The sequence below is a fragment of the Streptomyces sp. NPDC107765 genome (assembly GCF_055657085.1).
Window position 1 is genome coordinate 348,403 of sequence record NZ_JBVKBL010000004.1, and the last position, 113,230, is coordinate 461,632.

Annotated in this window: 97 protein-coding genes, 1 tRNA gene and 1 riboswitch (2 of these 99 running past the window's edge); of the genes, 51 read left to right on the top strand and 47 right to left on the bottom strand. The window is 72.9% G+C overall.

What is annotated here, in order from left to right:
• Positions 1–155, bottom strand: the beginning of a protein-coding gene (locus ACZ7MX_RS13145) for a polysaccharide deacetylase family protein (RefSeq protein WP_472131624.1). The gene continues 658 nt to the left of window position 1, outside the view; the window shows 155 of its 813 coding nt (coding positions 1–155); its start codon is at positions 153–155; its stop codon lies off the left edge, out of view.
• A 205-nt stretch (positions 156–360) separates the two neighbouring features.
• Between ACZ7MX_RS13145 and ACZ7MX_RS13150 the strand changes: the two genes are divergently transcribed.
• The 3 genes from ACZ7MX_RS13150 to ACZ7MX_RS13160 are packed head-to-tail and all read left to right on the top strand — an operon-like array spanning position 361 to position 2,758.
• Positions 361–1,128 (top strand): ABC transporter permease, encoded by a 768-nt coding sequence (locus ACZ7MX_RS13150; RefSeq protein ID WP_472131625.1) that lies wholly within the window; start codon positions 361–363, stop codon positions 1,126–1,128.
• Positions 1,125–1,802 carry an ABC transporter permease gene (locus tag ACZ7MX_RS13155; protein ID WP_472131626.1) on the top strand — a complete coding sequence of 226 codons (678 nt, stop codon included), beginning with the start codon at positions 1,125–1,127 and terminating at the stop codon, positions 1,800–1,802. Before ACZ7MX_RS13150 ends, ACZ7MX_RS13155 begins: the two co-directional genes overlap by 4 nt.
• The gene (locus tag ACZ7MX_RS13160; RefSeq protein WP_472131627.1) at positions 1,799–2,758 is read left to right on the top strand and encodes an ABC transporter substrate-binding protein; all 960 of its coding nucleotides are present in this window, start codon (positions 1,799–1,801) and stop codon (positions 2,756–2,758) included. The genes ACZ7MX_RS13155 and ACZ7MX_RS13160 overlap by 4 nt, the downstream gene beginning before the upstream one ends.
• Before the next feature lie 122 nt (positions 2,759–2,880).
• Here ACZ7MX_RS13160 and ACZ7MX_RS13165 read toward each other — a convergent pair whose 3' ends face one another.
• Together ACZ7MX_RS13165 and ACZ7MX_RS13170 are read right to left on the bottom strand one after the other, a co-directional pair.
• Positions 2,881–4,038 carry a betaine/proline/choline family ABC transporter ATP-binding protein gene (locus ACZ7MX_RS13165; RefSeq protein ID WP_472131628.1) on the bottom strand — a complete coding sequence of 386 codons (1,158 nt, stop codon included), beginning with the start codon at positions 4,036–4,038 and terminating at the stop codon, positions 2,881–2,883.
• Positions 4,039–4,141: 103 nt separating this feature from the next.
• Positions 4,142–4,897, bottom strand: a complete 756-nt coding sequence (locus ACZ7MX_RS13170; RefSeq protein WP_472131629.1) for a response regulator transcription factor — start codon at positions 4,895–4,897, stop codon at positions 4,142–4,144.
• 320 nt (positions 4,898–5,217) lie between these two features.
• Between ACZ7MX_RS13170 and ACZ7MX_RS13175 the strand changes: the two genes are divergently transcribed.
• Positions 5,218–6,159, top strand: a complete 942-nt coding sequence (locus ACZ7MX_RS13175) for an NADP-dependent oxidoreductase (RefSeq protein WP_472131630.1) — start codon at positions 5,218–5,220, stop codon at positions 6,157–6,159.
• Positions 6,160–6,175: 16 nt separating this feature from the next.
• On the opposite strand, the gene ACZ7MX_RS13180 is transcribed toward ACZ7MX_RS13175, so the two are convergent.
• The 5 genes from ACZ7MX_RS13180 to ACZ7MX_RS13200 form a co-directional block, all read right to left on the bottom strand.
• Positions 6,176–7,153: a hypothetical protein gene (locus ACZ7MX_RS13180; protein WP_472131631.1), complete on the bottom strand. Its 978-nt coding sequence runs from the start codon at positions 7,151–7,153 to the stop codon at positions 6,176–6,178.
• Between the two features lie 137 nt (positions 7,154–7,290).
• Positions 7,291–7,950, bottom strand: a complete 660-nt coding sequence (locus ACZ7MX_RS13185) for a hypothetical protein (protein ID WP_472131632.1) — start codon at positions 7,948–7,950, stop codon at positions 7,291–7,293.
• Between the two features lie 116 nt (positions 7,951–8,066).
• A complete protein-coding gene (locus ACZ7MX_RS13190) occupies positions 8,067–9,122 on the bottom strand; it encodes a cation diffusion facilitator family transporter (RefSeq protein ID WP_472131633.1) in 1,056 nt (351 codons plus the stop codon).
• Between the two features lie 214 nt (positions 9,123–9,336).
• Entirely contained in the window at positions 9,337–9,483 is a 147-nt protein-coding gene (locus tag ACZ7MX_RS13195) for a hypothetical protein (RefSeq protein WP_472131634.1), read from the bottom strand.
• 179 nt (positions 9,484–9,662) lie between these two features.
• On the bottom strand, positions 9,663–12,884 hold the full coding sequence (locus tag ACZ7MX_RS13200; RefSeq protein ID WP_472131635.1) for an AfsR/SARP family transcriptional regulator: 3,222 nt from the start codon (positions 12,882–12,884) through the stop codon (positions 9,663–9,665).
• A gap of 181 nt (positions 12,885–13,065) precedes the next feature.
• Between ACZ7MX_RS13200 and ACZ7MX_RS13205 the strand changes: the two genes are divergently transcribed.
• Complete coding sequence (locus ACZ7MX_RS13205) at positions 13,066–15,213, top strand: regulator (protein ID WP_472131636.1); 2,148 nt, start codon at positions 13,066–13,068, stop codon at positions 15,211–15,213.
• 31 nt (positions 15,214–15,244) lie between these two features.
• On the opposite strand, the gene ACZ7MX_RS13210 is transcribed toward ACZ7MX_RS13205, so the two are convergent.
• Positions 15,245–15,841 (bottom strand): hypothetical protein, encoded by a 597-nt coding sequence (locus ACZ7MX_RS13210; protein ID WP_472131637.1) that lies wholly within the window; start codon positions 15,839–15,841, stop codon positions 15,245–15,247.
• Positions 15,838–17,097 carry a hypothetical protein gene (locus ACZ7MX_RS13215; protein WP_472131638.1) on the bottom strand — a complete coding sequence of 420 codons (1,260 nt, stop codon included), beginning with the start codon at positions 17,095–17,097 and terminating at the stop codon, positions 15,838–15,840. Before ACZ7MX_RS13215 ends, ACZ7MX_RS13210 begins: the two co-directional genes overlap by 4 nt.
• A 239-nt stretch (positions 17,098–17,336) precedes the next feature.
• Between ACZ7MX_RS13215 and cbiE the strand changes: the two genes are divergently transcribed.
• The 3 genes from cbiE (at position 17,337) to ACZ7MX_RS13230 (ending at position 20,057) form a co-directional block, all read left to right on the top strand.
• On the top strand, positions 17,337–18,605 hold the full coding sequence (gene cbiE, locus ACZ7MX_RS13220; RefSeq protein WP_472131639.1) for a precorrin-6y C5,15-methyltransferase (decarboxylating) subunit CbiE: 1,269 nt from the start codon (positions 17,337–17,339) through the stop codon (positions 18,603–18,605).
• A gap of 95 nt (positions 18,606–18,700) precedes the next feature.
• Positions 18,701–19,480: a precorrin-4 C(11)-methyltransferase gene (cobM, locus tag ACZ7MX_RS13225; RefSeq protein ID WP_472131640.1), complete on the top strand. Its 780-nt coding sequence runs from the start codon at positions 18,701–18,703 to the stop codon at positions 19,478–19,480.
• Between the two features lie 169 nt (positions 19,481–19,649).
• Positions 19,650–20,057, top strand: a complete 408-nt coding sequence (locus ACZ7MX_RS13230) for a hypothetical protein (RefSeq protein WP_472131641.1) — start codon at positions 19,650–19,652, stop codon at positions 20,055–20,057.
• A 35-nt stretch (positions 20,058–20,092) separates the two neighbouring features.
• On the opposite strand, the gene ACZ7MX_RS13235 is transcribed toward ACZ7MX_RS13230, so the two are convergent.
• The gene (locus tag ACZ7MX_RS13235) at positions 20,093–21,295 is read right to left on the bottom strand and encodes a cobalt-precorrin-5B (C(1))-methyltransferase (RefSeq protein WP_472131642.1); all 1,203 of its coding nucleotides are present in this window, start codon (positions 21,293–21,295) and stop codon (positions 20,093–20,095) included.
• Positions 21,296–21,312: 17 nt separating this feature from the next.
• Between ACZ7MX_RS13235 and ACZ7MX_RS13240 the strand changes: the two genes are divergently transcribed.
• On the top strand, positions 21,313–22,092 hold the full coding sequence (locus ACZ7MX_RS13240; RefSeq protein WP_472131643.1) for a cobalt-precorrin-6A reductase: 780 nt from the start codon (positions 21,313–21,315) through the stop codon (positions 22,090–22,092).
• Positions 22,093–22,221: 129 nt separating this feature from the next.
• On the opposite strand, the gene ACZ7MX_RS13245 is transcribed toward ACZ7MX_RS13240, so the two are convergent.
• Entirely contained in the window at positions 22,222–22,443 is a 222-nt protein-coding gene (locus ACZ7MX_RS13245; RefSeq protein ID WP_472131644.1) for a hypothetical protein, read from the bottom strand.
• Positions 22,444–22,581: 138 nt separating this feature from the next.
• Between ACZ7MX_RS13245 and ACZ7MX_RS13250 the strand changes: the two genes are divergently transcribed.
• From ACZ7MX_RS13250 to ACZ7MX_RS13265, 4 genes are read left to right on the top strand one after another with little or no spacing between them, the layout of a single operon-like run.
• Complete coding sequence (locus ACZ7MX_RS13250) at positions 22,582–23,403, top strand: helix-turn-helix domain-containing protein (protein ID WP_472131645.1); 822 nt, start codon at positions 22,582–22,584, stop codon at positions 23,401–23,403.
• Complete coding sequence (locus tag ACZ7MX_RS13255; RefSeq protein WP_472131646.1) at positions 23,400–23,606, top strand: DUF397 domain-containing protein; 207 nt, start codon at positions 23,400–23,402, stop codon at positions 23,604–23,606. The genes ACZ7MX_RS13250 and ACZ7MX_RS13255 overlap by 4 nt, the downstream gene beginning before the upstream one ends.
• On the top strand, positions 23,603–23,833 hold the full coding sequence (locus ACZ7MX_RS13260) for a DUF397 domain-containing protein (RefSeq protein ID WP_472131647.1): 231 nt from the start codon (positions 23,603–23,605) through the stop codon (positions 23,831–23,833). Before ACZ7MX_RS13255 ends, ACZ7MX_RS13260 begins: the two co-directional genes overlap by 4 nt.
• A complete protein-coding gene (locus ACZ7MX_RS13265; RefSeq protein ID WP_472131648.1) occupies positions 23,803–24,339 on the top strand; it encodes a CchlQ in 537 nt (178 codons plus the stop codon). The genes ACZ7MX_RS13260 and ACZ7MX_RS13265 overlap by 31 nt, the downstream gene beginning before the upstream one ends.
• A 49-nt stretch (positions 24,340–24,388) precedes the next feature.
• Here ACZ7MX_RS13265 and ACZ7MX_RS13270 read toward each other — a convergent pair whose 3' ends face one another.
• Genes ACZ7MX_RS13270 through cobG form a run of 3 tightly spaced genes read right to left on the bottom strand, consistent with a single transcriptional unit; the run spans position 24,389 to position 27,992 of the window.
• Positions 24,389–25,984, bottom strand: a complete 1,596-nt coding sequence (locus ACZ7MX_RS13270; protein WP_472131649.1) for a precorrin-2 C(20)-methyltransferase — start codon at positions 25,982–25,984, stop codon at positions 24,389–24,391.
• On the bottom strand, positions 25,981–26,613 hold the full coding sequence (locus ACZ7MX_RS13275; RefSeq protein ID WP_472131650.1) for a precorrin-8X methylmutase: 633 nt from the start codon (positions 26,611–26,613) through the stop codon (positions 25,981–25,983). The genes ACZ7MX_RS13270 and ACZ7MX_RS13275 overlap by 4 nt, the downstream gene beginning before the upstream one ends.
• Entirely contained in the window at positions 26,610–27,992 is a 1,383-nt protein-coding gene (gene cobG / locus ACZ7MX_RS13280; RefSeq protein WP_472131651.1) for a precorrin-3B synthase, read from the bottom strand. Before cobG ends, ACZ7MX_RS13275 begins: the two co-directional genes overlap by 4 nt.
• A gap of 215 nt (positions 27,993–28,207) precedes the next feature.
• A riboswitch (cobalamin riboswitch) is annotated at positions 28,208–28,335 on the top strand.
• Positions 28,336–28,372: 37 nt separating this feature from the next.
• Here cobG and cobN point away from each other — a divergent pair.
• Positions 28,373–32,023 carry a cobaltochelatase subunit CobN gene (gene cobN, locus ACZ7MX_RS13285; protein WP_472131652.1) on the top strand — a complete coding sequence of 1,217 codons (3,651 nt, stop codon included), beginning with the start codon at positions 28,373–28,375 and terminating at the stop codon, positions 32,021–32,023.
• 47 nt (positions 32,024–32,070) lie between these two features.
• Here the strand turns inward: cobN and ACZ7MX_RS13290 are convergent, their stop codons facing one another.
• Positions 32,071–32,937, bottom strand: coding sequence for a DUF4097 family beta strand repeat-containing protein (locus tag ACZ7MX_RS13290; protein ID WP_472131653.1), 867 nt, complete (start codon positions 32,935–32,937; stop codon positions 32,071–32,073).
• A gap of 117 nt (positions 32,938–33,054) precedes the next feature.
• Between ACZ7MX_RS13290 and ACZ7MX_RS13295 the strand changes: the two genes are divergently transcribed.
• Positions 33,055–33,327 (top strand): DUF1876 domain-containing protein, encoded by a 273-nt coding sequence (locus ACZ7MX_RS13295; RefSeq protein WP_472131654.1) that lies wholly within the window; start codon positions 33,055–33,057, stop codon positions 33,325–33,327.
• Between the two features lie 123 nt (positions 33,328–33,450).
• Here ACZ7MX_RS13295 and ACZ7MX_RS13300 read toward each other — a convergent pair whose 3' ends face one another.
• Complete coding sequence (locus ACZ7MX_RS13300) at positions 33,451–34,782, bottom strand: LCP family protein (protein ID WP_472131655.1); 1,332 nt, start codon at positions 34,780–34,782, stop codon at positions 33,451–33,453.
• Between the two features lie 587 nt (positions 34,783–35,369).
• Positions 35,370–35,744 carry a BlaI/MecI/CopY family transcriptional regulator gene (locus ACZ7MX_RS13305; RefSeq protein WP_472131808.1) on the bottom strand — a complete coding sequence of 125 codons (375 nt, stop codon included), beginning with the start codon at positions 35,742–35,744 and terminating at the stop codon, positions 35,370–35,372.
• Between the two features lie 675 nt (positions 35,745–36,419).
• Here ACZ7MX_RS13305 and ACZ7MX_RS13310 point away from each other — a divergent pair.
• The 3 genes from ACZ7MX_RS13310 (at position 36,420) to ACZ7MX_RS13320 (ending at position 38,010) form a co-directional block, all read left to right on the top strand.
• On the top strand, positions 36,420–36,659 hold the full coding sequence (locus ACZ7MX_RS13310; RefSeq protein ID WP_472131656.1) for a hypothetical protein: 240 nt from the start codon (positions 36,420–36,422) through the stop codon (positions 36,657–36,659).
• Positions 36,656–37,072: a DUF5994 family protein gene (locus tag ACZ7MX_RS13315; protein WP_472131657.1), complete on the top strand. Its 417-nt coding sequence runs from the start codon at positions 36,656–36,658 to the stop codon at positions 37,070–37,072. The genes ACZ7MX_RS13310 and ACZ7MX_RS13315 overlap by 4 nt, the downstream gene beginning before the upstream one ends.
• A gap of 377 nt (positions 37,073–37,449) precedes the next feature.
• A complete protein-coding gene (locus ACZ7MX_RS13320; RefSeq protein WP_472131658.1) occupies positions 37,450–38,010 on the top strand; it encodes a DUF6344 domain-containing protein in 561 nt (186 codons plus the stop codon).
• A 317-nt stretch (positions 38,011–38,327) separates the two neighbouring features.
• On the opposite strand, the gene ACZ7MX_RS13325 is transcribed toward ACZ7MX_RS13320, so the two are convergent.
• From ACZ7MX_RS13325 to fabI, 3 genes are read right to left on the bottom strand one after another with little or no spacing between them, the layout of a single operon-like run.
• The gene (locus ACZ7MX_RS13325; protein WP_472131659.1) at positions 38,328–39,866 is read right to left on the bottom strand and encodes a class I adenylate-forming enzyme family protein; all 1,539 of its coding nucleotides are present in this window, start codon (positions 39,864–39,866) and stop codon (positions 38,328–38,330) included.
• Entirely contained in the window at positions 39,863–40,408 is a 546-nt protein-coding gene (locus ACZ7MX_RS13330; RefSeq protein ID WP_472131660.1) for a MaoC family dehydratase, read from the bottom strand. The genes ACZ7MX_RS13325 and ACZ7MX_RS13330 overlap by 4 nt, the downstream gene beginning before the upstream one ends.
• 6 nt (positions 40,409–40,414) lie before the next feature.
• Entirely contained in the window at positions 40,415–41,185 is a 771-nt protein-coding gene (gene fabI / locus ACZ7MX_RS13335; protein ID WP_472131661.1) for an enoyl-ACP reductase FabI, read from the bottom strand.
• A 372-nt stretch (positions 41,186–41,557) separates the two neighbouring features.
• Here fabI and ACZ7MX_RS13340 point away from each other — a divergent pair, with 372 nt between their 5' ends.
• Both ACZ7MX_RS13340 and ACZ7MX_RS13345 read left to right on the top strand, forming a co-directional pair.
• Complete coding sequence (locus tag ACZ7MX_RS13340; RefSeq protein WP_385856365.1) at positions 41,558–41,812, top strand: acyl carrier protein; 255 nt, start codon at positions 41,558–41,560, stop codon at positions 41,810–41,812.
• A 678-nt stretch (positions 41,813–42,490) separates the two neighbouring features.
• Positions 42,491–42,988 (top strand): 4'-phosphopantetheinyl transferase family protein, encoded by a 498-nt coding sequence (locus ACZ7MX_RS13345; RefSeq protein WP_472131662.1) that lies wholly within the window; start codon positions 42,491–42,493, stop codon positions 42,986–42,988.
• A gap of 949 nt (positions 42,989–43,937) precedes the next feature.
• Here the strand turns inward: ACZ7MX_RS13345 and ACZ7MX_RS13350 are convergent.
• Positions 43,938–45,212: a helix-turn-helix domain-containing protein gene (locus ACZ7MX_RS13350; RefSeq protein WP_472131663.1), complete on the bottom strand. Its 1,275-nt coding sequence runs from the start codon at positions 45,210–45,212 to the stop codon at positions 43,938–43,940.
• Between the two features lie 385 nt (positions 45,213–45,597).
• Here ACZ7MX_RS13350 and ACZ7MX_RS13355 point away from each other — a divergent pair, with 385 nt between their 5' ends.
• Positions 45,598–46,839, top strand: a complete 1,242-nt coding sequence (locus tag ACZ7MX_RS13355) for an aldehyde dehydrogenase family protein (protein ID WP_472131664.1) — start codon at positions 45,598–45,600, stop codon at positions 46,837–46,839.
• A complete protein-coding gene (locus tag ACZ7MX_RS13360; protein WP_472131665.1) occupies positions 46,836–48,563 on the top strand; it encodes a thiamine pyrophosphate-binding protein in 1,728 nt (575 codons plus the stop codon). Before ACZ7MX_RS13355 ends, ACZ7MX_RS13360 begins: the two co-directional genes overlap by 4 nt.
• A gap of 289 nt (positions 48,564–48,852) precedes the next feature.
• Here the strand turns inward: ACZ7MX_RS13360 and ACZ7MX_RS13365 are convergent, their stop codons facing one another.
• Both ACZ7MX_RS13365 and ACZ7MX_RS13370 read right to left on the bottom strand, forming a co-directional pair.
• Positions 48,853–49,695 carry an ABC transporter permease gene (locus ACZ7MX_RS13365; protein WP_472131666.1) on the bottom strand — a complete coding sequence of 281 codons (843 nt, stop codon included), beginning with the start codon at positions 49,693–49,695 and terminating at the stop codon, positions 48,853–48,855.
• A 14-nt stretch (positions 49,696–49,709) separates the two neighbouring features.
• Entirely contained in the window at positions 49,710–50,378 is a 669-nt protein-coding gene (locus ACZ7MX_RS13370) for a DUF1707 SHOCT-like domain-containing protein (protein ID WP_472131667.1), read from the bottom strand.
• Between the two features lie 380 nt (positions 50,379–50,758).
• Between ACZ7MX_RS13370 and ACZ7MX_RS13375 the strand changes: the two genes are divergently transcribed.
• Entirely contained in the window at positions 50,759–52,063 is a 1,305-nt protein-coding gene (locus tag ACZ7MX_RS13375) for a helix-turn-helix domain-containing protein (protein ID WP_472131668.1), read from the top strand.
• A 509-nt stretch (positions 52,064–52,572) separates the two neighbouring features.
• Here ACZ7MX_RS13375 and ACZ7MX_RS13380 read toward each other — a convergent pair.
• Positions 52,573–52,752 carry a DUF5708 family protein gene (locus ACZ7MX_RS13380; RefSeq protein ID WP_030411458.1) on the bottom strand — a complete coding sequence of 60 codons (180 nt, stop codon included), beginning with the start codon at positions 52,750–52,752 and terminating at the stop codon, positions 52,573–52,575.
• 450 nt (positions 52,753–53,202) lie between these two features.
• Between ACZ7MX_RS13380 and ACZ7MX_RS13385 the strand changes: the two genes are divergently transcribed.
• From ACZ7MX_RS13385 to ACZ7MX_RS13415, 7 genes are all read left to right on the top strand, one after another.
• A complete protein-coding gene (locus ACZ7MX_RS13385) occupies positions 53,203–54,468 on the top strand; it encodes a beta-ketoacyl-[acyl-carrier-protein] synthase family protein (protein WP_472131669.1) in 1,266 nt (421 codons plus the stop codon).
• An 80-nt stretch (positions 54,469–54,548) separates the two neighbouring features.
• Complete coding sequence (locus ACZ7MX_RS13390) at positions 54,549–55,250, top strand: GNAT family N-acetyltransferase (RefSeq protein WP_472131670.1); 702 nt, start codon at positions 54,549–54,551, stop codon at positions 55,248–55,250.
• Complete coding sequence (gene lanKC / locus ACZ7MX_RS13395) at positions 55,247–57,928, top strand: class III lanthionine synthetase LanKC (protein WP_472131671.1); 2,682 nt, start codon at positions 55,247–55,249, stop codon at positions 57,926–57,928. Before ACZ7MX_RS13390 ends, lanKC begins: the two co-directional genes overlap by 4 nt.
• Positions 57,929–57,937: 9 nt before the next feature.
• Positions 57,938–58,015, top strand: coding sequence for a hypothetical protein (locus ACZ7MX_RS13400; protein WP_358463345.1), 78 nt, complete (start codon positions 57,938–57,940; stop codon positions 58,013–58,015).
• A gap of 132 nt (positions 58,016–58,147) precedes the next feature.
• Entirely contained in the window at positions 58,148–58,225 is a 78-nt protein-coding gene (locus ACZ7MX_RS13405) for a hypothetical protein (protein WP_236680023.1), read from the top strand.
• A gap of 77 nt (positions 58,226–58,302) precedes the next feature.
• Positions 58,303–58,380 carry a hypothetical protein gene (locus tag ACZ7MX_RS13410; RefSeq protein WP_358463345.1) on the top strand — a complete coding sequence of 26 codons (78 nt, stop codon included), beginning with the start codon at positions 58,303–58,305 and terminating at the stop codon, positions 58,378–58,380.
• 89 nt (positions 58,381–58,469) lie between these two features.
• Entirely contained in the window at positions 58,470–60,284 is a 1,815-nt protein-coding gene (locus ACZ7MX_RS13415) for an FAD/NAD(P)-binding protein (RefSeq protein ID WP_472131672.1), read from the top strand.
• A gap of 166 nt (positions 60,285–60,450) precedes the next feature.
• Here ACZ7MX_RS13415 and ACZ7MX_RS13420 read toward each other — a convergent pair whose 3' ends face one another.
• Positions 60,451–61,617: an FAD-dependent oxidoreductase gene (locus tag ACZ7MX_RS13420; protein WP_472131673.1), complete on the bottom strand. Its 1,167-nt coding sequence runs from the start codon at positions 61,615–61,617 to the stop codon at positions 60,451–60,453.
• Positions 61,618–61,785: 168 nt separating this feature from the next.
• On the opposite strand from ACZ7MX_RS13420, the gene ACZ7MX_RS13425 reads away from it, so the two are divergent.
• Positions 61,786–62,394 carry a TetR/AcrR family transcriptional regulator gene (locus ACZ7MX_RS13425; RefSeq protein WP_472131674.1) on the top strand — a complete coding sequence of 203 codons (609 nt, stop codon included), beginning with the start codon at positions 61,786–61,788 and terminating at the stop codon, positions 62,392–62,394.
• Positions 62,395–62,433: 39 nt separating this feature from the next.
• Here ACZ7MX_RS13425 and ACZ7MX_RS13430 read toward each other — a convergent pair whose 3' ends face one another.
• A complete protein-coding gene (locus ACZ7MX_RS13430; RefSeq protein WP_472131675.1) occupies positions 62,434–62,976 on the bottom strand; it encodes a flavoprotein in 543 nt (180 codons plus the stop codon).
• A 159-nt stretch (positions 62,977–63,135) separates the two neighbouring features.
• Here ACZ7MX_RS13430 and ACZ7MX_RS13435 point away from each other — a divergent pair, with 159 nt between their 5' ends.
• The 3 genes from ACZ7MX_RS13435 to ACZ7MX_RS13445 all read left to right on the top strand — a co-directional run bounded on the left by ACZ7MX_RS13435 (position 63,136) and on the right by ACZ7MX_RS13445 (position 65,402).
• A complete protein-coding gene (locus tag ACZ7MX_RS13435) occupies positions 63,136–64,365 on the top strand; it encodes a helix-turn-helix domain-containing protein (protein WP_472131676.1) in 1,230 nt (409 codons plus the stop codon).
• A 104-nt stretch (positions 64,366–64,469) separates the two neighbouring features.
• Positions 64,470–64,721 carry a hypothetical protein gene (locus ACZ7MX_RS13440; protein ID WP_472131677.1) on the top strand — a complete coding sequence of 84 codons (252 nt, stop codon included), beginning with the start codon at positions 64,470–64,472 and terminating at the stop codon, positions 64,719–64,721.
• Between the two features lie 327 nt (positions 64,722–65,048).
• Positions 65,049–65,402, top strand: a complete 354-nt coding sequence (locus ACZ7MX_RS13445) for a hypothetical protein (RefSeq protein ID WP_472131678.1) — start codon at positions 65,049–65,051, stop codon at positions 65,400–65,402.
• A 112-nt stretch (positions 65,403–65,514) separates the two neighbouring features.
• Here the strand turns inward: ACZ7MX_RS13445 and ACZ7MX_RS13450 are convergent, their stop codons facing one another.
• A complete protein-coding gene (locus ACZ7MX_RS13450) occupies positions 65,515–66,222 on the bottom strand; it encodes a response regulator (RefSeq protein ID WP_472131679.1) in 708 nt (235 codons plus the stop codon).
• A gap of 66 nt (positions 66,223–66,288) precedes the next feature.
• Positions 66,289–67,587 (bottom strand): sensor histidine kinase, encoded by a 1,299-nt coding sequence (locus ACZ7MX_RS13455; RefSeq protein ID WP_472131680.1) that lies wholly within the window; start codon positions 67,585–67,587, stop codon positions 66,289–66,291.
• Positions 67,588–67,913: 326 nt separating this feature from the next.
• Here ACZ7MX_RS13455 and ACZ7MX_RS13460 point away from each other — a divergent pair, with 326 nt between their 5' ends.
• The 3 genes from ACZ7MX_RS13460 (at position 67,914) to ACZ7MX_RS13470 (ending at position 70,286) form a co-directional block, all read left to right on the top strand.
• A complete protein-coding gene (locus ACZ7MX_RS13460; protein ID WP_472131681.1) occupies positions 67,914–68,720 on the top strand; it encodes a 4'-phosphopantetheinyl transferase family protein in 807 nt (268 codons plus the stop codon).
• A gap of 278 nt (positions 68,721–68,998) precedes the next feature.
• The gene (locus tag ACZ7MX_RS13465) at positions 68,999–69,736 is read left to right on the top strand and encodes a transglycosylase family protein (protein WP_472131682.1); all 738 of its coding nucleotides are present in this window, start codon (positions 68,999–69,001) and stop codon (positions 69,734–69,736) included.
• A gap of 163 nt (positions 69,737–69,899) precedes the next feature.
• On the top strand, positions 69,900–70,286 hold the full coding sequence (locus ACZ7MX_RS13470; protein WP_472131683.1) for a hypothetical protein: 387 nt from the start codon (positions 69,900–69,902) through the stop codon (positions 70,284–70,286).
• Positions 70,287–70,357: 71 nt separating this feature from the next.
• Here the strand turns inward: ACZ7MX_RS13470 and ACZ7MX_RS13475 are convergent, their stop codons facing one another.
• Positions 70,358–70,771, bottom strand: a complete 414-nt coding sequence (locus tag ACZ7MX_RS13475) for a hypothetical protein (RefSeq protein ID WP_472131684.1) — start codon at positions 70,769–70,771, stop codon at positions 70,358–70,360.
• A 251-nt stretch (positions 70,772–71,022) separates the two neighbouring features.
• Positions 71,023–71,310: a hypothetical protein gene (locus ACZ7MX_RS13480; RefSeq protein WP_030411441.1), complete on the bottom strand. Its 288-nt coding sequence runs from the start codon at positions 71,308–71,310 to the stop codon at positions 71,023–71,025.
• Positions 71,311–71,447: 137 nt separating this feature from the next.
• On the opposite strand from ACZ7MX_RS13480, the gene ACZ7MX_RS13485 reads away from it, so the two are divergent.
• The 4 genes from ACZ7MX_RS13485 to ACZ7MX_RS13500 all read left to right on the top strand — a co-directional run bounded on the left by ACZ7MX_RS13485 (position 71,448) and on the right by ACZ7MX_RS13500 (position 76,895).
• Complete coding sequence (locus tag ACZ7MX_RS13485; RefSeq protein WP_472131685.1) at positions 71,448–72,584, top strand: site-2 protease family protein; 1,137 nt, start codon at positions 71,448–71,450, stop codon at positions 72,582–72,584.
• 42 nt (positions 72,585–72,626) lie between these two features.
• Entirely contained in the window at positions 72,627–73,367 is a 741-nt protein-coding gene (locus ACZ7MX_RS13490; RefSeq protein ID WP_472131686.1) for a PP2C family protein-serine/threonine phosphatase, read from the top strand.
• Positions 73,368–73,550: 183 nt separating this feature from the next.
• Complete coding sequence (locus tag ACZ7MX_RS13495; protein ID WP_472131687.1) at positions 73,551–75,083, top strand: protein kinase domain-containing protein; 1,533 nt, start codon at positions 73,551–73,553, stop codon at positions 75,081–75,083.
• Between the two features lie 288 nt (positions 75,084–75,371).
• Entirely contained in the window at positions 75,372–76,895 is a 1,524-nt protein-coding gene (locus tag ACZ7MX_RS13500; protein WP_472131688.1) for a chitinase, read from the top strand.
• Positions 76,896–76,911: 16 nt separating this feature from the next.
• Here the strand turns inward: ACZ7MX_RS13500 and ACZ7MX_RS13505 are convergent, their stop codons facing one another.
• Positions 76,912–77,826, bottom strand: coding sequence for an SCO2400 family protein (locus ACZ7MX_RS13505; protein ID WP_472131689.1), 915 nt, complete (start codon positions 77,824–77,826; stop codon positions 76,912–76,914).
• A 289-nt stretch (positions 77,827–78,115) separates the two neighbouring features.
• Here ACZ7MX_RS13505 and ACZ7MX_RS13510 point away from each other — a divergent pair, with 289 nt between their 5' ends.
• Together ACZ7MX_RS13510 and ACZ7MX_RS13515 are read left to right on the top strand one after the other, a co-directional pair.
• Complete coding sequence (locus ACZ7MX_RS13510) at positions 78,116–78,604, top strand: DUF6153 family protein (protein WP_472131690.1); 489 nt, start codon at positions 78,116–78,118, stop codon at positions 78,602–78,604.
• A gap of 96 nt (positions 78,605–78,700) precedes the next feature.
• Positions 78,701–79,390, top strand: coding sequence for a DUF305 domain-containing protein (locus ACZ7MX_RS13515; protein WP_472131691.1), 690 nt, complete (start codon positions 78,701–78,703; stop codon positions 79,388–79,390).
• Between the two features lie 88 nt (positions 79,391–79,478).
• Here the strand turns inward: ACZ7MX_RS13515 and ACZ7MX_RS13520 are convergent, their stop codons facing one another.
• A complete protein-coding gene (locus ACZ7MX_RS13520; protein ID WP_472131692.1) occupies positions 79,479–80,510 on the bottom strand; it encodes a TerD family protein in 1,032 nt (343 codons plus the stop codon).
• Between the two features lie 259 nt (positions 80,511–80,769).
• Between ACZ7MX_RS13520 and ACZ7MX_RS13525 the strand changes: the two genes are divergently transcribed.
• Positions 80,770–81,003, top strand: coding sequence for a chaplin (locus ACZ7MX_RS13525; RefSeq protein ID WP_472131693.1), 234 nt, complete (start codon positions 80,770–80,772; stop codon positions 81,001–81,003).
• Positions 81,004–81,060: 57 nt separating this feature from the next.
• On the opposite strand, the gene ACZ7MX_RS13530 is transcribed toward ACZ7MX_RS13525, so the two are convergent.
• From ACZ7MX_RS13530 to ACZ7MX_RS13585, 12 genes are all read right to left on the bottom strand, one after another.
• Complete coding sequence (locus ACZ7MX_RS13530; protein ID WP_472131694.1) at positions 81,061–83,382, bottom strand: hypothetical protein; 2,322 nt, start codon at positions 83,380–83,382, stop codon at positions 81,061–81,063.
• Positions 83,379–85,487, bottom strand: a complete 2,109-nt coding sequence (locus ACZ7MX_RS13535) for a serine/threonine-protein kinase (RefSeq protein ID WP_472131695.1) — start codon at positions 85,485–85,487, stop codon at positions 83,379–83,381. Before ACZ7MX_RS13535 ends, ACZ7MX_RS13530 begins: the two co-directional genes overlap by 4 nt.
• Complete coding sequence (locus ACZ7MX_RS13540) at positions 85,484–88,111, bottom strand: hypothetical protein (protein WP_472131696.1); 2,628 nt, start codon at positions 88,109–88,111, stop codon at positions 85,484–85,486. The genes ACZ7MX_RS13535 and ACZ7MX_RS13540 overlap by 4 nt, the downstream gene beginning before the upstream one ends.
• Positions 88,108–91,713: a tubulin-like doman-containing protein gene (locus ACZ7MX_RS13545; RefSeq protein WP_472131697.1), complete on the bottom strand. Its 3,606-nt coding sequence runs from the start codon at positions 91,711–91,713 to the stop codon at positions 88,108–88,110. Before ACZ7MX_RS13545 ends, ACZ7MX_RS13540 begins: the two co-directional genes overlap by 4 nt.
• A gap of 121 nt (positions 91,714–91,834) precedes the next feature.
• A complete protein-coding gene (locus tag ACZ7MX_RS13550) occupies positions 91,835–94,165 on the bottom strand; it encodes a VWA domain-containing protein (protein WP_472131698.1) in 2,331 nt (776 codons plus the stop codon).
• 69 nt (positions 94,166–94,234) lie between these two features.
• Positions 94,235–94,801 (bottom strand): Pycsar system effector family protein, encoded by a 567-nt coding sequence (locus ACZ7MX_RS13555; protein WP_472131699.1) that lies wholly within the window; start codon positions 94,799–94,801, stop codon positions 94,235–94,237.
• On the bottom strand, positions 94,801–95,880 hold the full coding sequence (locus ACZ7MX_RS13560; RefSeq protein WP_472131700.1) for a hypothetical protein: 1,080 nt from the start codon (positions 95,878–95,880) through the stop codon (positions 94,801–94,803). Before ACZ7MX_RS13560 ends, ACZ7MX_RS13555 begins: the two co-directional genes overlap by 1 nt.
• Positions 95,873–98,383: a hypothetical protein gene (locus ACZ7MX_RS13565; RefSeq protein WP_472131701.1), complete on the bottom strand. Its 2,511-nt coding sequence runs from the start codon at positions 98,381–98,383 to the stop codon at positions 95,873–95,875. The genes ACZ7MX_RS13560 and ACZ7MX_RS13565 overlap by 8 nt, the downstream gene beginning before the upstream one ends.
• A 5-nt stretch (positions 98,384–98,388) precedes the next feature.
• The gene (locus tag ACZ7MX_RS13570) at positions 98,389–99,294 is read right to left on the bottom strand and encodes a nucleotidyl cyclase domain-containing protein (protein WP_472131702.1); all 906 of its coding nucleotides are present in this window, start codon (positions 99,292–99,294) and stop codon (positions 98,389–98,391) included.
• Between the two features lie 164 nt (positions 99,295–99,458).
• Positions 99,459–100,169, bottom strand: a complete 711-nt coding sequence (locus ACZ7MX_RS13575; protein ID WP_472131703.1) for a Crp/Fnr family transcriptional regulator — start codon at positions 100,167–100,169, stop codon at positions 99,459–99,461.
• 645 nt (positions 100,170–100,814) lie between these two features.
• On the bottom strand, positions 100,815–101,180 hold the full coding sequence (locus ACZ7MX_RS13580; protein WP_472131704.1) for a hypothetical protein: 366 nt from the start codon (positions 101,178–101,180) through the stop codon (positions 100,815–100,817).
• A gap of 315 nt (positions 101,181–101,495) precedes the next feature.
• Positions 101,496–102,653 (bottom strand): erythromycin esterase family protein, encoded by a 1,158-nt coding sequence (locus tag ACZ7MX_RS13585; RefSeq protein WP_472131705.1) that lies wholly within the window; start codon positions 102,651–102,653, stop codon positions 101,496–101,498.
• A 125-nt stretch (positions 102,654–102,778) separates the two neighbouring features.
• Between ACZ7MX_RS13585 and ACZ7MX_RS13590 the strand changes: the two genes are divergently transcribed.
• Positions 102,779–103,585: a TioE family transcriptional regulator gene (locus tag ACZ7MX_RS13590; protein WP_472131706.1), complete on the top strand. Its 807-nt coding sequence runs from the start codon at positions 102,779–102,781 to the stop codon at positions 103,583–103,585.
• Here ACZ7MX_RS13590 and ACZ7MX_RS13595 read toward each other — a convergent pair.
• Positions 103,569–104,774 (bottom strand): polysaccharide deacetylase family protein, encoded by a 1,206-nt coding sequence (locus ACZ7MX_RS13595; protein WP_472131707.1) that lies wholly within the window; start codon positions 104,772–104,774, stop codon positions 103,569–103,571. The two genes, ACZ7MX_RS13590 and ACZ7MX_RS13595, sit on opposite strands and share 17 nt — an antisense overlap.
• A gap of 424 nt (positions 104,775–105,198) precedes the next feature.
• Between ACZ7MX_RS13595 and ACZ7MX_RS13600 the strand changes: the two genes are divergently transcribed.
• From ACZ7MX_RS13600 to ACZ7MX_RS13615, 4 genes are all read left to right on the top strand, one after another.
• Complete coding sequence (locus ACZ7MX_RS13600; protein WP_472131708.1) at positions 105,199–106,887, top strand: sigma-70 family RNA polymerase sigma factor; 1,689 nt, start codon at positions 105,199–105,201, stop codon at positions 106,885–106,887.
• Between the two features lie 211 nt (positions 106,888–107,098).
• Positions 107,099–108,103 (top strand): C1 family peptidase, encoded by a 1,005-nt coding sequence (locus tag ACZ7MX_RS13605; RefSeq protein WP_472131709.1) that lies wholly within the window; start codon positions 107,099–107,101, stop codon positions 108,101–108,103.
• Positions 108,104–108,355: 252 nt separating this feature from the next.
• On the top strand, positions 108,356–109,111 hold the full coding sequence (locus ACZ7MX_RS13610; protein WP_472131710.1) for a DUF4232 domain-containing protein: 756 nt from the start codon (positions 108,356–108,358) through the stop codon (positions 109,109–109,111).
• 567 nt (positions 109,112–109,678) lie between these two features.
• Positions 109,679–111,244, top strand: coding sequence for an IPT/TIG domain-containing protein (locus ACZ7MX_RS13615; protein WP_472131711.1), 1,566 nt, complete (start codon positions 109,679–109,681; stop codon positions 111,242–111,244).
• A gap of 253 nt (positions 111,245–111,497) precedes the next feature.
• On the opposite strand, the gene ACZ7MX_RS13620 is transcribed toward ACZ7MX_RS13615, so the two are convergent.
• Positions 111,498–111,571: transfer RNA gene (locus ACZ7MX_RS13620), tRNA-Gly, on the bottom strand.
• Positions 111,572–112,131: 560 nt separating this feature from the next.
• On the opposite strand from ACZ7MX_RS13620, the gene dcd reads away from it, so the two are divergent.
• The gene (dcd, locus tag ACZ7MX_RS13625) at positions 112,132–112,707 is read left to right on the top strand and encodes a dCTP deaminase (RefSeq protein ID WP_030809865.1); all 576 of its coding nucleotides are present in this window, start codon (positions 112,132–112,134) and stop codon (positions 112,705–112,707) included.
• 94 nt (positions 112,708–112,801) lie between these two features.
• A protein-coding gene (locus tag ACZ7MX_RS13630) for a phosphoribosyltransferase (protein ID WP_472131712.1) crosses the window boundary here: on the top strand, positions 112,802–113,230 show its 5' portion. Its footprint extends 69 nt past the window's final position; 429 of the gene's 498 nt are visible here — the first part of the coding sequence; the start codon lies at positions 112,802–112,804; the stop codon falls past the right edge of the window.

Below are 113,230 nucleotides of genomic sequence, written 5' to 3' on the forward strand. Positions count from 1 at the left end.
GTCGCGCTGCCCGTCGCGTCGGCGCGGGCGTCGGCCGGTGCGGTCACGTCGTACGAGGCGCAGCCGCTGACGGCGAGGGCCAGGGAGACCGCCGTCAGCAGCCCGGCTATGGAGCTGCGGCGCCTGCGGCCGGTGGTGCGGAAGTGCTTCGGCATACGGGGCTCTCTCGGGTGCTCGTGCTGCGGACGGTGGGGTACGGGACGGCCCGATTGCGGGGGGGCTGCCGCACCTCCCGGACTATACACACGCAGTACACACTCGATGTATACATGGGGTGGAGAGAGCTATGGGCGCGACCCCCGGGGCACGATCGGACGCGTCCGCCGCGACACCCCGACCCCGCCGGGGTGGACTTCTACCGTGACCGCACCGCCGCCGGACGACTGTCTGGCCCGCAACGAGTGGATCTGCGGCGACTACCTGTCCACCCGCCGGCAGATCCTGCTCGACGCGGTCCTCCAGCACGTCCAGTTGACGGTCGTCTCGGTGGCACTCGGGCTGCTGCTCGCGGTGCCCCTGGCGCTGCTGGCCCGACGCCGGCGGTGGACGGTCGGGCCGGTCCTCGGGGTGACCACCGTCCTCTACACGATCCCGTCGCTGGCGATGTTCTCGCTGCTCCTGCCGGTCTACGGGCTGTCCGCTACGCTCGTCGTGGTCGGGCTGGCCCTGTACTCGCTCACCCTGCTCGTACGGAACCTCCTGGCCGGGCTGAACGGCGTACCGGCCGAGGCCACGGACGCCGCCCGCGGCATGGGCTACGGCCCGCTGCGCCAACTGCTCACCGTCGAACTGCCGCTGGCCGTACCCGCCGCGATGGCCGGACTGCGGATCGCGACGGTCTCGGCGGTGGCGCTCACCACCGTCGGCGCGATCGTCGGCTACGGCGGGCTGGGCAACCTCATCTACGCCGGGATGAACTCGTTCTTCAAGGCCCAGGTGCTCACCGCGTCCGTGCTGTGCGTCCTGATCGCGATCGTCTTCGACCTGCTGCTGCTCGGCGCGGAACGGCTGCTCACACCCTGGCGGCGGGCGAGCCGTACGGCGCGGGGACGCCGGGCACGGTGGCGGGGCCGCACCGCCGCCGGGCGCGGACAGCCGGTCACGGCGGCATCGGGGAGGCGGGCGTGAACACCCTCTCGGCGGTCTGGGACTGGCTGAGCACCGGCGCCAACTGGGCGGGGGAGAACGGCGTGTGGCACCGTCTCGTCCAGCATCTCGTCCTCACCGTCTCCTGCCTGGTCATCAGCGCGCTGATCGCGCTGCCGGTCGCGCTGACCCTCGGTCATCTCGGGCGCGGCGGGGCGCTGGCCGTCAATCTCGCCAACGTCGGCCGCGCCGTCCCGACCTTCGCCGTGCTGGTCCTGCTGCTGCTCACCCCCGTCGGCCGGCACGGGCAGTGGCCGACGATCATCGCGCTGGTGCTGTTCGCCGTTCCGCCGCTGCTGACCAATGCGTACGTCGGGATGCGCGACGTGGACCGGGACGTGGTGCGGGCCGCGCGGGGCATGGGGATGACCGGGGCGCAGCTGGTGTGGCGGGTCGAGGTGCCGCTCGCCTTCCCGCTCGTCCTGACCGGCGTGCGGATCGCCGCGGTCCAGCTCGTCGCGACCGCCACGCTCGCCGCGCTGGTCGGCGGCGGCGGGCTCGGCCGGATCATCACCGCGGGGTTCAGCCTCGCCAGCACCCCGCAGGTGGTCGCCGGTGCGGTGTTGGTCGCGGTGTTCGCCCTGCTGATGGAGGCCGGGTTCGAGCTGGTCGAACGGTATGCGCCGGGCGGCTGGGCGCGGGGGCGGGGCCGGTGAGGGCCGGGGCCGCCGCCGTCGCCGCGCTGGGCCTGCTCGCGCTGCCGGTGCTCGCCGGCTGCGCCACCGGCCCCTCCCTGGAGACCCGTTCCCGGATCACCGCCCCGCCGGGGGACAGCCGCGACCTGGCGATCGGCTCGGCCGGCTTCACCGAGAGCGAGCTGCTCGCCCAGATGTACGCGGCCCTGCTCGACCACGCCGGATACCGCACCCACGTCCTCACCGTCGGCAACCGGGAACTGTACGAACCGGCGCTGGAGGCCGGGCAGGTCGACGTCGTGCCGGAGTACGCGGCCACCTTCGCGGACTGGCTCAACGCCAAGGAGCACGGCTCCACGGCGCCCCCCGTCGCCTCTCCCGACCTCGCTGTGACGCTGCGCGCACTGCGCCGGCTGGCCGGGCCCCGCGGGCTGACCGTGCTCCCGCCCGGCCGGGCCGTGGACCAGAACGCGTTCGCGGTGAGCGCCGCGTACGCCCGCACGCACCACCTCAAGACCCTCAGCGACCTGGGCCGCGCCAAACTGCCGGTGCGCCTCGCGGCGGGCGAGGAATGCGTACAACGGCCTTTCTGCGCCCCGGGTTTGCGGAAGACGTACGGGATCCACCTCACCGCCATCGACCCCAAGGGCGTCGGCACCACCCCCGCCAAGCAGGCCGTGCAGAACGGGCAGGACCAGATGGTGCTGACCACCAGCACCGATGCGACCCTGGACCAGTTCGGGCTGGTGCTGCTCGCCGACGACAAGAAGCTGCAGAACGCCGATGACGTGCTGCCCGTCGTCAACCGGGCCCGCGCGGGCAGCGCCCGGCCGGCCGCCGCGCTCAACCGCCTCAACACGGTCCTGACCACGGCTGACCTGGCACATCTCAACGAGCAGGTGGACAGCTGGCGACGGTTGCCGGCGGATGTGGCGCGTCACTACCTGCGGGAGAAGGGGCTGTTGCCGAAGGGCTGAGGCGGGGGCGGGCGGCAGGCGGCGGACTGCGACGGCCGCAGGTTTCACGTGAAACCGGCCCCCTGTTCCTCACCACGGCGTTTCACGTGAAACAGCCGGCCGTGAACGCGCGGGAGAGCGCCTCACTGCGTCGGTACCGAGTCCACCCGCGCCCGGTCCCGCGGCACCCCTCGCTCGTCCGAGTCGATGGTGCGGCGCAGCGCTTCGTGCAGCTTGGTCGGGGTGAGGACGCCGAGGAAGCGGTGGCCGTCCAGGACCGCGATCCAGCCGGCGTCGTGCTTGAGCATCTCGCTGAACGCGGCCTTCAACGTGCCGGTGACCGGCACCCACGCCTCCATCCGGCGGGCGTGCCCGGCGACCGTGCCCCCGGCGCCGGCCAGTTCGTCGGCGCCCACCCAGCCGTGCAGTGCGCCGTCCTCGTCCAGCACCACCGCCCACCGGGCGCCCTCGGCCCGTAGCCGTCGCGCCGCCTCGGACGCCGGTTCACCGAGGCGGGCGAACGGCGGGCGTTCGAGGTCGCCGCGGTCGATCCCGGTGACCGACAGCTGCTTCAACGCCCGGTCAGTGCCGACGAATTCGGCGACGTAGGGGGTGGCGGGGGCGCCCAGGACGCTGGCGGGGGTGTCGTACTGCTCGATCCGGCCGGACCCGTAGACCGCGATCCGGTCGCCGAGCCGGATGGCCTCCTCGATGTCGTGGGTGACCAGCAGCACCGTCTTGTGCATGGTGGCCTGCAGCCGCAGGAACTCCTTCTGGAGGCGTTCGCGGACGACCGGATCGACCGCCCCGAACGGCTCGTCCATCAGCAGGACGGGCGGATCGGCGGCGAGGGCCCGGGCAACCCCGACGCGCTGGCGCTGGCCGCCGGAGAGCTGGTCGGGGTAGCGCGGGCCGTAGACGTCCGGGTCGAGCCCCACCAGGTCCAGGAGTTCGGCGGCCCGGGCCCGTGCCGTGGTCTTCTTCCAGCCGGTCAGGAAGGGCACGGTGGCGGTGTTGTCGAGGACGGTCCGGTGCGGGAAGAGCCCGGTCTGCTGGATGACATAGCCGATCCGGCGGCGCAATCGGACGGGGTCGACGCCGGCGATGTCCGCACCGTCGACGAAGATCCGTCCGCGGGTGGGATCGATGAGCCGGTTGACCATCATCATGGTCGTGGTCTTGCCGCAGCCGGACGGTCCCACGAGGGTCACCAGCTCGCCCTCCTCGACCTCGAAGGACAGGTCGTCCACGGCGGTGGTGCCGTCCGGGTACTGCTTGGTGACGGACTCAAACCGGATCATTGCCTCATTGAATCCCGCTGCTCACGTCCCTTCGCGTCATGCGGGCAATCGGGTCATGCCCCGGACTCTCCGGGCAGCCGGGCAGCCGGGCAGCCGGGCAGTCTCACCGGCCGCCGCCCGGCCGGTGGTCCGGCCCCGGCGTGGGAGCCGGCGCGGCGCCCGGTGCGGGCCCCGGCCGGTCGCACAGTCGGTAGCCGGCGCCCGGCACGGTTTCGATCACCGGGGGGTCGCCGAGCTTGGCGCGCAGCGTGCTGAGCGTGACCTGGACGGCGTTGGTGCGGTAGCAGGTGTGCTCCTCCCACACCTCCTCGATCAGCTCGTCCCCGCTGACCACCGCGCCCTGGGCGCGCAGCAGCACCTCCAGCACCCCGAACTCCTGGCGGGACAGCGGCAGCGGCCGTCCGTCGCGCAGCGCGAGCCGGCGGGCGGTGTCGACGGTGACGCCGGCCCGCCCGATGACCAGCGGCAGCGCGGGCCGGGTCCGCCGGCCCAGCGCCAGCACCCGGGCGAGCAACTCCTCGTACGCGAAGGGTTTGCTGAGGTAGTCGTCGGCGCCCAGGCCCGGGCCCCTGCCCAGACCCGCCACCCGACCCTCCACCCGGTCGGGGACCGTGCCGGACGCGGTGAGCATCAGCATCCGGGTCAGCAGGCCCCGTTCCACGACGTGCCGGCAGATCTCGTCGTCGTACAGGCCGGGCAGATCGCGGTCCAGGACGAGTACGTCGTACGCGTCGAGCCGCATCTTGGCCAGCGCCTCCCGGCCGTCGTGGGCGATGTCCACGGCGATCGCGTCGCGGCGCAGTCCGGCCGCGATCATCTCCGCGAGGAATTCCTCGTCCGCCACCACCAGAACGCGCATGGCGTCATGTGTACCCGAGGGGCACCTTCCTCCGGGGCGAACGTCGTGCGCCGCGACGCCGCGGACCAGGGAATTCACCGCGCTGGAGGGCGGGCCCCCACCGCGGGACCGCCACCGGGCCGCCCCGGCCGGGCGTCCTGCGGGTAGGGCGGCGCGGCGGTCCCCGGCTGGCGGCATGCCCCGGCCCGGCTGGGCGCATGGCCCGGGGGCCGTACGAGTTGCTTCCGCCGCACCGCCTCTCCTCCTGCCGCGTCCGGCCGCACCGGCGTGCTTACGATCCACTCCGGCCACCGGTCGACAGGGTGGAAGGGAACGCCACGATGAGAGCCGTAGCAGTCAGCGCATTCGGTGAACAGCCGCAGCTCATGGATCTGCCGCAGCCCGAACCAGGGCCGGGCGAGGTCCTGGTGAGGCTGTCCGCCGCCGGACTCAACCCCGTCGACTGGAAGATCGCCGACGGCATGTTCGGCGACGCCGTTCCGGTGGCCTTTCCCCTGGTGCTGGGCACGGACGGCGCCGGCGAGGTGCTCGCGATCGGCACCGGGGTCCGGCGGTTCACCGTCGGCGACGCGGTGTTCGGCCAGTTCCAGCGGCCGGAGCGGGGCGGCGGCTCGTACTGCGAACTGGCCCTCGCCGACGAGAACCGCATCGCGCACGCCGCCCGCACCGTCACCTACGCGACCTCCGCGGCGCTGCCGACGGCCGGCATGACCGCGTACAACCTCGTCGAGGAGACCCGGATCGGTGAGGGCAAGCGGGTCCTGATCGTCGGTGCGACCGGTGGCGTCGGCACCTTCGCCACCCAGCTGGCGGCCGGCCGCGGCGCGGAGGTGATCGCCACCGCACGCCCGGCCAAGGCGGAGCTGATGCGCACGCTGGGTGCCGCGGAGACCGTCGACCACACCGCGGGCCCGGTCGCCGACCAGGTCCTCGCGGCCCACCCGGACGGTGTCGACGTGCTGATCGACATGACCGGCGGCCCCGCCGAGTTCGCCGAGCTGACCCGGACCGTACGCGACGGGGGCACCGCCGTCTCGCTGATCGGCTCGGCGGACGCGGACGAGCTGACCGAACAGAACCTGCGCGGTTTCAACTTCGTCAACCGCCCCTCGCCGCAGCTCCTGGAGATCCTGGCCGGGCACGTGGACGCGGGCCGGCTGACGGTCCTCGTCGGCCGCGAGGTCCCCCTCGAAGAGGCCCCCGAAGCCCTGCAGGCCAGCCGCACCGGCCGCGCCCAGGGCAAGACCGTCCTGACGGTCTGAGCGACCCGACCCGGCGTCAGCTCCGGTTCCGCCAGGCCCGGACCGCCGGCGGCCCCGCCGCGGCCAGCACCGCGGTGAGCGCCCCCGCGCCGACCAGCAGCCAGACCCCGGTACGCAGCGGTCCGGTGAGCGCATCGGCGTACGCCCCGGCGGCGGGCCGGGAAACCATCGTGGGCAGTGCCGCCAGCGTGCGGCCGCGCACCAGCGCCAGCGCCACGGCCAGCAGGGCGGCGGCCGCCGCGCAGCCCGTACCGGCACAGACCAGCGCCCGCCGCCGGCGCCGCACCAGCAGCAGCCCGCCGCCCAGACACAGCGCGGCGGCCGGCGGCAGCAGCAGCGCCCCCCTGCGGACGACCTCGTAACCGGCCCGGATCCGCGGGACCTCGCGGGCCCTGAGCAGCACGATCTCCACCCCGGACCGCGGCACCCGGCGGAGCAGGTCCAGCCCCATGCCGTGGTGCGCCACCTCGCGGCGGACCCGTTCGACGACGGGGGTCAGATCGAGCGTGACCGGGGCACGGGGGTCGCCGGACGCGGCGAGGCTGCCGTCCAGCGTCCGGTGCGCGGACCGGTGCACGCCCTTCCACATCGCCGGGAAGCCGCGCCCGGTGACCACCTGCCGCACCTGTTTGGCCACGAACTCCCGGATGCCGCGGGTGAAATGGCGGCGCACCGCGGGCCGACGGGCGGGGCTGACGGCCTTCAGCAGCCCGTCGATCCGGACGTGCGCCATCACCGAGTCCGTCACGTCGTCGACCACGGCCTGCTGCACGGCGGCATTCCCGGCCAGCGGCGCCACCGCCGCCACATAGCCGTCCGTCTCGGTCAGTCGGTACCGCGCCCAGGTGGCGGCCAGGCTCAGCGGCAGCAGCAGCGCCCCCACGACCAGCAGCACCCCGCCGGCCAGCGCGCGCCCCGGCCACCGCGGTCCGGCCGGCGGCCTGTCCCCCTCCGTCACCCGCCCGCCCAGGCGTACGGGTGCGCTCGCTGGCATTGCGTCCTGTCCTTTCCTGCACGGCGATCACGGCGACCACCTTCCAGGCAAGTGCGAACGCCCGGCGCCCGCGACCGGGACCGGTGCCAATGGGTGAGCTCAGCTCTTCACGGTGCGCACGGCCGTCGGCGGGGGGCTCAGCCGGTGGCGCCCGGGCCGGCCGCCCGCCGGCGGCGCACCGCCCGGACCGCCCCCGGCCCGAGCAGCGCCGCGGCCGCGGCGGCCATCGCCCACCACGCCCAGCCACCGCCGTCCGCGTCCTCGGCCCGGGATGCCGGCAGGTCGTCCACATCGCCCGAGCAGGCCAACGGCGCGTAGGAACCGCCCAGGTACACACAGGCGGTGGCGGCGGCCCGCAGGGTCCCGGGCGCGGCGGTGGCGGCGCCGGCGGGACGGTCACCGAGCACGGCCTCGGCGGTGAACACCCGGATGTCGTGCGCCGGCAGATCGGCCCGCCAGGTGACCTTCCGCTCCTCCGTCCCGCGGCCCTCGACGACGCCGTCGGGAGCGGTCACGGAGGTCGTGGTCGCGGGCATCCGCTGCTCGACCCGGACCCCGTGCACGTCGGCGGCGCCCAGGTTGTGCACGGTCACGCGGTAGTCGAGCCGCCGCCCCGCCTCGGCGTCGTCGGTCCCGTCCGTCACCGCGACCGTCACGGAGACGGCCGGCGGCGCCTGCGGCGCCTGCGCGACCTGCGGGACCTGCGGGACCTGTGGTGCCTGCGGGGCGTACGCGAGGGCGGACGGGCCGGGGAGCGGGGCGGCGCACAGCAGCGCGCCGACGACGGCGGTCCTCATGCCGGTTCTCATCCCGCCATCGCAGCATCGCGCCGTCCGCGACCGGTGTCATGCGGCCCGCCACCGCTCCGGGTTCACCCGAGTGAGGGCGCAGCGGTGACCGCGGGGCCCGGACCCTAGTGCCGGTGCGGCCCGGGCCGGTGCACCGGCCCGTGTGCGTCCTCGCAGTGGTCGGGGGCGGCGGGCGGCTCGGCCCGTGCCCCGGTGCCGGGCCGCGGGCCGAGCGTCAGCACCTCGCCGGCCTCGGCCTGCTCCCCGACGTGATCGACCTGGAGCGTGGCGTGCGTGATGCGGTACTCGCCGCTCAGCAGCTCCTGCAGGCCGCGGCGCACCTTGTGGCAGTCTCCGCCGGGGGCCACCAGGATGTGCGCGGAGAGCGCCGGCTGCCCGGAGGTGATCTGCCAGATGTGCAGGTCGTGCACCTCGACGACCTCGTCCTGGGCGACCAGCCGGTCGCCCAGCGCGTCCGGGTCCAGCCCGGCCGGCGCGGCCTCCATGAAGATCCGCCCGGACTCGCGCACCAGCCCCGTACCGGCCCGCAGCATCAGCGCGACGACGACGAGCGTGGCGATCGCGTCGGCCCGCTCGAAGCCCGTGGTCATGACGACGAGACCGGAGAGCGCGGTGGCCACGAAGCCGAACAGGTCGGTGAGGATGTGCTGGTAGGCGCCCTCGACGTTCAGGCTGGAGCGGTTGGCCCTGGACAGCAGCCAGGTGCAGATCAGGTTCACCACGATCCCGGACAGCGCGGTCCACAGGACCATCGCCCCGCCCACCGCGGGCGGTGAGATCAGCCGCTGCACCGCCTCGTACGCCAGCCAGACCGACAGCAGGAGCAGGGTGATGCCGTTGGCCTGCGCGGACAGGATCTCGGCGCGCTTGAGGCCGTACGTGTACCCGCCGCGCGCCGGCCGCGCCGCCAGCCGCATCGCGATCAGCGCCAGCAGGATCGAGACCGCGTCGGTGAGCATGTGGGCGGCGTCCGAGATCAGCGCGAGCGACCCGGCCAGCACACCGATGACGACCTCGACCGCCATGTACGCGGTGAGCAGCCCGAGCGCGGCCCGCAACCACCGCCGGTCGGCGTCCGGCGCCACCCCGTGCGCATGGCTGTGACCGTGCGCATGGCTGTGCCCGTGGCCCTGCCCGTGGCTGTGCGCGTCGCCGCTCATGGCGCTCCTTCCTCCGGTCCCCTCCTTGCGAAGCAAACAGCACTTCGGCAAAAGATCCAAAGGCTGCACCGGTGACCGTTGTCATTACCGTCGAACGGCGTGTCGTGCCTGGTCAGGGGGTGAGGCGGCGGTCGTGACCGGCGCGCCGGGGTGAGCCCGCGCGGCGGGTGACGGGCGGTCGTGGTGCGGGGTGGCCGCCCGTCGGCTGCGGGTGTCAGCCGCCGCGGTGGAACGTCGGGATGCAGATCGTGTCCGAGGCGCTGCTCGTGGCAGCGGCGGCTATCGGTCGTTCGGCGGGGGCGGGCTGGGCCGCCGCGGCGGGCTGGGCGCCGAGGGCCTGGAGGCCCAGCGTTGCCGCCATCGTGCCGGCGGTGATTACTGCGGCACTCGTCCCGGCACGCTTCAGATAATTTCTCAACTTCGTCCCTGGATAACTCTGTTCAAAGCGATGGGCGAGAGGAGTTGACCATGAAGGAAGCGCACAGCGCAAACGAGATCAGGCAGTAAGTTTCGCAAAGTGCAGATACGTAGCAATCCACCTCAGGGGCTGAGGTGACGGCGCTTGGGGTGCGGTTCCGTTTCGGTGAGCGAGGCCAGCTTGCGGCCGATCCGGGCGGCTTCCGAGGCATCGAGTGTTTGGAATATGCCAAAGGCATTTTGCCACAACTCTTGGGCCGTTTCGCGGCGCCCTTCCTGCAGTCGTACGTCGGCGAGCGCGTCCAATGAACGGGCCTGCTGCTCCGGTTCCTGGATGCGGTCCGCGAGCGCGAGGGACATTTCGAGGTGGCCGGCGGCTTCGCCCAGGTTCCCCAGGGCCGCCTCCGCGGTGCCGAGTCGGTGCAGGGCATGGGCCTCTTCGTGGGCCGCGCCGATGTCGCGGGCCAGCTCCAGCGCTCGGGTGTGGTGTCCGGCAGCGTCCGTGTACCGGCCGAGTCGGTGGTGGCCGATGCCGATCCCGATCAGTGCATTGGCCTCGTTCCGGCGGTCGCCGAGCCGGCGGAAGGTGAAGAGGCATTCCTGGTACATATCCAGACCTGAGGTGAGGTCATGGGTATCTTCCGACATCAGGAGAAGCCCGGCGAGATTTGCCTGGGTGGTGACCTGGTCGGCGAGACTGCCGTAGGTGAGGGCAAGGGTGAGGGATTCCTCATAACAATGCCTTGCGCTCTCCAGATTTCCCATACGCATATGCAAATCACCGAGATTGTTGATGCACTTTCCGGCGTTCCTTTCGTCTCCGGCGAGCCGGAAGTTGCGGATGGCGTGGGTGAAATGCTGCAGGGCATCTTGATGCTCGCCGAGATAGAGCAGCGCAATAGCGATGTTGTTCTCGCAGCGGGCCCGGGCCCAGGTGTCGCCCGACCGCAGGTGGATCCCGAGCGTCTCCTGGTGCAGGCTCAGCGCCTCGTGGTTCCGCCCGAGGTGCCACTGCAGGATCCCCAGCCCGCGCAGCGCCTCCGCCTCCGCGTCCGGCGCCCCCACCGCGCGGGCGAGGTCGAGCGCCCTCCGGGCGGCCGCCTCGGCCTGGGGGTAGCGCGAGGTGTTGGCGTGGGTGCCGCTGAGGTCCAGCAGCGCCAGGCACAGCGCATGGCGATCGCCCGTACGTTCCCAGTGCTCGACGGCACGGCGTTGCATCCGGTCGGTGTCGGTCCAATGGCATTCGGCGTCCAGGAAGCCCGCGAGCACGTGGCTCAGGGTCGCGGCCCGGTCGGACGGGCCGTGGGTGCGGGCGTGGCGCTCGGTGGCCAGGAGGTTCGCTCGTTCCGTCGTCAGCCAGTCCTTGGCGGCTTCCGCGTGCCTCAAGGAGGGCAGGGGTGGCAGGGCACTGTGGGCCTCGGGCCGGGGGAGACGCAAGCGCCGTGGGTAGAGCAGCCGGTCGGCGGCGTCCGCCGCCCGGAGGTAGAAGTCCACCAGCCGCCGCAGCGAGGCGCCGCGCTGCTCCTCGGTGTCCTCGGAGAAGGCCAGCATGCGGGCGTACTCCGCGAGGAGATCGTGAAAGCGATAGCGGTGCGGCGTGGGCTCCTGGAGCAAGTGGCAGTGCAGCAGGGTTTCCAGCAGCCGCTCCGTTTCGGCCAACGGAAGATCCACCAGAGCCGCTGCGGCGTGCGGTCCGAACTCGGAGCCCAGGTGCAGTGCCAGCCGCCGGAAGATGATCTGCTGGGGCGCGGTCAGGGTCTGGTACGACATCTCGAATGCGCGGGCAATCTCCGAATAGCCGTCGCGTAATTCGCTGATCCTCCCCGGGCCCCGGGAGAGCAGTTCCCGCAGGGTGCTCAAGGTCCATGACGGCCGGGCGTTGAACCGGTTCGCCGCGATTTCGATCGCCAGCGGCAAATAGCCGCACAGCCGCACGATGTGGTGGACCGCCGCGTCGTCGTGGGTGCGTTCCTCCCCGGCGAACTTCCGGAACAGTGCCGTCGCGTCGTCCGGGGGGAGCACGTCGAGAGCCAGCCAGTGGGCTCCGGGCAGACCGGCCAGATGGCGGCGGCTGGTGATGATGACCAGCGACGACGAGCCGTGGTCGGGGAGCAGCGGCCGTACCTGGTCGGTGTCGCCGGCGTCGTCGAGGATGACCACCGCCCGTTTCTGCGCCATCAAGGTGCGCCACAACGCGCTGCGTTCCTCGATCTCCCCGGGTACCGCATCCGGCGCGGTACCCAGCAGGCGCAGCAGCTGGGCCAGCGCGGCCCCGGGGTTCAGCGGCTCATGGACCTGGGCATGAGTGCGCAGGTCCAGGTAGAGCTGGGCATCGGGGAAGCGTTCACCGAGGCGTTCGGCGGCGGCCACCGCCACGGCGGTCTTGCCCACCCCGGCCATGCCGGAAATCGCCTCCAGCGCGATGACCGCGCCGGGGGCGGGGCCAGGGGCGCCGGCCGCATCGTCGAGGGCCGCACAGAGCCGCCGCAACTCCGTACGCCGCCCCACGAGCGTGGTGTGGCGGGGCAGGTTCCGGGGGCCGGCGGGGGCGGGCTTCGCCTTGGGGCGAGGAACGGTCGGCGGGCCGAGCAGTTCACCCAGCGGTGCGCGGCGCAGGATGTGCTGGTGGACGCGGGTCAGTTCGGTGCTGGGGTCGGCGCCGAGGTCCTCGCGCAGCCGACGGCGGGCCCTCTGGTAGACGCGCAGCGCATCGGCGTGCCGTCCACAGCCGTAATAGGCCAACATCAGGTATTCCAGCAGCATCTCGTCGTGCGGGTACTGGCCGACGAGCGAGGACAGCGGGCCGAGCACCCCGTGGAACCGCCGTAACCGCAGCTCGGCGGCGATTCGGGAGGTCGCGGCGCCGAGGCGTTCCTCGGCCATCCGGGCCCGCATCCGCTCCGGCCACAGCCCCGGCAGCCCCGCCAGGGCTTCCTCGTCCCAGAGGCCCTCGGCCTCGTGGAGCAGGGCTGCCGCGGAGCTGTCGTCCCCCTTCGCGGACTGTGCCCGGGCCCGGGCCGTCAGCCGCTGGAAGCGGTGCCAGTCGACGCGGTCCGGTGGGATGGCCAGGGTGTAGGTGTGGGCGTGCTGGGTGATCCGCGGCGCGGTGTCCGGTCCGGCCGTACGGATCGCCCTGCGGACCCGCGAGACGTAAGTGTGCACGGACTGGCGGGACTTGGCCGGTGGGGTGTCGTCCCACAGCCGGTCGACGAGGGTTTCCAGGGCCACCGGCCGACCGGCCGACAAGGCGAGCGAGGCCAGCACGCAGCGTTCCTTGTCGGAGCCGAGGCCGATTCTGCGCTGTTCCTTACCGAGACAAATGGGGCCGAGTACGTAGATGTCCATCAGCGCCTCCCCCTGATCGGCGCACCATCTGTTGTAGCGAGCATGGCACTCGCCAGAGGCAGAGGCCAGAGAGCCTCGGGGCTGGCCGGGATGGAGTGGCCGGATCCGTGCGGGGGACTCCCGTCCCTCTCCTTGGGGAAGAGCTGAAGCGATCCGTGACCGATCGGAACGGGGGCGGCAGATGCATCGGGACGGCAACGCCATAGGGGGCTCGGCAAGGATCGAGGGATCCAGCGTCCAGGCCGGCGAGGTCCACGGCGGCATCCACATCCACGCGCGCGATCCGGCGGCCCGGCCGGCCCGGCTGCCGGTGCCGCGGCAACTCCTCCCGGTGTCCCCGCACTTCACCGATCGCGAAGGGGACCTCGCCGCGCTGAACGGGCTCCGCACCCGCCACCCGGACGGGTCGACGCCGCTGATCGTCGTCTCCGGGCCGGCCGGCATAGGGAAGACCGCGCTGGTCTCACGGTGGCTGCGGGGCCTCGCCGAGCAGTTCCCCGACGGCCAGCTGTACGCGGACCTACGCGGGCACTCCGCCGACGGCCCCGCCGCACCGTCCGAAGTGCTCGGCCAGTTCCTGCGGGCGCTGGGCATCGGCCCGGTACCGGCGGGGCTGGGCGAGCAGACCGCGCTCTGGCGCTCGGTCACCGCAGGCTCACGGGTCTCGGTGATGCTGGACAACGCGTTCTCGGCGGCACAGGTCCGCCCGCTGCTGACGGACGGCCGCACCGGCCTGATAGTGGCGACGAGCAGACATCGCCTCACCGGCTTGCGCGCGGACGGCGCGCTCCACCACCAGCTCGGCCTGCTCGACCCGGCCGCTGCGGAAGAAATGCTCTCCCGGGGGGTCGGGGCCGACCGGGTGCGGAGCGAAGCCCGGGACGCACACCGGCTGATCGACCTCTGCGGCGGGCTCCCCCTGGCCCTGTGCCTGGCGTCCGCCCGGCTGGCGTCCCGCCCCCGGCAGCCGATGCGTTCCCTGGTGGAGTCGCTCACCGAAGGCCGGCGCCGGCTGGCCGCACTGACGATCGAGGGGGAATCCTCCGTGCACCACGCGCTGGACGCGTCCTACGCGGTGCTGGCGGACGACGCCGCGCGGCTGTACCGCCGCCTGGCGCTGCTGCCGGCCCGCACCGTGGAGGCCCGCCTCGCCGCATCGGCCTGCGCGGTCCCGCTGGAGGAGGCCGAACAGCTCCTCGACGCCCTGGTCGAGGCCAACCTCGTGGAGGACATCGGCCCGGACAGCTACCGCTTTCATGACCTCGTGCGCCTGCACGCCGCGGAGCGGGGACGGGCGGAGGAGCCTCCCGAAGCCCGGAGCGAGGCGTTACGGCGGGTCTGCGACTGGTACCTGGCGACCGCTACCGAGGCCCAGCGCCACCTGTCCCCGATCCAGCTGACGCTGCGCCGCACGTACGTCCACCCGCCCGAGCTGCCCTGCCCCTTCACGGACTCGTCGGGTGCGCTCGGCTGGCTCGACGGGCACCGTCTGGACCTCCTCGCGGCCGTGCGTGCCGCGTACGAGGAAGGCTGGGACGACCTGGCCTGGCAACTCGTCGACGCGCTCTGGCCGCTCTTCCACCGTCTGCGCCACCACGAGCTGTGGCTGGAGGCTCACGCGGTGGGCCTGCAGGCCGCCCGACGCAGCCAGGACCGGGTCGCGGAACGCCAGATGCTGAACTCCGGCGCCATCGGCTTCAGCGTCGCCGGGCGCGTCGACGACGCCGTCCGATGGTTCTCCTGGTCACTGGACGCCGCCCGCGAGGCCGGTGATGCCCGGGACGAAGGCCAGGCCCTGCACGGGATCGGCTCGGCGCACCGGCAGGCCGGCCGGTTCCCCGAGGCGAGCACCTTCCTGCACCAGGCCATCGAGACCTGGGAGGCCGTCGGATACCCGCGCGGCGCGGCCCTGTCGCGCATCGTCCTGGGCGAGATGGCGCTGGAGTCACCGGGCGCGACCTGGAACGGGCGGCCCGCGGCGGAGTACTTCGACCGGGCCCGGACGACGCTCCTCGCCGTGGACGATCCCTACGACGCCGCCCGTGCCCTCGCCTTCCACGGGCGGGCCCGGGCCGTTGCCGGTGCGTACGACGACGGTGTCTCCGAACTGGCGGCGGCACTGCTGGTCTTCGAGGAGGCCGGGGCCACGCCGTGGCAGGCGCGCGTGCTGGAGATGCTGGGACAAAGCGCCGCGGAGCACATGGACGCCCGGACGGCGCGCGACTGCTTCGTACGGGCCAGGGACCTGTACGCCCTGCAGAGCCCGTCCGATGCGCAACGGATGACGGATCTGCTGGCCACCGCTCCGGTGGAGCCAGCAGATCCGTGAGGGGTCGGCGCCCGGCTGAGCGCCCGCGCACCTATGCCTGACGGGCCGGCGGTGCGCCGTGCCGGGCGAGCGACAGCACGGTGAGGGGCAGCAGCTCGTCCAGCGAGTGCCCGGTCAGGACCAGGCCGTGCAGGCACGAGGCCATCAGGGAGTACTCCCACGCCGCCCGCCCTCGCTGCGGGTACGCCAGGGACGACCGGCGGAACACCGTCGGGAGCAGCCGGCAGCCGCCGAAGCGTTCCGCGACGACCCAGCCGCCCCCGATGAGCGGCACCCCGGCGAGCCGGCATCCCGGGTAGCGCAGAAGGAGCTCCCGCGCCCAGGCCACCGCGCTATCGGCCGGCCAGGGCCGTCCGCCGTGCAGCACGTCGGCACAGGCCAGCAACCGCTCGTCGGTGCAGGCTTCGGCGTCCACCGCGAAGTGCTCGTCGATCTCGGCGGCCTCCCTGGTGGTCGGCCCGACTCCGCTGCTGCTGAAGCGCGCATCGGCCGAGGCGCCCGCGGGCTCCCCGACAAAGACCGTGACGGCGACCGAGGCGCCGTTCCCCGCCGCCCGGCACCGTGCGACCCGCACCCGGCGGCGTCCGCGGACGGCCCAGGCGGCACCCGTCGTGGCCGCGGCCGTCATGCCGACACCCCCGTCCCGGTGTCCGGGCCGTACCTGTCGCTCGGCGCGGCAGACCAGGCCGCCAGCGGCGGTGGCAGCGGCAGCGGCAGGGTGGGCACGGGATGGGCGGGCTGGCCGAGGCCGAGCAGTCCGTAGAGCAGCCGGCGCATGTTCCGGCTGAACCGGCCGGGCTCGGAGGTGATGCGGGCGGCGATGGGCGCGTACTCCTTCCGGTGCTGACGGTGGTACTCGGACGCCGCGTACGCCAGCTGGCTCTTCAGGGAGTGGGCCGCCGACAGCGCGGGCGCCGTACGGGCGAGCGCGGCGGCCGGGGACGCGGGGTTGATCTCCTGCTCCGGAGAGGCGGCCAGCAGGATCGGCACCCCGGTCAGCGTCCCGTAGAGCGTCACCGACCCGTGGTCCCCGATGATCGCGTCCGCCGCGATCAGTACGGAACGCCAGTCCGCCTCCGGTGGCACCACCGCGACGCCCCGCCGGACACACTGTGCCAACCACGCCCGGACCTGCCAGGCGCCGTGCCCGGACCAGACGTTGGGGTGCATCAGGACCGCCACCTTGCGGTGGTGGCCCACCAGCTCCAGCAGCCGGGGCAGCAGCACCTCGATCAGTCCGAAGGACGAAGACGCCCCCCATGTGGAGACGACCGCGATCAGCTTCTGCCCCTTGCCGAGCCCCAGCGCGCGGCGGTAGGCACCGCGCCGGGGCAGACTGGCCACCATCCGGTCGTGGACGGGGTCCCCGACCACCGTCGCCACCGGCAGCGCTTCGGGGCAGGAGTGCGCCAGGCCCACCAGGTCGTCCCGGTGCGGCAGCACCACCGCGGCCGGCAGTGCCCTGCCACGCGGTATGAGGTCCTGGCGGCCGAGTCCCGCCACGCGGGTGTCCGCCCCCTCCGTGACGCGCTTCAGGAAGTTGGCGCCGTGCGGAAGCATGATCAGCGGCGCCCGGACCTGTTCCACACCGCGGGGCCCGGCCGCCAGCGCGAGATCGAACTCCATCCGGACGGCTTCCTCCCACGGCAGTACGGCTCCGCCCAGCCGCTCGAAGAGCCGTGCCACCCCGTCGCTGAACGGGTGTGGCGGAGCGGTGAAGACCACCTGGACCCGGAGGTCCGACTCCAGGAGGCAGCAGACCTCCTGCAGCCGCTTCCCGTAGGTCACGGTGTGCACGACGACCAGGACGCGTTTGCGTCCCGGGAGCGTCAGCCACTCCCGTAACTGGTGCTGCCTGCCTTCGAACACCCGCAATGCCGTCATGGCATCCCCCAGTCTGTGCGATGTCGACGCTGCTCGAACCGTCATGGACGGTCCGTTGTGGGGGGAATGCCCGGAGGGCCGGACGAAAGCCTTGCCGCACCCTTGCGGAAACCTTGCGGGCCGTACGAGGCGCGGTGGGGCCGTCCCGGTCGCGGCCGCGCCCACCCCGGTCAGTAGAGTTTCCGCTCCCGTACGACACGCGCTTGAGGTCCCGAGGCGAGAGGCAAGAGGTAACGGCAGTGAGCCCCGCACCATCCGCACCGGGCGGTTCCGAGCACCTCAGCGTCGTCGGCATCGGAGCCGACGGCTGGGCGGGTCTGTCCGGGGCCGCGCAGCAGGTGCTGCGGGCGGCCGAGGTCCTCATCGGGGGCGCCCGTCAGCTCGCGCTGCTGCCCGACGGGGAGTGCCCCGGTGAGCGCGTGACCTGGCCCTCGCCGCTGCGCCCCGCCGTCCCCGGGCTGCTCGCGGCGCACGCCGGACGCCGGGTGTGCGTCCTGGCCAGCGGTGACCCGATGTTCTACGGGATCGGGCGGACGCTGACCGAGGTCCTGGCAAAGAGCGGTGCCGGGCACCGGCTCCGGGTGCTGCCCCACCCCTCCTCCGTCTCCCACGCGTGCGCCCGCCTCGGCTGGCCGGTCGAGGACACCGAGGTCGTCACGCTCGTCGGGCGGCCCGTCGAGAACCTGGCCCGCGCGCTGTACGACGGCCACCGGCTGCTCGTCCTCTCCGCCGGCGCCGGCACCCCCGCCGAGGTCGCCGCCCTCCTGCGCGCGCACGGTTTCGGGCCGACCCGGATGCACGTACTGGAGCAACTCGGCGGCGACCGGGAGCAGTTGACCGAGGGCCATGCCGCCGACTGGGGCCGGGCGCCCGGCGACCCGCTCAACGTCATCGCCCTCGACTGCGCCCGGGAGCCCGGCACCGTGCCGCTCTCCACCGTCCCCGGCCTCCCCGACACCGCCTACGAGCACGACGGCCAGCTCACCAAGCGCCACGTCCGCGCCGCCACCCTCGCCGCGCTGGCCCCCGCCCCCGGCGAACTCCTCTGGGACATCGGCGGCGGCTCCGGTTCCATCGCCATCGAGTGGCTGCGCGCGCACCGTAGTTGCCGCGCCGTCAGCGTCGAACGCGACCCCGTACGGGCCGAGCGGATCGGCCGGAACGCGCACGCCCTCGGCGTCCCGGCACTGCGCGTCGTCCAGGGCCCCGCGCCCGCCGCGCTGGCCGGCCTGCCCACCCCGGACGCGGTGTTCATCGGCGGCGGGCTGACCGCCCCCGGCCTGTTGGACGCCTGCTGGGAAGCGCTGCCCCCGGGCGGCCGGATCGTCGCCAACACCGTGACGCTGGAGTCCGAGGCGCTGCTCGCCGACCGGTACCGGCGGCACGGCGGCGAACTGGTCCGGCTGGCGGTCGCGCACGCCGCTCCGGTCGGCGGCTTCACGGGCTGGCGGCAGGCGATGCCGGTGACCCAGTGGGCGGCGGTCAAACGGCCGGAAGGCCGGCCGTAACCCGCGGCCTCCGCCCCCCTACCGCACCCCTCCCCGTATCGCCCTCCCGCAGCGTCCGCCTCCCGTATCGCCGCCTCCCAGGAGACCGAACGACCATGACCGTCCACTTCATCGGCGCCGGCCCCGGCGCCGCCGACCTGATCACCGTCCGCGGCGCCCGCACGCTCGCCTCCTGCGGGGTCTGTCTCTACGCCGGCAGCCTGGTGCCGCGCGAACTGCTCGCCGAGTGCCCGCCCGGCGCCCGGCTCATCGACACCGCGCAGCTGGACCTCGACACCATCACCGCCGAGATGGTCCGCGCCCACGAGGAGGGCCACGACGTCGCCCGGCTGCACTCCGGCGACCCGTCCGTCTTCAGCGCCGTCGCCGAGCAGATGCGCCGCCTGGACGCGGCCGGTGTGCCGTACGAGGTGGTGCCGGGCGTCCCCGCGTTCGCCGCCGCGGCCGCCGCGCTCAAGCGCGAACTGACCGTCCCCACCGTCGGCCAGACCGTCATCCTCACCCGCGTCGCCCAGCGCGCCACCCCGATGCCCGAGGGCGAGGACCTCGCCACCCTCGGGCGCAGCGGAGCCCTGCTGGTGCTCCACCTCGCGGCGATGTACGTCGACCGGGTCGTCGCCGAACTCCTGCCGCACTACGGTGCCGACTGCCCGGCCGCCGTCGTCGCCATGGCCTCCCGGCCCGACGAACTCGTCCTGCGCGGCACCCTGGCCGACATCGCGGACCAGGTGAAGGCCGCGGGCGTGGTCCGTACGGCGGTCATCATGGTCGGCCGCACGCTGGGCGCCGAGCAGTTCCGCGACAGCCACCTGTACTCGCCGGACCGCGAACGCCCGCACGGTCCGTGCGACGGCGCGCCGCAGAGCTCTTCCTGACGCGCGTTCGGAAAACGACGGATCAGGGCTCGGCCCGATCAGGCGTCCGACTGATCATATGACCGCATCGGGGTGAATGTCCGTTACCGGCCGCTCGGGGACCGGTAAGGAACGTGGACACGCGCGGACCAAGGGAAGCCCGCGGCACCCGAGCAAAGGAGCACCCACGATGCGCACCCGCACCCGCACGAGACTGGCCGCCGGATCCGTCGCCGCCGCAGCCCTGCTCACCCTCGCCGGCGGCACCGTCGCCGTCGCCGACACCCCGGCCCACCAGGCAGCCGCCCGGCCGAAGACCGACCCCGCACCGGTGGGCGGCAGCACCGACACGGCGGCCCGGACGCACGACAGCACGGGCCTGCGCGACTACAGCCGGGCCAACGAGCACCGGACCAGTGAGCGCCGGTACCGCACGGACTGGATGCGCGACAACCCGCTACGCCTCGCCACCTGCGCCCTCGGCACGGCCCTGGGCAGCCTGACCAACGGCCCCGACTGCGTGGCGGACCGCATGGGCTACCGCTTCCGCGACGCCGCCCAGGGGGGTCGCAAGGACGTCCTCCGCGCCAGGCACTGACGGTCAAGGGCGCGTGCCGGGGGCCCCGGCCGGCGTCAGCGGCGCCTGCCGCCGGCCCCGGGCCCCCGCGGCTCCGCCCGGCCCACCACCATCCCGGCCCGGTCGATGCAGATCACGTCGACGGCCACCGGCGCCCCGCGCAGCACGGCCAGCGACTCGTCCCGCGCCCTCGCCGCCACCAGGTCGCCCAGCGGCACGCCGGCCGCCGCACACAACTGCAGCGCGCCCAGCCCGGTGTTGGCCCCGGCGACCGCCTCCGCCAGCGCCTCGTCGGCCCCGCCTTCCCGGGCCAGCTCCGCGAGGAACCCCTTGTCCACCTGGGACCGTGCCGAGTGCAGGTCCAGGTGCCCGGCCGCCAGTTTGGACAGCTTGGCGAACCCGCCGCAGATCGTGAGCCGCTCCACCGGGTGCCGCCGCACGTACTTGAGCACCGCCCCCGCGAAGTCCCCCATGTCCAGCAGGGCGTCCTCGGGCAGGTGGTGCAGCGCGACCGCGACCTTCTCCGACGTCGATCCCGTACACCCGGCCACATGCGTACGTCCCGCCGCACGGGCCACATCCACCCCACGCCGGATGGAATCGATCCACGCCGAGCAGGAATACGGGACCACGATCCCGGTGGTCCCCAGGATCGACAGCCCACCAAGGATGCCGAGCCGCGGATTCCACGTACTACGGGCGATCTCCTCCCCGTGATCGACGGAGATCTCGACTTCGATGTCCGGCTCCGCACCGGGTTCCGCGGCGCCGCCGTACCGACGGGCCACCCCGGTCAGGTGCTCCCGCATCATCTGCCGCGGTACGGGGTTGATCGCCGGCTCGCCGACGTCCAGCGGGAGTCCCGGCCGGGTCACCGTCCCGACCCCCTGCCCGGCCTTGAACACCACACCGGACCCGGGCGGCAGCACCCGTACCCGTGCCCGGATCAACGCCCCGTGCGTCACGTCCGGATCGTCCCCCGCGTCCTTGACCACCCCGGCCATGGCGCTGCCGGACCCGGCGTCCAGTTCCTCCACCGCCAGCGCGAAGGACGGTGTCTGGCCCTTCGGCAGGGTGATCGTCACCGGGTCCGGGAACTCGCCGGTCAGCAGCGCGGTGTACGCGGCCGTGCTCGCCGCCGTCGCACACGCACCGGTCGTCCACCCGGGCCGCAGCCCGGTATGCGCAAGCTGCGCACTCCGTCCTCCCGCGGCCTGTCCGGTGCCCGGCCCCGTACCCTGCCGTTGCGCTTCACCCACGGAGGAACCCACATCCCATGCCCGACGCAGCCCGCCCGCCACGCCACGTACTCATCCTCGGCGGTACTACGGAGGCCCGCCGCCTGGCCGCCGACCTGGCCGCCGATCCGGCCCTGCGGGTGACGACCTCGCTGGCCGGACGGGTGGCGGCGCCGCGCCTGCCCGACGGGGAGGTCCGCATCGGCGGGTTCGGCGGCCCGGAGGGCCTCGCCCGCTGGCTGCGCGAGCACGCGGTGGACGCGCTCATCGACGCCACCCATCCTTTCGCCGGCACGATCAGTTTCAGTGCGGCCGAGGCGGCCGCCACCGCCCATGTTCCCCTGCTGGCGCTCCGCCGTCCCGGCTGGGTACCGGGCCCCGGCGACACCTGGCACCAGGTCGCCTCCCTGGAGGAGGCCGCTACGACCCTCCCCACCCTCGGCACCCGCATCTTCCTCACCACCGGCCGCATGGGATTGGCCCACTTCGCCCACCTCACCGACCTCTGGTTCCTCGTCCGCTCGGTGGACGCCCCCGAGGCTCCGCACCCGCCCCGGATGGAGGTGCTCCTCGACCGCGGCCCCTTCGCCCTGGATGGCGAGCGCGCACTCCTCCGCACCCACCGCATCGACGTCCTCGTCACCAAGGACAGCGGCGCGGCGGCCACCGCCCCCAAATTGGCCGCGGCCCGCGAGGCGGGAATTCCGGTCGTGGTCGTGCGCCGGCCCCCGACGCCGACCGGAATTCCGGAGGCGGCCACTCCGGCAGATGCGGCGGAATGGCTTCGGCGCGTCCTCACCGAGGCCAACGAACGCTGAATCGATTCGCTGTCCGCACTCGTTCCACCAATTCCGCTATCCGTCGCCGCGCGACTTCCGCATTCCGCTCCTCGCGGCCCACCTCACGGGCAGGTTCGGGCTCTTTCTCTTCGTCACTCACCGAACCATTCACCCCACCTCGCCTCGCAACGCCTCGGCCAGCCGGCGCGCGGTCTGCGGCGTACAACGCCCCAGGTCGAGGAGGGGTCGCGGGAAATCCCCCGCCAACGAAACCCCATCCAGCGTCAACGAGGGCAAGGTCACGCCCGCCCCCTTCAATGCCCCACGCAACTCGTCCCGTGCATCCTCTGCATCCTTGATCGTCGCGGCCGCCCGACTGCGCTCCACCATCTCTTTCTTCCCATCCTTAAGTTCGGATCCTGGCGGGTGATGCCAACGCCCTTGCTGATCCCTAGAGTTGTGGATGCGGCGCTGCTTGCGAAAGCAGGCAGGCGTTGCCGTGGGAAAGGGCAACAAAGGGAGAGTGGGATGGTCGAAAAGAATTCCGAGAACGAGGACTCCGCCCGCTGGGTTCTGGCCTGCGAACTCCGCCGGTTACGCGATGCGTCCGGAAAATCGCTGGCCCAGCTGGCCGAGGAAACCAACTACGACCGCACGTACCTGCACCGCCTGGAAACCGGCGAACGCCTCTCGAAGCTACCGGTCATGGAGGCCCTCGACCGGGTCCATGGGACGGGGGAACTGCTTGTCCGGCTGTGGCGGTTGGCGCGGCTGGAGTCGTTCAAGGACAGGTACCGCGAGTTCATGCGGTATGAGGCCAAGGCCACGATCATCCACAAGTACTCGCTGATCGTCCCTGGCTTGCTGCAGACCGAGGACTTCGCGCGGCTCGCGCTGTCGATGGGGCCGACACCTATAAGCCGTGAGGAACTGGAGGAGAGCGTCGCGGCCCGTTTGAGCAGGCAAGAGCTGCTGCGCCGCAACCCGGCGCCCACAGTGCGATTCATTCTCGACGAGTCGGTCCTACGGCGTCCAGTGCTTGACCGCGAGGTCTGGCATGGCCAGTTGGCCAGGATCGCGGAGGCCGCCGAAGAGCCGAACATCACGATTCAGGTGCTTCCGTTCTCTGCCGGGGTACAACGCTTGGCGGGTGCCCCGCTCGCGCTCCTGTGGATGGCGGACGACAGTGCTGTTGCCTACTTGGAGGGCAACGGATCAGGTGAACTGATCGAGGATCCGGAAGAAGTCCAGCGCTACCGACTGTCTTACGATCACCTGCGAGATGCGGCGCTGTCGCCCCGTAACTCATTAGCGCTGATCAAACAGTTGGTGGAGGAGAGCAGCCCATGATGACGACGCTCAACCTGGCTGGCGTGACATGGCGCAAGAGCAGCTTCAGCGATGGCGGAGACGACAACTGCATTGAGGTCGCCGATGGTTTCACCGGTGTCGTCCCCGTCCGCGACAGCAAGCTTCCCGACAGCCCGGTGCTGTACGTCCCGGCTGCCGCCTGGGGCTCGTTCATAGAGACGGTGAAGGACACCCGATCGTGACCGCGTTGCCTGGCCGGCGCGGCACGGTGTGGCGCAAGAGCAGCTACAGCGACGGCGGAGACAACAACTGCGTCGAGGTCGCCGACGGATTCCCCGGTACCGTCCCCGTCCGGGACAGCAAGAACCCGGACGGTCCGGTGCTGCGCATCCGCGCCGCCGCCTGGTCGTCGTTCATAGCCACCGTGAAGGGGGACGCGTGGACTGGGGGACGCTGGTCGCGACCGTGAGTGGTGGTCTGATCGCCATCAGCGGCACCGTGCTCGCGGATCAGCTCAAGCAGCGGCATGAGAAGGCCCGTAGCAGTGCGGAGCGGCGGCGGGCGGTCTATATCGAGTTCATTTCCGCTGCCGGGGTATGCCACGCGCGGCTTCGGCAGATCGCTCAGGGCGTGGGCGACGAGGCGGATCCCGGTGGCGCCGCTCGGGCGGCGCTGACCGACGCCGCGATCCACGAGGTGCGCGAGCGGCTGTTCATCGACGCGAGCACCGCCGTCGCCGGCGCGGGGCAGGCCATGTTCGAACGGCTGCGGGCGCTCCAGCGAGCCGTGGCGGAAGGCGCCCGGCACAGCTCGCGCGCCTTCCACGACGTCTACCACCCCTACCTCGACGCGGTCTGGGCCTACCGCGTGGCCGTGCGCGAAGAACTGGAGGGCCGTCCCTTCGCGCCCACCGTCTTCGGGTGGGAGGAGTGGGACGGCACGGACCGGTGCCAGATCTGCCGGCAAGGAGCGTGACCCCCGGGTTCGTTCCCGTTCGTTCCCGAGGGTCACACCCCCCTGCGTGCTACTTCTCCGGATACCGCCGAGGGGTCCAGACGATCTCCGTGCCGTCGTCGCGCCGTACCTGCTGCGTCTGCGACGAGCCGATGATCAGGAGGGTGCGCATGTCGACCTGGGTGGGGTCGAGGTCGGCGAGGGGGACGGTGCGGACGGATTCCTCGGGGCCGCCGATGTCGCGGGCGAGGATGACCGGGGTGTCCGGGGCGCGGTGTTCCAGGAGGAGTTCACGGGCCTTGCCGACCTGCCAGGTGCGGCTGCGGGAGCCGGGGTTGTAGAGGGCGAGGGCCAGGTCGGCGGAGGCGGCGGCGTGCAGGCGTTCGGCGATGACCTCCCACGGCTTGAGGCGGTCGGAGAGGGAGATGACCGCGTAGTCGTGGCCGAGCGGGGCGCCGGCGCGGGCCGCGGCCGCGTTGGCGGCGGTGACGCCGGGGAGGACGCGGACCGGGATCGAGCGGTAGGGGTCCTGGGAGGCCACTTCGAGGACGGCTGTCGCCATCGCGAAGACGCCCGGATCGCCGCCGGAGACCACGGCCACCCGGCGGCCGCGGCGAGCCAGGTCCAGGGCGAGTTCGGCGCGTTCGGACTCGACCTTGTTGTCGGAGGCGTGGCGGCGCTGGCCGGGGCGTACCGGGACGCGGTCCAGGTAGGTGGTGTAACCGACCAGGTCCTCGGCGGCGGCGAGGGCGCCGCGGGACTCGGGGGTGAGCCAGAGGGGGCCCGCCGGGCCGGTGCCTACGACGACCACTTCGCCCGGCTCGTTCGCCTCGCCCACCTCGCCCGCTTCCCTTTCGGCCGCCGGGGTCTCGGAGGGTTGCGGTGCCGACTGGGCCGCGATGCGGCTGGGGACGACCGTGACGGAGAAGTAGGGAACGGTGTCGGAGTCGATCGAGGCGAGTTCGGCGGTGCGCTCGCCCGGCATCGTTGCGCGTTCGACGTAGTGGGCCTCGTCGAGGCGGCCGGCGCGTTCCATGGCGCGGCGGACGGTCGGGAAGGTGCGGCCCAGTTTCATGACTACGGCGGTGTCGGTGGCGGCCAGACGGGCGGTCAGTTCCTCCTCCGGCAGCGTGCCGGGGAGGATCGTCAGGACCTCGTCGGCCTCCGCGAGCGGCCTGCCCAGGCGGGCCGCGGCGGCACTGATCGAGGTGACGCCGGGGATCACCTCGGTCGGGTAGCGGTGCGCGAGCCGCTTGTGCATGTGCTGGTAGGAGCCGTAGAAGAGCGGGTCGCCCTCGGAGATGACCGCCACCGTGCGGCCGGCGTCGAGGTGCGCGGCCAGGCGCTCCGCGGCCTCCTCGTAGAACTCGTCGAGCGCGCCGCGGTAGCCGCCGGGGTGGTCGGTCGACTCGGTGGTGACCGGGTAGACCAGCGCCTCCTCGAGGTGGTCGTCGCGCAGGTGTCGGGCCGCTATGGAGCGCGCGATCGAACGGCCGTGGCGGGCGCTGTGGTAGGCGATGACGTCGGCCTCGGCGATGACTTCGACGGCCCGTACGGTCATCAGGGACGGGTCGCCGGGGCCGAGGCCCACGCCGTAGAGACGGCCGGTGGTCCCGGTGCGGATGCCCGTGCCGGTGCCAATTTCCTGCTGCTCGCTCACGCTCACTCTTCCTCGCTAGCAAGGGCGTTGAGGGCGGCCGCGGCCATGGCGCTGCCACCGCGCCGCCCGCGCACCACGATGTGGTCCAGCTCCGACGGATGGGCGATGAGGGCGTCCTTGGACTCCGCCGCGCCGATGAAGCCGACGGGTATGCCGATCACGGCGGCCGGGCGGGGCGCGCCCTCCTCGATCATTTCGAGGAACCGGAAGAGGGCGGTCGGGGCGTTGCCGAACGCGACGACGGCGCCCTCCATGCGGTCCCGCCACAGTTCCAGGGCCGCGGCGCTGCGGGTGGTGCCCATACGGGCGGCCAGGTCCGGCACCGCGGGGTCGGCCAGTGTGCAGAGCACCTCGTTGCCGGCCGGCAGCCGCTTGCGGGTGACGCCGCTGGCGACCATGTTGGCGTCGCAGAGGATCGGCGCACCGTCGCGCAGCGCCTTGCGGGCGGTGGTCACCACACCGGGGGTGAAGGCCAGATCGCGTACGAGGTCGACCATGCCGCAGGCGTGGATCATCCGGACCGCGACCCGGCTGACGTCGGCGGGCAGGCCGGAGAGGTCCGCCTCGGCGCGGATGGTGGCGAAGGACTGGCGGTAGATCTCCGCACCGTCCTTCTCGTAGTCGAACGCGGTCACTCTGGCCTCGTTTCTGGCGTTCCTGGTGTTACTGATGCTGCGGGTGTTGTTGCTGGTGCGGCCGGCATTGGGGCCGGGCGTACGACCGCGACCTGGTACCCCGCCTCCGTCGCCAGTACGTCGATCCAGGTCCCGTGCGGGTGCCCGCAGCGGCGCTCGCAGCCGGACCAGTAGAGGGGGGCTGCCTCCGGTACGGCGGGTGCGGCGAGGCCCGGCGGCAGCGGCACGCCCGCCTCGACCGCCGCCGTCACGTCCGCGCGGACGTCCGTGCGGGACTTGGCGCAGCCCGGTCGGCCGGTGCAGGCGCCGATGCGGTGCCAGGGGGAGGACGGGTCGGTGACCAGGCCGGCGGCGGCCAGTTCGCGGAGGCGGGGCGCGGCCGCGGCGGCCGCCAGGCCGGGGACGACGATGCCGCGCCACGGCGTGAGGCGGAGTTCGCCGGATCCGTCGTCGGCCGCGAGGGACGCGAGCAGCCGCCACTGGGCCACCGACAGCCTGCCGAGCGGCGCCAGTACGGACAGCGCGCTGCGGCCGTCGCGGCCCTCGACGATGCCGGGGGCGGAGGAGTCCGCATGGCGGACCACCGGCTCGGCCACCCCCGCCCCGCCCGGTACGTACCGCGCCTCGATGCCCGCCGCCCGCAGTGCCTCCGCCACGTCCCGCACCGAGAGCGCGTGGCCGTCCGGGAGTTCGCGCACCCGCCAGGCGCCGGTGCCGCCGGCCGCCGCGGCGGTCAGGAAGGTCTCGGCGGCGGTCAGGGCCGCGCGCGGTGCGTCCGGGCCGGCGATCCGCAGCGCCGCCGGGTCGTCGCCGACCCGCAGCAGCGCCCCGCCGCCGGCCGCTCCGTCACCCGTGATGCCCGATTCTGCGACCAAGGTCACATCGCCGCCGAGCGCCGCCACATCGCCCCGCCCGTCGTCCAGGGCGAACAGGAAACGGCCGGACAGCGCGGTCGCGGAGTCGCTCGCGCACAGCAGCTCGTCCAGCCGGCGGGCCCACCGCCGCACGTCAGCAGGGGTGTTCCGGTCCAGCCCGGCCAGCGGGGAGGCGAGGATGTTGCGGATGCGTTCGTGGCGTTCGGACGGCAGCAGGCCGGCGTCGTGCAGCAGCTCGGCGAGGCGGCCGCCGCAGCCGTCCGGCAGGCCGCGCAGCTCGACGTTGCCGCGCGAGGTCAGGGACAGCCGGCCGTCACCGAGCAGGTCCGCGGCATCGGCCAGCGCATGGGCCTGATGGGCCGTCAAGTCCCCGGCGGGGATGCGTACTCGGGCGAGATGGCCGTCGGCGGCCGGATGCAGCCGCAGCGCTCCTGGGCAGGCGTCACCGCGGGCCCGCACGGGCGGTTCGGCCCGTCGGGGCCGTGGTGAGGGGGAGGGCGGCATGGCGGCGAGCATACCTACGACGGTGCGCGACCGATCCGGGGCGGATCCGGCCATGAAACGGACGAATCCGGCCACCACGGCACGGGTTACGGAGCCCCGCGTACCGGGCGTACCGAAAGCCCCGCCCGCGGTCGCTCGCCGCCCCCGCAAAGGCCCGCTTACCTCCGTCGCCCGCAGCCCTTACTATGCAGGTCGGCGGGTCGGCTGACCCGTCGGACGCCAGCGACGGCGCCGGGCCCTCGGGTCCGAGGGAGGAAGCCCGGTGAGAATCCGGCGCGGTCCCGCCACTGTGAACCCGGCCGGTGCCGGGTGAGTCAGGAACTCCCGCCGTCCTTACGACCACCCGGGGCGCGGACACCCCGAGGAAGGCCAGCGCTCGCATGCTGCATTCGTCCGGGGACCACCCCGCGGCCCCCCGAATCCTGCTGCTGTCGACCTCCGACACCGACCTGCTCAGTGCCCGCGCGGCCACCGGCCCGGTGGCGTACCGGCTCGCCAACCCCGCCCGCCTCGACGTCACCGGGCTGCCCGATCTGCTCGACGGCACCGACCTCGTCGTCGTCCGCCTCCTCGGCGGCATCCGCGCCTGGCAGGAGGGCCTCGACCTGCTGCTCGCCGAGGGCCAGCACCGGCCGGTGGTCGTCCTCACCGGCGAACAGGCCCCCGACGCCCAGCTCATGGAGCAGTCCACGGTCCCGGTCGGCATCGCCGCCGAGGCGCACGCCTACCTGGCGCACGGCGGCCCCGGCAACCTCGAACAGCTCGCCCGCTTCCTCTCCGACACCGTGCTGCTCACCGGCCACGGCTTCGAACCGCCCGTGCCCGCCCCGTCCTGGGGCCACCTGGAGCGCCCGGCCGCCGACGGCACCGGCCCGGTCGTGGCCGTGCTCTACTACCGCGCCCACCACATGAGCGGCAACACCGCCTTCGTGCACGAACTGTGCGCGCAGATCGAGACGGCCGGCGGCCGCCCGCTCCCGCTCTACGTCGCCTCGCTGCGCGCCCCCGAGCCCGAACTCATCGACGCGCTGCGGACCACCGACGCCATCGTCACCACCGTCCTCGCCGCCGGCGGCACCAAGCCGGCCGAGGCCGGCGCCGGCGGTGACGACGAGTCCTGGGACGCCGGCGCGCTGGCCGCCCTCGACGTGCCGATCCTCCAGGCGCTGTGCCTGACCGGGTCGCGCAGCGCCTGGGAGGAGAACGACGAGGGCCTCTCGCCGCTCGACGCCGCCTCGCAGATCGCCGTCCCCGAGTTCGACGGCCGGCTGATCACCGTCCCGTTCTCCTTCAAGGAGGTCGACGAGGACGGCCTCCCGGTCTACGTCGCCGACCCCGAGCGCGCCGCCCGGGTCGCCGGCATCGCCGTACGCCACGCCCGGCTGCGCCACCTCCCCAACGCCGACAAGCGCCTCGCGCTGGTGCTCTCCGCCTACCCCACCAAGCACTCCCGCATCGGCAACGCCGTCGGCCTGGACACCCCGGCCTCCGCCGTCGAACTGCTGCGGCGGCTGCGCGCGGACGGCTACGACTTCGGCGACGAGAGTGCCGAGCCCGTACCCGGCCTCGCATCCGGTGACGGCGACGAGCTGATCTACGCCCTCATCGAGGCCGGCGGCCACGACCAGGAGTGGCTCACCGAGGAGCAGCTGGCCCGCAACCCCGTCCGCATCCCGGCCGCCGACTACAAGCGCTGGTACGCCACGCTCCCGGAGGAGCTGCGCGCGTCGGTGGAGCAGCACTGGGGGCCGCCGCCGGGCGAGATGTTCGTGGACCGCACCCACAACCCCGACGGCGACATCGTGCTCGCCGCGCTGCGCCGCGGCAATCTGCTGGTCCTCATCCAGCCGCCGCGCGGCTTCGGTGAGAACCCGATCGCGATCTACCACGACCCCGATCTGCCGCCCTCCCACCACTACCTCGCCGCCTACCGCTGGATCGCCGCGTCCCGCGAGGACGGCGGCTTCGGCGCGGACGCCATGGTCCACCTGGGCAAGCACGGCAACCTGGAGTGGCTGCCCGGCAAGAACGCCGGCCTGTCCGCCGCCTGCGGCCCGGACGCCGCCCTCGGCGACCTCCCGCTCGTCTACCCCTTCCTGGTCAACGACCCCGGCGAGGGCACCCAGGCCAAGCGCCGGGTGCACGCCACCCTCGTCGACCACCTCGTCCCGCCGATGGCTCGCGCCGACTCCTACGGCGACATCGCGCGCCTGGAGCAGCTGCTCGACGAGTACGCGCAGATCTCCGCCATGGACCCGGCCAAGCTGCCCGCCATCCGCGCCCAGATCTGGACGCTGATCCAGGCCGCCAAGCTCGACCACGACCTCGGTCTGGAGGAGCGCCCGGACGACGACGGCTTCGACGACTTCCTGCTGCACGTCGACGGCTGGCTGTGCGAGGTCAAGGACGCCCAGATCCGCGACGGTCTGCACGTCCTGGGCGCCGCGCCGGCCGGCGCGGCCCGGGTCAACCTCGTCCTGGCCATCCTCCGCGCCCGTCAGATCTGGGGCGGCACCTCCGCCCTGCCCGGCCTGCGCGAGGCCCTCGGCCTCGACGAGTCCGCCGCGACCCGCACCACCGCCGACGAGGCCGAGGCCCGGGCCCGCGCCCTGGTCCAGGCGATGGAGGACGCCGGCTGGGACCCGGCCGCGGTGCCCGACGTGGCCGCCGGCCACGGCCCGCAGGTCGCCGACATCCTCGACTTCGCCGCCCGCCAGGTCGTCCCGCGGCTCGCCGCCACCACCGACGAGATCGACCACGCCGTACACGCCCTGAACGGCGGTTTCGTCCCGGCCGGCCCGTCCGGCTCGCCGCTGCGCGGGCTGGTCAACGTGCTGCCGACCGGCCGCAACTTCTACTCCGTCGACCCCAAGGCCGTCCCCTCCCGGCTCGCCTGGGAGACCGGTCAGGCCCTCGCCGACTCCCTGCTGGAGCGGTACCGCACCGACAACGGCGACTGGCCGCAGTCCGTCGGCCTGTCCCTGTGGGGCACCAGCGCCATGCGCACCAGCGGCGACGACGTGGCCGAGGCCCTGGCCCTGCTCGGGGTCCGGCCCGTATGGGACGACGCGTCCCGCCGCGTCACCGGCCTCGAAGCCGTTCCGCTCGCCGAGCTCGGCCGCCCCCGCATCGACGTCACGCTGCGCATCTCCGGCTTCTTCCGCGATGCGTTCCCGCACGTCACCGGCCTGCTGGACGACGCGGTACGGCTCGCCGCCGGCCTGGACGAACCGGCCGAGGACAACTTCGTCCGCGCGCACACCCAGGCCGACCTGGCCGCCCACGGCGACGAACGCCGCGCCACCACCCGCATCTTCGGCTCCCGCCCCGGCACCTACGGCGCCGGCCTGCTCCAGCTGATCGACTCCCGCGACTGGCGCACCGACGCCGACCTCGCCGAGGTCTACACCGTCTGGGGCGGCTACGCGTACGGCCGCGGCCTGGAAGGGCGCCCGGCCCGGGACGAGATGGAGGCCGCGTACAAGCGGATCGCGGTCGCCGCCAAGAACACCGACACCCGCGAACACGACATCGCCGACTCCGACGACTACTTCCAGTACCACGGCGGCATGGTGGCGACGGTGAAGGCCCTGCGCGGCGGCCGGGCCCCGGCCGCCTACATCGGCGACTCCACCCGCCCCGAGACCGTCCGCACCCGCACGCTGGTCGAGGAGACCTCCCGGGTCTTCCGCGCCCGGGTCGTCAACCCCCGCTGGATCGAGGCGATGCGCCGCCACGGCTACAAGGGCGCCTTCGAACTCGCCGCCACCGTGGACTACCTGTTCGGCTACGACGCCACCACGGGCGTGGTCGCCGACTGGATGTACGACAAGCTCGCCCAGACCTACGTCCTCGACGCCGAGAACCGCGCCTTCCTCCAGGACGCGAACCCCTGGGCCCTGCACGGCATCGCCGAACGCCTCCTGGAAGCGGAGTCCCGCGGCATGTGGGAGAAGCCGGACGCGGAGACCCTGGCCGCGCTGCGGGACGTCTTCCTGGAGACGGAGGGCGAGCTGGAGGGCGAGGAGTAGCGGGCCCGGGTGCCCGGCCGCGCGGCCGGGCACCGGCAGGTCACGCCTTACGCCGCCTTCGCGGTGATGTCCCCGTTCGAGGTGGTCAGGCTCAGCCGGTAGCGGCCCGACGGGTCGTCGGTCAGGCCGATGTGCTTCGCGCCGTTGCTGGTGGACGCGGAGATGTCGTAGCGGCCCTTCGGCATCCGTACGGTGACCGAGCCGTTGGAGCTCTTCGCGCGGACGTCCTGCGGCCGGGCCGGGGTCAGGTCGATCGCGCCGTTGGAGGTCTCGGCGGTGAGGTGCCCGCCGGACAGGCCGCGTCCGGTGATCGCACCGTTGCTGGTCCGTACGTCGACCGGGCCGGTGACGCCGTCGAGATCGACGGCCCCGGAACTGGTGGTCACGTTCACCGCGCCCACCCGGCTCAGGTCCACCGCCCCGTTCGAGGTCTTCCCGCTGATCGGGAGGCCCGCCGGAAGCTTGATCGTGTACGTCACCGAGCAGCTGTCGCCGCAGCCGCCGAGCACCAGCACACCGTCCTCGACCCGGTACGTCGCTCCCTCCGGGCGGTCGTCGTGGTACTGCACCGAGCGGTGCACCGAGACCGTGTCGCCGTTCTTGCCGCCGCCCTCGCCGCCGCGGACCGTGACGCCGCCCGAGTCGGAGTCCAGGCGGACGGCCGTGATCTTCTTCGACACCACGGCGTCGTCCTCGAACGTCTCCCCGGGCAGCAGACCGCAGGCACTGATCCCGCACACCGCGACGAGGGCCGCCGCGGCGGCCGCGAGGGTGCGGCGGGGGAGGCGGGCGCGGTGGTGGTGGCGGTGATGCATGAAATCCCCCGGGGCGAACGGCAGTTGGTGGTCACAAGAGGCGGGCCGCCGGGCGGCCGCGAAGAACGAGACTAAGGCGGCGGCGGGGGCGCGGACCATGGGGAAAACCCGAGAGTGGGGGTGCAGAAAGTTGCAGGTGCGGCCCGCGGGCCCCGGTGCGAGGATTTTCGTGGGGGCGGTTCATGTGCTGCGTACGGGCGGATGAGGAGGCTTCCGGTGACTGGCACGAAGACATGGAACGCCGAGATCAGCATCACCGAGGCCGGCAGTGAGGTCCGGGCGGAGGCCAGGCTGCGCGGCAAGGAAGGCGGCCAGATGGTCGGCCAGGGCTCGGCGCGCTGCAACCCCGCGGACGAGAACGTCCCGGCCATCGGCGACGAGTTGGCCGTGGCCCGGGCGATGTCGGACCTCAGCCACCAGCTGCTGCAGCGGGCGGCACACGACATCGAGGTGCACACCGCCCGGCCGGTGGAGCGGCTGCAGGCGTGAGGAAGCTGAGGAATCTGAGGAACCCGCAGGGCTGAGGCGCAGGCGAAGGTGCGGCGCGGCCACGCCGTGCTGCACCGGCCCGGCGTTGCCGCCCGGAGGGTGCGTGGCGGCGCAGGTGCGGGGCTAGCCGCCCATCAACGCCGTGAAGTCCGGGCCGATGGTCAGCGTCACCGCGCCCGCTGCCGCATCGGCGGACCGGGTCGGCTTCAGGCCCGGGAGGCGGGCGGCGAGGACCTCGCTCTGCGGCTGGAGGGAGCCGGAGTAGGTGAGCGTGGTCCGGTCCGTCGCCGGGGCGTTGCCGGTGCCGATGACCGTGAAGCCGAGCCGCCGCAGCTGCTCCGCGGCGGTGGCGGCCTGGCCGGAGGTGCCGGTGCCGTTGAGGACCCGTACCCGCACGGAGCGCGCGGTCATCGGGTTCTTGGCAGCCTCGGCGAACTTCGCCTTGCCGGCCGCGCCGATCTCGCGGTCGTGGGCCAGGTCGCTGAACAACTCGCCGGCCTGCGGGTACTGCCAGATCACATTGGCGTGGTCGGTGGGGACGTCGGCCTCGCGGTAGTAGTTGGGCACGGTCACGAAGGTGAGGCGGTCGCTGGGGATGTCCTTGACCGTCGAGGCCAGGTCGTAGAGCGGCTTGAGGCCGGCCAGGTCGTTGTCCGTGGTGAGGGACTTGGTCGCCGAGTCGAGGAAGTCGTAGAGGTCGCCCGGGCTGGTCAGCTTGGACTGCGCCTTCGCGGCCAGCGCCTTCATGAACTCCTGCTGGCGGCCGATCCGCCCGAGGTCGGAGCCGTCGCCGACGCTGTAGCGGGTGCGGACGTAGCCGAGCGCCTTCTCGTCCTGGACGTTCTGGCAGCCGGCGTCCATGTCCAGGTGCGCCTTCTTGTCGTGGATGGCGTGCTTGGGGCAGACCTCGATGCCGCCGAGCGCGTTGACCATGCCCTTGAAGCCCTGGAAGTCGATCGAGGCGAAGTGGTCGATGCGCAGGCCGGTGTTCTTCTCGACGGTCTTGATGGTGCAGGCCGCGGCCTTCGTGACGTTTCCGGTGTCACCGCCGATCGAGAACGCCTCGTTGATCTTGAAGTGGTGCACGGAGGACTTCGAGCCGTTGCCGCGGGTGCAGGCGGGGATCTGCACCCAGGAGTCACGGGGGAACGACACCGCGGTGGCCCACTTATGGTCGGCCGAGATGTGCAGCACCATCAGGGTGTCCGACTGCATGGTGGTCAGGCCCTTGCCGTATTTGGCGTTGGCGCCGGCCCGGCTGTCGGACCCGACGACCAGGATGTTCTTGGAGCCGGGGCTGAGGTTGACCGGCCGCTTGCCGTCCACGCCGATGTCCACGCCGTGGATGTTGCCGTCCAGGTGCTGGTAGACCCACGCGCCGGCCCCGGCCGTACCGAGGATCAGGACGCCGAGCACACCACCGGTCCAGGCCACGATCCGGCCGCGGCGGGTCATCCGGACCTTCCCTTCCGACGCGCCCCTCCGGCCCGACGGTTTCGCCCTGCCCGCCCTGCGGGAACCACCGGACCGGCGGCCGGGCCCGTCGGGGGAGGCGTGGGGCGTGTCGTCGGAGGTCGCGTCGTCGTCCCATCGGGCCGTCTGCTGGTGCGGCTGCCTGTCGTGCACGCGGATGGCCCTTCTGGCTCTTCTGGTCGCGCCGGACCCGCCGGGCAAGCCGTTCCTGCCGGGAACGCCTGTCCTGCCGGTCCTGCTGCTGGTTCTGCTGGTCGGGGGGTGGTGCTGGTCGAACTGCTCATGTCCGGCGCATTCGGTACGAGGAGTGCGCCGGTCTGCTGATGCAGATGGCCAGGGCGCCCCGAAGGTTGCACGGGACGCCAAAGTCGCGGCCGGGGGGCGGCCGGGAGGGTGACGTCGGCACCGGCAGACTTCCACCGGCCGCAGGAGTCCGCACCTCGTCGCCATCTCCCCCTCGGCACACGCCCGTTGCGCAGGTGTGCGGGCAACTCTACCGGCACGTTCTACATGGCTGTAGAAGAACGCACTGTTCTGATCCGAGCCGGTCCGCGAGGACGCCCCACGCGTCAGGCCCCGCGGGCTCCGTCCGGAGGGGTCGGGCCGGGGGCGTCGTCCGTGGCGCGGTCGAGGAGGGTGCGCAGCACGTGTGCGTCGTGGGGCGAGAGGGCGGAGACGAAGCGGGTGAGGACCGCGTCCCGGTCCGGTTCGCCGTCCAGGACGCGGCGCATCCGCAGCGCGGCGAGCCCGGCCTCGTCGGCGGCCGCGGTCCACACGTAGGCGCGGCCGGAACGTTCGCGGGAGACGGCCTGCTTGGCGTGCAGCCGCGACAGGATCGTCATCACGGTCGTGTACGCGAGGTCGCCGCCGAGTCGTTCCTGCACCCAGGCGGCGGTGACCGGTCCCGGTGCGTGCTGCAGGGCGGTCAGCACCTGGGCCTCCAGCTGGCCCTGCCCGCGCCGGCGGCCGTGCTCCCGCCCCGCCGCGCCGAGGTCCCCGCGCCCCGGCTTTCCCCGCCCTGGATCCCCGCCCCCTGGATCCCCGTGCCCTGGTTCCTCGCGACCGGCTCCCCCGGCGCCGGGCGCCGTCCCGAAGGGCTTTCCGCCCATGCCGTCGCCTCCCGTCGCGGGGTCCCGCTGGCCGGGACGTCGGGGCATCTTAGACGCCGGCACCAGCCGACGCCTGGGGGACGCCGAGGCCCTGCGGAAGTAAAATCTACAGGCGTGTAGACGTCGGCGGGACGCTGGCGCAGGGCGCGGCGGACCCTGCCGCCGGCCGTCGGCAGGCTTGGGCAAGGGCCGGTCGGCAGGCGGCCCGGTCGGTCCCGCTACCGAGAGCACAGGGCCCTTCACCTGCTACGGAGGGATGCGCCGGGCCCGTGCGGGGTACCGTAAAAGCACCAAGGGACTCGGGGACTTACAACACCGGGCGCACCAGGATCGGGCGCGATCCACCGACCGTCTGCGGTACCCGGATGATCGTCTGCCGGACACGGACCGATGGCCGCATGCTGAGCGGTTGCCGGACACCGATCGGTCGCCGTACAGAGATCGTCCGCCGCGCGCAGACCGTCCGCCGTCCGCCGATCTGCCGCGGTTCGCCCGAGTGAGGTGAGCACCATGCAGACTCTGTTGACCGTAGTCGTACTGCTGGCGCTGATCGCGCTGGGCGCGCTGTTCATCGCCCGGGTGAATGCCCAGCAGGCCGGACGGATCGCCACCCATCGGCACGCGGACCGGACGCAGGCGAGGCGGCAGTGGATCCGCAGGCGCCCGCACGACGGCGCCCGGCCGGGCCCGCTGGCCGGCCCACCCCCCTCACCACCGCCGCCCTCCGGCAAGACGGGTGGCGACCTGTGACGACCGCCGGTCAGCACCACGACCCGCCGCCCGTCGCCCGGGTCGCCATCGCCCCGCACAGCGAGACGGTCCGGCGCATCGACGGTGTCTGGTGGCCGCGTTCGACCGATCTGCTGGCCGAACTCCCCGCGCTGCTGATGGCATTGCCGTTCGACTGGCCGCGGATCACCCACGCCACCGTCAACGGCGATGCCTGGCCCGCGCTGCCGGCCCGGATCATCGTCGACGGGCACGTCGTCCGCCTGCGCCGGACCACCGGCCACCACGGCCCGGACACCCTCTGCCTGGTCTCCACCGGCCACGGCCGCTGGGACCTGCTGATCATCCCGCCCACCACCCCCGAACCCGAGGCCGTCCGCATGATGGCCGAGATGGCCCGCACGGGAGCACTGCACCCCGCCACCCCGGCCTGAGCCCCGGCCCACCGGCCCACTCCGCCCTGCGCGCTCCCTGCCCCGGCCTGCCCGGAGCCGCGCCGACCTGCCCCGCCCCCTGCTTGGACCTGCCTGCATCGCGGGCCGAGAACGGCTGCCCCGACCCGCCATAACCCGGGATTCCGTGGCGCGCACCCCCGGCGGCTACTGCGTACGGGTGGTGTTCATCGGAAGAACGCCGACCCGGGGGCGTCGGTCCGTGAATCCTCCCATTGCGTACTCATCATAAGAAAACGCAACAGAAGCGGCGCAACGTAAGCGATGCGAGCGGAGCGGTGCAACTGCGGCGGTGCAACCGAAGTACAGAGGGAAGCAAGCGGATCTCCCGGGGAGATCCTGATGGGAAGTGAGGAGCCATGGCTGCGAACAAGGTCATGACGTTCTGGGCGATGTGCCTTGCCGTGCTCGGCAAGCTGCTGGCATCGCTGGGTGTCTCCGCGCCGGCATCGGCGGCGCGCCGGGAGGCCGCGCTCTACGAGCGGACGCTGGGCAAGGCGGACGCGGGCACCGAGCCGAGGGGTGCGGACGGCCCGGGCCCGGATACCCCGGCACCAGGGACACCCGTCGCGGCGGCACCCGCTGCCCCGACACCCGCGGCGGAGCCGCCCGCTTCGGAGACGCCGGTCGTTGAGGGACCCACGGTGCCGGCGCCGCGCACGGTGACGCGGTACGGCCAGGCCGCCGCACCCGCCCGGCCGATGCTCACCCGGCCCGAGCTGCCGCCCACCATCAAGCAGCGCATCCACGCCGAGGCGCACGGCGCCTCTCCCGGTCTGCGCAGCCGCTGCATCCGTGGCGCCGAGCCGCTGCCCACCGCCCACGCCGGGGCCGCACCGCAGACGGCCGGTACCGTGGACCCGCGCCCCGCGGTCATCCCGGCGGCCCGTCGTCGTGCGCACACCGCCCGTACGGTCTGAGCCCGGCGGCGGCAGATCTTCGCGAGCATTTCCACGGCCAGGCCCGCCGGCCCTGACATGGGCGGGACGGCGCGTGACAGCTCCGCGCCGACGAGACGAGACAAGCCGACCCAGCCGGGACAAGCCGAGCCGGCGAGACAAGCCGAGCCAGCCGGGACAAGCCGAGACAGGCCGGACCAGGGCCGAACCAGGCCGAGCCGGCCGAGGCAAGCCGGGACAGGACACGACGCAGACACATCGATCGCTGCGGCAGGACGTGAAGCGCAGCGCATCATTCCTGACTGAACGCCCCTAAAAGACTTGAGAATTCCTCCCCCTCAGGACCCCAGCCCCAGCTGAGCACGCAACGCGCGCGTGTCCGGCTTTCCGTTGGCGGTGAGGGGGAAGTGGTCGACGACATGGACCGCGTTGGGCTGTTCGTACTCCGCGAGGTGCTCGGCGAGGCGCCGGCGCCAGGTGAGCGGGGCACCGCCCTCCGGGTCCGCGACGACGAAGTGCAGTGCGCTGCCGCGGCGTTGGTCTTCCACCGCCAGGACCTTGACCGGGCGGCCGCCGGCCTCGGCGCGGCGCTCCAGGCTCTCGGGATAGAGCGTGAAGCCCAGCCGGTGCACGGCCTGATTGCGGCCCGCCACCCGTACGGTGCCGTCGGCGTCGACGCTGCCGAGATCGGCCGTCGGGTACCAGGCGTCCGGGTCGACGGGACGGAGTGAGCCGTCCTCGCGGAGGTAGCCGGCCATCAGGCCGGGGGAGCGCACCTCGATGCCGCCGAGTTCGCCGGGCGCGGCAATGGTGCCGTCCGGGCGCAGCACGCGGAGCCGTATGCCGGGCAGCGGGCGCCCGCAGCCGTGCGGTGAGTCCGGCGTGGCCAGTGCGACGTTGCCGAGTTCCGTCAGGCCGTAGCCGTCCAGCAACGGGCGGCCCATTGTCGTGCGGAAGGACTCGGCCAGGGGGGCCGGCAGGGGCGCGCCGCCCACGCCCCAGATGCGGACGCCGGCGAGACCGGCGCGTACTTCCGGGCGGCGGCGGACGACGCCGAGCAGCGAGTGGTAGGTGGACGGTGCGGCGTCCACCGCGGTGGCACCGTGTGCGGCGGCCTGGCCGACCGCCGCGTCGAGCCGCTGGTACGGGGTGACCAGCAGGGTGCAACGGGCCAGCCACCACAGCAGGATGACGGAGAGCCCGTACTGGTGCGAGAAGGGCAGCAGTGGCGCGAGGACGTCGTCCGCGCGGTAGCCCATGGCCTGGATGGTGCGCAGCGAGTTGTCGAGGACGGCGTGGCCCGGTTTGACGATGCCCTTGGGGCGTCCGGTGGTGCCCGAGGACCACAGGACGAGCGCGTCCGGGCGCCGGAACCAGGCGTCGAGGGGGTCGGCCCCGGGGGCCAGGGGCGCCGGGGCGGATATGGATGCGGCTGCGGATGCGGATGCGGGCGGGGATACGGGGGCGAGGTGCGGATAGTGGACGACGCGGTGGTCGGGGATGCCGGGGAAGCCGGTGGTGCGGTCCGCGGCGGTGACGAGCCAGCGGGCCCGGGCCTGGCGGGCGGCCGCGGCGGCGTCGGCGGCGGACAGCCGGTGGTCGAGCGGGACGAGTGAGGTGTCCAGCCGCATCAGGGCCAGCAGCGTCACGACGTAGTCGATGCTGTTGTCGCCCTGGACCAGGACCCGGTCGCCGGCGCGGATACCGAGCCGGTGCAGCGCGTGCGCGGTGGCCGCCAGCCGGTGGCCGAGCGCCGGCCCGTCGAGGCGGCCGCTGGCGTCGGTGGCGTCGGGCGGGTTCCCGGTGCCGCCGCGCGGGGCCGCGGTGCCGTCGACGAGCCGGGCGGCGGCGACCGGAGGGGCGATGGTGTCGGTCATGGGTGCTCCGATCCCGTGGGGTCGAGGGGGCGGCACAGCAGGGTGGAGGTGGTGGTGGCCACCCAGAGGCCGTCCGCGTCGTGGAAGGCGCAGTCGAGGGTGAGGAGCCGGCGGCCGGCGAGGTGCGCGACGTCGGTGAGGCGGACGGTCGCGTGGAGGACGTCGCCGGCGTGGGCGGGGCGGGCGTGCCGCAGGTTCTGGGCGCGGTGCACGGCACCGTCGAGGCCGGGTATGTCCGGCTGGGCGCGCAGCAGTTGGTCCTCGGCGTGCGCCGCGAGGGTGACGAGGTAGGTGGGCGGGGCGAGCGTGTCGGGGTGGCCGAGAGCGCGGGCGGCGACCGGGTCCGTGTAGGCGGGGTGCGGGTCGCCGACCGCGGCGGCGAACCCGGCGATCCGCGCCCGGTCGAGCACGTACGGGCCGCAGCGGAGGACATCCGGCGCCCGGCCGGTGGTGCGGGTACCGGTGCCACCGCCCACGTCAACGTGGGTGCTGGTGCCGGGTGCCGGACGGCCGGCCGGGCCGGAGGTCGCTCTGACCGACATGGTGCGTCAGTCGCCGATCATGTGGTGGCCGCCGTCCGCGTGGACGATCTCGCCGGTGGTGGCGGGCAGCCAGTCCGAGAGCAGGGCCAGGCAGGTACGGGCCACCGGCTCCGCGTCCTGCGGGTCCCAGCCCAGCGGTGCCCGGGTCGACCAGCTCTTCTCGAAGGACGGGCCGTCGCCGCCGATGCCACGGGCGGCCAGGGTGCGCAGCGGGCCGGCCGCGACGAGGTTGGCGCGTATGCCGTGGCCGCCGAGGTCCCGCGCCAGATAGCGGGAACAGGCTTCGAGTCCCGCCTTGGCGACGCCCATCCAGTCGTAGCCGGGCCAGGCCCGCGAGGCGTCGAAATCCACGCCGACGACGGAGGCGCCCGGGCGCAGTAGTGGTCGGCAGGCCATGGTGAGCGCCACCAGGGAGTACGTGGAGGTGTGCAGCGCGGCGGACACATCGCGCCACGGGGCGGTCAGGAAGCCGCCGTCCAGGCAGGTGGCGGGGGCGTTGGCGACCGAGTGCAGCACGCCGTCGAGCCCGTCCAGATGGGCGCCGACCCGGTCGGCAAGCGTGCTGAGCTGGGCTTCGTCGGTGACGTCCAGCTCCACGACCGGGGGTTCCACCGGCAGCCGCCGGGCGAGCCGGGCCACCAGACTCGGCCGCCCGTACGCAGTGAGGACGATCTTGGCGCCCTCTTCCTGGGCGAGCCGGGCCACCGCGTAGGCGATCGAGCTTTCGGTGATCACACCGGTGATCACCAGCTGTTTTCCGTCGAGCAGACCGCTCATGCGGTGCCTCCGTCTGACTCGTCCTCGACTTCAGAGTCACCGGACAAAACTCAACGCCAATGTCCGGCCTTGGTCTTGATAGGTCGTCATTGACAACCTATCCGACCTCCAGTTGACTAGAATAGTCAAGCATAGTCAAAACAGTGACTCTTGGGTCACATAGGCGCGCCGACGCCGCCGCACTCCCTCACTTCGCGGGCGGCAAGCGCGCCGCGCATCCAGCCGTGTATCCAGCCGCGCATCCGGCCGTGCGCCCGGCCACCCGCCCGGGCCGTACCCGGGCCGCGCTCGGGCCGTACGCCCGGCACCCCTGCGGCCGCCCATCCGGCCGAAGGCCCATGCTCCGCCCTGTCCGACAGAGAGGTGATCGTCATGACCGTTCCGACGAGAGAAGAGATCGTTGCTCAGCTCGCCGAGATCCTGCACGAGGTGGCCGGCGTCGTGCCGGCCGAGGTGACCGAAGAGAAGTCCCTGGTCGAGGAGTTGGACGTGGACTCCCTGGCCATGGCCGAGGTGATCGTGGTCGCCGAGGAGCGCTTCGGGATCGCACTGCCCGAAGAGGAAATGAAGGACATGCGTAGAGTTTTGGACATTGTGCTCCGGATCGAGAAGCAGCTGGCGTCCTGAGGCCCGCCCGGACCGCGTGCGCCACGCGGTCTCCTGGGCCGGCGTGCGCTCCTGCCGGCGAGCGGTCCCGTCCGGCAGGAGCGCGCCGCTGTCGCACAGGACGGCGGCGAATGCGAATATCGATCAGCTACCCCAACTGGCAATCCAAGCCGGGCAGTTGTGGCTCCTCCGCAGGTCCAGGCCCTGTACGGGCCACCCCTGGTCGGCCTGGCCGGAGCAGGGCGGGGAGCGCCCGGCATCGCCACCTCGGCCACAAACTTGGCGAAATCTGGTAATGCCGATGAGTAAACCAGAGTTGATTTTCGGTCGTCGCTTGTTGACGCAGGCATAGACCACGGTTACCTTGAGGATCTCCGAACGGTAAATCAAATCGACTCAGTGCACTGCTTTCTCGGATGTCATCCATCCGCAGAAAGGAGACATGGTGCGAGGGGAAGTATGCGGGGGGACGAGCCTTTCTGTGACACGCACCCGAGCGGCCATTCGCTCAGACCTGCCGACCCCGGCGGCACGCCCAACCTGCCTGGTGACGAGGGGATTTGGCATCCGGATCGCGCCGACGAATTAGCCGACGGCGCATTACACATATTCTGGTCAGACGGCGAAGACATTCGCCAGACCCACTGTTTGAAGGAATTTCTCGGCCGGTTGCTCCAGTGTTCTCCGCGGGATATTCCGTTGACCCACGACGGGTTCGGCCGCCCGGTGTCCGCCGCACCCCCGGCCGCGGCCGGCTGGCCTCCGGGCGCGCGTCTCTGCCTCGGCATCGCCACCGACCCCGGCCGCCAGTTCCTCGCCGTGTCCAGGGACCTCCCGGTGGCCCTCTCCGTCCACACCGTGCCGCGCGGCCCGGTAGGCGAACTGCTGCTGCCCTTCACCTCGTTGGAGCGCCGTTACGTCCAGGAGGCCCCGGAGGACCGGCGGGCCCACCGGCTGGCCCAGCTGTGGACGCGTAAGGAGGCGGCCCTGCGGCTGACCGGCCGCGGCGGGCTGGCCCTCGCCGACGAGATCGACGCGCTGAGCGAGGCACGCGACGGCAAGGTCGTCATCCCGGCGTCCCCGGCCCACCCCGGCGGCATCGCCTACGTACGCGACCTCCCCACCGGCCCCCGCACAGTCGCCTCCGCGGCCACCCGCACCCCGGCCTCGGGCCTACGCGTTTGGCGTTGCCGCTGATTCCCACGTGCCTGGCTTTCCCGCCGTTCCGCTGCGCTTTGCGGTGCCGCGTACGTACCCGTCTCTCCCGCCGTCGGGGTTGCTCGCCGTTGCGCTTTGCGGCGCCGCGTACGTACTTGGCCGTCCCGCCGCAGGGCGTCTCGCCGTTGCGCCTGCGGCGGGCTGGGTGGGTGTCGGGTGCGGTGACGGACCTCCGGGGCCTGGTGTGTGGACTGCTGACGCTTTACGTCCACACACCAGGCCCCTCCGGCCCGTCCCCTCCCGTTGGGGGAAGGGAATGCGGTGCGTGGGGGCGGACGTTGAGGCATGCAAGGGGGCTTGGCTACCCCTACGGGATGGTCGAACAGAACCCGTAAGGGTCGCGAGGGCCCCCTGCGGGGCCACAACCAACCGGGCCGGGCGAGGCATTCCCAAGACCTGACGACACCAGGTGCGCGGGCAACGACGCGCGCCCCCACTCACCTTCACACTCCCCCAACGGGAGGGGACGGGCCGGAGGGGCCTTGTTCGTGGACGTAAAGCGTCAGCAGTCCACGAACAAGGCCCCGGAGGCCCGTCACCGCACCCACCACAACCTCGCCCGCCGCAGGCGCAACGGCGAACAAGCCCCGCGGCGGGGGAGACGGGTACGTGCGGTGGCGCCGCAAAGCGCAACGGCGAACAAGCCCCGCGGCGGGGGAGACGGGTACGTGCGGTGGCGCCGCAAAGCGCAACGGCGAGCGAGCCCCGCGGCGGGACGGCCAGCTACGTGCGGTGGCGCCGCAAAGCGCAACGGCGAGCAACCCCGACGGCGGGAGAGACGGGTACGTGGGAGGAATGCCAAGCGCGCAACGGCGAGCAACCCCGACGGCGGGAGAGACGGGTACGTGGGAGGAAAGCCAAGCGCGCAACGGCGAGCAACCCCGACGGCGGGAAAGCCAGGTACGTGGGAGGAAAGCCAAGCGCAGCGCTACGGCATGAGGACCGCGTGCGGGTCCGTGCGCTCGGTGCGGCCCGTGCCGGCGGTGAGTTCGCGCCAGGTTTCCAAGGCCAGGCGGAAGGCGCCGGCCTGTTCGTAGCCCTCGGCGGCCAGTTTGAAGTCGGCCTGGGCGGCCTCCTCGTGGTGGTCCGCGCGGTGGGCGCGGGCAAGGTGGAGCAGGCAGCGGGCCCGGTCGAGCGGTGACAGGTCACCGGCCGTGAGGTCGATCTCCGCGGCGTGGCCGGCGGCCGCCGGCCCGTCGTCGTGGCGCAGTGCCGCGGCGGTCTCCAGTACGGCGAGCCAGGTCCGGGACGAGGGGGTGCCGACCAGCGCGGTGGCCTGCCGGGCGCGGGTGAGCAGGGTGTCCGCCTCGTCCGCCGGGCCCGCCGCGAGCGCGAGCAGCGTACGGGCGCGGGCCAGCCGGAGGCGGAGCCGTACGCCGTCGGTCGTGGCGAGCAACTCCTCGGCCTCGGTGAGGAGTTCCAGGGCCTCGTCCGGGTGTCCGGCCAGATACTGCGCACCGGCCACCGCCCACAGGGCGCCGGCCCGCAGTTCGCCGGCCGGGAGCGGAGCGGCCTCGGCGCGCAGCTCCGTGCCGAGCTGCGCGGCGCGGCTCCACTCGCCGCTGTCGACGGACGCGGACAGCAGCGCCATCCGGGCCTGGGCCCGCTCCGGGCGGCCGGGTTCCAGGTCGGCGGTGACCCGTACGGCCTCCTCGGCGAAGCGGACGCCCTCGGGGAGGCGGCCCTCGGTGCGCAGCAGCTGGGCGAGTTCGATGGCGACCCGGGCGTGCAGCACCGGTGCGGTGCGGGTGAGCGGGTCGTCGAGCAGCCGGCGCAGTGCGGCCTCGTGGCGGGCCGGATCGTCCAGCCGCCCGAGGACGGTGGCCAGCTCCCAGTGGGCCTCCCAGCGCACCTCGTCCTGGTCGGTGCCGCCGGCCTGCTCCACCACGGCTTCCAGCTGGCGGCGCGCCGCCGCCCAGTCGCCGGCCAGCTGGCTGGCGCGGGCGGCCACCAACTGGCCGACCAGGCCGAGGCGCTGGGTCAGCCGGGCGCCGGGCTCCTCGGTGGTGCTCAGCGCCTCGACGGTCGTGCCGAGCCGTTCGGCGATCGACCGGGCGATCTTGGCGCTCGGGATCCGGCGGCCGTTCTCGACCAGCGAGACGTAACTGGGCGAGAGATCGCCCCCGGCGAGGTCCCCCTGGGACAGGCCCTGCGCGCGGCGGACCTCCCGCACTCGCTTCCCGAAAGCAGGCTGCTCAATCACCAAGGAATCGCTCGCAGTTGAGTTGGGTGGACGGACAGTGACGGTGTACGGACGGCGCCGGACGGTGGAACGTGATGACGGGGAGTCTACTCACCGGACGCCCGCGCGGGGGCCCCTGTGGACGACCTTCGTACCGCCGGGGAGTCATTTTTTGTCACTTACGGAGGTCGGCATTCCTCTTGCCCGTGCGACGGGTATTACGACAGTTCGGAGGCGTGTTCGGGCCCGCGGGGGAAGGGCTTCCGGGTCCGGGACGGGGATTGCGGACGGGAGGTGGCGAGGGATGCTTGTCACAGTGGGCAGTCGAGTGCAATGACTTTACTTGACAATAAATGACAATTGGCTGACGCTGACCCTCCATGGACTACGCCCCGAGGAGGGACATATGAGCTCCGCTCCCGCATGGCCGACCGTGGCCGCCGAGCCGGAGGACCGTGTCGACGGCCGACGCGCGGCGGCCGTGCACCGGGTCCGGGACTTTCTGGTGGACAACGCCGACACCGTGCACGCGCTGCTGTGCGAGATCTCCACCCACCGCGCCGCGCGCTACGAGATCGAGTCCACCGTCGCCACCCTCGACGGGGCCCTGGACGAGGTGGCCACCCACCGGCCCGGTCGCGTCCCCCGGCTGGCCGCCTTCATGCCGTCGAACGTCATCCTCTACTCCTACGCCCTCTACCTCCTGGTCCCCGCCCTCTACACCGAGCGGCTGGTCTTCCGCCCCTCCAGCCGCGTCAAGGACCAGATGTGCCGGCTGCACGCCCTGCTCGCCGAGCAGCACCGCCTGCCCATCACCCTCAGCACCGCCAGCCAGCGCGAGTTCCTCCAGGACCACGTCGGCCCGGCCGACGTCGTCGTCTTCACCGGCGCCTACGCCAACGCCGAGCAGATCCGCGCCCGGCTCTCCCCCGGGCAGCTCTTCCTCTTCCTCGGCTCCGGCGTCAACCCGTTCGTGGTCGCCCCCGGCGCCGACGTCGAACGGGCCGCCCGCGACGCGCTCGCCATCCGCGTGCTCAACACCGGCCAGGACTGCCTGGGCCCGGACCTCTTCAGCGTCCACGAGTCGCTGCTCGACCCGTTCGTGGACGCCCTGGTCGGCGAGTTGAAGGGGCTGCGCTACGGCCCGTACACCGACCCGGACGCCGACTTCGGGCCGATCTTCTACGAGAGCGCGCTGGAGGACGGCGCGCAGTTCCTCGCCCGCAACCGGGGCGGCATCGTGCACGGCGGACACGTCGACTTCCGGGGCCGCCGCCTCGACCCCACCGTCGTTGTCGGCGGCGAGGTGACCCCGCGCACCCACGTGCCGGAGTTCTTCGCCCCGATCTTCAACGTCGCCTCCTACCGCGACGAGGACGCGCTCGCCGCGACCCTCACCACGGGCACCTTCACCGAACGCGCCCTGGGCTCCAGCGTCTACGGTCACGCCCCCGCCCTCGTCGAGGCGCTGCGCCGCCGCACCACCGTCACCCTCGACACCACCCTGCTGTCGATCGACGACGGCAACGCGCCCTTCGGCGGCTACGGCCGGATGGCCAACTACATCTCCGACGGCCAGGAAGTGCGCGCCGAACCCGTCCTGGTCTCCAAGGCCGTCGCCGCCTACCGTCCGGGCGGTGACCGATGAGCCAGGACACCGCGGCCCACCCGTCCGCCTGGGCGGCGATCGCCGACCACCTGCACCACCTGGGCACCACCGCGGTCTTCGGGCTGCCCGGTGACGACATGGCGCCGCTCGGTGCGCTGGAACACTCCGACGTCCGGGTGGTGCTCTGCCGCGACCAGCGCAACGCCGTCTTCATGGCGACCGGTTACGCGCTCGCCGCCGGCCGCCCCGGGGTCTGCGTGATCGGCAAGGGCCCGGCGGTGACCAACGCGCTCACCGGCCTGCTGGAGGCGCGCTCCGCCGCCGTACCGCTGATCCTCATCGCCGACGGAACCCGGCTGGACCGGGTCGGCACCGGCGCCTTCCAGGAGCTGGACCAGCTGGCCGCGGTCCGCCCGTACGTGAAGTGGGCGGTCCGCGTCGACCACGCCGAGCGGCTGCCGGGAGCCCTGGAGAAGGCCGCCGCGCTCGCCGTCAACGGCACGCCCGGGCCGGTCTACGTCGAACTCGCCGAGCAGATCGCCGGCGAACCCGTCCCCCGTACCGGTGCCTGGCGCCCGGCCGAGCCCCAGCGGCCGGCCCCCGACCCCGCCGCGCTGGCCGCGACCGCGGCCCGGATCGCCGCGGCGGAACGGCCGTTGCTGCTGGTCGGCGGGGGTGCCCGGCACCGGAACGCGGACCGCCGGATCGAACGGTTCGCCGAGCGGCTGGGCGCCGGGATCTTCACCACCGCCTCCGGCCGCGGCACCGTCGCCGAGGACCACCCGCTGCACTGCGGCGTCAGCGGCCTCTACACCGTCGCGCCCGTGGACGCCCTGTGGCGCGAGGCGGACCTGGTCGTCGCACTGGGCAGCCGCCTGGAGGAGACGGCCACCTTCGGCTGGCCGGAGGGCGCGGACCAACTCCCCGTCGTCCAGGCCGTCCTGGGCGAGGAGAGCCTCGTCCTGGACCGCCCGGGGGCGTACGTCCTGGCGGACGTGGCGGCGACCGTCGACGGCTGGGCCGGGCTGCTCGACGGGCACCGGCCGGACGGGGCCTGGGCCGAGCGGGTCCGCTCCGTGCGGGCGGCGCTGGCGCAGCGGGCCGCGGACCGGGCCGAGGAGGCCGGGAAGCGGGCGCCGGACGGCACCGTCCCGGTCGCCCGGGTGCTGGCCGAGCTGGAGCGGGCCGTGCCCGCCGGCCGGGTCCTCGTCCAGGAGAACGGCCTGCAGGACATGTGGTCGTACTTCTTCCCGCACTACGCGCTCGGTGCCGGCGGAGGTTCCGTCGTCCCCAGCGAGCAGACGCCGCTGGGCTTCGGCGCGGCGGCCGCGGTGGGCGTACGGCTGGCCGAGCCGGCCGGGCGCCCCGTGGTCGCCGTGGTGGGCGACGGCGCCTTCCACCTCTTCCGCGCCGAACTGCCGACGGTCGCGGACGCCGGCGCGGCCGTGCTCTACGTCGTGCTGGACAACGGCGGCTACGGCTGGCTGCAGTCCAACCTCGACCGGGTCTCCGGCCCGGACTCCCGCTTCGCCTTCACCCGCCCCCGGCCCACCGGCACCGACGGCCTGACCAGCGCCTACGGCCTGGGCCACCGCCGGGTGACGGACCCCGACCGGCTGCCCGACGCGCTGGCCGCGGCCTGGCGCGAGGTCGCCGCCGGCACCACCTCCGTCGTCGAGGTGGCGGTCGCGCTGGCGGACACCCCGCCGGGGATGGCGGGCGCGGCGGGCGACTTCCCGGAGCGGGCGGAGGAGGAAGCCTAGCCACCGGCCGGAACCCGGCACCCGGTACGTATCCGGGGGCCGCGCTGCCATCGGCGGCGCGGCCCCCGCGCCGTATCCGGGCTCCGGCACGGGACGCCCGGGCTCTACGGGGCGGGCGTCCACGGCCGGGCAGCTACGGCTGGCGCGCACGGCCGGAAAGGCGTGCGTGGACCGGCCCCTCCTCCGGCCCGGGGGTAGCCGGGGCGGGGCCGGTCCACGTCTTCTTCGTACGGGGGGAGCCACGCCGAGGGCGTGACGGGGGATGCGCTCCCGTTCGTACGGATCGGTATCAGCTCGTGGTCTTGCGGCGGAACTTGGCGACGGCCAGCGGGGCGGTGAGCGCGGTCAGACCCACCGACCACACCACCGTCCAGAGCACCGGGCCGGCCACCGGCCCCTCGCCCAGGGCGAGGCCGCGGGCCGCGTCGGCCATGTGGGTCAGGGGGTTGACGCGGGTGAAGGCGGCCAGCCAGTCCGGCATCGTCGTGGGAGAGACGAAGATCGAGGAGGCGAACTGCAGCGGGGTCAGCACGATCACCGAGAGCCCCTGGATGGCCTGTGCGGTGCGCAGGGTCAGGCCGAGGAGCATGAAGATCCAGATCAGCGAGGTGCCGAAGAGGGTGGTCAGACCGATGGCCGCGGCCATACCGGGCCAGCGGCCGGAGAAGTCGAACCCGAGCAGGGCGGCGACGATCAGCAGGACCGTGATGGCGACCAGCATCCGGCCCGTCTCCACCACGACCTTGGCCAGGAGTATCGAGGAGCGGGCGATCGGCATCGTGCGGAAGCGGTCCATCACACCGCTGCGGAAGTCGTCGTTGACGCCGGTGCCGACGGCCATGGCGATGGTCATGCCGAGGATGACCATCAGGCCCGGCACCAGGAAGGCGGTGTACTGCGCGCGGCTGCCGCCGCGGCCGATCACCCCGCCGAAGACGGAGACGAACAGCAGCGTCAGCACGATCGGCATCAGCAGGGCGTCGGTCATCGACTCCGGGTTCTGCCGGATCTGGAGGAGGTTGCGGCGGACCAGCGCGCCGGTGTGCCGGGCCGTCGCGCGCAGCCCGATCCGGCCCTCGTCGGGGAGGGGGGCGGGCGCCTCGGGACGGGGCGCGGCCTGAAGGGTCGTCACGGCTGTTCCTCCGGTCAGGCCCGGCCGCGGCGTTCGTCCAGCCACTTCTGCCAGTACGAGCGGCGGTCGCTGCTGGGGTGCGCGACGATGATGTCGCCGAAGACGGCGGAGCCGGTCACGCGGACGCGCGGGGTGACGGACTCGGGGCCGGAGTGCGCCCGGGTCAGATCGCGGAGGTCGCCGAAGACCGCGCTGCAGTTCATCTCCACCCGGACGCCCTCGGGGAGCAGCAGATGCACATCGCCGACGAGCGCCTTGGCCTGGATGGTGAGCTCACCGGTCGGCGGTGCGGGGGAGGAGCACAGGTCGAGGGTGATGTCGCCGAGGACCGCGGTGGCCTCGATGCCGTGTTCCAGTGCGGGGCTGTGGTGGACGACGTCGCCGACGAGGGCACGGAAGGAGCGCTGTCCGGAGCCGGCGGTCGGGGGGGCCGTGACATGGGGCAGATCCTCGCCCACGGACGCCAACTCCTCACGCGTCCGGGCGAGATACGCCGCCTCGGAGCGCTCGGCGAGCTCTTCGAGGGTTAACCGCCCTTCCGCGGTGGCTTCCCTGAGCCGCTCGACCATGGCCTCCCGCTCGGCGTCCGACGCCAGCACCGAGCGCGCGGACGCGGAGGGGGCGGGGGAGGCGGATGCGGAGGACACATCCTTGGTCAGGTCGGGACGATGGGGCTGGGTCATGGAGGGTGCCTCCGCGGGGTCCGGCGGTGGTGGGGCGTGTGCGTGCTCATCGCACCACGTCGCGCGGGGCGCGGGCATCGCCGCGGGGTAGTACATCGAAAGGTTGACCCGCGGCCCCGGCCACACAGTTCGGCGTACGCGGCGCACCCGCGGCGGACGCGGACTTCCCCGGCTTTGCTGTACTCGGCGGCCGGTTTTCCGCTCCCGTAGTCACGCGGGAAATGATCTCGGTGACCCCCGGTGAAGAACGGTGAAGGAATCCGAATATCGGTCGACTTCTTCTTGACTACTTGGTAAAGTGCCCAGCACTCATTGTGACTCGGCGATTTGATCCGACCGGCCGGAGTCATCCACTGTTCGAAATCCGGAGGGCTTGTCGAATGCCTGAGCTGGCGGACACCGGGCGGCGAATCAAAGAGCTTCGGGTCAGCGCGGGAATGACACAGCACGACCTTGCCGGGTCCGAAATGTCGTCCAGCTACATCTCGCTGGTCGAGCGCGGGAAGCGCATTCCCAGTGGCCGGGCGCTCAAGATCCTCGCAGCCCGCCTCGGCGTCGGCGTGGACGAAATCTCCGGCAGCCCTCAGCCGGCCGAAAGCCCGGGCCTGGCCCGCCGGCTGGACCTGGTCGGACGATTGGTCGCGGCCCGCCGGCAATGGGAGGGCGGCGACGCCGAGGGAGCGCTCTCAGAATTCCGCGCACTGGCCTCGATGGAGCCCGCCGGCCGGCAGGACGACGTATTTACCGAGGCGCAGCTCGCCATTGCCGAAATACTGGGCTCGCTCGGCCGCGCCGACGAGGGCGCCGACGTCCTGCTGCGGATGCTGGACACCCTCGCCCCCGCGCCGTACGCCGAGGCCCGGCTGCGCGCCCTGATCGCCCTCGCCGACCTGCTGGAATCGGCCGGCCGGGTGCAGGACGGGCTGCGCTACGCCCTCACCGGCTACCTCGAATGCACCGACCGCCGGACCGCCCAGGGCCCCGGCGGCGGCCCGGCCACCGGCCCCGGCACCGGCTTCCACCTGCTGCTCGTCCTCGACGTGCTCACCCGCTGCGCCTACTGGAGCGGCTGCCCGGACTGGGCCCCCGAGCCCGACCACCCCCGCCCGCCGGCCGACGGCGTCCTTCCCGGGCCGCGCGCCATGATCGATCTGCACCGGGCACTCGCGCTGCGCGACCGCGGCGAGTGGGAGCGCGCCGCCGAGCTGCTGGGCGCCTGCGCGCGCCGGGTCACCCCGGCCGCCGGGTTCCCGCTGTGGGAGAAGGTCAACGGCCAGTACGCCCTGCTCTTGCTGCACCGCGGCGAGCCGGCGGCGGCGCGCAGCATCGTCGAACGCGGGCTGGTGGTCGCCTCGGTGGCGCAGGAGCCGGAATTCCCGCTCTGGCTCACCACCGCGGACGCGGTCTGCGCGGAGGCGTCCGGCGACCGGGACCGGTTGATCGCCCTGGGCGAGGAGCTGGCCGCGCTGCCCGAGACCGGACGCAGCCATGAGAAGGCCGCCGCGCTCGGGGAGATCGCGGCGGCGTGCGAGCGGGTGGGGGAGCGCGAGCGGGCGGCCGGGCACTACCGGCAGGCCGCCGACCTGTTCCGCCGCGCCCAGGCGTACCGGCATGCCGAGCGGGCCCGGGAGCGGCTCGTCCAGCTCGCCGAGGGCCCGGCCCGGCAGCCGCAAGAACAGCTCTGAGCCCCGGCCCTCCCGTAGCTCTCCCGGCAGTTCGCTCCGCATCCCTGAAGCGGCTCTGCGGCAGCGTTTCACGTCGCTCTGCGGCGGCTGTGACGTCGTTCCGGAGTGGCTCTGCGTCAGCTGTGACGTCGCTCCGCGGCGGCTGTGACGTCGTTCGGGAGGCGGCTATGACGTCGCTCCGACGAGCGCGTGAGCGGCCGGTCGAAGACGTCCGGTGCGCGCGGGAGCGGGCCCGTCGCGGGCACCCCGGTGAATGCGGAAGCAAACCCGGCAATCGCAGATGCGCGGCCGGCGGCCGGAAAAGCCCGGCGGACGGCCGCATCGGCACCATGCTTGGTTGAGCACAAAAGCAAAACCGCGGTCCGCATATACGTGGCTGGTGAACGGAATGTGCGGTGTGACCGGTTGCAGAAGTGGCCGGCGACCGCCGGGACGGAAAGACGCCGCGGCGGCGCTATGGGCCCTGGGGCGCTATGCCCTTATGTCGTTATTGCGGGTAATTGACGCATTCATTTATTAGCTTTCTTTCCCAATCCGAGCAGCGCGAACAGCGCCTCCGCGCCGCCCACGATCGCGAGGATGAGTCCCGCCTTGGACAGGGAGAAGATCGGCGTCTCGACTTCCTTTGTGGTCAGCCACAGGACCAGTCCGATGACCGCCAGAACAATGCCTACCGCAAAACCCTTCATCGGTTCCCTTGTCTCCTCGCCCGGTGATGGTCCCGGTGATGACGCCCCGGCCGGTCGGCGCGGGGCGGTGGTAGTCACCAGCGTCCCGTCGCGGCGCAGCCTCCGGATCGTCCGCAGGTAGGCACTTTCCGGGCCGCGGTCTGTCACTTTCTATGTACGCCGGGCCCTACCCGGGTGCCGTGGGGCGCGCGCCCCCGGATCCCGCCCACCGCGACCCTGCCCCCCTTCCCGCCCCCTCGAACCGGCGCCATAGTCAATTTTCCTGACTCCTTCTGTCATCGCCCTGAGAGCGTTTCCGCTGGTGCGGGGCTTGATGGTCCCGCTCGCCGGACGGTCCTGACTGACCGCACTCCGCGCAACCTGTTGACAAGCCGATGACTCAGCTGTCATGTTTCTGGTCATGAGGACGCCCCGAGCGTGACAACGGGGCAGAAAAACAGGAGGCGTTTCATGGAGTTACGCACGGATCGGCGGCGCGTCGTCGTCACCGGCTGCGGCGTGGTGTCCCCCGTGGGAAACACCACCGAAGACTTCTGGACCGCCCTCCTCGCCGGCCGCAGCGGCGTCACCGCGCTCACCCGCTTCGACACCTCCGGCCTTCCGGTCCGGATCGGCGGCGACCTCACCGGTTTCGACCCGGCCGGCTCCGGCTTCCTCACCCCGCAGGAGGTCCGGCGCACCGACCTCTTCACGCAGTACGCGGTGGTCGCCGCCGGCCAGGCGATGCGGGCCGCCGGCCTCGAACCCGGGGCCGACGTCGACCCGTACCGCTTCGCCGCGGTGATCGGCTCCGGCTACGGCGCCGCCCACGCCATCCAGCAGCAGTACGACGTGCTCAAGAACCAGGGCGCGCGGCGGGTCTCCCCGTACCACTCGGTCCTCACCGCCATCGACCACCCGGCCGGCCTGCTGTCCATCAAGTACGGCATCGGCGGCCCCAGTTGCGCGGTCTCCGCGGCCTGCGCGACCGGCGCGGTGGCCCTCGGCGAGGCGGCCGAACTGATCCGCCACGGCCGGGCCGACGTGGTCCTGGCCGGCGGCACGGACGACTCCCTGACCGCCGCCGACCTGGCCGGCACCGCCAACGCCCGGGCCCTGTCCCGCCGCAACGACGACCCCGAAGGCGCCAGCCGGCCCTTCGACCGGGACCGCGACGGCTTCGTGATGGCCGTCGGCGCCACCGTCCTGACCCTGGAGGAGGCCGGCCACGCGGAACGCCGCGGTGCGACGGTCCTCGCCGAGGTCGCCGGTTACGCCGCCACCACCGACGCCCACCACGCCACCGCCCCCGACCCGACCGGTGCCGGCGCGATCCGCGCGATGCGCGGGGCGCTCACCGACGCGGGCCTGACCCCCGCCGACGTCGGGCAGATCAGCGCCCACGGCACCGGCACCGTCCTCAACGACCGCATCGAAGCGGCCGCGCTGCGCGAAGTGCTCGGTCCCGACCAGCTGCGCCGCACGCCGGTCACCGCGGTCAAGAGCATGACCGGGCACATGCTCGGCGCCTCCGGGGCCGCCGAGGCCGCCGCCGCGGCGCTCTCGCTGCGGGACCGCACGATCCCGCCGATCCGCAACTGCGACCACCCCGAGGACGACGACCTCGACCTGGTCGTCAAGGGCCCCCGGGAGTGGGACGGCGAGGTGGTGCTGAGCAACTCGTTCGGCTTCGGCGGCCACAACGCCGTCCTCGTCCTGAAGCGCTACCGCCCATGACCCCGTACGCGCCCCGGGGCGCCGCACCCATGACGACCGCACCCGCTGACCCACGAGACCACTGAAGGAGGAGACGCACCATGCAGGGACGACTGGTGACCTTGGAATGGCCCGGCGACGACGACTGGGCCGCGATCGCCTCCTGGCTGCGCCCCGGCTCGCCGGCGGCCGTGCTCAGCGGTGACTGGGAGCTGCTGGGCGCCACCGAGGTCGAGCAGGCCAACCGCTCCGGCCGGGTCCACCACCTGGTGATCCGCACCAAGGACGGCACCCGCATCGGCACCGTCAGCTACCAGCGCTCGGGCCGGATCGGCGGCTGGACCGTCGGCGGCGCGATCGGCTCGCCCGACCTGTGGCGCCGCGGCTACGGCGCGGAGGCCGTCGTCCTGCTCGTCGACTACCTCTTCCACCAGCTCGACGCCCACCGCGTGCAGGTCACCACGGCCGGCTACAACAAGGGCATCATCCGCCTGATGACCAAGACCCCGTTCGTGGTCGAAGGCATCCTGCGGGACCACTGTTACCTCGACGGCCAGTACCACGACGCGATCGTGTGGGGCCTGCTGCGCGAGGAGCACTACGCCTCGCTCAAGCCCAGCGAGGACAACCGCGTCCTGGCCGTCGGGCTGGAGGACTTCGTGTCCGAGGACGACAAGGTGCAGGCCCGGGCGGTGCTCGCCGCGCACCTCGCCACGGCCGGCCGGACCGCGCTCACGCCCTACCTGGAACCGGACGCCGAAACCCTCGGCACCGTCGTACCGGCCGAGCGGGGTGCCGCATGAGAGACGGCGCCGAGAGCTTCGCCCTGGCCGACCGCACCTTCTTCGACTGGCCCGGCAACTGGGACCTGGAGGCCACCCGCTTCCCCGCCCCGCCGCTGCCCGACGGCTGGACCCGCGACGACAACGAGGCCTGGACCTTCTGCCGCCCGCCCCAGGACCGGCTCCCCGACCAGGGCTGGAAGATCCACGTCAGCGCGTCCCCCGACGACGCGCCCCGCACCATCGCCGACGTCGCCGGCTACTGCGCCCGGCACGGCATCGCCTTCAAGTACCTCAAGAGCGCCAACGTCCTGCGCGCCATGAGCCGCAAGTACGCCCAGCGCTCCTCCGCCGGCAAGCTGCTGACCGTCTACCCCGCGGACGACGCCGAACTGGCCCGCACCCTCGAAGGGCTGGACGCGCTGGTCGGCGGCCGCCCCGGCCCGTACGTCCTGACCGACCTGCGCTTCCGCCAGGGCCCGCTGTACGTCCGCTACGGCGGATTCCGCACCCGCTACGTGGAGGACGCCGACGGCGAGCTGGTCACGGCCTTCCGGCGCCCCGACGGGACGCTCGAACCGGACCGCCGCACCCCGGTCTTCCACACCCCCGACTGGGTCACCGTCCCCGACGTCCTGAAGGACTCGCTGGCCGCCCGGCAGGCCGTGGACGACTTCCCGTACCGGATCACCGGCGCGCTGCACTTCTCGCACGGCGGCGGCGTCTACCGCGCCGAACCGGCCGGCGAACACGCCCTCGGCGCCGGACAGCGCAGCGTCGTCCTCAAGGAGGGCCGGCCGTACTCGGGCACCGACGGCGTCGGCCGGGACGCGATCGCCCGGCTCGCCCACGAGCACCGGATCCTGACCCGGCTGGCCGGACTGCCCGGCATCCCCCGCACCTTCGGCACCTTCCAGGCCGGCGAGCACCTCTTCCTGGTCCTGGAGGACATCGAGGGGCAGGACTTCCAGACCTGGCTCGCCGGGATCTACCCGCTGACCGTCCCCGAACCCGACGAGGCGGCGGTGGCCGCCCACCGGGACCGCGCCCTGGCCCTCTTCGGCCGGATCGAGCGGCTGATCGCCTCGGTGCACGACCGCGGGATACGCATCGGCGACCTGCACCCGGGCAACTTCATCATCCAGCCCGGCGACGTCCCCGTCCTCCTGGACTTCGAGGTGGCCGACGCGATCGACCGGGCCACCCCCAGCAGCCTCGGCGCCCCCGGCTTCCACCGGGCCGACGCCACCGGCGCGGACGGCGACCACTACGCACTGGCCGCGATCGCCCTGTGGCTCTTCCTGCCGCTCGCCGCGCTCGGCGGACTGGCCCCCGACAAGGCGTCGGCCCTGCTCGACACCGCGGCCCGCCGCTTCGGCCTCCCCGGCCACCTGGTGTCCCGGCTCGCCCCCCAGCTCGCCCCCAACGACAACGCCACGTCGCCGCTGCGCAGCCTGCCGGAGACCTTCCCACCCGCCGACCTCCTGACCTCGATCGGCCGGGGCCTGCGCGACAGCGCCACCCCGCACCGCACCGACCGGCTCCACCCCGGCGACTTCGCCCAGTTCGCCGAGGGCGGCGCGGGCTTCGCACACGGCGCCGCCGGCGTCCTGTGGGCCCGCCACACCGCCCTCGGGGAACGCGACGAGGAGGGCGCGGCCTGGCTGCGCGCCGCCGTCGACCGGGTCCCCGCCGAACGCACCGGCTTCTACGACGGCCTGCACGGAATCGCCTACGTACTGCGGCAGTTGGGCGACCACGAAGGAGCCCTCAAGGCCCTCGACCGGGCCGCCGACCGGCTCGCCGTACGCCACTGCCCCAGCCTCTACCGCGGCCTGTCCGGCGTCGGCCTGAACCTCCTGCACTTCGCCGACGCGCTGGACGACGACGCCCTGCGGCAGCAGGCCCTCGGCCTCGCCGACCGCGTCACCGCGCGGCTCGCCACGGCCCGCACCGAACCCGTCGAGCGCAAGCGCCGGCGCGGTTCCACCCACGCCGCCGGCCTGATGTACGGCTGGTCGGGCCCCGCGCTCTTCCTGCTCCGCGCCCACCGGGCGACCGGCGATGCCGCCCTGCTCGACGAGGCGGTCCGCGCGGTCCACCGCGACCTCGACCGCTGCGGCCCCGGACCGCAGGACACCCTCCAGGTCGACGAGGGATTCCGCCTGCTGCCCTACCTCGACAACGGCAGCGCGGGCATCGCCCTCGTGGCGGCCGAACTCCTCCGCCACCGCGACGACGCCCGACTCCGCGAGGCACTCCCGGGTCTGCTCCGGGCCTGCTCCTCCGACTTCGTCATCGAGTCGGGCCTGTGGGGCGGCCGCGCCGGTCTCATCGGCACCCTCGCCACCCTCCGCGCGCAGGCCCCCTGGCCACCGGAGACCGCCGAGCGGTATCTGAGCCGCCATCTGACCAATCTCCACCAGCACGCCATGACGCTGAACGGCGCAACGGTCTTCCCCTGTGACGGCCGGGCCCGGATCTCCATGGACGTGGCCACCGGCGGGGCCGGCGTACTGCTGGCACTGTCCGCCGCCGAACGGGGCACACCACTGCTCCCGTTCCTCCCTGACCCGCGGTCCGCCGCGGCCGGTTCACCGGCCGTCCCGGAGCGCGCCCGTGGTGCCCACGGTGCCACGACCCCCACCGTCCCGACCGGGCCGGCGGGCACTGCGGACAACGGAAGGGAGGTGTCGTAAATGACCATCATGGACCTTCAGGGCCTGGAGGTGCCGGGCGAGCGTGACGCCCAGGCGCTCGGCTCCACCATCAGCGGCGGCTGCTGAATGACGCCGACGGGCCGTGCACCGTCATTGCACGGCCCGTCGGGTCCAGGTGTCCCGCAACGGCACCTGACACATCAGTAGCGCTGTCCACCACTCCTGCTCACCCCCCGGAGGGAGGTTCACATGTCGGTCATGGATCTTCAGGGTCTGGAGGTGCCGGGCGAGCGTGACGCCCAGGCGCTCGGCTCCACCGTCAGCGGCGGCTGCTGACACCGAGTTCGGTGTCGTCCTACGCACTGTACGCATCCGAAACGGACAACGGAAGGGAGGGGTTCGAGATGACTGTCATGGATCTTCAGGGTCTGGAGGTGCCGGGCGAGCGTGACGCCCAGGCGCTCGGTTCCACCATCAGCGGAGGCTGCTGATCCGATACCCGGTGGTCCCGTGCTCCCGGCACGGGGCCACCGGGTGTCCCTTTTTCCACGAAGCCCAACTCCTCGGGGGGAGCGCCGAGTTGAACGACCACACCGGGCCGGCGGCCCGCTCCCTCTGCATCATCGGCTGCGGCCCCCGCGGCACCTCCCTCGTCGAGCGGATCCTCGCCAACGTCCCCGCCCTGTACGGCGACCGGCCCCTGGACCTGCACCTCGTCGACCCGTACCCGCCGGGCGCCGGGCGCACCTGGCGCACCGACCAGCCCGGCCTGCTGTGGATGAACTCCGCCGCCGAGCACGTCACCCTCTACCCCGACGCGAGCGTCTCCTGCGCCGGCCCGCCGCGCCCCGGCCCCACCACCGCCGACTGGCTGACCGGCCCGCTGCACGACGGCGGTTACGCCGCCCGCCGCGACCAGGGCCGCTACCTGCGCCACTTCTTCGAGACGGTGACGGCCGGGCGACCGCCCTCGGTCCGCCTGTACGTCCACCGGGCGCGGGCGATCGACCTGCGCCGGACGCCCGCGGGCGGTGCGGCACCGGGCACCCGCCAGCACGTGGTCCTCGACTCCGCCGAACCCCCCTTCCTCGCCGACCGGGTGGTCCTCGCGCAAGGGCACCCGGACGTGCGTACCGAGCCCGCACCGCCCGGCCTGACCCGCATCGGGCCGGGCCCCGCCGACCCCGCCGCCCTGGAGGCGATCCCGCCCGGTGCGCCGGTCGTCGTCCGCGGCCTCGGCCTGGTCTTCATCGACTGCCTGGCCCTGCTGACGGAGGGCCGCGGCGGCCGCTTCGACCGCACGCCGGACGGCCGGCTCCGCTACCTGCCCTCCGGCCGCGAGCCCCGCCTGTACGCGGGCTCCCGCCGCGGTGTCCCCCTCCCCCCGAAGCCGGCCCGCACCGCCGCACCGTCCCGTCCCACCACGCCGCGCTTCGCCACCGCCGACGCCTGCCGCGCCCGGCTGTCCCGCCCCGGCGCCACCTTCGGCCGCGACGTCTGGCCGCTGGTCCTGGCCGAGCTGGGCTGGTGCCACTACCGCGCGCTGTTCGCCGGCCGGCCCGACCGCACGCGTATGACGTGGGACGACTTCGACGCCCAGTACGCGCTCCTCCTCACCGACGCCGACCGCCTCGCCAAGCTCGCCCGCGAGGCCGTTCCGGACCCCGCCGACCGCCTCGACCTCGACCGCCTGTCCGCCCCGCTCGCCGGCCGCCGCTTCCCCGACACCGACGGCCTCCAGCGCTGGCTGCACGCGCACCTCGCCGAGACCCACCACCACCGCACCGGCCCGGCCCGGGCCGTCACCACCGCCCTGGTGGACGCCCTCCGGTGCACCGGCGCGGTCATCGAGGACCTGTGGCGCTCCGGCGACCTGGCCGGTGACCAGCTGACGGACGCGCTCACCCGTTTCGCCCTCGGCACGTATCTGAGCTCCGGCCCCCCGCCCCTGCGCGCCGAGCAACTGCTCGCCCTGGCCGAGGCGGGGGTGGTGGTGTTCGTGGGCCCGGAGATGCGGGTGGAGACCACGACGTCGGCCACGGACGGCACCGTCCCGGTCTTCCGCGCCACCAGCCCCGCCGTGCCCGGCGCCGCCCACGAGGCCGCCGTCCTCCTCGACGCCCGGTTGTCGGCCCCCGCCCCCGACCGCCTCGCGGACCCCCTGCTCCGCGCCCTCCTCTCCCGCGGCGAACTCACCGAGGCGCGCGCGGCGGACGGCACCCCGACCGGCGAACTGCGCCTGTCCGGCCCCGACCTGCACCCGGTCGACGCCCACGGCACCACCCACCACGACCGCGTCATCGTCGGCCCGGCCCAGTTCCCCCGGCCGGGGACGGACGCGATCTTCTTCCGGCAGAACGATGCGATTGCGCGGCGCTTGCTGGCCGACGATTGACGTCCGTACGTACTCGGCTGCAGCGCCGTGGGGGTTGCTCGCCGTGTCGCCTGGCGGCGGGCGTTTGTGTGTCGGGTGCGGTGACAGCCCTCCAGACTTCGTCCTCCGGTCTGTCCCCTCCCGTGAGGGGGTGGGAAGGGGCCGGTGGGGGGGGCACGTAATCCGTTTACTGCGCGTGTATGGGGTGGGCGCCGGCCGGCCATTGGGGGTCGGGGAAGGCGGCGTCGTCGTCGGTGTCGGAGTCGGTGTCGGGCATGAGGCTGGTGAGCATCTGCTGGGCGGCCTTCGCGTTCTCGGTGGCGCGGGGCAGCATGACGCTCTCGTAGGTGTCCAGGGCCTGGTCGAGGGTGGGGTGGTCGATGACGGCCCGGGCGAGTTCGGCGCCGTCGAGCAGGGCGAGGTTGGCGCCGACGCCGACGGGCGGCATCAGGTGGGCGGCGTCGCCGAGCAGGGTGACGCCGGGAACGCGCTGCCAGGTGTGCGGAACGGGGAGGACGAACATCGGGCGGTTGAGGAAAGCGCCCTCGTTGTCGCGCAGGATGTCCAGCAACTCCTCGTTCCAGCCCTCGTACTGGGCGAGGAGGCGGGTGCGTACGGCGTCGGCGTCGCCGAGGTCGAGGCCGGCGTGCCAGTCCTGGGGGCCGCGGAAGACGGCGTAGCCGCGGACGTGCCCGTTGCTGTTGCGCTGCAGCACCAGGCTGCGGCGGCCCGCCTTGGCCGACATGGTGCCGGCACCGACCAGGCGGGCGATGCCGGGGTGCCGGTGGTCGACGTCGTCGAAGTGGATTTCCACCATCGTGATGCCGGCGTAGGAGGGTTGGGCGTCGGAGAGTGCGGGGCGTACGCGGGACCAGGCGCCGTCGGCGCCGATGACCAGGTCGACGTCCTGGGTGGTGTGGTCGTGGTGGTGCAGGCGGACAGTGCCGTCGGGCAGCGGGGTGACGGCGCTGACGCAGTGGCCCCAGCGGACCGTGCCGGGGGCGAGGGAGTCCAACAGGAGGGCGCGCAGTTGGCCGCGGTCGATCTCGGGCTTGCTCAGATCACCCTCGCCGGCCCGGTCGTGACGTATCAGGACCGCGTGACGGTCGTACAGGCGCCACTGCTGACCCTCGGGCCGGGACAGCGCGAGGAACCGCTCGAAGAGGCCGGCCGCGCGCAGGGCGACCTGGCCGGTCTCTTCGTGGATGTCGAGGGTGCCGCCCTGTGAGCGGGAGCGGGGGTCAGTCTCGCGCTCGAACACCGTGACCGGCACGCCGTGTTGCTGCAGGACACGCGCGCAGACGAGGCCACCGGGACCGGCGCCGATGATCGCGATGCGAGGGGTGGTGGACATGAGGATCAGGCTCCGCTTCAAGGGTCGAGAGAGCGCGGGTCAGCGCGGCAGCCCCGGGTGGGACTCCCTCAATCACAGAAGCACAGCAGCTCCAAAAGTACAACTGATTCGACTTTCCACCCGATCGCCTTTGCGATCGAATCACCTCGTCTGAGGTAGGGTGAGCGCATGGCCGAGACGACGACAGGGCGCCGCGAGCGCAAGAAGGCCCGGACCAGGCAGGCCCTGGCGGATGCCGCCATGCGGCTGTTCACGGAGCGCGGCTTCGACAACGTCGGCGTCCGCGAGGTGGCCGAGGCGGCCGACGTCTCGCTGAGCACGCTCTTCAAGCACTTCCCCAGCAAGGAAGCCCTCGTCTTCGACCTGGATGCGGACGTCGAGAGCGCCCTGGTCGCCGCCGTCCGCGACCGGGCCCCGGGCCAACCCGTCCTGCACGCCCTGCGTGACCACCTGGTGCAGACCCGTACGGCGCTGCGGGCCGACGACCCCGTCTTCGTCCTCGTCGAATCCACCCCGGCATTGCGGGATGCCGCCCGCCGCATGTGGTCCCGCCACGAAAAGGCCCTGGCCGCCACGCTCGCCGACGCCACCGGGCTCCCCCCGGACGACCTCGCCATCACCGGCCTGGCCCGCTTCGCCCTCGAAATCCCCAGCCTCGCCCGCACCAGCCCCGACCCGGCCCAGGCCGTACGCGACCTGTTCGCCCTACTGGAACAGGGCTGGTCCGCCACCCCGCTGGCCCGCGAGGGAGATCGCGGCGGGGAGCGGAACGGGTAACCCCGGGCAGAGTTACCGGAATTACCGGAATTACCGGAATTACGGCTGACTGCTGACGATCCCCGCGATCGCGCGGAACGCCGCGTCCCACGGGTAGGGGCGTCGTTGGCCCGGCTGATTCGGTTCGAACCCGCCGGGCCCGTACAGCACCGTCACACCAGCTCCCCGCAGTGTCGCCACGGACCGGTCGAACTGCGGGTGCTGGACGTACGCCGCGTTCACGCACGGCATGGCCACCGTCGGGATCCGTTTGCCGATGCCCTCGGCCACCACCCCGACGACGAAGTGGCCGGTAAGCCCGAGCGCCCACTGATTCACTGAGTTGAACGTGGCCGGGGCGAAGAGGATGACGTCGGCCGGCGGCCATACGTCAGGCTCACCGGGGTTCTTGTACGTGGACCGTACGGGCCGGCCCGTCAGCTCCTCCAGCGCGGCACGGCCGTCGGCGAGCCAGCGGGCCGCAGTCGGCGTCAGTCCCACGCACACGTCGTATCCCTCGGCGAGAGCGCGTCGCACCATGGCGGGAAACTCATGGACGGGTGGTGCTGCGGAGCCGAACAGGTACAGGACCGGGCGCTTCATGCGGGCCATCCCAGCACACGCAATCGCTCTCTGGGGCCTCGCCGTTCGTGCACGGAGAGCTTTTCACCAGTCGCCCTGGCCGTCGACCGTGTATCTGCCCACGGGCCCCGTCTCGGCCGTACGCTGGCTGGAACGGCTTCGCCATCTAAGGGGCAACGCATGGATCTGCCAGAGGAGTTCAGTACCGGCGAGCGGATCAGGGTTTTGCGGGAGTCACGTGGCATGACGCGTGCCACCCTCGCTCACCTCTGTGGGCGTGGCCCCGACTGGCTGAAGAAGATCGAGACCGGAGAGCGTGAACTGCGCTCCCACACGCTCCTGTTGAGGCTTGGTGCGGCCCTTCAGATTTCGGATCTGTCTGTTCTCACCGGGGACAGTGCGGGCCCGGCCCAGCTCGTACCCCTCGGGAGGCTGAACCATCCGGCCATGCCGGAGATCTGGACGGCGGTCATGAACCGGTCCCTGACCGCTGCGGCCACGGGGCCGCTGGAGCCGGCGCTGCTTCAGGGCCGCGTCGACCAGACGTGGCGCCTGTGGCACACCTCCGCACGCAACCGCACCGAGGTGGGGGCTCTGATCCCCGGGCTCATCCGCGACGGCGAGGCGGCCGTGCGGGCGCTCGACGGTGAGCAGCGTCGTGCCGCACTGGTGGCCCTCTCCGACACCTATCGGCTCACGGGACAGGCGACCGCCTACGTTGCGCCCGCCGAACTGGCGTGGGTCGTAGCCGACCGTGCCCTGTCGGCGGCGCAGGACGCCGACCAGCCGGCTGCCATCGCCGCTGCCGCGTGGAACATGGGCAACATCCTGAGGGAGACGTCGTACCCCGAGGAGGCATTGCGCATCGTCACCGAAGCTGCCGACCTCATCCGTCCCCACCTTGACAGCGCCCCGGACGACTGGCGGGGCGTCTATGGCGCGCTGCAACTGCACGCGGCCGTCACCGTGGCGCGAGAGGGCCGCGAGGGCGATGCTTGGCGTTACTGGGACAAGGCCGATCAAGTGGCAAAGTCCTTGCCCGCTTCGTACGTCCACCCGTCGACCGTGTTCGGGCGCGCCAACGTTGACTTCCACGCCGTCAGCGTCGCGACTGATCTGCGTAAGGCACAGAAGGCCCTCGGACTCGCCGACGACCTCGACCCGGACGTGATGCCCTCGCGGGAGCGGCGCGCGCGACTCTGGGTGGAGGTCGCCCGGGGGCACCTCCAGCGTGGCGACCGGACCGCCGCCCTGCACGTGATGCAAATGGCGCACGAGATCGGCGCCGAGACCGTCACCTACACCCCGTCCGCCCGTGTCGTGGCCGCCGACTTGTGGCGCTCCGCACCCCGGGCGATGCGCAAGGACGCCGGCCGACTGGCCGAGGCCGTCGGGGTCTCCATGGCCTGACCAGGGGGACAAGCAGGGACAGGGGGACAGTCTGTCCCCCTTCTTTGCTGTTTGGGCCCCTACGGTGACGCACCTGCCTCCGCGTTGACCGAACGGGGTGACCCATGTATCCGCGCGCCCGATTGCACGCGTCCACGCTGCATGCATCGACCCGCCGGGACGAACCGCCGGCCATCGACAGCGTCACCGGAGAGATCCGCGTGCCGCTGGCCCTGTACACCGTCGATGCGCACTGCGGCACTGTCGACCTCGTCCTGTCGCGCGCGGACGGCGAATCCCTCCTTGCCTCACTTGTGGAAGCCCTCGGCGTTCGGGGCGTGCTTCCGGGGCATGTCCACCAACCACTGGAAGGTTGAAGACATGACAAAGCCTGTCGCCAGGATCGTCGACTCGCTGCTGCGACTCTTACTGCCGGCGCGGGGACGGCATCGGTCCGTCGGCCCTTCGGACCTGTCGAGGCGTGCGGAAGCACCGGCATCCATGCCGACCCGCGCGCCCGGTGGCTGGTCGGGGCTGCTGCGGGGTGAGGATGCGGAGCTGATCCGGCCGTACGCCCTCACTCCGGGAGAGCGGAGGGAACGACGGTCGGAGTACCGGCGGCGGGCGTCGTGGCCCGGGGGGCACGCGGACGCGGCCGGCGAGTGCTGCTCTCGCGGTCTGGAGGTGGTGGCCTGATGGGCCCCATGGAGACCGCGCGTCTTCTGCCGTGGGTCAGCCCGGACGGCAAACCGTGCTTCCTGGCTGGAGAGGGGACAGGATTCGTGTCCCGTCTCGCCGACGACATGGAGACCGCGCAGCTTGACTCCGCCGCCGAACTCACCGATGAAGCGAGCCGCATCCTTGCCGCCCGCGCGTGGACGCCGGGAGAGATCCACCTGTTGGCCGTCGAATTGACCGCGACTCTCACGGATGTGCGACGGGTTGCGGTGAGTAGGGGCGCACGCCTGGCTGTGCTGGAACATCGCGAACTCGACGCCGATGACGCTTCGGACGACGACGGTGGTGGGCCGCGGCTTCCGGCAGAGGCGTTCGGCTGATCCGGTCGCTGGCCAGCCGGTTCGAGGCCCCCGGCCCCCACCGGCCTGGTTCCCACCCGCCAACGGGAGGGGACAGTACGCGGGCCGGAGGCCAGAGGCCGGACGCCGCAAGCTAAATGCCCTGTTGTTGGGCGAGGATCGCCGCCTGCACCCTGCTGCGGAGGTTCAGTTTCGACAGGATGCGGCTGGTGTGGGTCTTCACCGTGCCCTCGGCGAGGTTGAGGGATGCGGCGATGGCGCTGTTGGGGAGGCCGCGGGCGATGCAGGCGAGGACCTCGCGTTCGCGTTTGGTGAGGGTGTCGAGGGCCTGGGCGGTGCCGTGCGGCAGGGAGGGGCGGGCCGACGGGGGGCGGTGGGTGAATTCGGTGATCAGGCGGCGGGCGATGGCCGGGGTGAGGAAGCCCTCGCCGTGGGCGACCTCGCGTACGGCGCCGACCAGCACGGTCGGTTCGGCGTTCTTGAGGATGAAGCCGCCGGCGCCCGCGCGCAGGGCGCCGAAGATGTACTCGTCGATGTCGAAGGTGGTCAGGACGAGGACCTCGGCGAGTTGCCGTTCGACGATCCGGCGGGTGGCGGCGACGCCGTTGAGCAGGGGCATCTGGATGTCCATGAGCACGACGTCGGGGCGGAGCTCGGCGGCCATGCGGACCGCCGCCTCGCCGTCCCCGGCCTCGCCGACGACGGTGATGCCGGGGTCGGTCTGCAGGACGAGGACGAGGCCGGACCGGACGGCGGCCTGGTCGTCGGCCACCAGGACCCGGATCTGCGACGGCCGCTCGGACGCTCCCCGGAGTTCCTCCGCTGCCACCAAGTCCTCCATTAAATCCTCCACTGTCGGTCCACCTCTCGTCCTCGGCTCTCGCGTGATCGCCCCCGTTGCGGTTGGTTACGTGTTCTGGGTCAGCGGGAGCACCGCGCGTACCCGCCAGCGTCCCGGGGCGGTGCGGTCGGGTCCCGCGTCGAAGATGCCGCCGACCAGGGCGGCCCGCTCGGACATGCCGGTGAGCCCGGCGCCCGCGCCGTTCGTCAGCGGGGCCACCGGGCGCTGCCGGGTGCGTCCGTCGGGCTGGGCGCCGGGCTGGGCCAGTGGGCTGTCGACGGAGATGGTGAGCTGCTCGGCGCCGGCCACGCAGCGGATCCGCACCCGGCCCGACGAGGCGTGCTTGAGCACGTTGGTCAGTGCCTCCTGGACGATGCGGTACGCGGTCACCTCGATCACCGACGAGACCTCGGGGAAGGTCTCGGGGAAGTCGGTGTGGAGGGTCAGCGCGGCGGCGTCGGCGGCGGGGCGGGCCTGTTCGACCAGTGCGCCCAGCGCGTTGAGCTGCGGCCGGTCCCAGTCGTCGTCGACGCCCCGGTCGGAGCGGAGCAGCACCACCATCCGGCGCATTTCGGCCAGCCCCTGCACGCTGTTCTCACGGATGACGGCGAGGGCGCGGAGGACCGGGTCGTCCTCGGTGCTGTCGGCGGGCCTGGCGGTGACGGTGGGGCCGGTGGTGGTGGACCCGGCCGCCCTTACGGACCCGGCAGCCCCTGCGGTCCCGACCGCCCCTGCCGTCCCGACTTCGGCGTTCTCCGTCCGCCGGGCCTCGGTCAGGGAGAGCACCGCGCTGGAGTGGATGGCGATCGCGCTGAGGTGGTTGGCCACCAGGTCGTGCAGCTCGCGGGCCATCCGGGTGCGTTCGGTCTGCAGGACGGTCTTGCGGTCCAGTTCCGCGAGCCGGTTGATCTGGGCGGCGCGCTCCCGCTCGGCGTCGGCGCGCTCCTTGTGGTTGCGTATCAGGATGCCGGTCCAGACGGGGGAGATGAGCAGCATCGCGACGACCACGCCGGTGGTCACGCCCTCCGAACGGTCGCTGAGCGCGATCAGGGTGATGGTGGTGGCGACGGTGACCGCGACCGTCCCGAACTGCAGCAGCCGGCACAGCCAGGGCGCGCCGTACAGCGCCGCGGCGTAGAGCAGGTCGGTGTAGACCAGGACCGGGCCGAGGCCGCCGCTCGACGTCATCTCCACGAGGACGGTGAGGGTGCCGACCGAGACCGCGGCCGTCGGCAGGGTGCTGCGGAAGGCGCTCGCGGTGCACAGCACCACCACCGGCAGGACGGCCTGCCAGACGGGGATGTCGCCCATGACCCGGGACCCGCCCAGGACGTAGAGGATCAGACACGCGGCGAAGAAGCCCACGGCCAGCCTGAGGTCACGGAGCGGCAGGGGAGGGCGGCGCGCGTTCGTACCTCTGAAAAGACGTAACCACACACGAGGACAGTACTTCCGGGCGTTGCCCGTTCTCTTGGCCCTGGCGCCCGAATTTGGGTCGGTCTCCCGTACATCGAAGTATGTAGCCGGACATCAGCAGGAGGGATGACTCGAAGGATCCGGAGGATCTGCAAACCTTGGGCTGTCTGTATCGATCGATGTAGGTGGAATAGGGGGAGACTCCAGCTGTTTGACCGGCTGCCACTCACCCGGGGCAGTCTTGGCACCGCTCACCAGTGGAGGACGGAAAGTACGTGGAAACGAACGCCGCTCTTCTCGAACTCTGTCCGGGACACCTTGACCAGGATGTCCCCGGCCGCCCGCACCACCCCGCCCGGCCCCGCCTGGCGCCCCTCGCCCCCGTCCCCATATTCATCGTCCCGATCGGCGAGGACGGCCCCTCCCCGTCGTCCCCGTCCTCCGTGCGCCCCTCCACCTCCCTGTCGTACCTGCCGTCTTCCTCCTCCGCCGGCTCGCCCGCCGCCCTCCGCGGCTCGGGCAGCGCGCTCTCCCCGGACAGCTGCCTGGGGCTCAACGGCCATTCCGCGGCCACCCTCGACGACGCCTCCCGCCGCTGGCTGCTGGCCGGGCTCCCGGCCCGGGTGAGCACCGCCATGGCCGAGGCCACCTACTGGGAGCTGTACGGAACCCGCGGCCTGCTGGTCGTGGCCTGCGGGGAGGACGCCCGGCAGATGGGCTTCTCGGTGGAGTCGGTACGGCGCGGGAGTCCGCCGCCGCACACCCCGTACGAGGTGCTGACCGCCCGGGAACTGCGCGCCGCGGACCGTTTCCCGGAGGCCGAGCGGGAGCGGATGATCACCCGCTTCTGGGTCCGCAAGGACGCCGCCATGCAGGCGGCCGGCGGGGGGCTGTCCATCGCTCCGGAGCGCATCGAGGCGGGCTTCCCGGCCGATCACGGCACGGTCACCGTGCCCGGCCCCTATGGCGGTGACGTTCCGGTTTCGGTGCGGAACTTCACCTTCTCGCCCTCCTACGAGTTCGCGGTGGCCACCCCGGAACCGCTCCCGCTCGCCCCTTCCTTCGCCTATTCGGTCAGCTGAATGCCCGTTCCCACATCCGGGCCGAATCCGGCCGGTGTGGAATTCCGCCACTGGCCGGAATTCGGGCCATAACGCGGGCGGGCGCGGGCGACGGCATCGGTAAGGGACCGCTACGGCACCGCTACCGGACGGGCAAAGGACCACCCGGGTGAAACTCGCGCATGTCGCACCCGCCGGACATGCCGAAAACCATATTGCCGGGTTACTTGGTGCGTGCCCACCGGTCGTGGCGAGTACCGCGTCACGGCGCAGCCGGAGCACAGCGGAGGAATCCCGTGATGCCGTCGCCCCTCGCCAAGCGGTCCGCCCATACGGTCCTGTCCGTGCTGCTCGCCGTGCTCGCCGTCGTCGGCCTCGCCGTCCAGCGGGCCGCCGCGGCCGTGCCGTCCGGGTCGCCGGTGCCCGACTGGGAGCGGATCGCCGAGTGCGAGAGCAACGGCCGCTGGCACGTCAACACCGGCAACGGCTACCACGGCGGCCTGCAGATCGACCCCGCCACCTGGCGCGCCTACGGCGGCCGGCGCTACGCCCCGCGGGCCGACCTGGCCACCCGCTCCGAGCAGATCGCCGTCGGCCGGCGCATCGCCCGCGACCGGGGCCTCTCCGCCTGGCCGCGCTGCGCCTACACCCAGCAGTCCCCCCGGGCCACCTCCTCGGGCCAGCAGGCGCCCCCGGCCTCCGCGCCGGACCAGGAGACCGTGCGGAGCTCCACCCCGCCGCAGCAGGCCCCGCAGGCCCCGCAGACGGCGGCCCCGGACCAGCGCGTGCCTGACGACACCGGGCAGGAGGCGCAGCAGACCCCGTCGGCCCGGCCCCACGCGTCCGTCCGTGCCGCGGCGTACGACCACCCGAACCGCGCGACCTACGTCGTCCGCAGCGGCGACTGCCTCTCCGTCATCGCCGAGCGGTACCACGTCCCCGGTGGCACCCAGGCCCTCTACGAGCTCAACAAGCACAAGCTCCCGCACGGTCCGGACCACATCCACCCGGGCCAGCGGCTGCGCCTTCGGGCGTAGCCGCCCGGGGCGCGGAGTGCCGGCAGGACGAGGGCCGTCACGGTGAATCCAGTGGTCGGAGAGGGTGAATGCGGGGGACGGGCCGTTGCTCAGGCTTGGTGCAGGCGGGCCCGCCCGGTAGCAAGACCGCGGGTTCATCCACCGCGAAGTGCAGGAGCGCACAGTGAAGAAGAGAACGCGTGTCAGCATCGTGATCGCAGGAGCGTGCGGCATGCTCCTGGCCGCCGGCGGGGTCAGCCCCGCCATGGCCTGGGACGGCGGGTACGGGGGGTTCGGAACGGGCGGCAACGTGATCGACAGCGACGTCTGGGCCTCCTTCCACTCCATCATCCGCTGCTCGCCGCGGGCCAAGATCTGCGTCAACGGACCGGTCAACTCCGGTAATACGAAGAACTCGCAGAACGTCCACATGTCCGGCAACAACAGCGACAGCGGCAGCCCGACCAACAGCAACGGCAACACCAACGTCGACAGCGGCGGCACGACGGGTGCCGAGAACCACACCGGCAACGACATCCAGCACAACGGTCCCGGATCGACCAAGATCTGACGGCCAACTGCGGCGGCCCCGCTTCCCGGTACGTACCGGGAAGCGGGGCCGCTGTGTGAGGTGCGGACGGGTCAGGGGTGCAGCTTGAGGATCTTCTGGATGGTGTTGCCGCTGCCCTGCGAGGCGCCGGAGACCGAGTCGGCGCTGTTGGTCGAGCCGTTGGTGTTCGCGAAGTTGCCGCTGTTGTTCGGGTTGCCGTGGTTGATGAAGTTGCCGCTGTGCAGGCTGTTGCCGCTCTTGACCGGCCCGTTGATGCAGGGCTGCGGCGAGGGCGAGTTGACCCGGGGGGACTTGTAGTGGAAATCGGCGAGGCGGTTGTTGCACACCACCCCCGAAACCATGCCGGTGATGGTGCCGAGATCGGCCCCGACCGCCGCCGACAGCAGTGATTCACCCGGAATGGTCACGGCCTGAGCGGTGTTGGTGCTGAGCAGCACCAGTCCGCACGCCCCGATGACGGTGCCCGCCTGCGCAAGTCTTCTCACGATGCTCCCTCGCCTGTTCATCGTTCCGATGCCAGACGTATCGTGCTGCGCCCGCCGGTCCGCATCCCCCTTCAACCCGCAGGAGGTAAAACGCTCGTCGGCCAGAATCAGCCGGGTGGCCCAACAACTCGGGCCGGTGTGCCGCCGTTGAGGACGGGCCTTCCCCGGGACCTCGCCCGCGAACGCCCCGCGGCCCGCCCCCGGAATCGGGCCGGCGCGACCCCGGGGACGGCCCGCCGCCGCGCCCCGGCTCAGAGCACCAGCCGCTCCGGCATCGGCTGCTTGACCCCGTCCAGCTCCAGCGTGCAGCGCGGCACGGACGGCACCAGGTGCGGTTGCCGCAGCAGGACCCGGAAGGGGTGGACGGGCTCGTCGGGCAGCTCGCCGGTCAGCACGTTCATCCCCGGCGCGTGGTGCTTCCGGTACGCGACCACCTTGCCGTCGACGAGGAGCTCCAGCTCCCCGTCCCGGCCCGGGCCGACGTTCACGGTGATCGAGTGGCCCCCCTGATCAAGGTGGAAGTGATGGCTGTGCCCCATGGCGCACCTCCGGCAGAGCCCGGTACGGACGGCGCGACCGCGTTCGCGGCCGTACGACCAGCGTAGGACGTCCGCCCGGTGACGTCCGCCCGGCGGGGAACGCGGCCCGCGAGCGACAATGGGCGTGGGAGACGGCGATGAACGGTTCGGTGCGGGTCGGACAGGTGGCCGGGGTACCGCTGCGGATGCACTGGAGCGTGCCCCTGCTGGTGGTGATGTTCGCCTACGGACTCGGCCGGCAGGCCCTGCCCGCCTGGACCCCGGGCCGCCCGGACGCGGTCTACGCCCTCGCCGGGGTCGTCGGTGCCGCGCTGCTCACCGGCAGCCTGCTGCTGCACGAGACGGCCCATGCCGCGACCGCCCGCCGGAAGCAGATCTCCGTCGAGGACGTGACGCTGTGGGCGCTGGGCGGGATGACCCGGATGGGCCGGCCGAAGACCGCAGCGGCGGCCTTCGCGGTCGCCGTCAGCGGCCCGCTCACCAGCCTGCTCATCGGCGGCGCCGCGCTCGGCGCGGGCATCGGGCTGTCCCAGCTCACCGGCTGGGCGGAGGTGCCCGCGGTGGTGCTGATGTGGCTCGGCTGGGCCAACCTCTTCCTCGGCGTCTTCAACCTGCTGCCGGCCGTACCGCTCGACGGCGGGCGGGTCGTCCAGGCCGTCCTGTGGTGGCGGACCGGGGACCGCGAGCGGGCCGACCTGGCGGCCTCCCGGAGCGGCCAGGTGCTCGCCGTCCTGCTGGTGGCCGGCGGCTGGATCTCCGTGCTGCGCGGGGCGCCGGGCGGACTGTGGATCGTCTTCGTCGGGCTCTTCGTGATGGTCGTGGCCGGGGCGGAACACCGCCGGGCCGCGCTCCACACCGAGCTGCGGGGCCTGCGGGTCGCCGACGCCATGACGGCCCCGGTGACCAGCGGCGCCGACTGGCTGAGCGTCCAGCGGTTCATCGACGAGGTGGCCGTGCCCGCGCACCACTCCGCCCTGCCGCTGCTGGACTTCGAGGGCCGCCCCAGCGGGCTCGTGCAGCTGCGCCGGCTGGCGGCCGTACCGGTGGCCGAACGGGAGACCCTGCGGGTGCGCGAGGTGGCGGTGCCGCTGTCGCAGTGCGCGGTCGCAGCCCCGGACGAGGAGCTGGGCGAGGCGGTCGACCGGATCGGTCTGCGCACCGGCCCGCGCATCCTGGTCGTCGACGGCGGCCACCTCGTCGGGATCGTCACCGCCAAGGACATCACCCGGCTCCTGCGGCGCCGCACGCTGGGCGGCACCGTCGGCCGGGGCTGACCACGGCCGGCCCCCGCCGGCCTTCGACAGACGGGACCCGCCATGCCGTACATCACCGTCACCGCCCTCAGCCATCCCGGGCTGCTGCGCGACCACAACGAGGACAGTCTGGTGGCCGGGCCGTGGACGCTGTGCGGCACGGTGACCGAGAATCCGCAGACGCTGGTGTTCCCGCTGGGCACCCCGCTCGTGGTCGCGGTCGCCGACGGCATCGGCGGACAGCCGGCCGGCGAGGTGGCCAGTGCGCTGACCGTCCGGCAACTGGCCGCGGTCGGCCCCGGTCTCGGCAGCGAACAGGCGGTCCGGGAGGCCCTGGACGTCTGCAACCGGGCGGTCTACGCGGCCGCCGGCCGGGACCCGGAGCTCGGCACCATGGGCACCACGGTGGCCGGCGCGGTCGTGCTGCGCGAGTCCCTGGTGGTCTTCAACGTCGGCGACAGCCGGGTGCTGTCCGTGACCGAGGAGGGCCTGCACCGGATGAGCGTGGACGACAGCCCGCCGCTCGCCCCGGGCCACCGCACCACCTCCCTGGTCACCCAGGCGCTCGGCGGCACCCGGACGTACAACGAGATCACCCCGCACGTCACCACCGCCCCGCTCACCTCCCGCAACCGCTACCTCGTGTGCACCGACGGCCTGACCGACCCGGTCCCCGAACCCACCCTCGACGAGCTCCTGCGTGCCCACGACACCGGCCGGGCCGCCTTCGAACTGTGGAAGACCGCCATCGAGGCCGGCGGGCCGGACAACATCACCCTGGCGCTGATCGGCATCGGTGACTGACGGCCCCGGCGCCGGCCCGGACCGCTCCGGGACCGCCTCCGCGACCACCCCCGGCCTCCCGCTCGGGAGCCGCAGTGGGAGATCCCACACGCCCACCCCGTACGGAACCCGCCCCCGCCCGGTGGCGTCTTCGGCCGTGGTGCAAACGGTGACGGTCCGTGGAGGAACCCGGTGGAGCGCAGGATGTTGGGGCAGCGTTACGAGCTGGTGGAACAGCTCGGTCAGGGCGGGATGGGGACCGTCCACCGGGCCGTCGACCACCGGCTGCGCCGCACCGTCGCGGTCAAGACGCTCTCCGCCGAGCTGGCCCGGCAGCCCGAGTTCCTCAGCCGGTTCCAGCGCGAGGCGCGGGCCGCGGCCGCGCTCAACCACCCCGGCGTGGCCACCGTGCACGACGTCGGCGAGGACACCGCCGACGGGTCCACCGAGCCCTACCTGGTGATGGAGTACGTCGAGGGCCGCACCCTGAGCCGGGTGCTCGACGCGGGCCCGCTGCCCCTGGCGCAGGCCGTCGACCTCACCTGCCAGGTGCTGGACGCGCTCGATCACAGCCACCGGCACGCCATCGTCCACCGCGACATCAAGCCCGCGAACGTGATGCTCACCGGTGCCGGCACCGCGAAGGTCGTCGACTTCGGCATCGCCAAGGCGCTCAGCGAGGTGGCCACCCGGCTGACCGGGACGGGGGTGGCGGTCGGCACGCCCGCCTACCTCGCGCCGGAACAGATCAACGGCGCCGAGACCGACCACCGCACCGACCTCTACGCGGTGGCCTGTCTGCTCCACGAACTGCTGACCGGCCGTCCGCCGTACACCGGGGACTCGCCGTTCTCCGTCATGCACCAGCACCTGGCGGCCGACCCGGTCCCGCCGTCCCGGCTCCGGCCGGACCTTCCGCCCGCCCTCGACGCGGTGATCGTCCGGGCGCTGCACAAGGACCGCGACGGCCGGTACCCGAGCGCCGCCGCGATGCGCGCCGCCCTCACCGCGGCCACCGCTCCTGCTCCCGAGCCGGTACCGGCTGCCGCACGCATACCCGCGGCCGTCCCCGCGGCCGTCCCGACCCCCACCGCGCTCGACCCGCGGGCGGCGGCCCCGGCCGGGCCGGCCCCGGCGAAGGACCCGGCCGCCCCGGGGCCGGCCGCCGCAGGGGAGCCCGCCCCGGACCTCGCCCCGGACCCCGGCCCGCAGCCCGCAGCGCGGCCGCAGCGCAGGCGGCTGCCCGGCCGGGTGGTCTTCCGGCCCACCGCCGAGGGTGCGGTGGCGCTGCTCGGCTGTGTGCTGTCGCTGGTCATCTCCCGTTCGCAGGTGATCGAGGTCGGCCAGTTCTCCCGGGTCGCGCTGCTCGCCGCGGTCGCCGGTGCGGTGCTGCTGCTCTGGTCGGCGCGGCTCGCCTGCGCGGTGGTCTGGGGCCCGGTCGCCGAGGCCGTGGCCGTGTGGTCCGAACTGGCCCGCGGATACCTGGGCTGGGACACCCACTACGTCGTCATCGCCCTGCTCCTCGCGGTCGTCGCCGCGCTGTGCCTCGCCGCCGGGTACCGGGACGAACGCTCCGGCGGGTTCGCGCTGGTGGCCTTCTGGTTCACCGCCCTCACCGCCATCTGGTTCTTCCTCGACGACCTGCGCAAGATAGGCGTCTTCTACGTCCTGCTCCTCGCCGTCACCCTCGCCATCGGCACCCAGGTCCTCAAGTCCCGGACGCGGTCGGCCACCTGACCCCGGCCGGGCGCGGCGCCGCGTGACGCCCGGCCGCGGCCGGCCGGCGGGCCCCGCCGTCGGGCCGCTCGCCGTCGGCCTCCTTGTCCGGGGCGGGCGAGTGGTCCAGGGCGCCGTCTGAAAGCTGGGCAGGAGCGCAGCGCCGCTGGCCGCGAATTGGTCTATTCCTGTCTTGGTCCAGTCCATTGACGAGCCGTCGTCCCCAGGGTTATCCCCTATCTCATGCCAACCACCGTGACGGGAACGGGAGTTGGCCGCGCGTCCCCCTCCTCACCCCCTGGGACAGACATGAGACGTATGCGCTCCTTCCGGGCGGCTCTCGCCGCCGCCGTCACCGCGGTGGCCGCGGCCGGCCTGACCGCGCTGGGCGGCGGCACCGCCCACGCGGCGACCCCCCTTCCGCACCGGGTCTTCGCCCCCTACGTCGAGACGTGGACCGGCGAGAGCCCCGCCGCGCTGGCCGCCGCGTCGGGCGCGAAGCACCTGACCATGGCCTTCCTCCAGACGGAGGCCAAGGGTTCGTGCACGCCCTACTGGAACGGCGACACCGGGAAGCCGGTCTCCCCGGCCGCGTTCGGCGACGACATCAAGACCCTCCAGGCCCGCGGCGGGGACGCCATCCCCTCGTTCGGCGGCTACGCCGCGGACACCACCGGCACCGAGATCGCCGACAGCTGTACGGACGTGAGCAGGATCGCCGCCGCCTACGAGAAGGTCGTCACCACCTACGACGTGGCCCGGCTCGACATGGACGTCGAGGTCGACTCGCTGAACAACGCCGCCGGCATCGACCGCCGGAACAAGGCCCTCAAGCTGGTGCAGGACTGGGCGGCGGCCAACGGGCGCACCCTGGAGATCTCCTACACCCTGCCGACCACCACCCACGGCCTCGCCGACAGCGGTCTCGCGGTGCTGCGGAACGCGGTGAGCAACGGCACGCGGGTGGACGTCGCCAACATCATGACCTTCGACTACTACGACAACGCCGCCCACGACATGGCGGCGGACACGAAGGCCGCCGCCCAGGGCCTGCACGACCAGCTGGCCCGGCTCCACCCGGGCACGCCGGACGACCGGCTGTGGGGGATGATCGGCGTCACCGAGATGCCCGGCGTCGACGACTTCGGCCCGGCCGAGACCTTCACCCTCGCCCACGCCGGCCAGGTCTACGACTGGGCGGTCGCCAAGGGCATCGACACCCTGTCGTTCTGGGCGCTCCAGCGGGACAACGGCGGCTGCCCCGGCGGCAAGGCCGCGGACAACTGCTCCGGTATCCAGCAGAACACCTGGGACTTCACCCACGTCTTCGCGCCCTTCACGGGCGGTACGGGCACCCCGGCCGACGACTTCTCGGTGACCGCCGCGCCCGCCGCCGGTTCGGTGGCCGCGGGCAGTACGGCCACCACCACAGTGCGGACCGCGGTGACCGCGGGCGCCGCGCAGCCGGTGAAGCTCACGGTCGGCGGCGCTCCCGCGGGCGTCACCGCCTCGCTCAGCCCCGCCTCGGTGACCGCCGGCGGTTCCTCGACGCTCACCCTCGCCACGACCCCGGCGACGGCCTCCGGCACGTACACCCTCACGGTCACGGGTAGGGGCACCACCGGCAGCCACACCACGACGTACGTGCTGACCGTCACCGGCGGCAGCGGCCATCAGTGCACCGCCGCGGCCTGGTCGGCCGGCGCCGTGTACACCGGCGGCCAGCAGGTGTCCCACCGGGGCCACACCTGGAAGGCCAAGTGGTGGACCACCGGCGAGGAGCCCGGCACCACCGGCGAATGGGGCGTCTGGCAGGACCTCGGGGCCTGCTGAACGACGGTCCCGCCGGTCAGAGGCAGACGACGCCGAGCACGCAGAGGTGGGACGGCGAGGTCGGCTCGGTGGACGGCGAACTCGGCGTCGTCGACGGCTGCTGCTGCGTCGGGGTCGTCGACGACGAGCCCGAGTCGGAGCCGGAGCCGGAGCCGGTGGACTGCTGCGCCGAGGAGCCGCCCGAGCCCGGGGCGGACTGGCCGGAGGAGGCCGGCGCTGCGACCGCGGGTGCCGTGTCGGTGTGGGCGGCGTGCCTGCCCGGGGCCGGTGCGGCCGCGGTGTGCGGTGCGGTGCTGGGGGCCGGGGCGGAGTGCGTCGGGGCGGCGGAGGGCTGCTGTGCGGCCGCCGGGGCGGAGGAGTGGCCGACGCCGGCGTCGGGCTTGCGGTGGCGGCCCAGGGGCGCGCGGTCACCGGGGTGCCGGGAGGCCCGGCCGTCCGGCTCCTCCGAGGCGGTCGGGGTGCCGGGCGCGGAGACGGTCTCCGGGTCCGGTGTGGAGGACGCCTGGGCGTGGGCGGTGGCGGGCCGGTTGTTCTGCAGCAGCGTCGCGGTCACCGTGCCGCCGACCAGCGCGAACGCGGTCGCGGCCACCGCCCGGCGGCGGTACTTCTTCCACCGCGCCAGCTGCCGGCGCCGCGCGGCGCGGCCCTGCCCGGTGCCGGTGGCGGCCGGGACGTCGGTGCCTTCGGAGGCCGCGAGGCCCGCCTCCGGGGCGGTCGCGGCAGCCGTCTCGGCCCGCGCCGGCGTCATGGCGTCCTCGTAGAGGGCGGCCGGGGTTTCCGGTGCCTGCCAGGACTCCCACAGCGCGGCCGCCTCGGCACCCGTACGGGCCTGGCGGTGCGCGGGCGGGGCTATGTCCGGGGCGTAATCACCACAACCCGGGCACACGAGTGCCCCGTTGAGGTTCCGGCGGCACGAGGAGCAGTAGTCCATCTGGGAGCTTTCTGTGCTGTCGCGCCGCCAGGGACGCCGGAGACCAAATCACCTTCGCACTCGGGATCGAGCGACCAGCAACGCTAACGGCACCCCCCGGACGCGATACGAAGAGGTTGTGACGCTTCCGTGCAGATTCCCGGGCGGCGGCCCCGGCATGACCGACAAGCCCTGATGAATCCGGTACGGGCAGGCTGGACTTCACGGCGCCGCTGTGCGACGCGGCTCACAATCGACCCGCGCGGGACCGGCGCGGACGCCGCGTCCGGCCTTCCCTACGATGGGGCCCGTGAGCATCCGCGAGCCCGCGTCCGCCCCGCAGCCGAGGCTGCGGCTGACGACGCTGCTCGTCCTCACCGTGCTGGCGGGCCTGCTGGGCATGCACGGACTGGCGAACACCGGTGCGCTGCCGACCACCGCGTCCCCCGCGCACGCCGCCCACCAGATGCGCCCGACGACGGCGAGGGCCGCCCCGGCCCCGGCCCCGGCGTCCGCCCCCGCCTCCGCCTCCGCCTCCCGCGACCACGGACAGCACGGCTGCTGCCCGGGCCACGGCGACGGCGCTGACGACACCGGCGGAGGCAAGGGGCACGCCCACCACGCCGACCCGACGTGCGCCTCGGGCGCGCTTCCCGCCGCTCCGGCCCTTCCCGCGCTGCCCGCCTCCCTGACCGGCACCTCCGACCGCGCGGTGCTGCTCGCGGACCGGTTGACGGACGGCACCACCGGGGCCCGCCCCCCACCCTCCCTCGCCCAGCTCCAGGTCCTGCGGATATAGGACGCGCCCGCCCGGCGCAGCGCCGTACGCCCTCATGGCCGGTCTGCGCCGCGGACGAGCACGCCTTCCCTCCACTGATCACAGGAGCTTTGCGTCATGCACGCGACCCGTAATGCCCGAACCGTTCTGATCCGCCGCGCCGCGCTGGCGGCGGCCGCCGTGACCGCGGCGACCCTCACCCTGTCCGCCTGCGGCAGCGACGGCGGCAAGACCGACGACGCGACCCCGAGCGGCAAGCCGTCCGCGACGGCGGGCGCGTCCACGGGCAAGCACAACACCGCCGACGTGGCCTTCGCGAAGGAGATGATCCCGCACCACCGCCAGGCCGTGGCCATGGCCGACCTGGCCGCGACCCGGGCCGGCTCGGCGGACGTCAAGGCGCTCGCCGCCACGATCAAGAAGGCCCAGGACCCGGAGATCACCACCATGTCCGGCTGGCTGAAGTCCTGGGGCGAGAAGGTCCCCCAGGACCACGACATGGCCACGATGCACGGCGGGACGCACGGCATGGAGGGCACGGACGGCATGGCGGGCATGGACCACGGGGGCGCCAAGCCCATGCCCGGCATGATGAGTGCCCAGGAGATGGACACGATGAAGAACGCCACCGGGAAGGCGTTCGACGCCCAGTTCCTGCAGCTGATGGTCAAGCACCACCAGGGCGCGGTCGCGATGGCCGGCACCGAGCGGAAGCAGGGCGCGTACGGCCCGGCCAAGACGCTCGCCGGTGACATCATCACCGCCCAGAACGCGGAGATCGCCCGGATGCGCAAGCTGCTCGGCTGACGCCCGGTCTCCACGGCAGCCACAGAACGGGGCGGGCACCCAGGTGCCCGCCCCGTTCGCTCCTGCCTCGGCGCCTGTTCCTCTGCTCTTATTCCTCGTAGAAGTTGTTCACCACGACGTCCGGTTCGTCGTCGTCGAAGGCTTCGTTGAGGAGGGCGCCGCCGACCAGTCCGGCCGCGCCGGCACCGATCAGCGCACCGGTGCCGAACCGCCGGCCGCCGCCCTGCTGGTGGTGGTCCGGCTGCTGCGGATATCCCTGCTGCACCGGCTGCGGGTAGCCCTGCGGAGCCCCTGGCGCGTACGGATCCGGGTATCCGGCCTGGGGCGCGGCGTAGTACGGCGGCGGCGTGGTCTGTACGCGCTGGGCGCAGCCGGGGCACGCCTGGATCTGGCGCGGGACGCCCCACTGCGGGGACCAGGTGACGAGCGTGCTGCCGGGACCGTGGCCAGGGTCGAAGAAGCAGGTCATGGGGGAACTCCCGGTGGGTGAGGGGGCGGTGGGGGCGTGCGGCGCCGAGGGGGCGACGGCCGGCGGTTGCGGCCGGAGGACGTCGACGCCGAAGTCCTGCGCGATCCCGGCCAGCCCGGAGGCATAGCCCTGGCCGACGGCCCGGAACTTCCATTCCGCGCCGTGCCGGTACAGCTCGCCGAAGACCATGGCGGTCTCGGTGGCCGCGTCCCCGCGCAGGTCGTAGCGGGCCAGTTCGGTACCGGTGGTCTCGTCGACCACCCGGATGTGGGCGCGCTGGACCTGACCGAAGCTCTGCCCGCGCTGCTCGGCCTCGTAGAGCGAGACCGGGAAGACGATCTTCTCGACCTCGGGCGGGACCGCGGTCAGGTCGATGTGGATCCGTTCGTCGTCACCGCCGCTGCCGCCGACCGGTTCACTGCCGGAATGGCGGACCGATCCGTCCGGGCTGCGGAGGTTGTTGAAGAAGACGAAGTGGTCGTCGGAGAGGACCGTGCCGGACCGGTCGCACAGCAGGGCACTGGCGTCCAGGTCGAAGCCGGCCCCGCCGCCGGCCCCCACCTGCCAGCCCAGCCCGACGCTCACGGCGGTCAGGCCGGGCGCCTGTTTGCTGAGCGACACGTTGCCGCCCTTGGTCAGGGCCACACTCATCTGCTCCTCCACAACTCTCGCGCGTGCAGCATCCGTCGGCTTCAACGCGATGCGCGTCCCCGGGGTTCCTGAATTGCGCAATCAGTGAAGCGATGGGCCTTATCGCTACGGTGGCGCGCCGGCGTACAGGGCGGAAGGCGATACGCAACGCTCCCACCCGTACAGGGGGTTTCGTTCCCGGCCTTGCGCTTTGGGTGTTTTCCGGACCGGGGCGCGGAGACGTTACCGGGCGAGTGTGCCCTCACCTTCAGGAGGAACCATGCGCATCCGTACCGCAGTTGCCAGCACCGCCCTGACCGCCGCCGCCGTCCTGGGGGGAGCCGGTGTCGCCGCCGCCGACTCCGGAGCAGGGGGCGCTGCGCTGCATTCACCAGGTGTCATCTCGGGCAACACCATCCAGATCCCGATCCATCTGCCGATCCACCTGTGCGGCAACAGCATCGACATCATCGGGGTGCTCAACCCGGCCTTCGGCACCTGTGCGAGCGACTGAGCGGACAGCGGAGGGCCCCGGCCGGTTGCTTCCCGGCCGGGGCCCTCCCGTTGTCGGTCACGAGAAGATCAGCACGATGGTGAGGAGCACCAGGATCACGCCGACGCCGGTGCCCACCACGCAGCCCAGGCTGGAGGTCAATTCGTTGAACCGGCTCCCGAAGGCGGGTGGATCCGGTGCGGTCGTGGGGGGAGCCGGGGCCGGCGGCTGGGCGGTGGACGGCGGGGTGGCGGAGGTGGGGGCCAGGCTCTTCTGGTGTACGTCCCGGACGATCTGCTGCCAGACGTCGGCCGGCAGGTCGGGGGCGACGCCGTTCGCCGGGGCGATGATGGTGTCCCAGAGCCAGTTGCCCGCCGTGGGATGACGGTCCCGGCACATGCGGTGCAGCAGCTCCCGCACATCGGCCAGATGGCGGGTGTCCCTGGCCAGCGGGGCGACGGCCCAGAGGTAGAGATCGGCGGCCCGGCGCGCCATGGCCATCCGGGACGCCGACTCCGTGTCCAGCCCGTTCGGCTCGAAGTACAGGCCCTTGTCGAGCACCACCCGGCACAGGTCGTGCTGCATCTGCGGCCGGCGCTCCCGCACCCGCCGGCCGTCCCCCAGCTCGTCCAGCAGCATCCCCAGCGGCTCCGGTGGCAGCCCACCGGCACGCAGCACCTCCAGCAGTGCTTCGTCGGGCAGGGCGCGCAGCCGCCGCTTGAGCAGATCGCGCTGCAGGGCGTCCCGAGGGAGGGGATTGCGCAACTCGTCGCGGATCTGCGTCACTTCGCCGGCGCTGGGTGTCTGGGAGGTGCTGGGCGCCCGGGGGGCGGGGGGCGACGGCTCGTGCAGCACCGCGGGCGGCTCGTGGGACACGGGAGGCTGGGCCGCCGCCGGGAGCGGCGTCTCCCGGACGGGTGGTGTTTCCCGGACCGGTGGTGTTTCCCGGATCGGGGGTGTCTCGCGGGCCGGGGGTGATGCTTCCCGGATCGGGGGTGCCTCCCGGACCGGGGGTGCCTCCCGGACCGGGGGTGACGCTTCCCGGATCGGGGGTGCCTCTCGCGCCGGGGGTGGTGTCTCCCGGTCCCGGACCGGCGGTTCCTCCCGCGCCGCTGGTGTATCCCGTACCGGCGGCTCCTCTCGTTCCTCCCGGACCGGCGGCGTCTCCCGTACGGGCGGCGGCAGGTTGGTCGGCGCGGGCGCGGGCGCGGGCGCGGGCGCGGGCGCAGGCGGGTGCGTCGGGGCGGGTGCGGGTCCCGGCGGCGGGCCGGGGTCCGGCTGGGGGGCCGTGGCGGCCGGGTGGGGGCCCGGCGGCCGGTCGGTGGAGAGGAAGTCCTTGAGCAGGGCCTGGCGTCGCGGCCAGTCCAGCGTCGCGCCGTTCCTCAGCCCGTCGAGCAGCTGCGGCAGGCCGGGGCTGCCCGGCGGATGCGCCAGGAGGTGCTTGACCAGCCGGTTCGCGGCCTTGTGCTCGATCTGCGGCTGGGCCGGCGTGCGGACCTCGACCCGGGCCAGCGGGCCCGGCCCGCCCGTGTCCGGTTCCCAGCGCGGTACGCACATCAGCCGCAGCGGATGGCTGTCGACCGTGTCGTACGTCGCGAACGTCCACTCGCGCCCCAGCCAGGAGCCGAAGAGCAGGAACAGGCCCAGGTAGACCAGTGGCGCGGGATCCGGGCCCGGCTGGCCGGGTGGTTCCTCCTCTTCCATGAGGAGCGAGATCCGCTGGGCCGGGTCGCGCAGCCACTCCGCGGCGATCAGGATCAGCGGGCGCTGGACCGTCGGCAGCCGCCGCTCCATCTCCGGCAGCCACCGGCGGGCCAGTGCGTCGAGTTCCCCGCACTCCACCGGGCGCAGCTGCCCGGTGGCCTGTTCGGCGGACTCCCGGGGGCTCCAGCCGCCGTACGCGAGGCCGAGGCTCTGACGGGTCTTCAACGTGCCCGGCGCGCCGATCAGGACATGGCTGACCGTGCTGGGGCGGCCGCCCCGGTCGGTGGTGGGCCAGCGCTGGACGAGCATCACGTCGCCGTCGCGGGAGACCGTGCGGACGACGCTCGGCCGGGGCGCGGCCGCACCGGAGACCCACAGCAACGGGCCGAGTTCCCGGCCCAGTTCCTCGGCGCGTTCGGCCGTGCAGGAGTGGGCGACGGCCTTCATGCCGGTGCCCTGGCGCCCCTGGTTGCCGTCCCACCGGAAGACCACCTGGTGCACCGTCTCCACGGCTCCGCCGCCGCCCGGGCCGCCCGCGCCGCCCGTGAAGCCCGGGCCGCCCGTGGAGGCCGGGCCGCCCGCGTAAGCCGGCCCGCCGGTGACGGGCCCGCCCGTGAGGCCCGGTCCGCCGGGGCCGGTGCCCGTGCCGGTGGTCGTAGGCCGGTGCGCCGGTCTCCGCTCCGTGAAGTCGCTCACTCCGCTTCCTCTCCCCCTGATCCGCCGGCTTCCGGCGGCGGCGCCGATGGCCGCGCGGCCGCCCCTCCGAGGGCGAACGCCTCGGCGCCGCCCGGCACTTCGATCACCCCGTGCATCGCCAGCAGCGACACCAACGGCGCCAGCACCCGCCGGGGGCCCACCCCGGTCGGATAGCGGCCGTGGTCCTCCTGGCCGCCGGTGGCCGACGCGACGTGCAGGGTGCACCGGCGGATCGCGTCGAACGGCCGCAGCCACGCCTGGCCGGCGTGCCGGCGCAGCAGGCCGTGGACGTCCCGGCTCTCCTCGTGCACCCGCGCGGGGTCGAGGGCGGTGGGCGGTGCCTCGCCCAGCCACCGGTCGACGGGCGGCTGGAACCGCAGCAGGTCGGCCTTGCCCAGCACCATCGCGGCCGCCACGTCCAGATACGGGCCGTTCTTCGGCAGCCGGTCCAGGACCGTGCCGAAGGCGAGATCGCCGTCCCGGTTCACCTCCAGGCCCCAGCGTTCCCTGGCGTGGTCCAGATGCGGCAGCGGGAGCGCCAGCGCCGGGTCGACGACGAAGACCAGGGCGTCGACCCCGAGCAGGAAGCGGAGCGCGGCGTCGGTCCGTACCAGGTCCTCGCCGCCGAGGTCGAAGAAGGCGACCGGCCGCACCTGCCCGCGGGCGTCGGTGATCAGCAGCGACTCCACGAAGCGGGCGAAGCCGTCCAGCCCGATCCCGCCGGTGTGGTCGAGGACCTTGCCGTTGCGCAGCGGCTGCACCCGTTCCCGTACGAACCGGGCGTGCTGCTCGGGGTTGACGGACTGCCACTTCAGACCGAACGGCTCCAGTCCGCCGTCGGTGATCTCGGCGATCATCTGGGTCAGCAGATGGCTCTTGCCGGTGGAGGACTGGCCGACCATCGCGACGGTCAGCGGGCGGCCGTAGGTCAGGTAGGGCACCGGGATGAAGTGCTCGGGGAAGTCCGGGTCCGCGGTGCACTTCTGGACGGCGGACCGCATCACGTCCTGCCGCCGCAGGGCGTTGGTGATCCCCTTGACGTCCAGCTGCTGGTACTGCATCCGGCTGTCGGTGACGTACAGCGCGGTGAGGTCGAGCTGGATGGGCTCCAGGCAGTACGGGCAGAGGACTTCGCCGGCGCTCCGCCCGCCGCCGTTCCCGTCCCGGGCCTCGGCGGCGGGGGCCTGCCGTTTGAGGCGCAGGGCCTGGTCGAACGCCTCCCGGTCCGGGCGGTTCTCGTCGTCGGCGGGCCCGGTGAGCGTGAGCTGCCGGGCGGCCCCCGGGGCGAGGAGGTCGAGCAGCCCGGCCGGCGTCGGCCGGTCGGCGGCCCGCGGGGCGAAGGCCCCGCGCAGCGTCTCGGCGAGCACCCGGTGCGCGGCGAGGTCGTCGGGTGCCCGGTCGGCCGGTCCGGGCCGGCCGGTCACCAGCTGGTAGAGCACCTGGGCGGCGCTCCACACCGCGTCCCGGGAGTCCACGAACCCCTCTCCGCGGCGCTGTTCGGGCGGGCAGTAGGGGGCCCGGCCCCACCGGGTCCGCGGCCGCCCGACGTGGGCCACCCCCTCCAGCCCCCAGAGCTGCACCGAGGTGCCGTCCCAGAGCACGGTGGCCGGTGAGATGCCGCGCAGCACCAGGCCCTGGCCGTCCAGCAGGCACAGCGCCCGCAGCAGGTCCCGGGCGAAGACCCGCTGGTCGCTGGCGGACATCACATGGGTGCGCGCGGCCGCGGTGCCGCGCGGCGCGGCGTACAGCAGGAACGGCTCGGCGGTGTCGAGTTCATAGCCGATGATCTGCGGGAAGAGCGCTGCGTGCTCCGGGTCGTCGAGCACCCGGTGCAGCCGCAGCGCGGTGCCCGCCTCGGCGTCCAGCAGGGCCCGGGCCGCCGGGTTGGCCGCGTCGGCCGCGGTCAGCCGCACCTGGACGCACTGCTGGCCCTCGTCGTCGAGCAGGCCGTTGCGGATGCGCTGCGGCAACTGCGGATCGCGGCGGGACTCGCGGCCGAAGCGGACCGGGGCGACCCGGCGCCGCCCCGAGGGAACGGTGAAGGCGAGCGTGGCCCGCCGGGTACTGTCCGGCTGCACCACATGGGGGTGCGAGGTGCTGGTCACCAGACGTCGCCGTCCCTTCCTTCGTACGCGTCGACCTGGGGGGACCCGTCGGGGCCGCCGTATCCGCCGGGTCCGTCGAAACCGTGGCGGCCGTCGGTCCCGTCGGGCCCGGGGCTCTCGCGGGGGCGGACGGTGTCGACCACGCCCATCCGCAGCGGGGTGAGCCGGATGAGCCCGGCGTACCGCCCCGACGACGTCCACAGCGCGTCGGCCGGCTGGCCCGTGCCACCGGTCCGCCAGGACTTCTCGACCTCGCCGCGCACCGCCTCCGGCGCGAATCTGAGCCACACCGCGGCCGCCGGGTCGCGGTTGAGCAGCGTGCCCTGCTCGGGCGAGGACAGCTGGACCACGGCCCGCCGGTCGGCCTCCGCGCCCACCAGTTCGGCCACCCGCTGCGGGTCGGTCCCCAGGAGGTTCGCCGAGGTGGCGCGGACGCGGTGGCCGGCGGCGAACGGCGGTGCGGCCAGCACCCCGTTGGTCCGGAGGTGCCGGCGGGCCGCCGAGAGCAGCTCGCGGACCCGTTCCTCGGTGCGCCGGACGGCGAGCGCCCCGGCCTGGCCGCGTTCGACGGCGCCCCAGTACGGCGCCATCGCGACCATCGCGGCGTCCGTCAGGTCCCCGGCCAGGGTGGCGACCAGCTCCGGCCCGCCCTCGCCGCTCTCCCGGTCCAGCCAGCGCGGAGCACCGGCGGTGCGGTCCTCCCAGGGCTCGTCGGGTCCGGTGGGCCGCTGTTCCCCGGCCGGTGCGGCGGGTTCGTCCCAGGAGGGCTCGTCGTCCCACGCGTAGGCGCTGGCCCAGTCGCTGTCCGCGTCGTCGGCCACCGCGAAGGTGCCCGTCTCCAGGGCCGAGGCGCTGGCGAGCCAGTCGTCCGCGGCCGGCGACTCGGTGCCGGACGTGCCGGTGCCGGCCGGCCGTTCGGGCTCGGGGGCCGCCTCGGCGTCCGCGGCGGCCGCGGTCGCCCGCAGCATGCCGGCCACGGACCGGGCCGCGTCGGCGCAGTACAGCCGCTCGTCGGCGGCCCAGTGCTCCCGGACCGCCTCGGCCAGCAGCGCGTCCAGCCCGGCCAGGACCCGGCGCAGCGCGAGGGTGCCCTGGTCCGCGCCCCAGGTGTCGGCCGCGGTACGCCACAGCCGGCGTGCGGTCTCCACCGCGGCGCCGATGCCCACCAGTGCCGCGGCGGTGCTCAGCCACGGCGGTGGGTCGGTCGCGTACGCCGTGATCACGCCGGCCACCGCGCCCACGACCGCCGCGATCCGGGGGCCCACGGCCCACCGGCCCGGCCGCCCCGCGCCCCGCAGCCGGCTCGCGCCGAGCATCGCCAGGCCCTGGAAGACCAGCGGGACGAGCAGCGCCAGGGCCGTGAACGGCCACTGCCACAGCGCGCCGAGCAGCCCCGCCGCGCCCGCCGCCACCACCGCGGCCGGGTGGACCGGCAGCGGGCCCGCCGCCCCGGACCGGGCCGCCGCGTCGGCGACCGGCAGGTCGGCCAGCCGCGGCAGCAGCGCCGAACCCGGCACCGGTTCCACCCGCCCGGCCAGCGCGGTGAACCGCCGGGCCACCGCGCGCAGCGCCAGCCCCTGTCCCAGGAGCTTGCCGGCGAACTCCCGCAGCCCCTCCCCGATCCGCTCGCCCACGCCCTCGGCCGAGGGCACCCGCAGACCGAGGGCCGCGAGCCGGGCGGTGGCCTCGGCGGAGGACGGCGAGGCACCCGAACTGCCGCCGCCGTGCAGGGCGCCCGCGACCAGCTCCCGGTAGTCGACGAGCGCCTGGTGCGCCCGGTCGAGCTCGGCCTCGAACGTCCCCCGGTGGACGGGCCGCAGCAGGCCGAGGACGGTCCGCAGCCCGGCCAGCTCCTCCTCCGCGTCGTCCAGTGCTTCCGCGCAGGCGCGGTAGGCGTCGTCCGCCACCCCGCCGGTCTCGCGGTGCCGCAGGTCGCGGCCGCCGCGGCCGGCCACCAGGCCGCGCAGCGGCTCCGGCAGATCGACGCCGGACCGGGTGGCCGGCAACTCCGCCGCGTGGTCCAGGTCCTCGCCGGCGAACCGGCTGAGCGCATCGCGCCAGGCCCGGTCCCGTACCTCGGGCGGCAGGTCCTGCTCCAGCAGCCGTACGCCGGGCGCGGCGACGGTGTCGGGCAGCGACCCGAGGTCGTCGAGCACCCGCTGGAAGACGTCCGGCACCGACAGCAGGTCCACCAGGACCGCCAGCGCCGCCGGGTCGTCGGGCGCCGGCTGCTCCAGCGCGGTCCGGGCGGAGCGCAGATCGCCCGCCCACAGCAGCGCGGTGCCGGAACCGCGCAGCACTGCGGGCCGCACCAGCCGCCGGTCGGGCGGCAGCACTTCCTCGTCGCCGGCGTACACCGCGGGCGCGCTGCCCACCAGCAGCACCAGCATCCGGACCTCGCCCAACGCCCGGTAGGCGGCGAGGAGTTCGTACTGCCGCTGGTGCTCGGTCAGGCCCGCCGGGGTGTCCACCACCAGGAACAGCGGGTGGTCGGGCTCGGGCAGTCCGGCCCGGCCGAGCTGCCGGGCGACCGCGGACCGCACGGCCGCGGCCGTGTCGAGCTGCGCCGCCTGCGTCCGCAGGTCCAGGTGGACGACGGCGGTGGCCTCCTCCGGCGTGGTCACTCCGCATCACCGTCCCAGGGGTTGCGGCGCGCACGGTCCCGGCCGCCGTCGTCGGCGCCGTCGGACGAGCGGTCCTCCCGGGCGTCGTCGTCCCAGGGCGCCCACGGCCGGCCGTCGCCGGCGGAGTGCCCGTTGAGCCGGTCGCGGTCGCGGCCCTCCTCCCGGTCCCGCTCCGGCTCCCGGTCGCGGTCGCGGCTGCGGTCCTGGTCCTGGTCGCGTTCCCGTTCCGCGGCCGGCCGCCGGGCGCCGGTGCCGTACGAACCGTCGCCGGACGCGTCGCCGCCGTACCCGTCCCGCCCGTACGAGTCCCCGTCGCGCCCGTACGAGTCCCCGCCGTACGCGTCGTCGTCCTGGTACGCCCCGCCCGAGGACCGTGGCGCGGTGCCCCAGTCGTCCTCCTCGGTCACCCGGCGCCGGGGCTCGGGGAACTCCTTGCGGGCCCGTGGCTCCGGTGTGCCGCCGCGGACGTGCTCCAGCAGGGTGCGCAGGGTCGGCTGGATGGCGCGCTGGTCGCCGAACTCGGTGTCCAGCGCGGCCGGCAGGGTCTCCGCCCAGAATTCCCACAGCGGCCGGACCCAGCCCTCGACCCGCTCCCCGCCGCGCTCCCGGCGGTCCTCCAGCAGCCTCAGCTGCGCCGGCGCGATCTTCTCGACCAGTTCGACGAAGAGCGGATGGGGATCGCTGCCGCTCCGGGCCAGCCCCTGCGGCTGGGCCCCCATCAGCTCGCGGCAGTAGTCCTCGACGATCCGCTCGTCGTCGAGGACGGTCCAGCGCTCGTACGAGCGGAGCAGCTCCGCCCAGCTCGACACCCCGCCGGGGAAGTCCCCCAGCCGCAGCCGGACACCGGGCACGTTCTCGCCCTTCTCGGGGAACAGCCGCAGCCGCACCCGCTCGGGCGAGGACGTGTCACCGTCCACCACGTCCACCTGGCCGTTCCACATGCAGCACAGCAGCCGGTGCAGGATGGCGCGGCGGTCGTCCTCGCAGCTCACCATCCAGCTGTCCCGGTAGCCGAGCCGCTGCCGCCACCGCAGCACGTCGTGCGCCTGCTCGTTGTCCTTGGCCCGGGCCCACTGGCGCAGCACCTTGCGGGCCTCCGGCACCTGGGTGAGGCTCATCTCGCTGCGGAACAGCACCACCGTGATCGAGTCGCTCTCCACGCCGCGGTACTCCACCGAGTTCTTGGCGTCGGAGGGCAGCCGCAGCGCCTTGCCGAGGAACTCCTGCACCTCCTCCACGGCCTGGACCCGCGGGTAGGTGACCAGCACCCGCAGCGGGCCGGTGCCCTCCGGGGTGAAGCCCACCGGCAGCAGCCCGGTCAGCTTCCGGCCGAACAGCTCCAGCGCCTCCTTGCTGACCTGGTCGGTGGCGTCCGCGTCGCCCGCCGCGGCGGCCAGCAGGGTGCTCATCGGCGGCAGCAGCGGCCGCTCCTCCAGGTGTTCGCCGCTCTCCGCGAACAGCCGGGTGATCCGGCCCTCCAGCTGGGCCTTGACGGCCGCCACCGCACCGTCCGGGTTGCGGCGGCTCTGCGCGTGCACCGAGCGCCAGGTGTCCCCGTCGATCATCTTGAGCAGCAGCGCGGCCTCGTCGTCGTGCTCGCGCAGGCCCTCGCGGCGGACCAGCCGGGTGACCAGGTCCTCGTAGAAGTGGTTGAGGGTGCGCTGCGGCGGCAGCAGGTACGAGATGCCGGTGCGGTCCTCGTAGAGTTCGAGGCCCTTCTGCGCGGAGAGCTTCCGCTCCTGCTCGGAGTGCTTGCGGAAGGCGTTCACCAGCCGCCCGAGGTCGGTGCCGGCGGCGTCCGCCTGGGGCTGCCAGCGCTGCTGCTGCTCCCGCCACGCCTCGTGCCAGACGATCCGGCTGCGCCACTGGTACCAGGCGTTCTGTGCCTGGAGGGCCGCCTGCACATCGTCGTCGCCCCAGCGGGCCGGGGACATACCGGCCAGCCGGCCCTTGATCCGCGGGGTCTTGGGCGGCTGGTCGGTGACCCCCGCCGGGCGCGGGGGAGCGACCGCGCGGCTGTTGAGCATGCCCAGGAACCCGGCGCGGGCGATCGGTTCGTCGCTGTCCGGGACCCCGCGCACGACGCGTTCGGCGAGGAACGGGTCGACGGTCTGCAGGAGTTTGTCGATGGCGGGGCGCGGCGAGAACCGGTCGGCCATCGAGGCGGCCTGACGGTCGGCGGCGGACTGCAGGTCGACCAGCAGCCGCTGCATGTCCGCGATCCGCTCGCCCAGCGCCACCTCGATGGCCCGGCTGCCGCGCGGCAGCGGCTCGGGATCGGATACCAGCAACTGCCGCCGCTCCCACAGGTCTTCGAGGCCGGAGTCGGCGAACAGCTGCCGGATCATCGGCACCGCGCCGTCCCGCAGCGTGGTCCGCGGCCGCTCGACGAGGTCGGTGACCGCCTCGCGCAGCAGCCGGCCGGCCACCAGGTCGGCCAGCTGGTCCATCGGCGCGGTCATGGAGGCCACCAGGCTGGTGGAGACGCCCTGCCGGCCGATGCCGGTGGGCGACATCGCGCTGCGGTGCACGCCCCGGTTGATGAAGCTCGCGGCGAAGGTCTGGTAGTCGTCGTCGGCCGCGGTCGTCCGGCCCCGGGACCGGCCGTCGCCCAGTTCGGTGCCGATCAGCGACATCACCAGGGAGACGATGGAGCGCCGCAGGTCGTCCTGGCGGATGCCGGCGGTCGGGCTGAACAGGAAGGCGGTGGGCAGGATGCCGGTCCGCAGCCGGATCGGGGTGGTGCCGGGGTAGCGGATGCCGAGCCCGGAGGAGTCGTGGTCCAGGTCGCCGATCTCCGCGCCCTCGGTCGGGGCGTTCTGCCCGTCCACCAGCCGGAACAGGTCGACCAGGGCCCGGGCCGCGTTGAGCTCGGCCTCCCGCCCGCCGCCGGAGGCCGAGGAGAACGAGGACGGCATGACGACCAGCGGGTAGATCTTCACGCCGTCGAACCGGCGCATCTTGAACGCCTGGTTGATCAGGTGCAGGTAGTCCAGGAAGATCCCGGCGCCGGTGCCGCCGGCCACCGAGAAGGCGACGAACACGTCGCAGCCGTTGACCTTGCCGCCGCCCAGTTCGCTCAGCTCACCGGCCGACTTGGCGATCGCGTCGATCGCCTGGAGCAGCGGCTCCAGCACCGGGGCCAGGCTGTGCCGCAGGGTGGCGAACAGGGCGGCGCGGCCGACGGTGGGCAGCTGGCCGGCGCCGTTGTGGAGCGGGGTGACCTTCGGCTCGTCGATGCGCGGCGGCAGCCAGTCGGCGACCTCGTCGCGCAGGCTCGCCCGGAGCATCTTGGTCACTTCCGGTGAACTGTCGAAGTTCGGCAGCAGGTTGTGGGTGGCCCGCGAGGTACGGGCGTACGCGGCCCGCAGCGACGGGTCGACGTTGAACTGCGGCAGGCGCTGGAGGTCGGTCTCGCTGTAGTCGGCGTACACGAACTGGAGGCAGTCGGGCAGCTGGTAGGGGGCGTGGCCGCTCAGATGGCTGAGCGCGACGCCGTCCGGACCGCACAGCTCGGCCCGCAGCCGGCGCTCCAGTTCGGCGCCGACCAGGCCACCGGTGCCGCCCAGGCCGACGAAGAGCATCGGCTGGAAGATTTTCATGGGTTCCTCCCGTTGCGGCCGTACCGGCGGCCGGTCGTTCGATCTGTGCGGTGCGCGCGGCCCGGCGGCCGCGGGGCGGTGTGCCGGGGCGGGCCGGTGGCGTACCGGCCCGCCCCGCGCGTCACCGGTACGACTCGTAGGTGCTGGTGCCGTCGTCCTCGGTGGTGACCGTGGGGGTGGTGGGGGTCGTGCCGGTCCGCTGCCGCGAGCTCCAAGTGGGCCGGTTTTTGCGGGACTTGGTCGATCGGGTCTCCTCGCCGAGGGAGAGGCTCAGCCCGTCGCTCAGCGGGACGGTGCCGTTCGCCGGCAGCCGGGTCCGCCCGGCGCCCCGCTCGCGCACCCACGCGCCGCCCTCGGGGCTGCGCTGGATCGCGTACCGGCCGTGGTTGCGCCGCTCGATGCGCGGGCTGCGGGTCGGTTCGACGACCGCGAACTCGTACCACTGCTTGTGGCCGTGCCCGGCCGGGTGGGTGGCGACCACGTCGCCGTCCTCGGAGACCAGTTGCAGCATCAGGCCGTACGGGTCCCGGCGGCCGCGCCGCTGCCGCAGCCAGGCGAGGACCGCGGCGACGACCGCGGCGAGCACCGCGGCCGCGATGAGGAACGCCCACCAGTACGCGTCCCAGATGCCGGGCTCCGGCGTCACCGTGACCGACAGCGGGGCCCGCACCACGGTCCGGTCGTGGTCGGTGGTGTCGACGGCGGTGACGGTGCCGCCGAGCTTCAGCCCGTCGTCGTTGAGGCGGTCACCGAAGGCGTCGGCCGGGCCGAGGCGGACCGTCACCGTCTTCGTCCCGGATTCCTGGGGCTTCAGCTCGATCTCGGCCGGGGTGACCGACACCAGCCCCGGCTGGAGGTCGGCGACCGACAGCCGCAGGGTGTGCGGGGTCTTGCCGATGTTGTGGACGTTCAGGGTGCCGGTGACCTCGTCCCCGGGGTGGGCGTCCGCGGCCGGCAGCCGCAGCGTGCCGGACACCGGCAGCACGTCCGGCGCGACCAGGCCGCTCGCGCTGCGGGTGTCCGCGCTCAGGCCCGAGGCGGTCAGCGTGCCGCTCACCTTCAGCGCCCCGTCGGCGCTGCGCGGGACCGTCACGAAACCGCTGAACGAGCCGTCGCTCGCGGTGGGGTCGGGCCCCTTCCCGTCGTCGGTGAGCTGCACCGGCACCGCGGCGAAGCCGTCCCCGGTCAGCTCGCTGCGGACCCGCAGTCCGGCGTAGTCCCGGGGGTCCTTGATCTGGTAGCCCTCGCGGGTCTGCAGCCGCATGGTCACCGTGGCCTTCTGGCCGGCCTGCGGCGACGGCGGGTCCATGGTGATCGCGCCGCGCAGTTCGCCCTGCCACAGCACGCTGACCCCGACCGGCAGCGAGCGGTGCCCCTCGGGCGCCTCGGCCTTCACCTGCCACACGCCGGGCACCGGGTCGACGATCTTCAGCGCCTCGACGGTGTCCCCGGCGCCCGCCAGCTCGAAGTGCGACTTGCGGTACGACCCCGTGGTGGGCACCTGGTGGCCGTTCGGGTCGATGTAGGTGATCGTCACCTTGGGGTCGCTCTTGTCGACCACGATGCTGCCCACGGTCGCCAGCGGCGAGATGCCGACCTCCAGGGTGGCCGGCGGCCGCTTGCTGTCGCCCTGCTTGTAGCGCAGGCAGTGCGCCGCGGCGAAGATCTTCTCCAGTTTCGGGCCGAGGTCCTTGGCGCCGGAGACCTTGTCGGCCTTCGGGCTGGCGGAGGGCAGTTCCACACAGCCCTTCTGGTAGCCGCCGGCGGCCATCTTGTCGAGCTGTTCCTGGTCCGGGTCGGGGCCGAAGCCCAGCGGCCAGATCTGCACCCCCTGCGCCCGGGCGTTCTTCAGCTCCTGGTCCAGCTGCCGCTCGCCCTCGTCCTTGCGGTGCGCGGGGTCGCCGTACTGCGGGCTGCCGGTGACGTCCATCTGCCCGTCGGTGAGCAGGAACAGCACCCGCGGCACGGACGGGTCGGTGCCGGAGCTCAGTTCGTGCACGCCCTGGCGTATCGCGCTCGGGAAGTCGGTGCCGGTGCCCTCGCTCTTCTTGCGGCTGCGCAGCTTGTCCACGCACCCGCCGATCGAGTCCCGCCCGGCCGCGTCCAGTGTGGTCCGCGGGCACACCGGGTCCACCGCACGCTGGTCACCGGACTCGGCGGCGGCGAAACCGAAGACCGTGACGTGGGACGCCGAGGAGACGTCGCCGAGCGCGATCCGGGCCGCGGCGGCCTTCTCCGCCGTCATGTCGTCGGGTGCCAGGCTGGCCGACTCGTCCACCGCCACCGCGTAGTTGACGGACTTGAAGGCCGGTGTCGACGCCGCCGCCGGCACCGGATCATGGGCGGCGGGCGCCAGCAGGGATATGAGCACCGCGGCGCCGCCCAGCACACGGACCGCGCCGCGCCGCGCCCAGCCCCTTCCGTTCCGCCGTCTTCCCCTCGCTGTTCCCACGGCCGTCCCCTTATTTCGTTTCTGCGTCGTGTGCTTGATGTGCGGCGGCGGCGCCGGGCCGGCCGCCGGTCAGCGCGCGGTCAGGCTCCAGGCCAGGGCCAGCGCCGCCGAAGGGGCCAGCGCGCCCACCGCCCAGCGGATGGCCCGGTATTTGGCGGACAGGATCGAGCTGACGTCCACGGCCTGGATGAGCAGCCACCCGGCCGGGTCCCGCCCGGCCGCGGCGATCTCGGCGGCCAGCCGGGGCAGGTCGTGGGGGGCCAGCAGATCGCCGAAGTAGGTCACCCCGTCCTGCGTACGGAGCGTGCCGGTACGCGGCAGCAGCGCCCGGACCAGCGCGGTCACCGCGACCGCCCAGAGCACCCCGGCGGCGACCAGGGTGAGGTCGGCCGGGCCGCGCCAGTCGGGCGCGCCGTGCCACCCGATCAGGAACGCCGGCAGCGCCAGCGCCCCGGAGAGCAGCACGGCCGCCTTGGAGTCGGCCCGTCCGAGGTCCTCCCGGACCGTGTTCAACAGCCGTTCGGCGATGCGTTCCCCCGCCCGGTCGTGGCCGTGCCGACCCCCGTCCGGCACCGGCACGACCGGGTCGGGGGAGTCTGCGGTCCCCCCGTTCGCCGTCCCCCCGTCGGCCGTCATCAGTCCTCCTCCGCCCAGGACCATCCGTCGTCGCGGCTGCGCCGGCGGCGGCGCGGCGGTTCGGGCTCGGCGGTGTTCGCGCCGTCGTCGGCCGGGTCGTCCTTGCCCAGGTACGACGGGCGCCCGGCCCGGGACGGCGGGTCGTCCGAGACCCAGTCCGGGGTGAACGGCTCGGACGTGCCCGGGCCCAGCTGCGGCGTCTCCCGGCGGGCGGGCAGCGAGCCGATGGGCCCCTGGACGCGGTGGCGGCCGCGGTTGAGGAGCTCCAGCGCCTGGGTCTCCACATCGGTGGAGTGGATCTGGCCGCTGTCGACCATGGCGAAGAGCCGGTCGATGCGCTCCTTCTCGTCGGCCCGGCCCTCCTGGCGGATCTTCTCCAGGAAGTCCTTGGCCGCCTCGGGCTCGGCCGCCAGCATGTAGCTGAGCTGGTCCAGTTCGCCGCCCTGCAGCATGTCCCGGAATGTGCTCTGGTGGACCCGGGTCACCTCCGCCGAGGCGTGCGCGTCCCGGATGTCGTCCATGTGATGGATCGTCCGGTCGTCCACCCGCAGCCGTACGTACAGCCGCACCCGCAGCCCGAGATCGGCGCCCAGGTCGTCCCAGCGCCCGCCGGCGCACTGCCGGGTGATGGCCCGGTCGGCCTGCTCGGCCTGGTTCACCGGGAACTCCGCGGAGACGTCCCGCAGCCGCTCCAGCGTCGGCGCGGTGAGCCGCTGGGCGACATCGGTCACCACCTCGGTGGCGGCCAGATGGGGATCGCTCACCGTCCAGTGGATCTCCACCTCGGCCTTGAAGAACGTGGTGCCTCCGGCGGCCGGCAGCTCCAGCTGCAGCGTCGTGACGAACGTGCCGAGCGCGATCTCGCAGATGGTGTGCGGCCGGGCCAGCGCCCGCTTGTCGTGGTGCTGGATGCCGCGGACGGTGGCCACGCTGTAGCCGCCGTTCCGGTAGAACAGCACCGACGCCGTCCGCGCGCTCGTGTGCCGGAACGGGCCCGTCGGCGCGTACTCCCGCAGGAACGGACCCGCGGGCCCCGGGCCGGCCGCCCCGCCCCCCGCCACGCCCTGGTCGTCAGCCATGCGTTTCCTCCTGGTACCTCTCGCCCGTCCGGTCCCGCGGCGGGACGGCGAGCCACCACAAGGAGCGCGCCTGCGCGTCGGGGAGCGGATTGTCCGGATCCTTCATCATTCGGCGCAGCAGCCAGTCCAGCCGCCGCCGGTCGTGCTCCTCGGTCGCCAGCGCGGGCAGCAGCGCCGCCAGCCCCGGCCGGGTCCACTCCCTGCCGTCCTTGCGCACGGCAGTGCGCAGCAGGGCCTCCAGCGCGTCCATCGCCACCTCCTGCGACCGCGCGGTGTTCAGCGCGGTCCACATCAAGTCGGCCATGGGGGCGACGAGTTCGGGCTGCGCGACGGCGAGGGCGAGCGGCAGCGGCCAGTCCCCGCGGTCCCCGAGCCCGGAATCGGGCTCGGCGTCCAGCACCTCGTCCACCTTGGTCACCGCGAGCCGGACGGTGGTCACCAGACCGAGGTCCTGGTACGGCTCGCGCTTGTGCTGCGTCCACTCCGCCATCCGCCGCAGCACCGTCGCCCCGTCCGGCAGGGCCAGCAGCCGGACGACGTTGAACGAGGCGACCGCCAGCTGCTCCCCGTCGTCCCGGACCCCGATCCGGGCCAGGGCGTCGAGGGACTCGTCCGTGGTGGCCGCGGCGTTGCCGTAGCCCAGCGCCATCGCCGCGGTCCAGCGCAGCGACTTCGTGCCGTACCGGCTCCAGTCGTCGACCAGCCGCCGCACCGCCTTGCGGTGCGAGGCGTGCCCGGCCGCCTGGTCCATCGTGGTGGCCGCGAAGATCCGCCGGCGCGGTGTGCCCGCCTCGGCGAGCGGCCGGATCAGCTCCGCGTAACCGTGGTCGAAGTCCCGTACGCACAGCTCCCCGGCGGCCACCGCGGCCCGCATCCACACCTGGGGACGGGGGTCGTCGGCCAGCAGCCGCAGCCAGCGCACCACCGGGCCGCGGACCGGGAAGTGCCGGTCCCAGACCTCGCTGAGCACCGCGCCGGGCAGCGCCGCCCCCCGGTACCAGATCAGCTGGGCGGGCACCTCGGTGCCGGCCACCTCGACCTCGCCGTCGGTCAGTTCGGCCCGCGACAGCGCCAGGTCGGACTCCGGGTCGTCGCAGAACAGCGGCCGGGCCGGGGTGTGGTCCGGATCGCTCTGGACGGACAGTTCCCAGGTCAGCAGGTGGGCGGCGGAGGCCACCGCGCTGTGCGAGGCGCCGCCCAGGACGGCCAGCGCGATCCGGAACGCCACCGGGTGGAACAGCGCCGCCGTGCCCGGCCGCCGCCCCCCGCTCCCGTCCGCGGCCGGCGGCGGCGCGGCCAGTGCCCGGTCCACCCCGGCGAACCACTCGTGGGCCTGGCCCGCCGCGAGACTCCGGCAGCCGGCCAGCAACTCCTCGTAGGAGACGCCGTCCAGCAGATGCCCGGCCAGCAGCGAGGCGAGCAGTTCGGCCTCGGCGGGGCGCAGGTCGTTCAGCCCGACCGCGTCCTGGATGTCCGTCCGCTCCGCCAACTCCTCGGCCCGGGCGAGGAGTTCGGCCACCCGCCCCCCGGCGTCCGGCCCGTCGTCCCCGGCCGCCGCGACATGCTCCGCCAGCCGCTCGCGCAGCCGGGCGGTGCGCAGTTCCTGCGTGGGCACCGGCGGGCAGAGCATCCCGTACCGCCCGGCCAGCAGCGGGTTCGCCGCCGAACCGACCGTCACGACGATCACCGCGAACGACTCCCGCTCGTCCAGCGCCGCGGCCAGCCCGTCCAGGTCCATCGCGTCCGGCGGCAGCGCACCGGGCTTGCCGAGCGACAGCTCCAGCAGGTAGCCGGTACCGTGCCGCTCCTCCAGCGAACCGGCCAGCTTCGGCACGCCGCCGTCCGTCTCGACGTCCACCCGCAGCACCCGCGGCCCGGACCCGGACTCCTCGCCAGGACCGTCCCCGGCAAGGGCGGTGACCTCGTCGAGGAGGGCCAGCGCGGTGCTGGTGCGCCCGGTGCCGGGTGCCGCGCCGAGCACCAGCAGCCGGCGGGCCCGCAGCGCGTTGCGCAGCCGTAAGTACCCCTCCGGTTCGACGTGCACCCGCCGGAGCCGGCGCAGCTCGTCGTCCGGCACCGGCCCGCTGCGCACCCCCGCGGCGGCCTGCCGGGCGTCCATCCGCAGGTGGATGTCCCCGATGTGGGCGCTTTGGATGTACGAACGGTCGAAGCTGTTCAGGTCCCGCCCGGTGTCGAACAGCATCCGGGTGGCGCGGCGGGTCCGCGACGCGGCGGCGAGGTCGGTGGGGCCGTCCTCGCTCTCCTCCCCGGCGAGCGGATTGCCGGTGTGCTCCTTGAACCGCCCCGCGGCGCGCTCCCGTTCCCGCTCCCGCTCCGCGGCCTCGCTGTCGGCAAAGTCCCCGTCCCCCTTGTCGTCCGCCCCGCGCGCCCGGTCGTCACCGTCCTTGCCCCGCGCCTGGGGCGCGCCCTCCGGGGACGGCCCGCCGGCCGCCTTCGGGGCCTCGGGCTCGGCCGGTCCCCCCGCCTGCTCCTCCTCGGCCACGTGCCTCAGCCCTTCCGCCGCTCGGCGTCACCGGTGATCCGCCCGATGTGCACGCCCTGCTGGTAGACGTTGTCGTGGTGCCGGGACATGTCGCCCCGGACGACGTACCGGTCACCGCCGGACCTGCCGCCCCGCGCGTCCCCGCCCCGGTCGCCGTCCTCGCCGTCGTCCTCGTCGTCGTAGTGGTCCGAGCCGTCGTGGTCGTCGTCGTGGTCCGAGCCGTCGTGGCCGTCCACGCCCGCTGCCTTGGCCCCCGCCCCCCACGCGTCCGCCCCCGCGCGGGTCCGCCCCTCGCCCGGATCGAGGCCGTCCGGTATCGCCGGTGCGTCCCGTCCGGGAAGGTGGAACCAGGCGTTGACCGCACCCTCCTTGAGCGCCAGCCGGGCCCGGGAGTAGCGCGTCGGCTCGATGAACTTGCCGCCGCTGCGGACCACGTCCTCGTACAGCGACTCGGACACCACCAGCACGAGGTCCGCCCGCTCGGCGTCCAGCAACTGCCGCCCGACGGGGGAGTCGGCCAGCCGGCACGCGAGGTCGACCGCGCGCCCGCTGACCCCCCGGCCGTCGTGCCGCACCGGGCCGACGTGCATGCCCACCCGCAGCCCCAGGGGGACCCGCAGGTCGCGGTTCTCCTCCCGCAGGTTCTCGCGCACCTCGACCATCCACAGGCCGAGCAGCCGGGTCACCGAGACCCGGCCGGCCACCGACAGCAGGACGCCGTCGCCGCGGTCCTCCATGTGGACCGCGTCCCGCGCCACCTTGGCGTGGGTGAACGCCGTTTCCAGGACCCGGTAGATCCGGGCGCGCATCTGCGGCTTCTCCACGTCGTCGTACTCCCCGGAACGCCGGGCGTCGACGCTGATCACCAACTCGTAGAGCGCCTCCGCGACATCCCTCGCGTCGTCGTCCACCCCGAGCCCCCTGTCCTGCCGCTCTGTTCGATTGCCGTCCCCATCAGCTTCCGGCCCGGGACCGAGGCCGTCTGTAGCCGTTTACACACGCCGGGCGTGCGCGCTGCCCGTCATGTCCGCGCCCCCTGCCACGCCCGTCCCCGCCGCGCTCCTCCGCGCCGTGCTCACTCCTGGTGGCCCTCGGCGAGGAGGGCGAGCAGCGCGGGGTCGAGGACCTCCACCATCCGGTTGCCGGTACGCACGACCTTCTGCGTACGCAGCAGCCGCAGGGCCTTGGCGACGGCTTCGCGGGTGGCCCCCACGGTGGCCGCCAGCTCGTCCTGGGCCAGGTGGACGACGGTCCCGGGTCTGGAACGGCCGGGTACGGGCGGGGCGTAGGGGCCGGCGGGCTCGACCCGTGACAACTCGCTGAGCCGGGCGGCCAGTCGCTGCAACACGGTGAGCGAGGCGAGCGCGGACCGCTCCTGGTCGGCGCTGCGGAGCCGGAAGGTGAGCTGGCGGATCACCAGTCCGCTGACCCGCGGGTGCAGGGCGAGGAAGCGACGGAACGCGTCGCCGGAGATGACCTGGGCCTCGATCGGCCCCAGGGCGCGCACGGTGGCGCTGCGGGGATGGTTGTCCAACGCGGCCATTTCCCCGAGGAGTTCACCGGGGCCGCGCAGGCCGAGTATCAGCCGGGTGGCACCGCGGTCCGTGGCCACGGAAACGGTCACCCAGCCACGCAGAATGATCATGACGTGACCGGACCGGTCGCCCTCCGTCAGGAGATGGGCGTCGGCCGTATAGCGCTTCCGGCTTCCGAGGGCCATCACGCTCTCGTTCTCCTGGGCTGTCAGAGCCCGCGCAAAAGCCAGCTCGTCGCCGAGCAGCCCCATGGCCACTCCCCCCACGGCAGTCCGTATGGCCGGTTTTTCGTAGGCGTTGATGGTCGCAGAGTGACGCTTTGGGTCGAGTGAATTACGCCACACCCCGCATACTCGGCAGTACTCCCCGAACCCCCAGGTGAACCGCGCCGCCCCGAGTCGCCCGTGCTGCCCGCACCCCTCACCATCCAGCCACCAGCCCCACCCCTCGGCCAACGATCCGGAGGTCAGACCCCCACCCACCCGAGCGACCCCCGCCGCTCCTCATTGGCCAAAACTCGGGTTTCCGCCAACGGATCGGTAATTCCATTCCACGCAAGAGGAGTCACTCCTTCCTCCACGCCACCACCCCCGAGATCGAAAAAACCCGAGTTTCCGCACGTCACCGCCCTGTCCGCGCTCACCCCACCGGGGTTGCCCGCACATGGCGAGTATGTGACGTAGCGCACACGCCGTACAGAGGGCCGCCGGGATTCGGTCGTGGTGCGGCATCGATCGCCGGGCCCGGGCGGGCCGCGCCGGCCGGACGGCGCCATCCGCTCACCGGGCTCAAGCGGCTGATCCGCCGGCTCGTGGCGGCGCCGGCGGATCTGCACATCGAAGATTTCGGGGCGCAACGGCGGGCGTAATCGGCGCCCGACGGCGGGAATTTTCGGGTCAGAGGCGGCGTATCCGCGCAGCGATCCCGTGGCCGAGCAGAAGGTAAATCACCGCGGGCAGACCGAAATTGAGGAATACCCGCAGTCCCTCGGTGTCCATGGTGAAGATGTCCTGGGACCAGCCGGCGAGCCAGTCGGCCAAACCGTGCACGAATCCGACGAAGACATTTCCCCGGTTGGCCTCCAGCAGGTACAGCAGGATCCACAGACCCAGGACACCTGCGGCGATGTCCGCGATCGTGTGGATGACCAGGGCTGTCCGGTGTGCGCCGGAGCCGTCCCGGCTGCGCCGGTGGATGTCGGGATTAACGTTATAGGGGCCGTAATTGTCGTTTACCGGCAGGTGTTCATGAGGGCTGTTCATGTCCCCTTACTTGCCTGACCCGAGTACCCAAAACCTCTCTTAAACCTGCGATTGCATATCGGTTTCAAGATCCCTCCGGGTGTGTCTCGAACTCCCTTCGCCCGCCGCCCATTTCACCGCGAACGCCTCTTCGCAGGTCTTCTCCCGGCTCGTCTCATCGATCATCCGTTGTGGCGAAACGTTCGACTGTTTACCGTTGGCCCGCTCATTCGCCTGCCGTGTCCCGTTCAGCCGGTCACCGGCAACCGGCAGGACGTACCGGCGCGGCGCCGGATCTCCCTCGTCACACCCGGCGCCGCGCCGTGCCCACCGGGTCTACGGGCGGAGCGACCGCACGGCGGCCGGGCCGTCGCTGACGTGCCAGAGCGCGTCCGCCGCGTCGAGGCTCGCCCGGTCGAGAGGGAAGTAGCCCTGCTGCGGGGTGGTATCGGTCCGCGTACGGACGGGAGTTGCCGTGGCGGCTGCGGTGACCGTACCGGCCGCGGTCAGCCCCCAGCCGTTGATACGGCCCTGCAGGACCGCCTCGTAGGTATCCGCCTCCGGCTCCCCCAGCCCGAGGACGTCGCTGCTGCCCAAGGTGCCGAGGACGACGGTGTACCGCTCGTCCAGCAGGGACCCCACGATGGCGCCGGCGGAGAACCAGTCGAGGTCCATCTCCGCCATCCGCATGGTGCTCGGGTTCCGCTGCACGTGCACGTTGTGGGCGAAGAGCAGGGTCGGTCCCCGCCGGGCCTCGATGGTCCGGACGTCGAGGAGGTTCTGGGCCATCAGTGCGTCCCGGGTGGCGAGGAGACGGGAGATCCGTGCGCTCTCGTCGAGGCGTTGTGCCGACTGCTTGTGGTAGCGCAACAGGCCCAGACCGGCCATGAGGTGTGTCCTGGCCCGGAACCACTCGGCACGTGAGGTCGCCGCGATCAGCTCCGGGGCGCGCGCATGGAGCGAGGTGAGCATGTCGTCCGCGATCGTCCGGAGCTTCTCGGCCTCGGCCGTGTCACCGACCGACATCGCCGGGTCCAGGATCGCCTCCGCGCGGCTCCACCGTTCGTCCTCCCCGGCGAGGCCCGCGAGGTCGACGTCGAGCTCGGGCTTGAGGTAGTCGCGGGCGTACTCGAGATAGCGCCGCGGGCTGGGTGCGCTGGTGTTCTCCATCTCGGCGTCGATGCCATGGAAGGCCAGGCGCTCCTCCGCCGGCCGGCCTTCGTTGTGCTCGCGCATCCAGGCGATGAGTTGCCTGTTGGCGAGCAGCTCGCCGAAGCCGGTGGAGAAGCCCTCGCTCATCACCTCGTCGAGCGTTCCGGCTCCCCCCTGGACGAAGTCGTCCACGCGCAGCGCCGTCACCCGGTCGATCTCCAGGGCGATCGACCGGAAGCCGTGGCCGGCCAGCTGAACGAACAACTCGTTGCGCAGCCGCCCGAAGGCGGGCTCCAGGTGCGTCGGCTCACCGAGCGCCAGCAGTTCACATGACGTACTCACGAAGTCTCGAATGTCCTGACTCATGAGCCTCAATCGTATCCTTGAAAGCACGGTTGAGACTTGCCACGCTCTCACCTGCCCGCCGCACGATAGGCTTCGCCCAAAGTCTCAAACAGGTGATAACCATGCGCCCCTTTGACCTCGCGCGCGAGCACGGCATCTCGACCCAGGCGGTCCGCAACTACGAACGGGACGGTTTCCTCCCGCCCGCGGAGCGCACGGCCAGCGGCTACCGCATCTACACCGAGGTGCACGCGGCAGCGCTCCGCACCTTCCTCTCCCTCGTCCCGGCCTACGGGCACGCGGCCGGCGGCCAGATCATGAACGCACTCCACCGCGACGCCCTCGACGACGCCCTGATGCTCATCGACCGCGGCCACAGCCAGTTGCTCCGCGACCGGGAGACCCTCGACGCGGTGCGGAAAGCGGTCGAGCACCTGACCGCGGAGGGCGACGCCACCACGGACCCCCCAGCAGCCCCCGCCACCCGCACCATCGGCGAACTCGCCCACCAGCTCCGCGTCACGCCGGCCACCTTGCGCAACTGGGAGGACGCCGGCATCCTCACCCCCACCCGCGACCCGGTCACCGGCCACCGCAGCTACGGCCCGAGCGACATCCGCGACGCCGAGTTCGCCCATCTCCTCAGGCGCGGCGGCTACCTGCTGGACCACATCTCCACCGTGGTCCAGCACATCCGGACGGCCGGCGACACCCACACCCTGGCCACCGTCCTGGACGACTGGCACCACAAGCTCACCACCCAGGGCCTCGCCATGCTCACCGCGGCCACCCACCTCAGCCACTATCTGACCCTGCTCGGCCACCCCGCGGCACAGGCGGCTCCGTACGCCGGGCCCGCAGGCGCTCCCGCACCTGTGGCGGGAGAGTGCGCTCCTCCCGCCGCCGTTGCCGTCAGCCGCGTCCGGTGAACTGCTGCCCGACGCCGAGTCGGCGCAGGTCGGCGAGGACCTTGGGGTCCTGGGCGTCGAGCCAGTCGCAGAGCTGGCGGAAGGAGACCAGCCGGACGTCCTTGTGCTTTTCGTCGGCGATGTGCTTGAGCGCTTCCTCGACGGCGTCCATGTAGATGCCGCCGTTCCACTGCTCGAAGTGGTTGCCGATGAAGAAGGGCGCCCGGTTGGTCTCGTAGGCCCGCCGGAAACCGGCGATATAGGCCTCGGTGGCCTGCTTGCGCCAGCCCGGGTAGTTGGCCGGCGGGCCGTGGGTGACGTTCTTCGGCGACTGGTTGGCGGCGATGTTGTAGTCCATCGACAGCACGGGGAAGGAGTGGCCGGGGAACGGGATCAACTGCAGCGGGAAGTCCCACAGACCCTGCTTCTTGGTGGGCCAGACCTGCTGGCCGCCGGGCGAGCTGGCGTCGTAGCGCCAGCCGAGCTTGCGGGCGGTGGGCAGCAGGTTCTCCTGGCCGAGCAGTTGCGGGGTGCGGCTGCCGACGAGTTCCTTGGCATAGTCGAAGGGGAGCGGATCGAGATCGGTGAAGCCGGTGTTGGTGCGCCACTTGGTGACGAAGGACATCGCCTGCTCGATCTCCGACTCCCACTGCGCGGGCGTCCAGTATTTGACCGAGCCCCGGCCCTCACCGCCGAAATGCCCGTTGAAATGGGTGCCTATCTCGTGGCCCTCCAGCCACGCCGCCCGCACGTTCTTCAGCGTCTCCCTGATGTGGTCGTCGTTGAGGAAATCGATGCCGGACGCGCCGACCGGGTTGTTCGGCGGCCGGTACAGGCGTCGCTTCGCCTCCGGCAGCACATAGATCCCGGAAAGGAAGAACGTCATCGACGCATTGTGGTCCCGGGCGAGTTTGCGGAACCGCGGGAAGAGACCATTTCCCACCTCCCCCGCACCGTCCCAGGAGAACACCACGAACTGCGGCGGCTTCTGCCCCGGCGCCAACCGCTCCGGCCTGGGCGGCTGCTGGGGCTGCCGGCCGGTGTACGCGGTCGAGCCGTCGCCTATCGGCTTGCCCTGCGGCCCCTTCCCGGGCTTCGTTCCGACCTTGTCCGAGCCCGACGACCCGGCGGAGGAGCAGCCGGCGACCGACAGCGCGGCCGCCGCTCCTACGCCGAGCCCGAATATCCGGCGGCGGCTGAATTCACGCATGACGATCCCATCGCATTGGTTGGATACGGAGCTTCCGCGGACGCAGACCGCATTGCCCCTCAACCCACGCCCTTCGCCCTTGGACGCGTACGACTCTCGCGGCGATCACTAGCGCACCGGTAACGCCCCACTAACAAGCGCTGCCTGCGGACGGCGAAGCGGTCGGTCCCGGCTTCCGGCCGCTTTCCCTTTCCACAGCTGTGGACGGCGGAGGGCGAGGGACCGGCCCCGGCCCGTACCGCACCCACCTCGGCACCCGCCGGCGCGCCCACCCCCGCACCCACGTCCGTGCCCGCCGAAGAAGCCGAGGTTTTCTGTTATCCGGCCGGGGCGGGAGGATCCCCAGGCATGGCACGACCGATTGCCTGACCGGTTCCATGACCGATCGCACGACCGATTGCACAGCGAGGAAGGAAGCCGGAACGTGAACCCACATCCTGGAGCAGCGACTGTGGTGGCCGCGCGTGCTGGAGATCAGCAGGCGCAGGACGAGCTCGTGACCGGCTTCCTGCCGCTGGTCTACAACATCGTGGGCCGCGCCCTTCGCGGCCATGCCGATGTCGACGACGTGGTGCAGGAGGTCATGCTCCGCATGTTGCAGGGGCTCGACGGGCTGCGCGATCCCGACCGGTTCCGCTCCTGGCTGGTGGCCGTGACGATGAACGAGATACGCCGGCACTGGAACCGCAGGCAGGCGTCGCCGACCGACACCAGGGTGGACGACGTCGCCGACCTCGCCGATCCGGCCACCGACTTCGTCGATCTGACCATCTTCCGCCTGGGCCTGGCCGGTCAGCGCAGGGAGGTCGCCGAGGCGACCCGGTGGCTGGACGAGAACGACCGCGCCTTGTTGTCGCTGTGGTGGCTGGAGGCCGCGGGCGAGCTCACCCGTGAGGAGGTCGCGGTCGCCCTGGAGCTGACCCCGCAGCACACCGCGGTCCGGGTGCAGCGGATGAAGACCCAGTTGGAGACGGCCAGGGTCGTCGTGCGGGCGCTGTCGGCGGAGCCGCGCTGCGGGGAACTGCTGGCGATGGTGGCCCACTGGGACGGCGTCCCCTCCGCGCTGTGGCGTAAGCGAATAGCCCGGCACGCGCGTGGCTGCGCGGCGTGCTCGGGGTACTGGATCGGCCTGGTCCCGGCGGAAGGGCTGCTCGTCGGGCTGGGCCTGGTGCCGCCGGCGGCCGGTTTGGTCTGGCTGCTGTCCGGCACGCACGGCGCGTCCGCCGTCAACCTCGCCCCCGTCGCCTCCGGGCAGGACATCACCGGCCACGGTGGCGAGCAGGTGGTCAGGGCGGCGGTACGGCGGGGAGCGCACCGTGCGCCCAAGGCGGGCGGCAGGGGCGTCCGCCGGATCCTGCAGGCCCGTCCCCGCGGCGCCGGTGCGGTCGCCGGAGGCGCCGCCGTGACCGCCACCGCCGCCGCAGCCGCCTTGTCCCTCGCCCTCGTCCCCTCCGGCGGCGGCCACGACACCACGAGCGCGGCAGCCGCGCCCCGGCAGCTGTCCGCGACGGCCTCGGCGAGCTCGCCCACCCCGGAGCCCTCGGTCCGCCGTTCCACCAGCACGGCTCCCTCGCATCCCACGGCTGCGCCGAGCCGCAGGTCGGCCCCCGCGGCGAGCCGGGACGAACGGCCCGCCCGTCCGCCGCTGTCCGCATCACCGACCCCGACGCCGACGCCCCGGCCGAGCCAGGCAGTCGACCCCGCCCAGCAGGTCCTCGCCCTGATCAACAAGGCGCGGGCCGACCACGGTCTGCCGCCCTACACCCTCACCTCGGGGCTCACCCGCAGCGCAGAGGCCCACAACAGCGTGATGGACGGCGGATGCGGCCTGTCCCACCAGTGCGCCGGTGAAGCGCCGCTGGGGGACCGGGAGACGGCCCAGGGGGTGCACTGGGGAGCGGCCGGAGAAAACATCGGGCAGGCCACAGCGGGGCCGGACCCCCGGCAGATCGCCGCCGCCGCGGTGAGCGTGACGCAGTCCATGCTGGACGAGAAGCCGCCCAACGACGGCCACCGGCAGAACATCCTCAGCACGACGTTCCACCACGTCGGCATAGGCGTCCACCGGAACGCCAACGGCACCGTCTGGCTCACCCAGGACTTCTCCGACTGACCCAACGCGCGCTCCGAAACCGGGAGTTACCCCTCCAGCGCCACTTTCCTGTTATCCACCCCACCCTGAGGGATCTCCCCCAACTGTCAGGTCCCTGACACCCCACACGCACTACTCGGCACTACTCGGCACTGCCCGGGCACCGCAACCGCACTGCCCGGCACTGCCCAGCACTGCCCCCCACTGCACTGCGCAAGAAATGAGGACATCCATGAGTCACGGTTCGCACCGGTGGAAGGCGATGAGCGGCAGGTCGCGTGCGCTGATCGCACTGGCCTCAGCAGGTGTGGTCGGCGCCGTCACCGTCGGGGTGTCCTCGGCGGCCACCGAGGCGACCGCCCCCCGGAAGGCCACCGACCACCGTGCGGCACCCGCCGGGGCGTCGCAGATACCCGGTACGGCGACCGGAAAGGCGAAACGCTTCGCCACCGGCGCGGTGCCGTCCCGGGAGAACGGGCGGACGGACGCGCTCGGCAAGACCCTGGGGCCCAGGCTGGCGGCGCTCGCGCCCGGCGCCACGGCCGGAGCGACGTCCTCGGCGACCCGGACCCGTCTTCCCGAGAGCGTCGACCTGAGCAAGTACGCGCCGGCCCCCGGCAATCAGGGCCAGGTCGGTTCCTGCGCCGCATGGGCCGTCGACTACACGGCCTACGGCGTCCTGGAGCGCGAGCAGAAGATCTCCGGCGGCCCCCAGGCGCCCATGTTCACCTACGCCCAGGTCGTCAAGGGCCAGCCGCGGGGGACCTCCTTGGCCGATCACTTCAGGATCGCGATGAAGCAGGGCGTCGATGCCAAGTCCCACTACTGGCAAGGGGACTTCGACTACACCACCCAGCCCACCGCCGGCGAGACGAACAACGCGGCGAAGTGGAAGCTGTCCGGCTACACCCCCCTGCACACCGGAAGCCGGCTGAAGAACGAGGTGAAGGCGGCGCTCGCCAAGGGACTGCCGGTCACCGTCGCGATGCCGGTACACAACAGCTTCTTCGCCGTCACTCCCCAACAGGCCGCGTCCTACAGCTACGCCCCGACCGCCGGTGACCCCGTGGCGGGCGGCCACGCGATGGCCGTCGTCGGCTACAACAGCAAGGGAGTGCGGGTGGAGAACTCCTGGGGCTCCGGCTGGGGCGACCACGGATTCATCAACCTGTCCTGGAAGGCCCTGACCGACGAGACCTGGGAGGCCAACGCGGTCGGCAAACTCATCAAGCGCTGACCCCGCCCCCGCCACCCCCAAGGCACCCGCACCACCCACAAGGCCCCGGTCCCCGACCGGGGCCTTCGCCCTGGCGGCGCCGGCCTTCCCTGACGTGGCGCTGCTTCGGGTTCCTCCTGCCGTCCTCCCCCCCCGCTCCCATGCCCGCGTTTGCCGGACGTTAGTGGTGCGGCAGTCTGGCGATAGGGGCCCCGACCAGAGTGGGTGTCGTACCGAGGAAACAGCGACACCGACCGTCCTGGGGGACCCGAAATGAGCGCCAACACCACTGCCGGCACCGCCCGTCGCCGCACCCTGCGCATTGCCGCAGCGGCCCTGACCGCAGCCGCCGCGCTGTCTCTGACCGCCTGCTCCGGTTCGGACGCCGGCGGCACGAAGTCCGGGGCCCACGCGGACGCGAGCAAGGCCGCCGCCGATTCCAGCGGCGCGGGCTCCTCCGGGTCCGGTGGCGCGGGCTCCTCCGCCGGAGCGCAGGGTTCCGACACCCAGGCGGACTCCGGTGCCAAGACCGGTACCAAGCCGGGTGCTGAGGGCAAGCAGGCGGGCGGTGCGCACGCCACCGGCGGTGGTGGGGCGGGCTCGGGTGTGGAGCGCTGCCACACCTCCGGCCTGAAGGCGGCATTCGCCACGGGCGAGGACGCGGCCCCGGACCCGAACGCGAGCGGGGCGACGACGACCAGCGTCGTGCTGACCAACAAGGGCAGCCGGGCCTGCAAGATCGGCGGTTTCGCGGGTGTGGACCTCAAGTCCGAGAACGGCGGCGAGCGTTGGTCGCTGGCCCGTTCGTCGGCCAAGCACGGCTCGATCACCCTGGGGCCCGGGGACAGCACCGACTTCACGATCAACGTCCTGCTGACCAAGGAGAAGGAGGGCTTCTACCAGCCCGCCTTCGCGGACGTCACCCCGCCCAACGAGACCACGTCGATCACCGTCAAGTGGCCCTGGGGCACCCTCGTCGACCAGCGCGCCGCCACCCACCCGGGCACCTTCGTCAACCCCATCGGCTGACGACCCCGGCGCTCCCCCGGCCACGCGGGCGCGGGTCCGGACGCCACGTCCGACCGCGTCCGCATGGCCGCTCCCGAACTGCCGCAGTGCCGCACGCCGGCGGCCGCGACCTCACTTTCCCTTGTCTGCTTCGCCCATGGGGCCTCCATCGGCCGCTTCCGCCGCCGGATCCGCTGCGCCGGACGTGCCGGCCGGGTCCTCGAAGCGGAACGACTCCGCGATCGCGCCGAAGACCTAGAGCCGGGCCCCGGTGGCACCGGAGGAGACAGGCGGTCAGCACCAGGACGGGGCACGCCGGACCACGTGCGACGCCGCTGCTCGGACCGTGCCCGGGCCGGCCGCGGGCGGGGATGTTTTGCTGTCGCGCGAGGTGGGGAGAAGGCTCATACCGAACCAAACGGGCTGCCCATCCCTCCTCGGGGTGCGCAGCCCGCCGTGTTGTGGTGATCCTGCGGCCGGTGGCCGCGGCTGTGGTGTGTGCTGCCCCGGACAGGGATCACCGGATCTGTGCTCTCCCCCACGCAGGGGTGTGCCGGGCCCCGGGTGGCCCCCACCAAAGGGGTCCCCATGAATACCCACGTTCAGTCGCCGTTGCTGGATCTGTTGAGCACGGCTTCCCTCCCCGGCCAGGCGCAGCCGGCCGCCGGGGCGCGAGAGGTGAACCGGTCGGCGGCGCCGGTCCGCACCTTCCTGGCGGTCACCTCCATCCCCGTCGGCACCAACCCGGTCGGGCTGGCGTTCATCCCCAACGGCGACCTCTACGTCACCAACTCCGGGTCGAACAACGTGCAGACCATCGACACCGCCACGGACACCGTCATCGGCGCCGCGATCCCGACCGGCACCACGCCGGCCTGGCTGACCGTCGCGCCCAACGGCAACGCCTACGTCCCCAACAACATCTCCAACAACGTGACGGTGATCGACACCGCCACCAGCACCGTCCTCACCACGATCCCCCTCAGCGGCGGCCCCTCCGCCGCGGCGGTCATCCCCAGCGGCAACGTCTACGTCAGCCGCTTCTCGGCGAGCAGCGTGCAGGAGATCGCGGTCGCCAGCAACACCCCCATCGGCCCTCCGATCCCCACCGGCAGCGGACCGGTCGGGATCGCGGTCGCCGCCAACGGCAAGGCCTATGTCGCCAACCGGAACGCGAACAGTGTGACGGTGATCGACACCGCCACCGCCACCGTCCTCACCACGATCGGCGTCGGCAACGGGCCGAACTTCGTGGCGATCGGCCCCAGCGGCACCGTCGCCTACGTCGCCAACATCAACTCAAGCAATGTGACGGTGATCGACACCACCACGGACACCGTCGTCGGCGCCGCGATCCCCGTCGGCACCAACCCGTGGGGCATCGCGGTCGGCCCCGACGGCAACGCCTACACGGCCAACCGGGGCGCGAACACCGTGTCGGTGATCGACACCACCACCAACATCGTCATCGGCGCCCCGATCCCCGTCGGCAGCCAGCCGATCGCCCTGGTCGTCGCGCCCAACAACAAGGTCTACGTCACCAACATCGCCGGGGCCAGCGTCAGCGTCATCCAGTTCGACCCGACGATCAGCAGCATCACCCCCAACCAAGGGCCCATCACGGGCGGCACGGTGGTGACGATCACCGGCACCAACCTGACCGGGGCGAGCGTCGACATCGGCGGCAACCCCGCCACCGGCGTGAGTGTCAACGCCACCGGTACGCAGCTCACCGCGACCACTCCGCCCGGCGCGGCCGGCCCCGCGGACGTCACCGTCACCACCCCTGGTGGCAGCGCCACGCTGGTGGGCGGCTTCACCTACGTCGTCCCCGTCCACGCCACCTCGCTGACCGCGACCCCGGCGCTGACGAAGCTGTTCCCGCCGCACGTGTACTTCCCGTGGCTGACGGCCACGCTGACCGACCAGGTCACCGGCCTTCCGGTGCCCAACCAGCCGATCCTCTTCAAGGCCGGCAGCAATGTCCTGGGCATCGCCAACACGGACGCCCAGGGTGTCGCCCGGGTGAACGAGACGCTCACCCTGACGCTCATCCTCCTCAACCACGGCTACGAGGTCAGCTTCGCCGGCGCGGTCACCCCGACGGCGATCCTGTCACCGTCCAGCGCCAGCGCACCGGTCATCGAACCCTGACCCCCAGCCGGCCACCGGAACGGCTCCGCGACCCTTCCGTGCGCTCCGGAAAAAGAGCGCACGGAAGGGCATAAACCGGCACCGGAGAAGCCCTGGGCTCAGCCCTCACCAACAACGGCCCTGGACGCAGAGGGGCCAAGTCAGGCCCAGCCGTGGCTTCGTGACCGAGAGTTGGGACACGCGGAGCGCACCCCCGCCCCGAAGGGGTCGGGACAACAAACAAGCCCCAGGTCGCTGACCTGGGGCTTTCATATGGAGCGGGTGACGGGAATCGAACCCGCGCTCTGAGCTTGGGAAGCTCATGTTCTACCATTAAACTACACCCGCGTCATTCCGTCTCTCTCGAGAGCGGAACATCGTCGCACACTCTACCCCATCGCCGCCCCGCGGTGCATTTGGCATGTCCGGGTGGGGTGTGGGGAGAGGGGTGGCCCCCAGGGGGTATCCGGGGGTGCAGGGGGGTGCGCGGCCCGCGGGGATGCGGGTGTGCGGGGCGGGAGTTGGGGCGTACGGTGGGGGCTCGGAGTGCCGCGTGTGGTGGCGCCCAGTTCATCCCCTAATGTGGCTTTTGTTGTCCACGCAGTTGGGAGAGGGACTTGATGGAGCGCACCGTCGTACGTTGTGCCGAGGGCCACGTGTTCAGCACCGCTTCGTTCCCGATGCAGACCACCGACCGGCTCGGTCCCGGACGGCTGTTGCGCTGCCCGCGCTGTGCTCGGCTGCGGCATGCGGTGCCCGTCGAGCACGCGAAGCGGTAGTTGATCAACCCGTAGTGGCGGAGTGATCAACGCGTAGCAGTGATCGTCCGAGGGTGGTGGGCCCGGTCCCTGGTGGGACCGGGCCCTCGTCGTGCGGTGGGGGTGGTGCGGGCGCGTATCCTCGTCTGCGTGCTTCTCTCAGACAAGGACATCCGGGCCGAGATCGATGCCGGCCGGGTGCGCATCGACCCCTATGACGAGTCGATGGTGCAGCCGTCCAGTATCGACGTGCGTCTCGATCGCTACTTCCGGGTGTTCGAGAACCACCGCTACCCGCACATCGACCCCGCCGTCGAGCAGTCCGACCTGACCCGTGAGGTGGTTCCGGAGGGGGACGAGGCGTTCATCCTGCACCCGGGTGAGTTCGTGCTCGCCTCGACGTACGAGGTCATCACGCTGCCCGACGACCTCGCCTCGCGGCTGGAGGGCAAGAGCTCGCTCGGGCGGCTCGGGCTGCTGACGCATTCCACCGCCGGGTTCATCGACCCGGGGTTCAGCGGGCACGTGACGCTGGAGCTGAGCAACGTGGCCACGCTGCCGATCAAGCTGTGGCCGGGCATGAAGATCGGGCAGCTGTGCATGTTCCGGCTGACCTCGCCGGCCGAGCACCCGTACGGCAGTGAGCGGTACGGCTCCCGCTACCAGGGGCAGCGCGGCCCGACGCCGTCCCGGTCGTTCCGGAATTTCCACCGTTCGAAGGTGTGAGGCCGCCCGCGGCGGGGGGCGCCGTGGGCCGGGCCGAGGTCGTGGGCCGTGGACCAGGTCGTAGGTCGAAACAGGGAAGGTCTGAGAGAGATTCGTGAGTGACGTGCGGGAGAACCTGACGTACGAGCGGTTCGGCGGGGCGGTCCGCGAGCTGGCGCAGACGATTGCGGACGACGGGTACGAGCCGGACATCGTGCTGTCGATCGCCCGGGGCGGCGTGTTCGTCGCGGGCGGGCTGGCGTACGCGCTGGACTGCAAGAACATCCACCTGGTGAACGTGGAGTTCTACACCGGCGTGGGGACCACCCTGGAGATGCCGGTCATGCTGGCGCCGGTCCCGAACGCGATCGACTTCTCGGAGAAGAAGGTGCTGATCGCCGATGACGTGGCCGACACGGGCAAGACGCTGAAGCTGGTGCGCGACTTCTGCCTGGACACCGTGGCCGAGGTGCGCAGCGCGGTGATCTACGAGAAGTCGCACTCGCTGGTGAAGTGCGAGTACGTCTGGAAGCGCACGGACGAC

What these genes read in the sequence shown, in the direction of transcription:
- ACZ7MX_RS13165 (WP_472131628.1), bottom strand. Translation starts at nt 4,038, where the DNA reads ATGATCCGGTTTGAGTCCGTCACCAAGCAGTACCCGGACGGCACCACC.
- ACZ7MX_RS13170 (WP_472131629.1), bottom strand. Translation starts at nt 4,897, where the DNA reads ATGCGCGTTCTGGTGGTGGCGGACGAGGAATTCCTCGCGGAGATGATC.
- ACZ7MX_RS13175 (WP_472131630.1), top strand. Translation starts at nt 5,218, where the DNA reads ATGAGAGCCGTAGCAGTCAGCGCATTCGGTGAACAGCCGCAGCTCATG.
- ACZ7MX_RS13180 (WP_472131631.1), bottom strand. Translation starts at nt 7,153, where the DNA reads ATGCCAGCGAGCGCACCCGTACGCCTGGGCGGGCGGGTGACGGAGGGG.
- ACZ7MX_RS13185 (WP_472131632.1), bottom strand. Translation starts at nt 7,950, where the DNA reads ATGAGGACCGCCGTCGTCGGCGCGCTGCTGTGCGCCGCCCCGCTCCCC.
- ACZ7MX_RS13190 (WP_472131633.1), bottom strand. Translation starts at nt 9,122, where the DNA reads ATGAGCGGCGACGCGCACAGCCACGGGCAGGGCCACGGGCACAGCCAT.
- ACZ7MX_RS13195 (WP_472131634.1), bottom strand. Translation starts at nt 9,483, where the DNA reads ATGGCGGCAACGCTGGGCCTCCAGGCCCTCGGCGCCCAGCCCGCCGCG.
- ACZ7MX_RS13200 (WP_472131635.1), bottom strand. Translation starts at nt 12,884, where the DNA reads ATGGACATCTACGTACTCGGCCCCATTTGTCTCGGTAAGGAACAGCGC.
- ACZ7MX_RS13205 (WP_472131636.1), top strand. Translation starts at nt 13,066, where the DNA reads ATGCATCGGGACGGCAACGCCATAGGGGGCTCGGCAAGGATCGAGGGA.
- ACZ7MX_RS13210 (WP_472131637.1), bottom strand. Translation starts at nt 15,841, where the DNA reads ATGACGGCCGCGGCCACGACGGGTGCCGCCTGGGCCGTCCGCGGACGC.
- ACZ7MX_RS13215 (WP_472131638.1), bottom strand. Translation starts at nt 17,097, where the DNA reads ATGACGGCATTGCGGGTGTTCGAAGGCAGGCAGCACCAGTTACGGGAG.
- cobM (WP_472131640.1), top strand. Translation starts at nt 18,701, where the DNA reads ATGACCGTCCACTTCATCGGCGCCGGCCCCGGCGCCGCCGACCTGATC.
- ACZ7MX_RS13230 (WP_472131641.1), top strand. Translation starts at nt 19,650, where the DNA reads ATGCGCACCCGCACCCGCACGAGACTGGCCGCCGGATCCGTCGCCGCC.
- ACZ7MX_RS13240 (WP_472131643.1), top strand. Translation starts at nt 21,313, where the DNA reads ATGCCCGACGCAGCCCGCCCGCCACGCCACGTACTCATCCTCGGCGGT.
- ACZ7MX_RS13245 (WP_472131644.1), bottom strand. Translation starts at nt 22,443, where the DNA reads ATGGTGGAGCGCAGTCGGGCGGCCGCGACGATCAAGGATGCAGAGGAT.
- ACZ7MX_RS13250 (WP_472131645.1), top strand. Translation starts at nt 22,582, where the DNA reads ATGGTCGAAAAGAATTCCGAGAACGAGGACTCCGCCCGCTGGGTTCTG.
- ACZ7MX_RS13255 (WP_472131646.1), top strand. Translation starts at nt 23,400, where the DNA reads ATGATGACGACGCTCAACCTGGCTGGCGTGACATGGCGCAAGAGCAGC.
- cobG (WP_472131651.1), bottom strand. Translation starts at nt 27,992, where the DNA reads ATGCCGCCCTCCCCCTCACCACGGCCCCGACGGGCCGAACCGCCCGTG.
- cobN (WP_472131652.1), top strand. Translation starts at nt 28,373, where the DNA reads ATGCTGCATTCGTCCGGGGACCACCCCGCGGCCCCCCGAATCCTGCTG.
- ACZ7MX_RS13290 (WP_472131653.1), bottom strand. Translation starts at nt 32,937, where the DNA reads ATGGTCCGCGCCCCCGCCGCCGCCTTAGTCTCGTTCTTCGCGGCCGCC.
- ACZ7MX_RS13300 (WP_472131655.1), bottom strand. Translation starts at nt 34,782, where the DNA reads ATGACCCGCCGCGGCCGGATCGTGGCCTGGACCGGTGGTGTGCTCGGC.
- ACZ7MX_RS13310 (WP_472131656.1), top strand. Translation starts at nt 36,420, where the DNA reads ATGCAGACTCTGTTGACCGTAGTCGTACTGCTGGCGCTGATCGCGCTG.
- ACZ7MX_RS13320 (WP_472131658.1), top strand. Translation starts at nt 37,450, where the DNA reads ATGGCTGCGAACAAGGTCATGACGTTCTGGGCGATGTGCCTTGCCGTG.
- ACZ7MX_RS13325 (WP_472131659.1), bottom strand. Translation starts at nt 39,866, where the DNA reads ATGACCGACACCATCGCCCCTCCGGTCGCCGCCGCCCGGCTCGTCGAC.
- ACZ7MX_RS13330 (WP_472131660.1), bottom strand. Translation starts at nt 40,408, where the DNA reads ATGTCGGTCAGAGCGACCTCCGGCCCGGCCGGCCGTCCGGCACCCGGC.
- fabI (WP_472131661.1), bottom strand. Translation starts at nt 41,185, where the DNA reads ATGAGCGGTCTGCTCGACGGAAAACAGCTGGTGATCACCGGTGTGATC.
- ACZ7MX_RS13340 (WP_385856365.1), top strand. Translation starts at nt 41,558, where the DNA reads ATGACCGTTCCGACGAGAGAAGAGATCGTTGCTCAGCTCGCCGAGATC.
- ACZ7MX_RS13355 (WP_472131664.1), top strand. Translation starts at nt 45,598, where the DNA reads ATGAGCTCCGCTCCCGCATGGCCGACCGTGGCCGCCGAGCCGGAGGAC.
- ACZ7MX_RS13360 (WP_472131665.1), top strand. Translation starts at nt 46,836, where the DNA reads ATGAGCCAGGACACCGCGGCCCACCCGTCCGCCTGGGCGGCGATCGCC.
- ACZ7MX_RS13370 (WP_472131667.1), bottom strand. Translation starts at nt 50,378, where the DNA reads ATGACCCAGCCCCATCGTCCCGACCTGACCAAGGATGTGTCCTCCGCA.
- ACZ7MX_RS13375 (WP_472131668.1), top strand. Translation starts at nt 50,759, where the DNA reads ATGCCTGAGCTGGCGGACACCGGGCGGCGAATCAAAGAGCTTCGGGTC.
- ACZ7MX_RS13380 (WP_030411458.1), bottom strand. Translation starts at nt 52,752, where the DNA reads ATGAAGGGTTTTGCGGTAGGCATTGTTCTGGCGGTCATCGGACTGGTC.
- ACZ7MX_RS13385 (WP_472131669.1), top strand. Translation starts at nt 53,203, where the DNA reads ATGGAGTTACGCACGGATCGGCGGCGCGTCGTCGTCACCGGCTGCGGC.
- ACZ7MX_RS13390 (WP_472131670.1), top strand. Translation starts at nt 54,549, where the DNA reads ATGCAGGGACGACTGGTGACCTTGGAATGGCCCGGCGACGACGACTGG.
- lanKC (WP_472131671.1), top strand. Translation starts at nt 55,247, where the DNA reads ATGAGAGACGGCGCCGAGAGCTTCGCCCTGGCCGACCGCACCTTCTTC.
- ACZ7MX_RS13400 (WP_358463345.1), top strand. Translation starts at nt 57,938, where the DNA reads ATGGACCTTCAGGGCCTGGAGGTGCCGGGCGAGCGTGACGCCCAGGCG.
- ACZ7MX_RS13405 (WP_236680023.1), top strand. Translation starts at nt 58,148, where the DNA reads ATGGATCTTCAGGGTCTGGAGGTGCCGGGCGAGCGTGACGCCCAGGCG.
- ACZ7MX_RS13410 (WP_358463345.1), top strand. Translation starts at nt 58,303, where the DNA reads ATGGATCTTCAGGGTCTGGAGGTGCCGGGCGAGCGTGACGCCCAGGCG.
- ACZ7MX_RS13420 (WP_472131673.1), bottom strand. Translation starts at nt 61,617, where the DNA reads ATGTCCACCACCCCTCGCATCGCGATCATCGGCGCCGGTCCCGGTGGC.
- ACZ7MX_RS13425 (WP_472131674.1), top strand. Translation starts at nt 61,786, where the DNA reads ATGGCCGAGACGACGACAGGGCGCCGCGAGCGCAAGAAGGCCCGGACC.
- ACZ7MX_RS13430 (WP_472131675.1), bottom strand. Translation starts at nt 62,976, where the DNA reads ATGAAGCGCCCGGTCCTGTACCTGTTCGGCTCCGCAGCACCACCCGTC.
- ACZ7MX_RS13435 (WP_472131676.1), top strand. Translation starts at nt 63,136, where the DNA reads ATGGATCTGCCAGAGGAGTTCAGTACCGGCGAGCGGATCAGGGTTTTG.
- ACZ7MX_RS13440 (WP_472131677.1), top strand. Translation starts at nt 64,470, where the DNA reads ATGTATCCGCGCGCCCGATTGCACGCGTCCACGCTGCATGCATCGACC.
- ACZ7MX_RS13445 (WP_472131678.1), top strand. Translation starts at nt 65,049, where the DNA reads ATGGAGACCGCGCGTCTTCTGCCGTGGGTCAGCCCGGACGGCAAACCG.
- ACZ7MX_RS13450 (WP_472131679.1), bottom strand. Translation starts at nt 66,222, where the DNA reads ATGGAGGACTTGGTGGCAGCGGAGGAACTCCGGGGAGCGTCCGAGCGG.
- ACZ7MX_RS13465 (WP_472131682.1), top strand. Translation starts at nt 68,999, where the DNA reads ATGCCGTCGCCCCTCGCCAAGCGGTCCGCCCATACGGTCCTGTCCGTG.
- ACZ7MX_RS13480 (WP_030411441.1), bottom strand. Translation starts at nt 71,310, where the DNA reads ATGGGGCACAGCCATCACTTCCACCTTGATCAGGGGGGCCACTCGATC.
- ACZ7MX_RS13485 (WP_472131685.1), top strand. Translation starts at nt 71,448, where the DNA reads ATGAACGGTTCGGTGCGGGTCGGACAGGTGGCCGGGGTACCGCTGCGG.
- ACZ7MX_RS13490 (WP_472131686.1), top strand. Translation starts at nt 72,627, where the DNA reads ATGCCGTACATCACCGTCACCGCCCTCAGCCATCCCGGGCTGCTGCGC.
- ACZ7MX_RS13495 (WP_472131687.1), top strand. Translation starts at nt 73,551, where the DNA reads ATGTTGGGGCAGCGTTACGAGCTGGTGGAACAGCTCGGTCAGGGCGGG.
- ACZ7MX_RS13500 (WP_472131688.1), top strand. Translation starts at nt 75,372, where the DNA reads ATGAGACGTATGCGCTCCTTCCGGGCGGCTCTCGCCGCCGCCGTCACC.
- ACZ7MX_RS13505 (WP_472131689.1), bottom strand. Translation starts at nt 77,826, where the DNA reads ATGGACTACTGCTCCTCGTGCCGCCGGAACCTCAACGGGGCACTCGTG.
- ACZ7MX_RS13515 (WP_472131691.1), top strand. Translation starts at nt 78,701, where the DNA reads ATGCACGCGACCCGTAATGCCCGAACCGTTCTGATCCGCCGCGCCGCG.
- ACZ7MX_RS13520 (WP_472131692.1), bottom strand. Translation starts at nt 80,510, where the DNA reads ATGAGTGTGGCCCTGACCAAGGGCGGCAACGTGTCGCTCAGCAAACAG.
- ACZ7MX_RS13525 (WP_472131693.1), top strand. Translation starts at nt 80,770, where the DNA reads ATGCGCATCCGTACCGCAGTTGCCAGCACCGCCCTGACCGCCGCCGCC.
- ACZ7MX_RS13545 (WP_472131697.1), bottom strand. Translation starts at nt 91,713, where the DNA reads ATGAAAATCTTCCAGCCGATGCTCTTCGTCGGCCTGGGCGGCACCGGT.
- ACZ7MX_RS13555 (WP_472131699.1), bottom strand. Translation starts at nt 94,801, where the DNA reads ATGACGGCCGACGGGGGGACGGCGAACGGGGGGACCGCAGACTCCCCC.
- ACZ7MX_RS13560 (WP_472131700.1), bottom strand. Translation starts at nt 95,880, where the DNA reads ATGGCTGACGACCAGGGCGTGGCGGGGGGCGGGGCGGCCGGCCCGGGG.
- ACZ7MX_RS13575 (WP_472131703.1), bottom strand. Translation starts at nt 100,169, where the DNA reads ATGGGGCTGCTCGGCGACGAGCTGGCTTTTGCGCGGGCTCTGACAGCC.
- ACZ7MX_RS13580 (WP_472131704.1), bottom strand. Translation starts at nt 101,180, where the DNA reads ATGAACAGCCCTCATGAACACCTGCCGGTAAACGACAATTACGGCCCC.
- ACZ7MX_RS13590 (WP_472131706.1), top strand. Translation starts at nt 102,779, where the DNA reads ATGCGCCCCTTTGACCTCGCGCGCGAGCACGGCATCTCGACCCAGGCG.
- ACZ7MX_RS13595 (WP_472131707.1), bottom strand. Translation starts at nt 104,774, where the DNA reads ATGCGTGAATTCAGCCGCCGCCGGATATTCGGGCTCGGCGTAGGAGCG.
- ACZ7MX_RS13605 (WP_472131709.1), top strand. Translation starts at nt 107,099, where the DNA reads ATGAGTCACGGTTCGCACCGGTGGAAGGCGATGAGCGGCAGGTCGCGT.
- ACZ7MX_RS13610 (WP_472131710.1), top strand. Translation starts at nt 108,356, where the DNA reads ATGAGCGCCAACACCACTGCCGGCACCGCCCGTCGCCGCACCCTGCGC.
- ACZ7MX_RS13615 (WP_472131711.1), top strand. Translation starts at nt 109,679, where the DNA reads ATGAATACCCACGTTCAGTCGCCGTTGCTGGATCTGTTGAGCACGGCT.